The 112,024-nt window shown below is 61.8% G+C and carries 118 protein-coding genes, 7 pseudogenes and 2 other annotated features (1 of these 127 only partly in view); of the genes and pseudogenes, 73 read left to right on the forward strand and 52 right to left on the reverse strand.

Going from position 1 to position 112,024, the window contains the following annotated elements; all coding sequences use genetic code 11:
* Together MBR110_RS30440 and MBR110_RS30445 are read left to right on the forward strand one after the other, a co-directional pair.
* A protein-coding gene (locus tag MBR110_RS30440; RefSeq protein ID WP_181710039.1) for a hypothetical protein crosses the window boundary here: on the forward strand, positions 1-906 show its 3' end. Its footprint begins 1,329 nt before the window's first position; only the last 906 of its 2,235 coding nucleotides appear in the window; the start codon falls outside the window, past its left edge; it ends in the stop codon at positions 904-906.
* Between the two features lie 141 nt (positions 907-1,047).
* Positions 1,048-2,109, forward strand: a complete 1,062-nt coding sequence (locus MBR110_RS30445) for a hypothetical protein (protein ID WP_181710040.1) — start codon at positions 1,048-1,050, stop codon at positions 2,107-2,109.
* Between the two features lie 247 nt (positions 2,110-2,356).
* Here MBR110_RS30445 and MBR110_RS30450 read toward each other — a convergent pair whose 3' ends face one another.
* The 4 genes and pseudogenes from MBR110_RS30450 to MBR110_RS32445 form a co-directional block, all read right to left on the reverse strand.
* Positions 2,357-5,506 carry an error-prone DNA polymerase gene (locus MBR110_RS30450; protein WP_181710041.1) on the reverse strand — a complete coding sequence of 1,050 codons (3,150 nt, stop codon included), beginning with the start codon at positions 5,504-5,506 and terminating at the stop codon, positions 2,357-2,359.
* Positions 5,507-5,512: 6 nt separating this feature from the next.
* Entirely contained in the window at positions 5,513-6,991 is a 1,479-nt protein-coding gene (locus MBR110_RS30455) for a Y-family DNA polymerase (RefSeq protein WP_181710042.1), read from the reverse strand.
* Complete coding sequence (imuA, locus tag MBR110_RS30460) at positions 6,912-7,628, reverse strand: translesion DNA synthesis-associated protein ImuA (protein WP_181709811.1); 717 nt, start codon at positions 7,626-7,628, stop codon at positions 6,912-6,914. Before imuA ends, MBR110_RS30455 begins: the two co-directional genes overlap by 80 nt.
* Before the next feature lie 71 nt (positions 7,629-7,699).
* Positions 7,700-7,831: pseudogene (locus MBR110_RS32445) on the reverse strand (SOS response-associated peptidase family protein); the annotation flags it as partial.
* A 117-nt stretch (positions 7,832-7,948) separates the two neighbouring features.
* Here MBR110_RS32445 and MBR110_RS30465 point away from each other — a divergent pair.
* The 5 genes from MBR110_RS30465 to MBR110_RS30485 are packed head-to-tail and all read left to right on the forward strand — an operon-like array spanning position 7,949 to position 13,560.
* On the forward strand, positions 7,949-8,086 hold the full coding sequence (locus tag MBR110_RS30465; RefSeq protein ID WP_009692939.1) for a hypothetical protein: 138 nt from the start codon (positions 7,949-7,951) through the stop codon (positions 8,084-8,086).
* A 59-nt stretch (positions 8,087-8,145) separates the two neighbouring features.
* A complete protein-coding gene (locus MBR110_RS30470) occupies positions 8,146-9,267 on the forward strand; it encodes a tyrosine-type recombinase/integrase (protein WP_226189267.1) in 1,122 nt (373 codons plus the stop codon).
* 8 nt (positions 9,268-9,275) lie between these two features.
* Positions 9,276-11,177 carry a hypothetical protein gene (locus tag MBR110_RS30475; RefSeq protein ID WP_181709812.1) on the forward strand — a complete coding sequence of 634 codons (1,902 nt, stop codon included), beginning with the start codon at positions 9,276-9,278 and terminating at the stop codon, positions 11,175-11,177.
* Positions 11,174-13,126, forward strand: coding sequence for a hypothetical protein (locus tag MBR110_RS30480; protein WP_009692942.1), 1,953 nt, complete (start codon positions 11,174-11,176; stop codon positions 13,124-13,126). Before MBR110_RS30475 ends, MBR110_RS30480 begins: the two co-directional genes overlap by 4 nt.
* Entirely contained in the window at positions 13,123-13,560 is a 438-nt protein-coding gene (locus MBR110_RS30485) for a TetR family transcriptional regulator (RefSeq protein WP_009692943.1), read from the forward strand. The genes MBR110_RS30480 and MBR110_RS30485 overlap by 4 nt, the downstream gene beginning before the upstream one ends.
* 66 nt (positions 13,561-13,626) lie before the next feature.
* On the opposite strand, the gene MBR110_RS30490 is transcribed toward MBR110_RS30485, so the two are convergent.
* From MBR110_RS30490 to MBR110_RS30545, 12 genes are all read right to left on the reverse strand, one after another.
* Positions 13,627-13,935, reverse strand: coding sequence for a P-II family nitrogen regulator (locus tag MBR110_RS30490; protein ID WP_009692944.1), 309 nt, complete (start codon positions 13,933-13,935; stop codon positions 13,627-13,629).
* Positions 13,936-13,971: 36 nt separating this feature from the next.
* Complete coding sequence (locus tag MBR110_RS30495; protein ID WP_012211070.1) at positions 13,972-14,529, reverse strand: PCYCGC motif-containing (lipo)protein; 558 nt, start codon at positions 14,527-14,529, stop codon at positions 13,972-13,974.
* 22 nt (positions 14,530-14,551) lie between these two features.
* Positions 14,552-14,713, reverse strand: coding sequence for a hypothetical protein (locus MBR110_RS30500; RefSeq protein ID WP_009692946.1), 162 nt, complete (start codon positions 14,711-14,713; stop codon positions 14,552-14,554).
* 77 nt (positions 14,714-14,790) lie between these two features.
* On the reverse strand, positions 14,791-15,018 hold the full coding sequence (locus MBR110_RS30505) for a DUF2933 domain-containing protein (RefSeq protein ID WP_012464982.1): 228 nt from the start codon (positions 15,016-15,018) through the stop codon (positions 14,791-14,793).
* Between the two features lie 52 nt (positions 15,019-15,070).
* On the reverse strand, positions 15,071-15,358 hold the full coding sequence (locus MBR110_RS30510; RefSeq protein WP_012211071.1) for a hypothetical protein: 288 nt from the start codon (positions 15,356-15,358) through the stop codon (positions 15,071-15,073).
* 119 nt (positions 15,359-15,477) lie between these two features.
* Positions 15,478-15,840, reverse strand: coding sequence for a hypothetical protein (locus tag MBR110_RS30515; RefSeq protein WP_012211072.1), 363 nt, complete (start codon positions 15,838-15,840; stop codon positions 15,478-15,480).
* Positions 15,841-15,891: 51 nt separating this feature from the next.
* On the reverse strand, positions 15,892-17,763 hold the full coding sequence (dsbD, locus tag MBR110_RS30520) for a protein-disulfide reductase DsbD (RefSeq protein WP_012211073.1): 1,872 nt from the start codon (positions 17,761-17,763) through the stop codon (positions 15,892-15,894).
* 75 nt (positions 17,764-17,838) lie between these two features.
* A complete protein-coding gene (locus MBR110_RS30525; protein WP_012211074.1) occupies positions 17,839-18,189 on the reverse strand; it encodes a copper-binding protein in 351 nt (116 codons plus the stop codon).
* On the reverse strand, positions 18,186-21,392 hold the full coding sequence (locus MBR110_RS30530) for an efflux RND transporter permease subunit (protein WP_012211075.1): 3,207 nt from the start codon (positions 21,390-21,392) through the stop codon (positions 18,186-18,188). Before MBR110_RS30530 ends, MBR110_RS30525 begins: the two co-directional genes overlap by 4 nt.
* Entirely contained in the window at positions 21,389-22,918 is a 1,530-nt protein-coding gene (locus tag MBR110_RS30535) for an efflux RND transporter periplasmic adaptor subunit (RefSeq protein ID WP_012211076.1), read from the reverse strand. The genes MBR110_RS30530 and MBR110_RS30535 overlap by 4 nt, the downstream gene beginning before the upstream one ends.
* A gap of 11 nt (positions 22,919-22,929) precedes the next feature.
* Positions 22,930-24,222: a TolC family protein gene (locus MBR110_RS30540; RefSeq protein WP_012211077.1), complete on the reverse strand. Its 1,293-nt coding sequence runs from the start codon at positions 24,220-24,222 to the stop codon at positions 22,930-22,932.
* A 90-nt stretch (positions 24,223-24,312) separates the two neighbouring features.
* Positions 24,313-24,681 (reverse strand): hypothetical protein, encoded by a 369-nt coding sequence (locus MBR110_RS30545; RefSeq protein WP_012464980.1) that lies wholly within the window; start codon positions 24,679-24,681, stop codon positions 24,313-24,315.
* A 170-nt stretch (positions 24,682-24,851) separates the two neighbouring features.
* On the opposite strand from MBR110_RS30545, the gene MBR110_RS30550 reads away from it, so the two are divergent.
* Entirely contained in the window at positions 24,852-25,181 is a 330-nt protein-coding gene (locus MBR110_RS30550) for a four-helix bundle copper-binding protein (RefSeq protein ID WP_009688002.1), read from the forward strand.
* Between the two features lie 377 nt (positions 25,182-25,558).
* On the opposite strand, the gene MBR110_RS30555 is transcribed toward MBR110_RS30550, so the two are convergent.
* The 8 genes from MBR110_RS30555 to MBR110_RS30590 all read right to left on the reverse strand — a co-directional run bounded on the left by MBR110_RS30555 (position 25,559) and on the right by MBR110_RS30590 (position 31,666).
* Positions 25,559-25,891 (reverse strand): DUF4148 domain-containing protein, encoded by a 333-nt coding sequence (locus tag MBR110_RS30555; protein ID WP_080512418.1) that lies wholly within the window; start codon positions 25,889-25,891, stop codon positions 25,559-25,561.
* 256 nt (positions 25,892-26,147) lie between these two features.
* The gene (locus tag MBR110_RS30560; RefSeq protein ID WP_009688003.1) at positions 26,148-27,089 is read right to left on the reverse strand and encodes a copper resistance D family protein; all 942 of its coding nucleotides are present in this window, start codon (positions 27,087-27,089) and stop codon (positions 26,148-26,150) included.
* Positions 27,089-27,463 (reverse strand): copper homeostasis periplasmic binding protein CopC, encoded by a 375-nt coding sequence (copC, locus tag MBR110_RS30565; RefSeq protein WP_009688004.1) that lies wholly within the window; start codon positions 27,461-27,463, stop codon positions 27,089-27,091. Before copC ends, MBR110_RS30560 begins: the two co-directional genes overlap by 1 nt.
* Positions 27,464-27,524: 61 nt before the next feature.
* A complete protein-coding gene (locus MBR110_RS30570; protein WP_009688005.1) occupies positions 27,525-27,872 on the reverse strand; it encodes a copper-binding protein in 348 nt (115 codons plus the stop codon).
* Positions 27,873-27,937: 65 nt separating this feature from the next.
* Positions 27,938-29,233, reverse strand: coding sequence for a copper oxidase (locus MBR110_RS30575; RefSeq protein ID WP_012211080.1), 1,296 nt, complete (start codon positions 29,231-29,233; stop codon positions 27,938-27,940).
* A gap of 1 nt (position 29,234) precedes the next feature.
* A complete protein-coding gene (locus tag MBR110_RS30580) occupies positions 29,235-30,731 on the reverse strand; it encodes a TolC family protein (RefSeq protein WP_012211081.1) in 1,497 nt (498 codons plus the stop codon).
* The gene (locus MBR110_RS30585; RefSeq protein ID WP_009693501.1) at positions 30,728-31,045 is read right to left on the reverse strand and encodes a hypothetical protein; all 318 of its coding nucleotides are present in this window, start codon (positions 31,043-31,045) and stop codon (positions 30,728-30,730) included. Before MBR110_RS30585 ends, MBR110_RS30580 begins: the two co-directional genes overlap by 4 nt.
* Before the next feature lie 87 nt (positions 31,046-31,132).
* The gene (locus MBR110_RS30590) at positions 31,133-31,666 is read right to left on the reverse strand and encodes a hypothetical protein (protein ID WP_226146172.1); all 534 of its coding nucleotides are present in this window, start codon (positions 31,664-31,666) and stop codon (positions 31,133-31,135) included.
* 158 nt (positions 31,667-31,824) lie between these two features.
* Here MBR110_RS30590 and MBR110_RS30595 point away from each other — a divergent pair, with 158 nt between their 5' ends.
* The gene (locus tag MBR110_RS30595) at positions 31,825-32,496 is read left to right on the forward strand and encodes a heavy metal response regulator transcription factor (RefSeq protein ID WP_012211083.1); all 672 of its coding nucleotides are present in this window, start codon (positions 31,825-31,827) and stop codon (positions 32,494-32,496) included.
* Positions 32,493-33,557 (forward strand): annotated as a pseudogene (locus MBR110_RS30600) (histidine kinase dimerization/phospho-acceptor domain-containing protein); the annotation flags it as partial. The gene MBR110_RS30595 and the pseudogene MBR110_RS30600, both read left to right, overlap by 4 nt.
* Before the next feature lie 94 nt (positions 33,558-33,651).
* Here MBR110_RS30600 and istB read toward each other — a convergent pair.
* Together istB and istA are read right to left on the reverse strand one after the other, a co-directional pair.
* On the reverse strand, positions 33,652-34,401 hold the full coding sequence (gene istB / locus MBR110_RS30605) for an IS21-like element IS408 family helper ATPase IstB (RefSeq protein WP_006397350.1): 750 nt from the start codon (positions 34,399-34,401) through the stop codon (positions 33,652-33,654).
* A gap of 16 nt (positions 34,402-34,417) precedes the next feature.
* A complete protein-coding gene (gene istA, locus MBR110_RS30610; RefSeq protein ID WP_011875599.1) occupies positions 34,418-35,974 on the reverse strand; it encodes an IS21-like element IS408 family transposase in 1,557 nt (518 codons plus the stop codon).
* 264 nt (positions 35,975-36,238) lie between these two features.
* Between istA and MBR110_RS30615 the strand changes: the two are divergent.
* Together MBR110_RS30615 and copM are read left to right on the forward strand one after the other, a co-directional pair.
* Positions 36,239-36,580: pseudogene (locus MBR110_RS30615) on the forward strand (ATP-binding protein); the annotation flags it as partial.
* A gap of 151 nt (positions 36,581-36,731) precedes the next feature.
* A complete protein-coding gene (gene copM / locus MBR110_RS30620; RefSeq protein ID WP_012211084.1) occupies positions 36,732-37,127 on the forward strand; it encodes a CopM family metallochaperone in 396 nt (131 codons plus the stop codon).
* 89 nt (positions 37,128-37,216) lie between these two features.
* Here the strand turns inward: copM and arsN2 are convergent, their stop codons facing one another.
* From arsN2 to MBR110_RS30660, 9 genes are all read right to left on the reverse strand, one after another.
* Entirely contained in the window at positions 37,217-37,645 is a 429-nt protein-coding gene (gene arsN2, locus MBR110_RS32450) for an arsenic resistance N-acetyltransferase ArsN2 (protein ID WP_009693505.1), read from the reverse strand.
* A 21-nt stretch (positions 37,646-37,666) separates the two neighbouring features.
* The gene (arsH, locus tag MBR110_RS30625) at positions 37,667-38,404 is read right to left on the reverse strand and encodes an arsenical resistance protein ArsH (RefSeq protein ID WP_012211085.1); all 738 of its coding nucleotides are present in this window, start codon (positions 38,402-38,404) and stop codon (positions 37,667-37,669) included.
* Positions 38,382-38,804 carry an arsenate reductase (glutaredoxin) gene (gene arsC / locus MBR110_RS30630; RefSeq protein ID WP_009693508.1) on the reverse strand — a complete coding sequence of 141 codons (423 nt, stop codon included), beginning with the start codon at positions 38,802-38,804 and terminating at the stop codon, positions 38,382-38,384. Before arsC ends, arsH begins: the two co-directional genes overlap by 23 nt.
* Positions 38,801-40,033 (reverse strand): MFS transporter, encoded by a 1,233-nt coding sequence (locus tag MBR110_RS30635; protein ID WP_009693509.1) that lies wholly within the window; start codon positions 40,031-40,033, stop codon positions 38,801-38,803. Before MBR110_RS30635 ends, arsC begins: the two co-directional genes overlap by 4 nt.
* A 1-nt stretch (position 40,034) precedes the next feature.
* Positions 40,035-41,108, reverse strand: a complete 1,074-nt coding sequence (gene arsB, locus MBR110_RS30640; RefSeq protein WP_012210993.1) for an ACR3 family arsenite efflux transporter — start codon at positions 41,106-41,108, stop codon at positions 40,035-40,037.
* A 63-nt stretch (positions 41,109-41,171) separates the two neighbouring features.
* Entirely contained in the window at positions 41,172-41,666 is a 495-nt protein-coding gene (locus tag MBR110_RS30645) for an arsenate reductase ArsC (protein WP_012210994.1), read from the reverse strand.
* A 17-nt stretch (positions 41,667-41,683) separates the two neighbouring features.
* Entirely contained in the window at positions 41,684-42,178 is a 495-nt protein-coding gene (locus MBR110_RS30650; RefSeq protein ID WP_009693514.1) for an arsenate reductase ArsC, read from the reverse strand.
* A gap of 9 nt (positions 42,179-42,187) precedes the next feature.
* Positions 42,188-42,667, reverse strand: coding sequence for an ArsI/CadI family heavy metal resistance metalloenzyme (locus MBR110_RS30655; RefSeq protein WP_009693515.1), 480 nt, complete (start codon positions 42,665-42,667; stop codon positions 42,188-42,190).
* The gene (locus MBR110_RS30660) at positions 42,664-42,999 is read right to left on the reverse strand and encodes an ArsR/SmtB family transcription factor (protein WP_009693516.1); all 336 of its coding nucleotides are present in this window, start codon (positions 42,997-42,999) and stop codon (positions 42,664-42,666) included. Before MBR110_RS30660 ends, MBR110_RS30655 begins: the two co-directional genes overlap by 4 nt.
* A 599-nt stretch (positions 43,000-43,598) precedes the next feature.
* Here MBR110_RS30660 and MBR110_RS30665 point away from each other — a divergent pair.
* The 9 genes and pseudogenes from MBR110_RS30665 (at position 43,599) to MBR110_RS30705 (ending at position 56,731) form a co-directional block, all read left to right on the forward strand.
* Positions 43,599-46,184: a heavy metal translocating P-type ATPase gene (locus MBR110_RS30665; RefSeq protein WP_012210995.1), complete on the forward strand. Its 2,586-nt coding sequence runs from the start codon at positions 43,599-43,601 to the stop codon at positions 46,182-46,184.
* A gap of 120 nt (positions 46,185-46,304) precedes the next feature.
* Positions 46,305-47,479 (forward strand): IS3-like element ISBvi4 family transposase gene (locus MBR110_RS30670; protein WP_155121863.1). Its coding sequence is split into 2 segments (ribosomal slippage): positions 46,305-46,566 and positions 46,566-47,479, totalling 1,176 coding nucleotides; the frame shifts between segments, so codons are not numbered across the junction.
* 129 nt (positions 47,480-47,608) lie between these two features.
* Positions 47,609-48,285, forward strand: a pseudogene (locus MBR110_RS30675) (NAD(P)H-dependent oxidoreductase).
* A 210-nt stretch (positions 48,286-48,495) separates the two neighbouring features.
* Positions 48,496-49,803, forward strand: coding sequence for a TolC family protein (locus MBR110_RS30680; RefSeq protein WP_012210996.1), 1,308 nt, complete (start codon positions 48,496-48,498; stop codon positions 49,801-49,803).
* 25 nt (positions 49,804-49,828) lie between these two features.
* Entirely contained in the window at positions 49,829-51,304 is a 1,476-nt protein-coding gene (locus MBR110_RS30685) for an efflux RND transporter periplasmic adaptor subunit (RefSeq protein ID WP_009693522.1), read from the forward strand.
* A complete protein-coding gene (locus MBR110_RS30690; RefSeq protein WP_155295626.1) occupies positions 51,297-51,440 on the forward strand; it encodes a hypothetical protein in 144 nt (47 codons plus the stop codon). The genes MBR110_RS30685 and MBR110_RS30690 overlap by 8 nt, the downstream gene beginning before the upstream one ends.
* Entirely contained in the window at positions 51,433-54,645 is a 3,213-nt protein-coding gene (locus MBR110_RS30695; protein ID WP_012210997.1) for an efflux RND transporter permease subunit, read from the forward strand. Before MBR110_RS30690 ends, MBR110_RS30695 begins: the two co-directional genes overlap by 8 nt.
* Complete coding sequence (irlR, locus tag MBR110_RS30700) at positions 54,645-55,328, forward strand: heavy metal response regulator transcription factor IrlR (RefSeq protein WP_181709813.1); 684 nt, start codon at positions 54,645-54,647, stop codon at positions 55,326-55,328. The genes MBR110_RS30695 and irlR overlap by 1 nt, the downstream gene beginning before the upstream one ends.
* On the forward strand, positions 55,325-56,731 hold the full coding sequence (locus MBR110_RS30705; protein ID WP_012210999.1) for a heavy metal sensor histidine kinase: 1,407 nt from the start codon (positions 55,325-55,327) through the stop codon (positions 56,729-56,731). Before irlR ends, MBR110_RS30705 begins: the two co-directional genes overlap by 4 nt.
* Before the next feature lie 82 nt (positions 56,732-56,813).
* On the opposite strand, the gene MBR110_RS30710 is transcribed toward MBR110_RS30705, so the two are convergent.
* Positions 56,814-57,098: a DUF4148 domain-containing protein gene (locus tag MBR110_RS30710; protein ID WP_009693528.1), complete on the reverse strand. Its 285-nt coding sequence runs from the start codon at positions 57,096-57,098 to the stop codon at positions 56,814-56,816.
* Positions 57,099-57,303: 205 nt separating this feature from the next.
* Here MBR110_RS30710 and MBR110_RS30715 point away from each other — a divergent pair, with 205 nt between their 5' ends.
* On the forward strand, positions 57,304-57,621 hold the full coding sequence (locus MBR110_RS30715) for a hypothetical protein (RefSeq protein ID WP_012211000.1): 318 nt from the start codon (positions 57,304-57,306) through the stop codon (positions 57,619-57,621).
* A 199-nt stretch (positions 57,622-57,820) separates the two neighbouring features.
* On the opposite strand, the gene MBR110_RS30720 is transcribed toward MBR110_RS30715, so the two are convergent.
* On the reverse strand, positions 57,821-58,981 hold the full coding sequence (locus MBR110_RS30720) for a porin (RefSeq protein ID WP_012211001.1): 1,161 nt from the start codon (positions 58,979-58,981) through the stop codon (positions 57,821-57,823).
* Positions 58,982-59,297: 316 nt separating this feature from the next.
* Between MBR110_RS30720 and MBR110_RS30725 the strand changes: the two genes are divergently transcribed.
* Together MBR110_RS30725 and MBR110_RS30730 are read left to right on the forward strand one after the other, a co-directional pair.
* Complete coding sequence (locus tag MBR110_RS30725) at positions 59,298-59,573, forward strand: DUF4148 domain-containing protein (RefSeq protein WP_009693531.1); 276 nt, start codon at positions 59,298-59,300, stop codon at positions 59,571-59,573.
* Positions 59,574-59,599: 26 nt separating this feature from the next.
* Positions 59,600-60,103, forward strand: coding sequence for a hypothetical protein (locus MBR110_RS30730; RefSeq protein ID WP_009693532.1), 504 nt, complete (start codon positions 59,600-59,602; stop codon positions 60,101-60,103).
* A gap of 22 nt (positions 60,104-60,125) precedes the next feature.
* On the opposite strand, the gene MBR110_RS30735 is transcribed toward MBR110_RS30730, so the two are convergent.
* Both MBR110_RS30735 and MBR110_RS30740 read right to left on the reverse strand, forming a co-directional pair.
* Complete coding sequence (locus tag MBR110_RS30735; RefSeq protein WP_012211002.1) at positions 60,126-60,851, reverse strand: ZIP family metal transporter; 726 nt, start codon at positions 60,849-60,851, stop codon at positions 60,126-60,128.
* Between the two features lie 285 nt (positions 60,852-61,136).
* Positions 61,137-61,931 (reverse strand): SOS response-associated peptidase family protein, encoded by a 795-nt coding sequence (locus MBR110_RS30740; RefSeq protein WP_181709814.1) that lies wholly within the window; start codon positions 61,929-61,931, stop codon positions 61,137-61,139.
* A gap of 140 nt (positions 61,932-62,071) precedes the next feature.
* Here MBR110_RS30740 and MBR110_RS30745 point away from each other — a divergent pair, with 140 nt between their 5' ends.
* Entirely contained in the window at positions 62,072-62,317 is a 246-nt protein-coding gene (locus MBR110_RS30745) for an AbrB/MazE/SpoVT family DNA-binding domain-containing protein (RefSeq protein ID WP_181709815.1), read from the forward strand.
* Positions 62,314-62,562, forward strand: a pseudogene (locus MBR110_RS30750) (PIN domain-containing protein); the annotation flags it as partial. The gene MBR110_RS30745 and the pseudogene MBR110_RS30750, both read left to right, overlap by 4 nt.
* Positions 62,563-62,595: 33 nt before the next feature.
* Here MBR110_RS30750 and MBR110_RS30755 read toward each other — a convergent pair.
* Positions 62,596-63,836, reverse strand: a protein-coding gene (locus MBR110_RS30755; protein ID WP_157367621.1) for an IS3 family transposase whose coding sequence is annotated in 2 segments (ribosomal slippage) — positions 62,596-63,551 and positions 63,551-63,836 — 1,242 coding nt in all. Because the reading frame shifts where the segments join, the coding sequence is not laid out codon by codon here.
* Positions 63,436-63,552 (reverse strand) — a sequence feature (AL1L pseudoknot). Its footprint overlaps the gene before it by 117 nt.
* Before the next feature lie 48 nt (positions 63,837-63,884).
* Here MBR110_RS30755 and MBR110_RS32455 point away from each other — a divergent pair.
* From MBR110_RS32455 to MBR110_RS30785, 7 genes and pseudogenes are all read left to right on the forward strand, one after another.
* Positions 63,885-64,040: pseudogene (locus MBR110_RS32455) on the forward strand (VapC toxin family PIN domain ribonuclease); the annotation flags it as partial.
* 42 nt (positions 64,041-64,082) lie between these two features.
* A complete protein-coding gene (locus MBR110_RS30760) occupies positions 64,083-64,265 on the forward strand; it encodes a hypothetical protein (RefSeq protein ID WP_258570023.1) in 183 nt (60 codons plus the stop codon).
* A gap of 13 nt (positions 64,266-64,278) precedes the next feature.
* Positions 64,279-64,470, forward strand: coding sequence for a hypothetical protein (locus tag MBR110_RS30765; protein ID WP_181709817.1), 192 nt, complete (start codon positions 64,279-64,281; stop codon positions 64,468-64,470).
* Positions 64,471-64,565: 95 nt separating this feature from the next.
* Positions 64,566-64,763, forward strand: coding sequence for a hypothetical protein (locus MBR110_RS30770; protein WP_181709818.1), 198 nt, complete (start codon positions 64,566-64,568; stop codon positions 64,761-64,763).
* A 27-nt stretch (positions 64,764-64,790) separates the two neighbouring features.
* Positions 64,791-65,090 carry a hypothetical protein gene (locus MBR110_RS30775; protein WP_309486127.1) on the forward strand — a complete coding sequence of 100 codons (300 nt, stop codon included), beginning with the start codon at positions 64,791-64,793 and terminating at the stop codon, positions 65,088-65,090.
* Positions 65,091-65,622: 532 nt separating this feature from the next.
* Positions 65,623-65,943 (forward strand): hypothetical protein, encoded by a 321-nt coding sequence (locus MBR110_RS30780; RefSeq protein ID WP_258570024.1) that lies wholly within the window; start codon positions 65,623-65,625, stop codon positions 65,941-65,943.
* A gap of 90 nt (positions 65,944-66,033) precedes the next feature.
* Positions 66,034-66,312, forward strand: coding sequence for a hypothetical protein (locus MBR110_RS30785; RefSeq protein ID WP_181709819.1), 279 nt, complete (start codon positions 66,034-66,036; stop codon positions 66,310-66,312).
* A 143-nt stretch (positions 66,313-66,455) separates the two neighbouring features.
* Here MBR110_RS30785 and MBR110_RS30790 read toward each other — a convergent pair whose 3' ends face one another.
* Positions 66,456-66,773, reverse strand: coding sequence for an H-NS histone family protein (locus MBR110_RS30790; protein WP_181709820.1), 318 nt, complete (start codon positions 66,771-66,773; stop codon positions 66,456-66,458).
* Positions 66,774-66,988: 215 nt separating this feature from the next.
* On the opposite strand from MBR110_RS30790, the gene MBR110_RS30795 reads away from it, so the two are divergent.
* Complete coding sequence (locus MBR110_RS30795; protein ID WP_181709821.1) at positions 66,989-67,375, forward strand: hypothetical protein; 387 nt, start codon at positions 66,989-66,991, stop codon at positions 67,373-67,375.
* A gap of 110 nt (positions 67,376-67,485) precedes the next feature.
* A pseudogene (locus MBR110_RS30800) lies at positions 67,486-68,064 on the forward strand (nucleotidyltransferase family protein).
* Positions 68,065-68,174: 110 nt separating this feature from the next.
* On the opposite strand, the gene MBR110_RS30805 reads toward MBR110_RS30800, so the two are convergent.
* The 4 genes from MBR110_RS30805 to MBR110_RS30820 all read right to left on the reverse strand — a co-directional run bounded on the left by MBR110_RS30805 (position 68,175) and on the right by MBR110_RS30820 (position 71,827).
* A protein-coding gene (locus MBR110_RS30805) for an IS3 family transposase (protein ID WP_157367621.1) occupies positions 68,175-69,415 on the reverse strand; the annotation gives its coding sequence in 2 pieces (ribosomal slippage) (positions 68,175-69,130 and positions 69,130-69,415; 1,242 coding nt in all).
* Positions 69,015-69,131: a sequence feature (AL1L pseudoknot), on the reverse strand. Its footprint overlaps the gene before it by 117 nt.
* A 48-nt stretch (positions 69,416-69,463) precedes the next feature.
* A complete protein-coding gene (gene tnpC, locus MBR110_RS30810; protein ID WP_181709822.1) occupies positions 69,464-70,981 on the reverse strand; it encodes an IS66 family transposase in 1,518 nt (505 codons plus the stop codon).
* A 31-nt stretch (positions 70,982-71,012) separates the two neighbouring features.
* Positions 71,013-71,363 (reverse strand): IS66 family insertion sequence element accessory protein TnpB, encoded by a 351-nt coding sequence (tnpB, locus tag MBR110_RS30815; protein ID WP_027810102.1) that lies wholly within the window; start codon positions 71,361-71,363, stop codon positions 71,013-71,015.
* Positions 71,339-71,827, reverse strand: a complete 489-nt coding sequence (locus MBR110_RS30820; RefSeq protein ID WP_111946431.1) for a transposase — start codon at positions 71,825-71,827, stop codon at positions 71,339-71,341. The genes tnpB and MBR110_RS30820 overlap by 25 nt, the downstream gene beginning before the upstream one ends.
* Before the next feature lie 127 nt (positions 71,828-71,954).
* Here MBR110_RS30820 and MBR110_RS30825 point away from each other — a divergent pair, with 127 nt between their 5' ends.
* The 5 genes from MBR110_RS30825 (at position 71,955) to MBR110_RS30845 (ending at position 77,911) form a co-directional block, all read left to right on the forward strand.
* Positions 71,955-73,478 (forward strand): hypothetical protein, encoded by a 1,524-nt coding sequence (locus MBR110_RS30825; RefSeq protein ID WP_181709823.1) that lies wholly within the window; start codon positions 71,955-71,957, stop codon positions 73,476-73,478.
* Between the two features lie 199 nt (positions 73,479-73,677).
* Positions 73,678-74,046, forward strand: a complete 369-nt coding sequence (locus MBR110_RS30830) for a hypothetical protein (RefSeq protein WP_181709824.1) — start codon at positions 73,678-73,680, stop codon at positions 74,044-74,046.
* Positions 74,047-74,067: 21 nt separating this feature from the next.
* Positions 74,068-74,628, forward strand: coding sequence for a site-2 protease family protein (locus MBR110_RS30835; RefSeq protein ID WP_181709825.1), 561 nt, complete (start codon positions 74,068-74,070; stop codon positions 74,626-74,628).
* A gap of 2,064 nt (positions 74,629-76,692) precedes the next feature.
* A complete protein-coding gene (locus MBR110_RS30840) occupies positions 76,693-76,926 on the forward strand; it encodes a hypothetical protein (protein ID WP_181709826.1) in 234 nt (77 codons plus the stop codon).
* A gap of 349 nt (positions 76,927-77,275) precedes the next feature.
* The gene (locus MBR110_RS30845) at positions 77,276-77,911 is read left to right on the forward strand and encodes a DUF6998 domain-containing protein (RefSeq protein WP_181709827.1); all 636 of its coding nucleotides are present in this window, start codon (positions 77,276-77,278) and stop codon (positions 77,909-77,911) included.
* A gap of 684 nt (positions 77,912-78,595) precedes the next feature.
* On the opposite strand, the gene MBR110_RS30850 is transcribed toward MBR110_RS30845, so the two are convergent.
* From MBR110_RS30850 to MBR110_RS30870, 5 genes are all read right to left on the reverse strand, one after another.
* Entirely contained in the window at positions 78,596-79,564 is a 969-nt protein-coding gene (locus MBR110_RS30850; RefSeq protein ID WP_181709828.1) for a tyrosine-type recombinase/integrase, read from the reverse strand.
* A gap of 190 nt (positions 79,565-79,754) precedes the next feature.
* Complete coding sequence (locus MBR110_RS30855; protein ID WP_181709829.1) at positions 79,755-80,354, reverse strand: hypothetical protein; 600 nt, start codon at positions 80,352-80,354, stop codon at positions 79,755-79,757.
* A 687-nt stretch (positions 80,355-81,041) separates the two neighbouring features.
* The gene (locus MBR110_RS30860; protein ID WP_181709830.1) at positions 81,042-81,953 is read right to left on the reverse strand and encodes a TAXI family TRAP transporter solute-binding subunit; all 912 of its coding nucleotides are present in this window, start codon (positions 81,951-81,953) and stop codon (positions 81,042-81,044) included.
* Positions 81,954-81,998: 45 nt separating this feature from the next.
* Positions 81,999-82,175 (reverse strand): hypothetical protein, encoded by a 177-nt coding sequence (locus tag MBR110_RS30865; RefSeq protein ID WP_181709831.1) that lies wholly within the window; start codon positions 82,173-82,175, stop codon positions 81,999-82,001.
* Complete coding sequence (locus MBR110_RS30870) at positions 82,165-82,881, reverse strand: hypothetical protein (RefSeq protein WP_181709832.1); 717 nt, start codon at positions 82,879-82,881, stop codon at positions 82,165-82,167. Before MBR110_RS30870 ends, MBR110_RS30865 begins: the two co-directional genes overlap by 11 nt.
* 362 nt (positions 82,882-83,243) lie before the next feature.
* On the opposite strand from MBR110_RS30870, the gene MBR110_RS30875 reads away from it, so the two are divergent.
* Positions 83,244-84,488, forward strand: a complete 1,245-nt coding sequence (locus tag MBR110_RS30875; RefSeq protein WP_181709833.1) for a nuclease-related domain-containing protein — start codon at positions 83,244-83,246, stop codon at positions 84,486-84,488.
* Positions 84,489-84,530: 42 nt separating this feature from the next.
* Here the strand turns inward: MBR110_RS30875 and MBR110_RS30880 are convergent, their stop codons facing one another.
* A complete protein-coding gene (locus MBR110_RS30880; protein WP_181709834.1) occupies positions 84,531-84,998 on the reverse strand; it encodes a hypothetical protein in 468 nt (155 codons plus the stop codon).
* A gap of 390 nt (positions 84,999-85,388) precedes the next feature.
* Between MBR110_RS30880 and MBR110_RS30885 the strand changes: the two genes are divergently transcribed.
* The 30 genes from MBR110_RS30885 to MBR110_RS31025 all read left to right on the forward strand — a co-directional run bounded on the left by MBR110_RS30885 (position 85,389) and on the right by MBR110_RS31025 (position 109,549).
* A complete protein-coding gene (locus MBR110_RS30885) occupies positions 85,389-86,162 on the forward strand; it encodes a hypothetical protein (RefSeq protein ID WP_181709835.1) in 774 nt (257 codons plus the stop codon).
* Positions 86,159-86,839, forward strand: a complete 681-nt coding sequence (locus tag MBR110_RS30890) for an RES family NAD+ phosphorylase (RefSeq protein WP_181709836.1) — start codon at positions 86,159-86,161, stop codon at positions 86,837-86,839. The genes MBR110_RS30885 and MBR110_RS30890 overlap by 4 nt, the downstream gene beginning before the upstream one ends.
* A gap of 134 nt (positions 86,840-86,973) precedes the next feature.
* Positions 86,974-87,918 carry a hypothetical protein gene (locus tag MBR110_RS30895; RefSeq protein WP_181709837.1) on the forward strand — a complete coding sequence of 315 codons (945 nt, stop codon included), beginning with the start codon at positions 86,974-86,976 and terminating at the stop codon, positions 87,916-87,918.
* Positions 87,919-88,675: 757 nt separating this feature from the next.
* Complete coding sequence (locus tag MBR110_RS30900) at positions 88,676-89,641, forward strand: DNA-binding protein (RefSeq protein ID WP_181709838.1); 966 nt, start codon at positions 88,676-88,678, stop codon at positions 89,639-89,641.
* Between the two features lie 202 nt (positions 89,642-89,843).
* Positions 89,844-90,749 (forward strand): hypothetical protein, encoded by a 906-nt coding sequence (locus MBR110_RS32460; RefSeq protein ID WP_258570025.1) that lies wholly within the window; start codon positions 89,844-89,846, stop codon positions 90,747-90,749.
* Between the two features lie 336 nt (positions 90,750-91,085).
* Positions 91,086-92,198: a phosphoadenosine phosphosulfate reductase domain-containing protein gene (locus MBR110_RS30910; RefSeq protein WP_258570026.1), complete on the forward strand. Its 1,113-nt coding sequence runs from the start codon at positions 91,086-91,088 to the stop codon at positions 92,196-92,198.
* A gap of 313 nt (positions 92,199-92,511) precedes the next feature.
* Positions 92,512-93,528, forward strand: coding sequence for a hypothetical protein (locus MBR110_RS30915; protein ID WP_181709840.1), 1,017 nt, complete (start codon positions 92,512-92,514; stop codon positions 93,526-93,528).
* Positions 93,529-94,452: 924 nt separating this feature from the next.
* Positions 94,453-95,436, forward strand: a complete 984-nt coding sequence (locus MBR110_RS30920) for a deazapurine DNA modification protein DpdA family protein (RefSeq protein WP_181709841.1) — start codon at positions 94,453-94,455, stop codon at positions 95,434-95,436.
* Positions 95,437-95,497: 61 nt separating this feature from the next.
* Positions 95,498-95,845, forward strand: coding sequence for a hypothetical protein (locus tag MBR110_RS30925; RefSeq protein ID WP_181709842.1), 348 nt, complete (start codon positions 95,498-95,500; stop codon positions 95,843-95,845).
* Between the two features lie 217 nt (positions 95,846-96,062).
* A complete protein-coding gene (locus MBR110_RS30930) occupies positions 96,063-96,320 on the forward strand; it encodes a hypothetical protein (RefSeq protein WP_181709843.1) in 258 nt (85 codons plus the stop codon).
* Between the two features lie 4 nt (positions 96,321-96,324).
* Positions 96,325-96,690 carry a hypothetical protein gene (locus MBR110_RS30935; RefSeq protein WP_181709844.1) on the forward strand — a complete coding sequence of 122 codons (366 nt, stop codon included), beginning with the start codon at positions 96,325-96,327 and terminating at the stop codon, positions 96,688-96,690.
* A gap of 599 nt (positions 96,691-97,289) precedes the next feature.
* Positions 97,290-97,772 carry a hypothetical protein gene (locus MBR110_RS30940; protein WP_181709845.1) on the forward strand — a complete coding sequence of 161 codons (483 nt, stop codon included), beginning with the start codon at positions 97,290-97,292 and terminating at the stop codon, positions 97,770-97,772.
* A gap of 197 nt (positions 97,773-97,969) precedes the next feature.
* Positions 97,970-98,521: a DUF6806 family protein gene (locus MBR110_RS30945; RefSeq protein WP_181709846.1), complete on the forward strand. Its 552-nt coding sequence runs from the start codon at positions 97,970-97,972 to the stop codon at positions 98,519-98,521.
* Positions 98,518-99,237 (forward strand): hypothetical protein, encoded by a 720-nt coding sequence (locus MBR110_RS30950; RefSeq protein ID WP_181709847.1) that lies wholly within the window; start codon positions 98,518-98,520, stop codon positions 99,235-99,237. The genes MBR110_RS30945 and MBR110_RS30950 overlap by 4 nt, the downstream gene beginning before the upstream one ends.
* A gap of 230 nt (positions 99,238-99,467) precedes the next feature.
* The gene (locus tag MBR110_RS30955) at positions 99,468-101,006 is read left to right on the forward strand and encodes a tyrosine-type recombinase/integrase (protein ID WP_181709848.1); all 1,539 of its coding nucleotides are present in this window, start codon (positions 99,468-99,470) and stop codon (positions 101,004-101,006) included.
* Positions 101,007-101,229: 223 nt separating this feature from the next.
* The gene (locus tag MBR110_RS30960; RefSeq protein ID WP_181709849.1) at positions 101,230-101,559 is read left to right on the forward strand and encodes a hypothetical protein; all 330 of its coding nucleotides are present in this window, start codon (positions 101,230-101,232) and stop codon (positions 101,557-101,559) included.
* A gap of 496 nt (positions 101,560-102,055) precedes the next feature.
* A complete protein-coding gene (locus tag MBR110_RS30965) occupies positions 102,056-102,880 on the forward strand; it encodes a hypothetical protein (RefSeq protein ID WP_181709850.1) in 825 nt (274 codons plus the stop codon).
* Positions 102,881-103,449: 569 nt separating this feature from the next.
* Entirely contained in the window at positions 103,450-103,593 is a 144-nt protein-coding gene (locus tag MBR110_RS30970; RefSeq protein ID WP_181709851.1) for a hypothetical protein, read from the forward strand.
* Between the two features lie 55 nt (positions 103,594-103,648).
* The gene (locus MBR110_RS30975; protein ID WP_181709852.1) at positions 103,649-103,870 is read left to right on the forward strand and encodes a hypothetical protein; all 222 of its coding nucleotides are present in this window, start codon (positions 103,649-103,651) and stop codon (positions 103,868-103,870) included.
* 28 nt (positions 103,871-103,898) lie between these two features.
* A complete protein-coding gene (locus MBR110_RS30980) occupies positions 103,899-104,084 on the forward strand; it encodes a hypothetical protein (RefSeq protein ID WP_181709853.1) in 186 nt (61 codons plus the stop codon).
* 29 nt (positions 104,085-104,113) lie between these two features.
* A complete protein-coding gene (locus MBR110_RS30985) occupies positions 104,114-104,848 on the forward strand; it encodes an SAM-dependent methyltransferase (protein ID WP_181709854.1) in 735 nt (244 codons plus the stop codon).
* 29 nt (positions 104,849-104,877) lie between these two features.
* Positions 104,878-105,105: a hypothetical protein gene (locus tag MBR110_RS30990; protein WP_181709855.1), complete on the forward strand. Its 228-nt coding sequence runs from the start codon at positions 104,878-104,880 to the stop codon at positions 105,103-105,105.
* A gap of 25 nt (positions 105,106-105,130) precedes the next feature.
* The gene (locus MBR110_RS30995; protein ID WP_181709856.1) at positions 105,131-105,301 is read left to right on the forward strand and encodes a hypothetical protein; all 171 of its coding nucleotides are present in this window, start codon (positions 105,131-105,133) and stop codon (positions 105,299-105,301) included.
* 27 nt (positions 105,302-105,328) lie between these two features.
* Complete coding sequence (locus tag MBR110_RS32465) at positions 105,329-105,454, forward strand: hypothetical protein (protein ID WP_258570027.1); 126 nt, start codon at positions 105,329-105,331, stop codon at positions 105,452-105,454.
* A 75-nt stretch (positions 105,455-105,529) separates the two neighbouring features.
* Positions 105,530-105,730, forward strand: coding sequence for a hypothetical protein (locus MBR110_RS31000; RefSeq protein WP_181709857.1), 201 nt, complete (start codon positions 105,530-105,532; stop codon positions 105,728-105,730).
* 432 nt (positions 105,731-106,162) lie between these two features.
* On the forward strand, positions 106,163-106,675 hold the full coding sequence (locus MBR110_RS31005) for a hypothetical protein (RefSeq protein ID WP_181709858.1): 513 nt from the start codon (positions 106,163-106,165) through the stop codon (positions 106,673-106,675).
* Positions 106,672-108,090, forward strand: coding sequence for an Eco57I restriction-modification methylase domain-containing protein (locus MBR110_RS31010; RefSeq protein WP_181709859.1), 1,419 nt, complete (start codon positions 106,672-106,674; stop codon positions 108,088-108,090). Before MBR110_RS31005 ends, MBR110_RS31010 begins: the two co-directional genes overlap by 4 nt.
* 305 nt (positions 108,091-108,395) lie before the next feature.
* A complete protein-coding gene (locus MBR110_RS31015) occupies positions 108,396-108,773 on the forward strand; it encodes a hypothetical protein (RefSeq protein ID WP_181709860.1) in 378 nt (125 codons plus the stop codon).
* A gap of 38 nt (positions 108,774-108,811) precedes the next feature.
* Entirely contained in the window at positions 108,812-109,099 is a 288-nt protein-coding gene (locus tag MBR110_RS31020; RefSeq protein ID WP_181709861.1) for a hypothetical protein, read from the forward strand.
* Positions 109,100-109,126: 27 nt separating this feature from the next.
* The gene (locus MBR110_RS31025) at positions 109,127-109,549 is read left to right on the forward strand and encodes a hypothetical protein (protein WP_181709862.1); all 423 of its coding nucleotides are present in this window, start codon (positions 109,127-109,129) and stop codon (positions 109,547-109,549) included.
* A 344-nt stretch (positions 109,550-109,893) separates the two neighbouring features.
* Here the strand turns inward: MBR110_RS31025 and MBR110_RS31030 are convergent, their stop codons facing one another.
* Positions 109,894-110,217 carry a hypothetical protein gene (locus tag MBR110_RS31030; RefSeq protein WP_220138110.1) on the reverse strand — a complete coding sequence of 108 codons (324 nt, stop codon included), beginning with the start codon at positions 110,215-110,217 and terminating at the stop codon, positions 109,894-109,896.
* Between the two features lie 602 nt (positions 110,218-110,819).
* On the opposite strand from MBR110_RS31030, the gene MBR110_RS31035 reads away from it, so the two are divergent.
* Positions 110,820-111,452, forward strand: a complete 633-nt coding sequence (locus tag MBR110_RS31035) for a hypothetical protein (RefSeq protein WP_181709864.1) — start codon at positions 110,820-110,822, stop codon at positions 111,450-111,452.
* A 31-nt stretch (positions 111,453-111,483) separates the two neighbouring features.
* A complete protein-coding gene (locus MBR110_RS31040; RefSeq protein WP_181709865.1) occupies positions 111,484-111,759 on the forward strand; it encodes a hypothetical protein in 276 nt (91 codons plus the stop codon).
* Positions 111,760-112,024 lie beyond the last annotated feature (265 nt).

Here is a 112,024-nt window from a genome sequence, read left to right on the forward strand (position 1 = left end):
GTTGTGTTCGACCACGATAACTACTCGGAGGATCCGGAAGGATCGCCCCGCGTACCGGCCCACTTCGGCGATCTGGGGGCCGACGCTCGTATACCCCCTGCCGCAATCGAAAAGGGCGGTCGCGAATCCGAGACTGAAGGGAAACTGCCGGTGAACGAGCTGCTGTTCTCGGTCGCTGATCTGCTGGAGAAGCGCTGGGAAAAGGCTGGTTCGCCAGGCTGTGCCGTTGAGCTTGTGCTGGGCGACGTCGAAAACGTCCGTCGTGGTAACAAGCTCGATGGTGTCCGCTCGGTTCGTTCGGTCCTCGACGAAGCAACGAGCCTTCTGGAAGCGTGGATTGCTGATGGCAAGCCAGCTTCAAAGAAGGAATCCGAGACTCTCGAACAGGCTCGTGCGTACTTGTCTGCTGCTGTTGAGCAGACTGGGAAACTGCTGGAAGCAACGGTCGTGTATCAGCCGGATGCGGATCACATGCCTGATGACCTCCAGTCGTCGGACGTGTACCTATCGCTGGCTGAAGGCAAGAACTGTCATCCCGATGTTCCGTCGGACGCGTGGCTGACCCTGAAGCTCGGCGATATCGAGAGTGCAACTATCCTCGATGCTGAGGGCGCTGTTTCAGGAAAGCTACCGGGATGCGCCCCGACTAAGGTTCGCAAGACGATAATCCAGTTCACTGTGCTACACGACGACGGGCAAGATTTGTCGTCGATGTCGCTGCGCGATATCGCATACGAGTGCGACGAAGGCGGCTATATCGGCGGTGGTCTCGCCCTGGTCTCGCACGAAGCCCTGACGCGCCTGCAGGTTGACGCCGAGGCAGCCAAGCTCGGATCGGATGCTTCGTTCTTCGACAGCGATCCGGAGGAAGACAGCCAGTCGGATTCGTCTTCGTCCGGTAAGTGATCTATCGAGCTGGCCCGCCCGCCGTGTGCAAGCCCCTTTTGAGGGGTTTGCTCGGCGGGCAGTAATTGACTTTCATCTCTCGCGGGGAGCACGCTCCCCGTTACGGGGACGCTTCTCGCATTTAATTTATGGAGAAGCAACATGAGCATTGAATCAGGAAAATTGCCGGAAGCCGCGGAATTGGCCGTTGAAAAACTGCAGGTCGGCGACAAGGTCGATCTGAGCTCGTGTCCGTTCCTCAAGGAACGCGCCTCAGCCGACTTCGAGTACGCCGTTGTCGAATCAGTAGAGCGCGAAACGCCCGAGTGCGTGGCAGTAAGCTACCAAGACCATGGTGTTGTGGGATATCCGATCGGATGCAAGCTGAAGGTTTCGTCAGAAACCTTGGCTGACCGGAAACTACCGCAAGTGGGGCCTTTGCTCGATTACTTCATCGCTGATAATGCCGCGGTCCCTCACGTTGGGATCTGCCTCGATGACGAGGATCGCGCGACGCTTGTTTCGTGGAACCTCCCGGCAGGCGACGAAGAGCGGTCCAACCTCGAACAGCTGGTGATCGGTGTTGTCAACGCAGCAAACGATTCGGGCGAGACGACCGTTTCTGGACTGCTCACCGCCGGCGCAACGCACTGCGGCACGCGCCGCGTCGATGGCCGGATGACTCACGATCAGCAATCTGTCTACGACTGTCTCGTGGCCGCGGCGGTCGAACGCAGGAAACTGCAGGAGAAAACCAAGCCGTCATACCTTGACTACGTCAAGGGTGTGCCGCTTCAGCAGGCTCTGTGGTGGTTCATCGAGAACGGTCACGACGAGCTCGAAGGCCGTACCGACATCTTCTTCGCTTTGCGCGAGCGGGTCCGATCAGAAGGATTACCCGAGCACGCGGTTGTCGTTCCGATTACCGTTCCGGCGCTGGACCCGAAGTTCGCTTCGGAACCGACATACACGGCATGCATGCGTGTTGCGCGTATGGAGGAAGCTGTCAAGGCATGGAATGTCGCCGACCAAAGCGACAAGGTTTGCGCTCAACCGGACGAGCACGCGGTCGTATGCATCCTGGCAGACCTGCGTCACTACTGTGACGCGCATGAGATGGATTTTGCGCAGATGGACCGTCATGCGTACGCCGACTATTCGGAGCAGAAAGCGAACGATCGTCACCACGAGAATGTTCGCCAAGTCTCGTCTCCCAGTATGTGATCAACCAAGCTGGCCCGCCCGCCGTGTGCAAGCCCCTTTCGAGGGGCTGCTGCGGTGGGCTTTTCCTTTGGTGCGCCCGGTTGGCGAAATTTCGCAATTTCGCAAGTGCGAGAGCTTCTTGGAAGGCCGCGATCTTTTTCCACTCATGGTTAGGAAATCGATATCGAACGGCATACGGAGCAATCTTGGAAGCCAAGTTGCCGTTTTCAACTAGCGCGATCCCTGCATGCGGCGACGGCATAAAAATTCAGCAGAACTCCCTCGACGTTGTCGGCAGTGCCCCGAGCAGCTCGGTCTTGTCGACGAGCTTACTCGCGATCAGATGCCTTACTTTCCCTTCGGCCTGCCACACGCCGTACACGGCGAGCAGCGCAGCGCCGAGGGCCTCCTTCCGAAACTTCTCCAGCAGACCGGGCCAGAGGATCACGTTCACCTGGCCCGTCTCGTCCTCGAGCGTCATGAACAGCACGCCGTTCGCCGTGCCCGGCCGCTGCCGTACCGTGACCAATCCACACGCGCGCGCGAGCTGGCCGCTGCGCAACGTCGCCAGCTGCTCGGCCGATTGCAGGCGATCGAGCACCAGGCGATCGCGCAGCAGCGCCAGGGGATGCCGGCCGAGCGTGAAGCCCATCGCGCGATAGTCCGTCACGATCTCGTGGCCCTCCGATGCTTGAGGCAACGCCGGCACCGCGTCATCGCGCTCGGTGCCGCGCAGCAGATCCCGATCGGGCACTGCGGCGGCCGCCAACCAAAGCGCCGCGCGTCGATTGCCGCCGGCCAGTGAGCGAAGGGCGTTCGCGCGCGCGAGCACCTGCAGGTCGTGCCGATCGAGCCGCGCGCGGCGCGCCAGGTCCGCGACGTCGATGAACGGCCGCGCAGCGCGTGCGAGCTCGATGCGGCCGGCCACATCTTCGCGCATGCCGCGCAACAGCGAGAAGCCGAGGCGCACGGGCGCCGACGTCGTCGGCCCTTCGAGCGCTGAATCCCATGTGCTGACGTTGACATCGACGGGCAGCACCTCAACGCCGCGGCGTCGTGCGTCCTGCAGCAGCTGCGACGGTGTATAGAAGCCCATCGGCTGGCTGTTGAGCAGCGCGGCCAGAAATACGGCCGGTTCGTGTCGACGCAGCCAGGCACTCGAGTAGACGAGCAGCGCGAAGCTGGCCGCGTGGCTCTCCGGGAAGCCGTATTCGCCGAAGCCCTTGATCTGCGCGAAGATCGACTCGGCAAACTCGCGATCGTAGCCGCGCGCCAACATGCCGCTCACGAGACGTTCGTGGTACGGCTCCAGTCCACCCTTGCGCTTCCATGCCGCCATTGCTCGGCGCAGCTGGTCGGCCTCGCCGGCGGAGAAGCCGGCCGCCAGCATCGCAACCTGCATCACCTGCTCCTGGAAGATCGGCACGCCGAGCGTGCGCGCCAGTGCCTTCTCCATGCCTTCCGACGGAAACGTAACGGGCTCCAGCCCTTGGCGCCGGCGCAGGAACGGATGCACCATCCCGCCTTGCACCGGGCCCGGCCGCACGATCGCGACTTCGATTACCAGGTCATAAAAGCACTGCGGCCGCAGGCGCGGCAGCATCGACATCTGCGCGCGCGATTCCACCTGAAACACGCCCATGCTATCTCCGTCGCAGAGCATGTCGTAGGTTGTCTTGTCCTCGGCCGGTATGTCCTGGAGCTCGAAAGTCTCGCCGCGCTTTTCCGAGATCATGTCGAGCGCGCGGCGCACCATCGATAGCATGCCGAGCGCGAGTACGTCGATCTTCAGGATGCCGAGCGCCTCGATGTCGTCCTTGTCCCACTGGATGATCGAGCGATCCTCCATCGCTGCGTTCTCGACCGGTACGAGCCGCGTGAGCTTGCCGCGGCTGATCACGAAGCCGCCTGAGTGCTGCGACAGGTGCCGTGGGTAGCCGAGCAGCTGAGCGGCAAAGGCGGCCCACTGCTGGTTCAGCGGCGCTTCGGGATCGAGGCCGGCCTCTGCAAACCGCTGCAGCAGATCCGCGCGCGAATCGAACCAGTGATGCTGCTTCGCGACGCGATCGACGATCGCCGGATCCACGCCGAGCGCCTTGCCGGCTTCCCGCAACGCGCTGCGCGGCCGGTACGTCGTGACGGCGGCCGTCAGCGCCGCGCGATCGCGGCCGTACTTGCGGTAGATGTACTGCATCACCTCTTCGCGACGCTGATGCTCGAAATCGACGTCGATATCCGGCGGCTCGTTGCGCTCCTTGGAAATGAACCGTTCGAACAGCATCGATTGTCGTGACGGGTCGACCTCGGTCACGCCGAGGCAATAGCAGACTGCTGAGTTCGCAGCTGAGCCCCGTCCCTGGCACAAGATGCCTTGCTCGCGCGCGAACTGCACGATGTCGTAGACGGTCAGGAAATACGCCTCGTACTTCAGATCGGCGATCAGCTGCAGTTCGTGCTCGATCTGCGCTTGAACGTCGACCGGGATGCCGGCGGGGAAGCGGCGCCGCGCGCCGATGTAGGTCTGTTCGCGCAGGTACGTCGCCGGGTCGGTGCCGGCCGGCACCAGTTCGTCTGGATACTCGTACTTCAGGTCATCGAGCGAGAACGTACAGCGCCGCGCGACACGCACGGTTTCCTCGAGCGCGCCGGCGGGATAAAGGTTGGCAAGCCGCAGACGCGATCGCAGATGACGCTCCGCGTTCGGCGCGAGCTCGTACCCGCACTCCGACACCGGCCGGCCGACCCGGATCCCCGTCAACACGTCCTGCAGCGGCTTGCGCGATCGCACGTGCATGAGCGGCCAGCTGGTGGCCACCATAGGCACGCCGTGGCGCGCGGCGACGCGCTCGACCGCGCCGCGGTGGATGTCGTCCATCGCGCGAGCGTGCAGCGTCAGTGCGACCCACGCCCGATCGCCGAACACGCGCGCGAACCATGCGACCTGCGGGTCGAGGCGTTGCTCGTTGGCCGGAAAGTCGGGCGACAGGATCGCGATGCAGTCGGGCAGGCCGCGCAGGTGGCTGTACGGCGCTTCCGGGTGTTCGAGATCGAGCGGTGCCAGCCGGTACGTTCCTTTCTTGCCGCGCATGCGGCCGAGCGAAATGAACTCGCAGAGATTGCCGTAACCGTCGCGATTCATCGCGAGCGCGGTGAAGGCGAGCGCCGGCGCGCCGTCGGCGGCCGTCAGCCGGAAGTGCGAGCCGATGATCAGCGGCATGTTCGCCGCCTTCGCTTCGACGTGCGCGCGCACAACGCCGGCGAGCGAGCACTCGTCGGTGATTGCGATCGCGCTGTACCCGAGCTGCGCCGCGCGCGCCACGTATTCCTCTGCGCGCGACGCACCGTGCAGGAAGGAGAAGTCGCTGGCTACTTGGAGTTCAGCGTAGGCGGGCAGGGCGCCGAAATTGCCGGCGTTCATGGTGGATCAACCGAACAGGCCGTGCAGGAAGAAGCGCGCTTCGCTCTCGTCGCTGGCTGTCGGCCGCTCCTTGTAGATCCAGTAGCAGATGCCGTTGTCGTCCTCGGCGACGAAGTAGTCGCGCGTCACGGTCTGTCCGTCCTGCCAGCCGCCTTCGATGCGCTCGCCGGGCGAAACCATCCGCAGCGGCGTGCCGTAGAACGGCCGATGCTTGCGCGTGAGCAGCGGCACAGGCTTGGCGAGCAGCCAGGCCGGGCGCGGCAGATCCGCCGGCAGCGGTGCCGGCTTCGGCGCGTCGCGCATCGGCACCCAGCGAGCGGCCGGCTCCGGACGGTAGTCGGCCATGGGAGCCGGTACGAGCACGTTCTCGGCGCCGAGCCGCGCAGTCAGCAGTTCGAGCAACCGCGCGTGATCCTGCGGCGTGCCGCCGGGCTCCGGGAACAGGGAGTCGCTCGGCGCGGCCGCTTCCTGCACGCTGCGGGCGATCAGTCGCACCGCAATCACGGGCCCGGCGAGCTCGACATGGCCGAGCCGTTCCTTGACCAGACGCGTGAGGTGTTCCTCGAAGCGGGTAGGGGCGCCCAATGCGATCTCGATCTCGGTCGGCGCGATCGCGTCCCGCCCGCGCTCGTGCTCGAGCAGCAGCGCGAACGCGGCGACGTCCAGCTGCTTCGCGGTGAGCCATCCGGTCAGCTGCAGGATCAGCCGGCGCGCGACGAACAGCAGCGCCTCGGCGTGCTCGACGCGGTCCATCAGTTCGACGCGCGTGTCGAACGACGGCGGCATGTCGAGCCAGTCGTACGCGGCCGGCGCGGTGCCGGCGACCTGGTCGAGCCAGTCGAGCAGCTGCGTGCCGCATCGCTTCTTCAACCCGGCCCGCGGTAAGCGCTGCAGGTCGGCCAGCGTCTCGCAGCCCAGCTCGTCGAACCAGGTCGCATACCGGCGTGCCTCGGGCGCCACGACGAGCGGCACGCGTGCGAGCGCGCGGCGCAGCGATCGTGCGGAAAGCGCGAGCCCGCCGCGCAGGCCGCGGGCGACCATCCACGCGGCCGGGCCCGACGACGCGACGGATATCGCCGCGGTGACGCCGAACGACGCGACGACGTCGCGCACGCGCTGGCGCAGCGCGCGGATGCCGTGGAAGAGGCGCAGGCTGGCCGTCACGTCGAGCAGCACCACGGCTTCGTCGGCGTCGACGACGCTCGGCGTGAACTGCAGCAGCGCATAGGCAACGCCGAGCACGAGCTCGCGCTCGCGCGCAGCGTCGCGCTCGCGGATCTGCGTGTCCGGCGCGAGCGACAGCACGCCACCGCGGCGCATACCGGCGACCACGCCGAGCGCGCGTGCGGCGCGATCGAGCGCCACGACGCGACCGCCCTCGAGTACGACCAGACCGCGCGCATCGTCAGATGACGGCGCCGGCGATTGCGGCCGGAACGATTCGAGGTTGAGGTGCGGCAGATGCACGCCGATCCAGACTGGCATGTCGGTTGAGCAAAATCGGTGATGGGGACAAGGGCACGAACAGCGGCGTATCGCGCGCAGGCCCGCGGCGCTTCACGAACGTGATGTCGACGCCGTCGCGCTTCGGCGCCAGCGCGAGCCGCAGCGGCGCCGGCGACGCGTCGCGCGCGGCGGCCCCTGGCCGGAACAGGAAAAAGAGTGCTGATCCGCTCTGCGCGGCCAGATTCAGGCGGCGCAGAGCATCCGTGCGGACATGCGCCTGCCAGAGCAGTACGGCAGCGCAGGTGCCGGCGCGCAACGCTTGCTCGGCGGCCCACAGCGCATCAGCCGTGCGCGGCGCTGCGAGTGCCACGAACCCGGACGGATCGACGCCCCAATACGCGAGCGCGAGCGGCTGCAGCGCATGCGGCGGTTGGATTAGCACGACCGGCTTACCGGCCGCGCGCGCGAGAACGGGCGCGAGTAGTCGTAGCTCGCCGACGCCGGGCTGCTGCGCGAGCAGCTCAACCAGCGCGCCGGCCGGCCAGCCGCCGCCGGGCAGCTCGGCGGTCAACGCCGGATGGCCGGTGTCGACGCCGCGCGTGCCTGAACGGGGCAGTTGCGACGCCTTCCACAGACTCGGATGAATCGCTTCCGGATAGGCGATGGCGGGGTGCATGGGGTCGGCTTCTAAAACACTGTACGTTTATACAGTATGCCACAGCTTTCCGACCCATCAACCCCTTCCGTCTACGCGGCTAGCTGATGCTCGTAGTACGGCCGTTCGCGATCGGCGAGGATCTCGCGCAGTTGCGCGCGCCGGCTCGGGTCGGGCGCCAGCCAGGCGTCGACGTTCGACGCCTTGATCGGCACGACGCAACGGTACGAATACCTCGTTTTGTTAGTAATAAATGGGTTGACAGACATCGTCCTGTGTACTGCTATTCAATTTCTTGAAGTCGAGTAGCGGGATGGAATTCGGGGGAGATTTGGCAACCTATGGATGATCCGGAAATAGGGCGGCTGCATTGCCTCGCGGCGCGCGCGATTGCTGACGGTGCCGACGACCTCGTGATGCGCCAATGGCGCGTGCCATTCAAGCAAGCAGCGAAGATGTTGCGCGAGGCCAGCGCGTGAGGTACGTACGCGCCACTGATGAGTTTGTCTTCGCCGGACGCCCGCGGCCGGGATTCCCCTTGATCCTCGACGATTCGATGGAGCCGGCGCAACCGTTCCATGACTACCTGCTGTACCGATTGCTTGAGAGCGGAAAGGCGCTTGATCAAAAGACGTGGGAGGCGTACGGTCGCCGGCTATGGGATTTCGCTCGATTTCTACAAGCGAACGAATGGTGTTGGGACGATCCATTCATGTCGGTTGGGCAGAGCGTCGTCAGTGTTTACCGCGATTGGCAGGCCCAAGACCTCAAGCTGGACCCCGCAACCATCAACGCCCGGTTGGAATTGGTCACGGCAATGTACCGGTGGGCACATGAACGCGGGCGGATCGACCGCTTGCCCTTCACCTGTTCCGACGTCGCAGTGTACGGCATTGAGCATGACCTGACTCATATCACCGGCGGTCGGAAGAGGTCGAGCCGTCCGGCAGTGCTGCTCAACGAGTGGAACAAGGAACCTGCGTTCCTGACAGCCGATCAACTGAAGATCGTGCGGCAATCGATTCGCTCTGCAGCGCAGCGGCTGCTGTTCGACCTGATGGCGCGGGTGGGTTTGCGCTCAGTCGAGGCACGTACCTTCCCGCTGTCGTACGTGGTTGATCCACGGACCCAAAAGGCTTGGAAGCCAGGCACCTTTATCGACGTGCGCCTCGACCCACGGGACATGGAGATCAAGTTCAACAAGTCCCGCGTTGTGCACGTGCCATACAGCCTGATGGAGGACATGTACGCATATACGACATTCGAGCGCAACGGTCTTGCCGACGCGGCAGACCGCAAGGAACTGATCCTGACGATTCACGGGCAACGCTACAGCAAGGAATCCGCGGTGAAGGTCTACACCGATCTCAGCAACACGGTGGGCTTCCGGGTGCGCCCGCTCATGCTGCGCCACAGCTACGCGATTCATACCCTGCTGCTGCTTCGCAGCCGTCCCGAGATACCGATGGAGCCGCTCATGTACGTCCGCGACCGCCTCGGCCACGCGAGTGTCCAGACCACCATGGTGTATTTGCAGCAGATAGAGCGGCTGCTGGGCGCAGAGGCGCTCGCGATGATGGACGAGTTTGACCGGCTCTACGGGGTTGGCAAAGCATTGGCCACGGCGCCGCATGCATCCACAGTCGATCCTCGACACTGAGCGACGCCATGGTCAGAAAGAAGAACTACAACGTCAGCGAGAATCGCGCCGCACCGGTCGGTGTCATATCGGCATCACTCGAACGGCCGAAGCCCGGCGCCGACGACGCCTGCATCGACATGGTCGCGCTGTTGGGGCTCGAGGCACGCTTTCCTCAGAGAATCAAGACGCTCGACCTTCGTGACTGGCTGGGCCGAGGCATCGACGACTGGGTATGCTCATCGGGCTTCTGCCTCAAGGCGATGCTGCTCTCGGGTGCACGCGCGACAGCCTCCGTCACCACGTACTTCGGGCAGCTGCCTTACCTGTTCGAGTACCTCGCGGGCAGTTCGCAAACCCCGCTGCCCCAGCGACCCAAGTTGCCGTCGGACCTTTCCCCGATGCATGTCCAGCATTTCATCGGATGGTTGCAGAAGCGAGCTCAGGCTGAAGGCTGGCGACCGAGTTCGACGCGCAATACCTACAGGGGGGTCAAGGCCGTACTCGCCGAAATGTTCGCGCAGGGCTTCATCGAGGGCGAGCCTTCTCGCTTCTTCCGGCGCGGCGCGTTGCCCTGGAGCAGCGAAGACAGCCTGCAGACTAGCCTGAGTGACGCGGAGCAAGAGCGCCTGGCCAAGGCGATCAAGTCCGACCTCGTTGATGTTCACCACGGCCGCTTGCAACTGAAGCAAAGTGCCGTGCAGGGACTCAGGCTGTTGTTGGTGGCACACCGTCAAGGGCTCAACCCGACGCCCCTGCTCGAAATGTGCCGCGATGCCTTAGCGCCGGGATTTCTGCCTGGCACGATCCTAATTCGTACTGCAGAGCACCGCAGCAAGAAGATTCGTTCCAATGTTGGCCGCTCCGCTCTTGGACGGCACGCATCAAATCAACCGAACGAGCAAGCTGACGAGCAGAACCTTTGCTTCGACCTCTCCGAGGGCGCAGTCTTGCAGCAGGCCATCGCAAGCACCCGCGAACTGGTGGGTGAGGCGCCATCCGCGTTCAAGACACGGATCTGGCTGTATCGCGCTGAAGCAAGTGCAGGGTCGACAAAGAGGGGCAACATCACGTGCCTCGACAGCAAGTCCCTCAACAGGGCAATCGAAGGCGTCATCGAACGCCGCAGTCTACTGGGAGACGGCGGCCTGCCGTTGCGCGTCAACCTGAGTCGCCTGCGTAAGAGCCGCTTCGACCGTGCTCTGCGTACCGCCGACGGCGACATAGCCATCACCGCCAACCTGATGGGCAACACACCGAGGGTCGCCGGAGTGAATTACCCGTCGATGAATGAGGCGCGCAAGGCCGATGCAGCGAGCTTCATGAACGGCGACTATACCGTTTTGATGCGGGCCGAAGCACAGGCTCCGAGGGGGAATGAGATTCGGCCAGTGCAAGTGGAACCTTTCAAGGTCGGCAAAGGCAGCATAAGCGCCCCGCCAAGCCCGACGCCCGTCTCCGCATGCTCGGACTCGATCAGCGGCGAGCATGCGCCGAATGATGGCCGCAGCCACTGCGATCGCTACGTCATGTGCTTGTTCTGCTCGAGCTTCGCGATCGTCGGCACCGTGGACGAACTCTGGCGCTTGTTCAGCTTTCAGATGTTCGCGCAGGCCGAACTCGACTACCTTGACGAAGCCTTGGGTCCGGAGCGCACGACCGACGGACTGCTTGAGGACCTGCGCGACCGATACCGGGTGGTCATCCCCTACATCGACGACTTCACGCAACGCCAATTCGCGCGCAGCCGGGTCGCGCAGGCCCGCGCCAAGACCGTCTCGGGCTTGCACCCTTACTGGCAGCACCAGATGACCATGAGCCGCCGCGCACGACACCGTGCGTCAGCGCCGGATCTGCGCGTTGATGGCTCGCACGGCGATACGGCGATACCGCGGATTCGCGGAACGCAGCAGGCAGGACCCAGGGCATGAGAAGTACCTCTGCCTCGATCCTTGACACGCCCCAAACGCTATCTGGGGCTCGCGCCGTGCCGGCCACATCCTTGCCCGCCCCACGTGCCCTGCGGGCCTTCGAGTTGCTGGCGGCTCAGCCGATCAGCCTGGTCGGCATTCCGCCGGCCGAACGTGACGCTATCGTGGTGACTGCCGTGGCCGATGCCGCAGGCCACGAGCATCCAGTGAGTCGTTTCGGTGATCGGGTCTGGGACCTCGCGCCGGAGATCGAGGCGAAGAACCGCAAGGGTTCGGCCCTGAAGATCGTTTGGCCGGACGACGTACCGAAAGCACTGATCGACGATGCCAAGGCGGCACTCTATTGTGCTCAGCGACGCGGCCCCCACGGGCGAAAGTGGTCCGGCAGCTCGATAGCGGATATTGGCCGCTCGGGCGTCCTGGCTCTGAGATATCTCGCACAATTGGGGCTGGCCGACTTCAGTCAGGTACGAGCTCTGCACCTGTCTGACCACATCGCGGATTTGCGGCGTACGCTCAAGCCCGTGTCGGTGCGTGGTCGGCTGCAAATTGTCGACCTGGTCTGGACGTTCCATACGGAAGTCCTGCACCCGTTGCTCGAGCACCCGTGGGCGGGGCTCGCCCTTTGGGATGCATGTGGCGGCAATGAAGATAATCGGATGCCGTCAGGGCGGACCGGCACGACCCCCGTGATCCCGCGGTCGGTGCAGCGCATACTTTTCGCCTACTGCGAGGCCAGTCTTGCGCAGGCGGACGAGCTGTTTCAGGCTCGAGACGCGGGCGGGCTCGGGGCGCCCAAGCGCCCCGCAATGACTTCGATCCGCAATGCGGTCCTATACCTCTTGCAGATCTCCTCCGGAATGCGCAACTCGGAGAGCACCGGCGTGACCAGCGGATGTTGGCGTACCGAACAGCGCAACGGCGTGACGTATCACTGGGTGCGCACGCGCGAAGTCAAGACGACCGGCGGAACCGAGGTCGACTTTCTGGTGCCGCCGGAGGCTATTCGCGCGCTTGAGATCCTGCAGCGCTACGCCCAACCGCTCCAAGCACGGTTGGTCGGCGAGGCGCGATGGCTCGAAGACCTGATGGCGCAGGGCCCCGATCTCACCGGCCACCTGTGCAACGGCATGAAAATGGCTGAGGCCGCGCACCGCCTGAACCATGTGCGAGAGATCGGCCGGCATCTGGTTCTAGGACTGAACGTGAAAGCCTCGGATCATCTGGGAACCGGTTCGCGGGTCGAGGTGCTGAGTTCAGCATCCTGCGGGTACCAATTGAAGCAATTGGCCGCGGCCGCCGGGACAGAGTGGAACCTGGCCAACCATCAGTGCCGCCGCACCTTCGCGTACAACGTCGCGAACTCGCGGTTGGGCCGAATGGGCCTCGTCTTCCTGAAGTGGCAACTCAAACATGCGTCGATGTCGTGGACGCAGCTCTACGCTGCCAGCCCGCACCAGGATCACGCCCTATATCGCGAGTTCGAGGAGGAAATGGCCGACGCGCGGCTGGGGCTGCTGGAAAGTTGGGCGCATTCCGATGCGCTGCTCAGCGGGGGTGCCGGCAAGAAGATCATGCAGACGCGCACGCGTGCCGCACGCGACCTCAAGCAACTCCTGAGACAAACCGCCGAGTCGATCGAACTGCGCAGCACCGGACACGCGTGGTGCATCAGTGGTACGCGAGGATGTCACGGCCAGGGGGTGTACGACCCATCAATGTGCGCGGGGTGCTCGCAGGCCATCATCGACCAGGGGCAAGCATCTGCCTGGCAGATGATTCACCTGGACAACCTGCGGCTAGCTGCGATCACCGACTGCGGTCCCGCAGTGGCCGATAAGGCGCGGCGCGTGGTGGAGCGCTCGACGCAGGTGCTGCGGGATCTCGGCTGTGCGCTGCCGACCGATGACCGGGCCCGGGCGTACACTGCCGCGCTGGAGGGAGCATGAGCAGCCGTGCAGGCACCTCGCCCGACGATACGCGGCCCGGGTCGGCGCCCCGGCGCCGTAGCAGAGGGAAGACGCGCGAAGCGCTACAGCTGGCGATCCTCCGGGTCAAGACGAGGGGACTGAAATTGAGCATCTCCTCCGTCGCGGCGGAGGCTGGCGTAAGCGCCGGCCTCATTCACAATACGTACCCCGACATCGCCGAAGAGATCCGCACTCAAGTCGGCCGCGGCATTCGGCAGCAGCGCGACGCCACGGTTGCGGAGGTCAAGAAGGTAAGAGAACAGCTGAAGACCGTCCGCGCGGAGCGAGACGCTGCACTGGCTGATGTCGCGACGCTGGCGTCGATTAATGAAACACTGCGTCAGGAGATTGCAACGCTGCAGGCGGTAGCTTCTGGAAAGATCCATGTTCTGCCCCCTGTGAGGGACGTTTAAGTCGTATGCTGGGATCCCTTTGATCTCATTGCATTTTCCCGGTAACCGACAATCGCCAAACCGGTGTTACGGAGTCGCCGACCGCACTCGGAGAAACCGTTCTACCGGTACGACGGCCACGACGCCATCGCCGCCCGATTGTTCGTTCGCGACCGTCGTAATTTCCTCGACCAGCGCGTCGACGCTCTCTGCGACCGTAAAGACTTCGATCCTGATGTGTTCCGTTGTCCAGTCGTTGCCAAAGAAGTTGGGATGCGCGCCGAATCCCTTTGCCTTGGTCACCGTCATTCCATGGATGTGCAACGCACCCAATCGCTGCTCGAGCGCGGTGAGCACCTCGGGCCGCAGCACTGCGACAACGCATTTCAGTTCCATCACATCCTCCTGCTTCGAAATTGAAACGCCCGGCGGCTATCCCTTCGGCGCCCACTTTGCATCGACTGCCGCTTGAATCTTCGCTGCGTCCCGGACACCAGCTTGCGTCATCTGGTAAGCGATTTCGGCTGTGCCTTGGCAAACCGGGCACGACACCGCCATCTTGTCCTCGAAGCACTGAAGGTTCGAACGATGCTCGCCGCGGTTCTCGCATCCGCACCAGCAGTAGAGCTTGTTGAGCGTCGCGGGGATCTGGGTCGCGACCCAGTACGCGTGCCGCACAGCAATGTCGGGAAACTGCACCGGGTTCAGTACATGCGAGGCATCCGATACGCCCGATGAAATGATGCGCAGTCCATCTGGGCGCAGCATTCCGACTCGCCAGCCGGGTACCTGCTGGACCGTGTTCTCCAGCGTGACCGCAGCGCTTTTTGGACCAAAGGCCCAATGCACAAGTGAAGGCCCCCAAACCAACGCCGTCGATACCGCGAGAATCAGGGCAAGCAGAGACAGCAGATTCAACTTCACCTTGACGACACGACCGGAGCGCTCGTTGGCGGCGCTGCCAGACTGATGTCGTTTGTATCGTTTCATTTTCAATCTCCCAAACTCCCGCTCAGGTTCCGGAACGCGGATACATCGTGCTTCCACACGACAGCATGCCGTGCATCATCCCGCTATGCATCCCCCACATCGCGGCCGTGCCCAGCACCGCTAGCAGGCCGATGGCCGCGAGTAGGCCAATGATGAAATTGACGATTGGTTTCCCAGTGAACATATACGCTCCGTGAAGCGGACCGGAGCGGTGGCAAATGCCATCGCTCCGGCCCGATGTACCGACGTAAGTCGGCGGGCTCAGTGTTCGGCTTTGTCCGTCAGGCGAGTGTCCACACCGGAACCGTCAGCGTGAGATTGCATGCCGCGCATCATGAAAATCATCGATAGCGGGCAGATAAACCCACTGGCGATAACGGCGAGCGTTGCAAGCGGGCCTCTGAGCGGAGGAAATGCCCAGTACCCGAGGGCGATGACGGCGACCAGTGCGGACCCAACAGCCACCATGGTTTTCCAGTTGCATTTCATGTGAAGTCCTTGTCAAGCGGAATTCAATGCGAGTCATGTGGTCTGGCTTGCGTCACTTTGACGGTGCCGCACCCGCCTGGTCGGAATACTTCATCATGATGTCGCTCATCGCGCGCATCATCTCGGCGTGCATTCGCATTGCGGTCTTCGAGTCCAGTCCGGCGCTCCCCCCCATCATCGGGCAACCACCCATCATGCCGCCCATCATCATCGAGCCGTGACCGTGCTCACGATCTTGCGCCGACGTGCCGGACGCTGAACCAGTGGCAGCGAAGCTCACTGCGCTCGCTGCAACCAATAGTGTGGAAAGGACCGCCATTCGTGCATGACTTGCGTTCATGTATATCTCCATCTGCATTCAAAGAATCGAACATGCGACGCTTCCCGGATGAATACGCGGGCCACGAGCGAACTCGGGCCGCGGTACGGAACCGCTGGGCAAGCGTCGACGGATGAGAGTTACAACGAACGCGGGGGTGGTGCTGGCAGCTCAGGAATGAACTGCTCGGCGAGGAACGGCGTGATGGCCCGATAGTCGGCCGTAGAAACGACGATGCCGACGCGATGCGACATCGGTATAGCCAGCATCCCGCACACGGCACTTCCCATGCCCGCGTGGCACGCAGATGGACGATCGCTGGTACCGAGAGGCTTCGTACCGGACGTGCATCCGGTCGCTTCGATCGCACTTGCTGCCTTCATGTGATGCTGTACCGCTGGCATCGACGACATTTCTGGACACAACGCCGCCTGTGCGGGGTAACCGAGCATTGGCAACCACGCAATCAGAAAGCAGGCAACGAGTTTGACCCAGAATTTCATGATTTCCAGTATAGGCGCCGATCAGTCCCGCTGCGACCGCCGGCAGCTGCGCTATTGCGCCACATCGCCCGACTGCAACCGCTTCAGATGGGCCAGGAACGTGTCCGCGCCAATAAATCCGATCAATTGCGCATCGGGCTGTGGCCGACCAGTCTTGTCGAAGAAGATCAGCGCCGGAGGGCCGAACAGACCGAACCGCCGCAACATGGCCGTGTCGGCCTCGGTGTTCTTCGTCACGTCGATGCGCAGCAACTTCCAATGCGTGAACTCGTTCATCACGCGCGCATCCGTGAACGTGAAGCGTTCGAGTTCCTTGCAGGTGATGCACCAGTCCGCGTAGAAGTCCACCATGACAGGTTGACCTCGTGCTGCCTTGAGCGCCTCGTCCAGCTTCGCGTTCGAGGTTATCGTGTCGAATTGCGTTGCCGCACTTGTGCCGCCGCCCGCCGACGTCGATGTCCGAGTCAATCCGCCCAGCGGCGTCAAAATGTCGAAGTTGCCCGATGCGACGCCAACAAACTCGGCAATACCAGCGACCAGCAGCAACACACCGAGCGCTTTGCCGACTCGCGCGATGCCCGTAGCATCCGCCGGTAACGGGTCGATCGCCCGCAGCATCGTCCCGCAAGCGGTGAGCAGCAACGCGATCAGCGACATCAGCAGCCACGCGGGCAGCAGCGAATAAACGAACCACAGCGCGGCGGCCAACAGCATGACCCCCAGCGTGTTCTGGACGGCGACCATCCAGTGTCCCGACTTGGGCAGCAAGCGCGTTCCGAACGTACCGACGAGCAACAATGGAATGCCGATTCCGATACCCATCAGATACAGCGCCAGCGCACCGCCTGAGATGTCACGACTGTTTGCGATGTAGAGCAGTGCGCCGGCCAGCGCCGGTGTGGAACACGGCCCTACGATCAGCGCGGACAACATGCCCATCACGAACACGGGCCCAACACGGCCGCCGGGCAAGCGCTTGCTCCATCCCGCAAACCGCGTCTGCCAACCCGTCGGCAGTTGCAATCGGAACACGCCGAACATACCGAGCGCGAACGCGAGCATGAGCATGCCGAACGTGGCCAGCAACCAGGGTTTCTGCGTCAGCGCCACGAGCGGAATGCCGATGACGGCCGCGACAGTTCCGGCTGCCGCATACGTGATCGCCAGTCCTTGCACATAGGCCAACGACAGCGAGAACCCGCGCCATACCGGCAACCGCTCGCGAGTACCGTCAATGACCGCCGTGACGATCGGAATGAGCGGATACATGCACACGGTACCCGCCATCAGCAGACCCGCCAACAGGAAGCCAAGCATTTCGGCGATGCCGATACCATTGGCCGGCCGCAGCGGTAGACCGAGTACGGTGGCCTGCCGGTCTTTCTCTGCGACAGGGAAGTCCGCCCCCTTCGCGCTCCCCACGAGCGCGGCAGGCGTCACCCCACCGTCCGCAGCGATCCGAAAGCGGCGAGTCTGAGGCGGATAACAGACACCAACGTCTGCACATCCCTGGGATGTCACCGTCAGCGTGGCGCTTGACGTGACGGCGGCGGACAGCGGAAGAAGAATTCGGACCGGCTGGTGATAGACCTGCACGACACCGAACGTGGGGTCGTTCTTGGTTTCGGAGGGAGGCATCGCAACCGGTTTTACCGGCGCGCCGCTCACCGCAAAGCTGAATCGGTCACGATACAGGTAATACCCGGGCTTCGTCTTGAAGTCGAGCACGACCTCCTTATGGCTCGCAAGGCTGACGGTCAACGGAAATGCCTGCTCGGGCGCCAGCAATTCGGATTCGTTGACTGCGTATGCCGCAAAGGATACAAGTCCGAACACCAGCACAAGGACGAAGCGAAGCATGCGACTCAACGCGTCCGCTGTTCGATAGACGTACCGATACGTGTTAGAGGATGTCGTGCGCATGTTGGTCTCCTCGGCCGCCCCTTTGGCGTACCGGCGCGCGGACAGACGCCTGCGCGCCGGGCACCAATGTTTTCGTCAGGAACGCTTTTCCAGTTTCACGATGGTCAGGGTGCCGTTGACTTCTTCAACGCGCACCTTGACCTTGTCGCCTTCCTTAATCTGCTTGACCATCGCGGCATCCTTCGCTTTGAACGCCATCGTCATCGGCGGCATGCCGACGTTTTCGAGCGCGCCGTGCTTCAACGTGACCATGCCGGTCGCCGTGTCGACCTTCTTGACCTCCGCGTCGGTGAGTGCGTTGTTCGACGACGCCTTCATCGCGGAAGCTTTGGTCGACATGTCCATGCCAGCCATGTCGTTGCCGGCAAATGCGGGCGTGACGAAAGCGGCTGCGAGTGCGGCAGATACAACGATGAGCTTCTTCATTGGACTTCTCCGGTTTGGTTGACTGGCACGTTCGTGCCGGAAGGTACTGCTTGGGGGAAACTGGCAGCAGGCGCCTGTCGCGCGCGACGGCGCTGCAACAGGAACCACGCTGCGGGAATCACGAACATGGACAGAAGTGGTGCGGTCACCATGCCGCCGACCATCGGCGCGGCGATCCGCTGCATGACCTCCGACCCGGCGCCATGTCCGACCATGATGGGAATGAGGCCCGCGAGCACGACGGCCACCGTCATGGCCTTCGGCCGCACGCGCAGCACGGCGCCTTCGCGGATCGCATCGAACAGCAGCGCCTCGGTGAGCGGCTCGCCATCCTCCAGCCGGCGATTGAGCGCGCCTTTCAGGTACAGCAGCATCACCACGCCGAATTCGGCAGCGACGCCCGCGAGCGCGATGAATCCGACTGACGTCGCAACCGACACCGCATGGCCGAGCATCCAGATGAGCCAGAACCCGCCGACCAGCGCAAACGGTACGGTCGACATCAGCAGCAGCGCATCGGCAGCCGAGTTGAAGGTCAGGAACAGCAGCACGAAGATGACGACGAGCGTGACGGGGACCACCGTGCGCAGCTTGGCCGCCGCGCGTTCCAGGTACTCGAACTGGCCCGACCACGCAATCGAATAACCGGGTGGCAATTGGACCTGCTCGGCCACAACCTTCTGCATCGCCTTCACGGCGGACTGCAGGTCGGTGTTGCGGATATCGACATAGACATATCCGGAGAGCCGTGCGTTTTCGCTGCGAATCATCGGTGGGCCGTCGGCGATCGTGATGTGCGCGACGTCGCCGAGCTGGATTTGCGCGCCGCGGTCAGTGACGACCGGCAACTGTCGCAATTTCTCGAGCGAGTCGCGAATTTCGCGTGGATAACGGATGTTGATGGGGAAACGCTCACGCCCCGCAATTACCTCGCCGACGTTCTCGCCGCCCACCGCCGAGGACACGACCGACTGGATATCGGCCACCGACAGTCCGTAGCGGGCCGCGGCAAGCCGGTCGATATCCACGTCGATATAGCGTCCGCCGTTCAGCCGTTCCGCGAGTGCCGACGTCACGCCAGGCACACCTTTGACGGCCGTTTCGACCTGGGTCGCGATACGATCGATTTGCGTCAGGTCCGGCCCGGAAATCTTGACACCCACCGGCGTCTTGATGCCGGTCGACAACATGTCGAGACGATTGCGGATCGGCGGCACCCATACGTTCGACAGACCGGGCACCTTGACCGTCCGATCCAGCTCATCGACCAGCTTCTCCGGCGTCATGCCCGGCCGCCACTGGCTACGCGGCTTGAACTGAATGGTGGTCTCGAACATCTCGAGTGGCGCCGGGTCCGTGGCCGTATCCGCGCGACCAGACTTGCCGAATACCGTCTCGACCTCGGGCACGGTCTTGATCAGGCGATCGGTCTGCTGCAGCAGTTCGCTCGCTTTCTGGGCCGAAATGCCCGGGAGCGCGGTCGGCATATACAACAGATCGCCCTCGTCGAGTGGTGGCATGAATTCGCCGCCTAGACGCGAAATCGGAACGATCGTGAGCACCAAGGCAACCGCCGCGAGACCAATGGCTGTCCACGGCCGACGCAACGTCGCCTCGAGCAACGGACGATACAACCGTATCAGCACGCGGTTGATCGGGTTCGCGTTTTCGTGCGGAATCCGCCCGCGGATCAGATAGCCCATCAACACGGGCACGAGTGTGACCGACAAGCCGGCCGCCGCCGCGATCGTGTAGGTCTTCGTGAACGCCAGCGGCGAGAACAGCTTGCCTTCCTGTCCTTCGAGCGAGAACACCGGAATGAACGACAGCGTGATGATGAGCAGCGAGAAAAACAATGCCGGCCCAACCTCGGCGGCCGAAGTCGCGATGAGCTCCCAGCGTTGAGCGGCGGTCATCCGTGTATCGGGATGCTCATGATCGAACGCTTCCAGGTGTTTGTGCGCGTTCTCGATCATCACGATGGCCGCGTCGATCATTGCGCCGATCGCGATCGCGATGCCGCCAAGCGACATCAGGTTCGCGTTGACTCCCTGATAGCGCATCACAATGAACGCGGCCAGCACGCCAAGCGGCAACGACAGAATGGCGACGAACGCGCTGCGCAGGTGAAACAGGAACACGGCACAGACGAGCCCGACGATGATGAACTCCTCGATGAGCTTGTCCTTCAGGTTGTCCACCGCTCGTTCGATGAGTTGCGATCGGTCGTAGGTGGTGACCACTTCGACGCCGGGTGGCAGCGAGCGCTTCAGGTCGGCGAGCTTCGCCTTGACCGCATCGATGGTCTTCAGCGCATTCTTGCCCGAGCGCATCACGATGACGCCGCCGGCGACCTCGCCCTGGCCGTTCAGCTCCGCGATGCCGCGACGCATCTCGGGGCCGATCTGGATGCGTGCGACGTCGCCCAGCAGCACCGGCGTGCCGGCGTCGTTGGTCCGCAATACGACATGCCGGAAATCGTCGAGCGAGCGCAGGTAGCCAGACGAGCGCACCATGTACTCGGACTCGGCCATCTCCACCACCGAGCCGCCCGACTCCTGATTCGCCTTGCCAAGCGCATCGGCCACCGCGGCCTGCGTGATGCCGTACGCGCGCAGCTTGTCCGGGTCGAGCACGACCTGATACTGGCGCACCATGCCGCCGATGCTGGCGACCTCGGAGACATCCGGCACTGCTTTCAGCTCGAACTTCAGGAACCAGTCGTTCAGCGCGCGCAGCTGACCGAGGTCATGCCGTCCGCTCCTGTCGACGAGCGCATACTCGTACACCCAGCCCACGCCGGTCGCGTCCGGACCGAGCGAGACCGTCGCACCTTGCGGCAGGCGGCTTTGCACCTGATTCAGGTACTCGAGCACGCGCGAACGTGCCCAATACTGGTCGGTCTTGTCGTCGAACAGCACATAGACGAACGCATCGCCGAACGACGAGTACGCACGGATGGTCTTCGCCCCCGGCACGCCGAGCAGCGTCGTCGTGAGCGGGTACGTCACCTGGTCCTCGATGACCTGCGGCGCCTTGCCCGGATACGACGCTTTGATGATGACCTGCGTGTCGGACAGGTCGGGCAGTGCATCGAGCGGTGTCTCGGCGACCGAGTACAGGCCCCAACCCGTTACGAGCACGGTCGCGAGCAACACCAGGAAGCGGTTGTGGATGGACCAGCGGATGAGCCGGGCAATCATTGCGCGCCTCCGACCGGTTCGACCTTCGTCAGTTGGTAGCCTTCATCCGACTGCTTGAAGACGAAGTGCACCATCTGTCCGGCCTTGATGTCGGGGAATGCGCTCGGCGCCGGCTTGTTGAACGCCATCGTCATCGCACCCCAACCGAGCGCCGGCACGGGTTGATGAGAGAACGTAATGTCTGCGGCGGTCACTTTCTCGACCTTGCCGGTGGTCTCATAGGTCTGCGCAGTGGCGACAGGCGCGGACGCCGGCGCGGTTGCGCTTGCCCCTGAGCCACCTTCCAGCCGCGGCAACACGGACTTCAGGCTCGCTTCGGAATCGATCAGGAATTGGCCGGAAGCGACGACCGTGTCGCCATCGTTCAGGCCGCTCAACACCTCGGTTTCGCTGCCAATGTCATTGCCAACGGTCACTGTCGCCGGCTGAAGGCGCCCGTCACCGTTCTTCACGATGACGACCGAGCGTTTGCCGGTCGTGATGACCGCTTCGGACGGCACCAGCAGTCTCGACACAGCCTTCTGACCGGCAACGCGCACGCGCATCAGCATGCCCGGCGTCAGCTTGAGCGAGGCGTTGTCGATTTCGAGGCGCGCCTGCAGCGTGCGGCTGGTGGTGCTGATGCCCGGCAGGATCTCGCGAATGCGCCCGGCGAAATGTTGTGCCGGATCACCGGCGAACGTCGCGTCGACCGTCATGCCGGGCTGTACGCTCAGCGCGAGCGCCTCGGGAATCTCGACGATGAGCCAGAGCTTCGACAGGCCGGCAATCTTCGCGAGCGTCTGCCCGGGCGCGACCATCGCGCCGTCACGGACGTTCAGTTCGCTAACGACGCCAGCCTCGGGCGACGTCAGTACGACGTGTGTCTGGGCCCTCCCGGTTCGGTCGAGGCTCGCGATGATGCCGTCCGGAATCGACATCGCGCGCATCCTCGCACGCGACGCTTCGAGGAGGCTGGCATCCATGCCGCCGCGCTTGAGCGCAAGATATTCTTCCTGCGGCGCGAGCCAGTCCGGAACGAACAACGACGCAATCGGCGCACCTTTCGCGATGCGTTGCATCGGCGCACTGGCATACAACCGGTCGATGTAGCCTGTAACGCGCGACTGCACGACATCCGAGCGCGACTCGTCGAATTGCGTTGTGCCGACCGCGTCGAATCCCCCCGTCGTTTCCTGCCGGCGCACGGTCGCATAGCGAATTCCGAGGTTCTGTTGGAGGCCCGGGTCGATCTTGATGCCGGAAGAGCCGCCACCGTCGTCCGCATAGACAGGCTCCAGTTGCATGTTCATGAAAGGCGACTTGCCGGGCTTGTCGAAATGCTGGTTCGGCACCATCGGGTCGTGCCAGTACAGCACCTTCCTGCCGGTCTTCGGGTCAATCTTTTCGCCTGACGAAGCCGTTACCGTCGAGGCCGCGGCCGCGGGCGTTGCTGCATGGCGTGTGCCCGCAAAATAGCCAGCTGCGAGCAAGGCCGCGCCGGCGAATACAGTCAGCACCGCGCGCACCAGTGGTTTTTGGGTCATATCGTTCTCCTTCACTGCGCAGCAGCCATCGTGGACGGCACCACTTGATATTCGAGCTGGGCCCAGGTCTGGGACACTTCGCGCTTGAGGTCGAGCACCTGCAGTTCGGCCTCGAGCTGCGCGCGGCGAGCCGCGAACGTGTCCGCGAGCGAGCCGCTTCCCGCGCGATAGGCGGCGTTGGCGAGTTGCACGCGCTGGTCCGCAGCGGGCAGCAATGACTGACTCAAATTGGCGATGCGTTCGCGTCCGCTCGCCAGCGTGGCCGATTGCGTGCGAATGTCGGCCTGAACCTGTCGCAGCGCGTCCTCGTACATCAACCGCGCCTTCGTGGCGAGCTCGGCTTTCTCCGCGACGTCGCGGTTCTGGCGATTTTTCCGATTCAATGGCAACGGAATGGTGACGCCGATCGACACCATGTTCGAGTACGCACCGCCGCGTTGCTGATATGCGACCTCCCAAGTCCAGTTCGGGCTGCGCTCGCTGTTGGCGACTGCCGTATCGGCTTCGGCGACCGAAATGTCGTCCGCGGCAGCCACGAGCGTTGGCTGCGACAGGCGCAGTTCGTCGGGAGGGAGCGACGATACGAACGACTCGGGCGCCGGCGGTTCGCCAGTCACCTCGGAAACGGGAGCGGCCGTCCAGCGCGACAGCCCAATGAGCGCTGTTTGATAAGTCTGTTGCGCCTTGAGCACCTGATCCTGAGTCTGCGCAAGCATCGCCTGCGCTTGCACCACATCAGACGCGCCGGCCTTGGCGCCGCGATATGACGCCTTCGTCGCAGCCAGCTCGTGATGCATGTGGTCGAGCAGCGCCTGTTGCAGGGCGAGCGCCTGTTTCGCGTACACGGCGTTCAGCCAGGCCGTGGCGGTTTGCTGCCGCACGTTCGCGAGTTGCACGAGGTAGCCGGCGCGCTCGCGCCCGACCATTCGGTCGGCGAGCGCCGAGCGCAGCCGCCGCTTGTCGCCGGAGACCCATTCCTGCTCGATGCCGATGCGCCGCATCGTCATGAAGTCCTGGCCGACGGTGAAGCGCTGAGGACCGTTGATCGGCAGGTTGTCGATACCCGCCTTGAGCATCGGGTCCGGAAGTTGGCCGGCTTTGACTGCCGCCTCGGAACTGGCGCGGACGGACGCCTGCGCAGCCTGCATCGATGCGGAGCGATCGGTCGCCGACTGTAGCGCAGCATCAAGCGTCATCGGTGCCTGCTGGGCATGAACGACACCCGCGAGGAATAGCGCAGAAACAAGCGCGTGCGCACGCCAAGGAACACGCCGACGCAGCGGCGTGCCGAAAATGAATAGCATGTTCTAACCCCAATGCGAAATCCCATAGGGATTCCACGTCCGGCATAGGACGAACCTCACCGCAACTGCGGTGAACCTGTCAGCGAGGGATTAGACGAGACGCGGAGGGCGCCATAACCCGTTCGGGTCACGGACCGGAAGAGACTGGACGTAATGGAAGATGACGGGCGTACCGACCGCAGCGGGACGGCTGATGTCGGTCTTGGCGGCTGGATGATAGAGGCTGCCGAACTGACACTGGGCGGTCACTTTGCAGAACACGCTCTTGGCCTTGGCTTTATCGACGGACGAGGACTTCATCAAATCGCAGCCCGGCATATCGCCGGACATGCTGGCATCCGCGCCCATGGACATGGTTTGCTGCATCGGACATTCACCGGTCAAGCCACTGGCTGCCAGCCCGCTGATGGGCAGCACCGCGCAGAGCAGCGACAGGATGAAGGTCCGGAGCAATTTCATAGCCAGCATTATAGTCCGCCGATGCCGGTGATTACATCGGAATTGTACTGACGTTTCAACGCTGAAACGTCCCCGCCACTGGAGCCGCGTGGGGCTAATCCGGAATGTGGGTACAACGCTTGCGCGACGAGTCGGGCCCGATCCGGGCAGTCCACGATAGGAGAGTCAAAATGGCACATCAACAATACCAGACATGCATCTCGGCCTGCGACGCTTGCGCGACCGCTTGCGATCATTGCGCGGCCGCGTGTCTTGAAGAGACCCAAGTCGGCCAGCTTATTGACTGCATCAAACTCGACCTGGATTGCGCCACGCTGTGCCGCCTCGCTTCCGCAGCGATGGCGCGAGGCAGCAAGCAAGTCAAGGCAGTTTGCTCGAGTTGCGCGACTTTGTGCGACGCGTGCGCAACCGAATGCGAGAAACATCAACATGCGCATTGCAAAGAATGCGCACAAGTTTGTCGACGCTGCGCTCAGGAATGCCGGACGATGGCTCAGTAGACGGTCAGCTCCGTGCCACGCCCGGCGTCGGTGATATCGCGCACGCAAGAGGCGTGGCACACGTTGCCGTCAGCGCGGCGGGCAATTCGCCGAACGCACGTGCAGATTTTGACACGGATAGGACTTCGGTAATCGGGTCGTTGCGGAACGGGAGTCCGGCATCCGCGTCTTCCCATCCGTATTGCCCGTCGCGCTCGCACATCCATCAAGAGCCAGGACCGTAGTAATCGCCGTCACATAAATCCATATGCCGGGTATCGGTCTCATCGCGTGAACTCCTCTATCTGGTCTGGCGAGCCTACGTTCCACATGGAATATGGCCGGAGTCGTGTACGTTCAGGCTGAGCAACGCCTGGCTTTCCGCAACGGTGCGTGCCTCAATGCTGTGCGGCCCACTTCGGCTCACTTAACTGATGGAGTTCCTTGTTGCGCGCGATAGTCGCTTCGCTGGGCGGATAGTCATGCTTGCTCGTTGGCAGCAAACCATCGTGATAAGCCTGAATAAGTTCCTGTTGAACCTGCTCTCGGGTCTTGCCGCGCGATACCGTGTTTTCAATTTGCGCCGTTGCCGGTGCAGCAACGCTTTCGTTCGATACCACGCTGCCGTTTCGCGTAACGTCGGGATAACCGTGCCCGCTATCAGCGAATGCAGACGCGGACGTGGCGGCACAGGCGACCACTATGAGGGCGGCGACGATTTGAAGTTTCATGTTTTCTCTCCATTGCGAGGCATGGAACCGCACATGCGACTCCATTGAAAGTCATTGTGGAGAGCAGCCACTGATCGAGCCGTGACATGAATATGATCTTTTGGTCACGCGTCCTTCATCTGGAATCGTCGACCAAACGCAATGCGGAATGAAAAAAGAGCCCGGCTGGAGGGCCGGGCTGCAAAGAGATGGCCCGCTCACGCGCAACTCGCACATGAGTGACAGACCACCTGCGTGGACGGAGGGACCGACGAATTTATGTGGTTCCCGGCAACGGGCTCGATACGAGCACGGCCGCTACCATCAAGACACCAAGCAAAATCAGTGACTCGACGTGAAGCACCGTACTGAATCGTCGAAGCGGCACGGTCGGGACTTCTTGAGCAGGGTTCTTCAGCGTCGACATTAGCGTCGGCATTTCAAAGAAGCGATTGTGTCCGCCCAGCGCGGCGGCGACCAGCACGAGCACGAACTTCAGCAGTAGGATCTGTCCATACGTCGATGTCCACAAATTCGCCGGCGTACTGACGCCTCGCCAGCCGTTGTATGCGCCAGTGCTGAACAAAATCACCAACGCGTACGTCGAGGTGTCGGACAGCGATTGCACGAATGATGCACTGGTCTGCCGTTCGCTTCCAGGGGCATCGAGCAGCCGCGGCATGACGACGTAGGTCGTCACGAGAACGAGCCCGACCCACGCGCTGATGGCTAGCAAATGCAACCAATCGACCCACACCGGAAGGCTGAAGAGTCCGGAATCGACTGGATGTCCGCCATTGCTGCGTGCCAATGCTACGGCGGCCAAAGCAAGCCAGATTCCGGTCGGGAAACTCCCATCGCTACCCGATCGCAGCAATGCCAGCACGACCACGCAAACCATGAAAACTGCAGCGACCAGCCACGCGTGTCCAAAGCCGGTTCCCACGAGCATCGACCACACCGCGGGCCCGGCCTCAAGCAACGTTGACTCACTCATCAGCGCGCAATGTGCCCAGAACGACAACACGCTCGCGAGCAGAGCAAGCGTGGACGCCATCCGGACTGTCAGGACGAGCCGTCGGCCCACGTCGGCTTGCCACGTGGAGTCACCGCGCGCGAGCCATTGACTGCTGAGCAACGCGCCTACGATGACGGCGAAGCCAACGTTCTGGATCGCTACGGCGATCAGACGCAGGATGCCCAGGAACCCGTCGTTCATTACTTCACCTTGAACGTGTACGTACCCTTGGTCTTGTGCGCGTCCGAAGTCATGACGGCCCACTGAACCGTATACGCTCCCGACGCGAGCTTCGGTACGACGAGCGTCATGACGCGCGGATTCGACGCATCGATCTTCGCCTTTTCTTTCGTCACCGGCGCACCCGTAGCATCGGCGATTTTCACCGAGCTGAAGGTCGACTCGAGGTCTTCATTGAAGGTCAGGCGCAATGCGTCCGGCGCGACGTCGACGGTACTGCCCGACGCCGGCGTTGCGCTTTCCAGTTTGCCGTGTGCGAGCGCGGCGATGGGCGCGAACGCAACAGCACTAGCGACGGCGAGGCCGGCAAAATGTCTGAGGGTCAAAATCTTCATATTGTTGCTCGTCTCGAAGAATGAGACAGGGACCGCGGCTGCGCGTCCCCGTCGATTGTCGTCACTGCTTCTGCAGCTTGACGACCGTCAGTGCGCCGTTGACTTCCTCGGCGACGAAATCGATCTTGTCGCCGACCTTCACCTGCGACAGCATCGCCGGATCCTTGGCCTTGAACACCATCGTCATCGCTTCCATGCCAAGGTTTTCGAGGGGACCGTGCTTGATGGTCAGCTTGCCTGCAGTCGTGTCGACTTTCTTGATCTCGCCGTGCGACATGCTGCTCTTCGCGTCGGTACTTTGCTTTGTGCCACCGCTCATGTCCATGTTGCCCATGTCGCCTGCCGCGTACGTCGACGCAGAGAACGCCAGGGCGCAGCCTATTGCAATCGAGAACAGTGCTTTCTTCATCGTGCTTCTCCAGAGTTGAGGTGATGAAACCGACGGTCGGGCGTGCCCCGACCTTGTTGTGTAAATCAACTGTCCGGCAGTTCACCGGTGTATTCGTATGCGACGGTGCCTTTGGGATGCTTGAACCAGCCCGGGTCGCGATAGTCGTTCCGCCCGAGCCCTTGCCGGACCTTGGCGACTGTGAACATGCCGCCCATCTCCAACGGCCCGAATGGGCCCGTACCGGTCATCATCGGCAGTGTGTTGTCGGGTAGCGGCATCTCCATCTCGCCCATTGCGCCACCGGTGCTGCCCATGGCCATGTAGTCGGGAACGAGCTTGTTGATGCGTTTGGCCAAGTCCTTCTGCGGCACGCCGATCATGTTCGGAACGCTATGGCCCATTGCGTTCATCGTGTGGTGCGACTTGTGGCAATGGAACGCCCAGTCGCCAGGACGATCGGCGGTGAACTCGATTGCGCGCATCTGGCCGACGGCGACGTCGGCCGTCACCTCCGGCCAACGAGCGGCCGGCGGGATCCAGCCGCCGTCCGTACCCGCCACTTCGAAGTGGTAGCCATGCAGGTGAATCGGGTGATTCGTCATCGTCAGATTGCCGAACCGGATGCGCACGCGGTCGCCGGCCCGAATTGGCAACGGATCGATGCCAGGGAATACGCGTGAGTTGAACGTCCACATGTTGAAGTCGGTCATCTCGTTCACACGCGGCGTGAAGCTGCCCGGGTCGATATCATAGGCGGACAGCAGGAACACGAAATCGCGGTCGACCGGCATCACGCTGCGGTCCTTCGGGTGCACGATAAACATGCCCATCATGCCCATCGCCATCTGAACCATCTCGTCCGCGTGCGGGTGATACATGAACGTGCCATGCTTCTCGAGCTGAAACTCGTAGACGAACGTCTTGCCGGGCGGGATGTGCGGCTGCGTCAAGCCGCCGACGCCGTCCATGCCGTTCGGTAGCAGCATCCCGTGCCAGTGGATCGTGGTGTGCTCCGGCAGCTTGTTGGTGACGAAGATGCGGACCTTGTCGCCTTCGACGGCCTCGATCGTCGGGCCAGGCGACTGACCGTTATAACCCCACAGATTGGCCTTCATCCCGGGAGCCATTTCGCGCACGACGGGCTCGGCTGTCAGGTGAAACTCCTTCCAGCCGTTCTTCATGCGCCACGGCAGCGTCCAGCCGTTCAACGTCGCGACCGGTGTGTATGGCCGACCGTTGGGTGGCACGAGCGGCGGCTGCATCGTCGCCTTTGCCATGGTCGGTGCTTCCGGCAACGAAGCCGCGCCGGCCTTGCTGACCATCGCGGCGCCGAGGATTGCGGCCCCCGAGCCGCTGAGAAATTGTCGACGGGACACCATGTTATTTACCTTCCGAATGCGTTTCATGCGCCGGTTGCGCGGTCGAGGCAGGCTCCGGCCGGGCTGCCGGTCTCGGGGCGGACTGCGGTGCGGAATTCGGCCCCGGAGGCGTCTGCTCGGTTTGCTCGGCCCCAGCCCTCGGTAAACGTCCGCCCAGCGCTTGCTGGAGATCCGTTTCGGCGAGCCAGTAGTCCTTCAGCGCGTCGATGTAGCTGTTCACCGCGCCGACTTGCTCGCGCGAGTCGGCGAGCAGTTCGAAGACACTGGCGAGCATGCCGTTGTAGCGGAGCAGAAGTTCGTCAGAAATCGTCTTGCGAATCGGCACAACCTCGTCGCGATAGTGTTTCGCGACGTCGTAGCTGTTCACGTACGCGGAATACGCCTCGCGGACCTCCGATCGTGCATCAATCGCCGTTTGGGCAAGGCGGTTCGCCGACTGCATGTAGATGGCTTCCGCGCGGGCGACCTTGGCGCTGCCGAAATCGAAAATGGGAATCTCGATACTGATTTCGTAGCCGTGCTCGTGACCCTTGTCGGTTTCGTAGTTGTTTTGGTAACCAACATCGATTGCGTTGATGAACCGCGTTGCCTTGCTGAGGCCCAACGACGATGCGACGCCTTGCGTCTGCAGCTTCGCTGCCTGGATGTCGAGCCGGTTCTGCATCGCAAACCGCTCAAGATCTTTCAGTTCCGGGCGGTCCTTTGGCAAGTCCGGTAAACGCTCAGGCAAGGTGTACTGCGTACCAGTGCCCCATACGCCCATCGTGCGCGTGAGTTTCTCCCTGGCCGATACGGCTTGCTGCCGGGCCTTGGCGGCCTGGGCGACCGAGTCCGCGTAGAAGGCTTGCTCTCGCGCATAATCGAGTTTGCTGAAGTTTCCGGCCTGCCGCATGCGTGAAGCGAGTTCGGCGCCTGCGTCGGCCGAATCTTTTACCTGTTCCGCGTACTTGGCAGCCTGCTCCGCGGCCACCGCGTTGACGTACGCCCGCCGCGCCTCGGCGGCGAGCTTCAGCATCGTATCGGCAGTCTCGAGCTTCGTCTGTTCGAAGCGTCGGCCCTCGATGTGGGCAGCGAAAGGCAGCGTCAGAATACTGAGTACGTTCGCGGAGAATGTGCGGCCGATGCTCAGGTCGCCGTTGCCCGCTCGCGTGCGGCTGAAGGTGAAGCCTGGATTCGGCAGTCGCCCGGCCTGGACCAAATCGGCTTCCGACAGCCCCAATTCCGCATACGAGGCCTGCAGTCCTCGGTTGTTCAGCAGGGCGACCTGTACGGCATCGTCCATCGACAGCGGCTTGGCGAGCAATTCCTGCGTTCGCTTCGCCACTGCATCCCGATCGGCATCGGTTTTGACGATAACCGCGTCCTTACCGAGCCGCTCCGTAGCCGTCGACGACACCGTACCGAATCCACCGTCCTTCGAGAAGGTGGTGCAGCCAGCCAGAAACACCATGATGGAAACGCCCGCACCCATGCGCGTTGAAACGAGTCGCTTCATCATTTGGCGGGCTCCCCATGCTGCGAATGATTCGACTGATGGTCGCCAGCGGGCTTGTTCATGGCGCCGCCGTGGCCCATTGCGCCGCCGTGCGTCATGCCGCCCTTGGCCGGCTTCTCCTGGACCGCTTGATTGAGTTGTTGCCAGGTCGGGTTGTCGGCGTCGTTGTAGGGGCGATAGCCGTTGAAGGCCGACGGCGCCGAAATCGCCGGGACCGAGGCCGCGGCATCCGTCGGGTCGGGAATCGTTGTGGTGGCGTGCACGAGCGTCGGCAATGAAGCCGCCGCGCCGAGCAGCGCCGCAGAAATCAGTCGCATAAATTTTCTCGTCGTGAATCATCTGACGGGTCCACGCAAGACCGTCAGTACGAATGGCACATCGCGGGCATTACCCGCGGTGGAGAATCAGACGAGGGTGTGGCGAGGAGGTCGCTCGATGCCGTCGGTCAGGAAAGACACGACACCGGCAGAAGGCGGAATCGAGGTGGTGACGCGTGTTACGTCCGACGATACGACGACGGAGGGAACCGCGGGTAATCCCGTGCCGAAGCAGCAGGCTGCGCATGTCGAACATGAATGCGCGTGATGACCGCCGCCGTGGTGATAAGTGTGATGGTCGTCGGCCGCGAGCGCCGCTCCATGCATGTCGCGATGATGCCCGGACATGGACTGCCCGGCATGCACGATCGGCGTTTCGCTGGCTTCGGCATGCGAAGCGACGCAATTCATCGAGATAGCCGCGAACGACTGAACCGGCAGGCTCAGTGCCAACAGCACGACGACGAAGAGTTTGCGCCAATATGACATGGGTGCGGAGTCTAGCACGAGCAGTTCGAAACGATAACATCGAGAACGTGTCCGGGTGTAACCACAAGCGGTATAGCCGGTATTTAGCTTAACGGCCGATGCGTGACGACGGCGTGGTCGAAAGATGACCATTTTTTCATCCAGCGGCGGTGGACGGCTCTCGCTGTTCCGGCGCTCGGAGATTCATGAAAAAATTGTCATCCGGCCGTCATTTTTTGCGCGCTTTCGCGGCCGTATGCTGAGCGCAGCGCTCCCCGCGTCGAACCCGTTGACAGTCCTACTGCACTCCCATGCGGATACTGATAGTCGAAGACGAACCGAAAATGGCGTCATATCTCCGAAAGGGACTGACGGAAGCGAGCTATACCGTCGATGTTGCCGAGAACGGCAAAATCGGATTGTTTCTCGCGCTGCATGAAAATTTTGACCTCGTCGTGCTCGACGTCATGCTCCCGGAGCTGGACGGGTTCGAGGTGCTGAAGCGCCTCCGCGCGGAAAAGCAGACACCCGTGCTGATGCTGACCGCCCGCGAAGCAATCGAGGACAAGGTCGCTGGGCTTGAACTTGGTGCAGACGACTATCTACACAAACCGTTCGCCTACGCGGAATTTCTCGCACGCATCCGTTCGTTGCTACGGCGCGCACCGCGGAGCATTCGGGACATTCTGCTCGTTGCGGACATGGAGATTGACCTCCTCAAGCGGCGAGTGCGTCGCGGCGACAATCGCATCGACCTGACCGCACAGGAGTTCGCATTGTTGCAACTCCTGGCTGAACGAGAGGGCGAGGTTTTGACGCGTACTTTCATTACCTCGCAGATCTGGGATATGAATTTCGATAGCGATACGAACGTGGTCGATGCCGCGATCAAGCGCCTGCGCGCCAAAGTCGACAACGCGTACGATAAGAAACTGATCCATACCATCCGGGGCATGGGATACGTGCTCGAGGACCGTTCATGACGGGGAAGGCGGCACCTTACTCACTGCTCACTCGGTTGACCGTCGCCTTCGCTGTCGTCGCAGGACTAGCGTTTGCGCTGACTGGAGCTTACCTGTATCGGTCCCTGTCGATTGAACTGCAGCGCCGCGACGACATCGAAATCGGTGGCAAGCTGAGCCAGTTTCTGCAGTTGGCTCACGCCAGCGGTTCGGTACAGGCCATTCGTGCAACGCCTGCGGTATTTCACGAGGTACTGCTCTCGCATCCCGGTGTGTATCTTGGGATCTACGACGGGCAAAACAATTCGCTGATCGAGCACACGGCCGCGCCGGGCGTGACGTTGAAGTCGATCGCCTCGAGCGACCGTCCGCCTCGTATTCCATACACGTGCGATCCGACGGGAATCGGGCCATCACGCTGTGTTTTCGCGCGCGACAGGCTGCCGTCAGGCGAAGATGTACGGATCGCCCTTGTACGGACCGCGACCGACCGGCAGTCGCTTCTGAAAAGCTATCGCGTCGACATCTGGCTGGCGGTCGCCGTCGGCGCGATATTGCTCGGTGGCTTGGGCTATGCGATCGCACGTCGAGGCCTTCGTCCAGTGGAAAGTCTGGGCCGCCAGACGTCAATTATCGAAGCGCACAATTTGAGCGAGCGACTCGACATTCGCGGCGGTCCGATGGAGCTCCGCGAACTCGCGTCGTCGGTCAATCGAATGCTGGATCGACTTGAACGTGCGTTTGTGCGCCTTTCTCAGTTCTCCTCCGACCTCGCCCACGATATGCGCACCCCGCTTGCCAACGTGATCAGCTCGTCGCAGGTCACGTTGTCGCGACCGAGAACGAGCGACGAATATGAGGCGTTGATCGATTCGAACATCGAAGAATGCGAACGTCTGCAACGGATGATCGAGAACATGCTGTTCCTTGCACGTACAGAGAATGCACACCTGCACCTGAAGGTATCGGACCTTGATACTGAGATGGAACTGCAACGACTGGCGTCCTATTATCAGAGCATTGCGGACGAAAAGGGGGTCAATTTTGTCGTCGTCGGCGACGCGCATGTGGTCGCGGATGCGGATTTCGGCGATGGTGATCAATCGTTTCGGCGAACGTGATCAGTCTGGAAGGTGGTGTTGCGCGGTCAATGGATTATAGCGACGGTGATCACGATCAGGCGTCAGCGGACTCGGATTTCGTTTTCTTTCTCATCGAATCGCCCTTGACCGGAAGCTTGTGGGCCTGATGCACGAGCCGATCGAGAATCGCATCGGCGAGCGTGGGGTCCTGCAGCCACGCGTGCCAGTGTTCGAGCGGCAACTGGCTGGTGATCACAGTCGAGCGCGTACCGACACGATCATCAAGTACCTCAAGCAGATCATTGCGCGCCGCCTGGTCGAGATCCTGCAAGCCCCAATCGTCGAGGATCAGCACATCAATCTTCGCGAGTTGCGCAAGCCGACGTGTGAAGCTGCCGTCGCCGTGCGCGATTTTCAGCTCTTCGAACAGCCGCGCGACGCGCACATAGAACACGGAGAAGCCCTGCCGGCACGCCTGCTGGCCGAACGCGCAAGCGAGCCACGTCTTGCCCGCGCCGGTGGGGCCGGTCAGGATCAGGTTCTGAGCATTGCGCACCCAGTCGCAGCCGGCGAGCGTGGCGACGATGCGCTGGTCCAGCCCACGGGTTTGCCGGTATTCAATGTCTTCGACGCAGGCCTGTGGGTTCTTGAGCTTCGCGGCGCGCAGCAAACGTTCGAGTCGTCGCGTATCACGCCAGGCCAGCTCGCGATCTACGAGCATGCCCACGCGTTCCTCGAATGACAGGCTGGTGCTTGCCGTGAGCGTTGACTGCTCCTCGAACGCGCGAGCCATGCCGTCCAGTTTGAGCGCCTTTAGCTGGGTAAGGGTGTGCTGCATCAACATCGTGACCTCCTTCGGGTCAGTGGTAGTAGTCGGGGCCGCGCACGTTCTCGTGCTCGGGCGAGCGCCATTCGGCGGGCGTGGTCGGGAGCGAGGGCTGCAGGTCAAGTCCCGCTTCCAGGATTGACAGCACGGAGCGACGCGTGGGCGAGCCGATCTTCAATGCACGCTGGCATGCGGCCTCGAGGCGGTGTTTGCCGTACTTGCGCGCGAGCGAGAGAAGACCGAGACAGGCGCGATAGCCCATCTCGGGGTGAGGTTTGTTGGTCAGCAGATGCCGCACGACAGCCTCGGCGCCGGGGCCGACGGATGCGCCCCAGTTGAGCAGGCGCCCAGGCGTCCATTCCATGTGCGCGCGATGCGCAGCCGGCATGTGTTCGGCGATGGTCGTGTGTTTGCCTTTGAGGCGCGAGCGAGCGTGCGCAGCGACACGCTTGCCGCCATGCAGGATCTCTACGCCGTGGCGTGTGATACGCGCCCAGACCTCCTGCCGTGCGAGGCTATGCGGGACGCTGTAATAGTGGCCGCCGACATCGACGTGGTAATCGATGTTCACACGGCACTTCTGGAAGGTGGCGATCTCGTAGCGACGCACGGGCAACGGGCGCAGGACGGGTTGGTCCAGCCGTTCGAACCATTCACGCCGGTTGCCTTCGAGCCGCTTGAACGGGCGCTGGTTTAGGTCGGCGATCAGTTCTGCAATCGCCTTGTTGAGTTCAGCCAGACTGTAGAAGCGATAGTGGCGCAGTCGGGCCAGCACCCAGCGCTCGACGATCTGCACGCCGACTTCGACCTTGGCCTTGTCCTGCGGTTTGCGCGGACGCGCCGGCAGCATCGCGGTGCCGTAGTGGTTCACGAAGTCCTGCGTGGTCGTGCCGAGTCCGGGTTCGTAACGGTCGGGTCGCGCGATCAGCGCCTTCGGGTTGTCGGGCACGAGCAGCTCGGGCACGCCGCCAATGAACTCTAGCGCATCGCACAGGCTGCCGATCCAGTCCGCCATCGTCTCGGTGCGCGTCGCGCACGCGAACGTGTAGTTGGATGCGCCGAGCACGGCAACGAACACGTGCGCCTCGAACTCGACGCCGCCATCGCTCGCCAGGACCGGCACGGTGGGACCCGCGAAGTCCGCGAACAGCTTCTCGCCGGCGCGGTGCTGCTGACGCATCGAGCGCTTGATCGACTTCGCCCAGTCCTTGTACTTCTGGCAGAACTGCGTGTAGCGGTACGTCCGCTGGCCGGGGTTCGCTTCAGCGTATTCTTCCCACAGCAGTTGCAGCGTCACGCCCTTGCGGCGCAGCTCGCGATGCAATGCCGTGTAGTCGGGCTCGATGCGTCGCGTCGTCGTCGCCGCGGCATTGGTTGCCGCAGGCCTCAGGCGCGCGTCCAGTTCGTCGTCGGACATTGCTTCGGCTGCCGCCCAATCGAGTCCCGCCTGGCTGGCTTGGGCCGCGAACTTCGAGACGGCACCGACGCTGATGCCGATAGCCCGGCTGATCTGCCGATGCGTCAGGCCACACGCCCACTTTAGTCGCAGGACTTCCTTCAATTTGCGCATGCTCATCCGAGGTGTCGGCATCGGCACTTCTCCCGCAAAAAAGGGAGCAGGCTAACGCCGTCGGTGAATACATGCGCAACGCCACCGCCAGACTCAAACCCGGATTACGTTCCGGTTACGTGATCACCCGTTTCGGTCCCGTGATCGCTCATTCCGGCATCGTGATCACGCGTTTCGGAAACCTGTGATCAGCGATCACGATCAACCGAAACGGGTGATCACGATCATTCGGAATCCATGATCACGATCCGCCGAAATGCGTGATCACGTTCGCCGGAATACGCAGTCGCGGATGCAACGCTTTTTCGACGAGCGGTGAGCAACCTCATATCCAACGCTTTGGACCATGCGTTCGCAGGCACGGCAATCAAACTCGCCTCGTCTCGCTCGCTGCAATACGTCGTCGTTGAAGTGACCAACCACGGACGGCCTATCGCGCCGGAACATCTTGATCGAATCTTTGAGCGCTTCTACCGTGTCGACGCGTCACGTCATGGATCCTCGAAGAATGCCGGGCTGGGACTCGCGATCGTGAAATCGATCATGGAACTGCACCGGGGACAAGTCCAGGTTTCGAGTAACGACGTCAGTACGACGTTCCACTTGCAATTCCCGCGGGAACGATGAGGATTCTCCTCGAAGGGGTACTAGTGCGCGGCACAGGAGCGTGGATTGCGCCGTCATGAAGCCTCGAATCAGTGTCGAAAGTGGAAAAAGTTCGACCAGCAAAAATTGTTCGTTTCCCGAAAGCATAATTTTTATGCATCAGGAGGTAAATATGCAAACGCGAATTTCCATCCCGTGGTTCGTCATCAACGTAATTGCAACGCTCGGCCTGATGATCGGTACAACGAGTGCTCAGCAAGCCACGTCCATGCCAGACATGAATATGGGGCAGTCGACTAAAGCTAATTCGGCGTCTGTACAAGCCTTCAAGGGTGCAGACCAGAGGATGATGCGAAGGATGCAAGGACAGACCTACACCGGCGACGCTGACAAAGATTTTGTTTCCCACATGATTCCGCACCATCAAGGCGCAATCGATATGGCGGCAGCCGAACTGAAGTACGGCAAGGATCCTGAGATGAGAAGGCTTGCCCGAAGCATCGTCAAAGCACAAAAGGAAGAAATTACGAAGATGAAGCGCTGGCAAGCGAAATACGGCAGCCAATAATCTTTGACCGGGGGCGACCACCGGTAAATCGCATCGAAGGCAAGCAGATCCCCCTTGTCGGACCGATCCCTTGGTGCTCCCGTCAATGGCTACAGAACTCGCAACATCGAGACGGCCGATCCCGGACATACGCCTTGGAATTGGCTCGACGCCAACACCAAGGGCATTACGTCGCCACGCGCAACGCGCACGAACCCTAGACGGGTGAAATAGTGCTCCGCGGTCGTGGTGAGCAGCACAAGCGACCGAACTTGTAGCGCATGACACTCGGCGACGAGCCGCGACACGATACGTTGCCCCGGACCAGAATCGCGTGCACGTTCAGCTACCGCAATAGAGCGCACAAGTGCGGCGTCACCATAGTGCTCAAGGCCACCGCATCCGCACATCATTGAACCTTCCGTCGCGACTACGAAGTTCCGCAAGTGGTCGCTGACGCCAACGACGGGAAGGCCACATTGACGCAGCAGCGTTTCGATCGACGCTAGGTCGTCGACAGTGGCGGGGCGGATCTCCATCCTTACTCCTTGGACCGGATTCTAGATACTTCGCTGGTTCACGCGCTTCGACAGTTCCTCGGCGCTTTCCTTTCGCTCGCTGTACCGGTCGACCAGATACGGGCCGATATCTCGGGTCAGCAGAGTGAACTTGACCAGCTCTTCCATGACATCGACAACACGATCGTAGTAGGGCGATGGTTTCATCCGACCCGCTTCGTCGAATTCCGCGAACGCCTTGGCCACCGACGACTGGTTCGGGATGGTCAGCATGCGCATCCAGCGTCCGAGCACGCGCATCTGGTTCACGGCGTTGAACGACTGCGAACCGCCGCTGACTTGCATCACCGCAAGCGTCTTGCCCTGCGTCGGCCGGACTGCGCCGACCGACAACGGAATCCAGTCGATCTGCGATTTCATGATCCCCGTCATCGCGCCGTGTCGTTCCGGCGAGCACCACACCATGCCTTCCGACCATATCACCAGCTCGCGCAGCTCGACCACCTTCGGATGGCTTTCCGGCGCATCATCGGGCAGCGGCAAGCCGCTCGGATTGAACACACGGACTTCGGCCCCCATCGCCGTGAGCAAATGCTCGGCTTCCTCGACCAGCAGACGGCTGAACGAACGCTCGCGCAGCGAGCCGTACAGAAGCAGGAGTCGAGGCGGATGCGTCGACGGTGTCGCCGGCCGCAATTGAGCGGCGTCCGGCACGCGGAACAGCGTGGCGTCGAGCTGCGGCATGTCGTTCAATTGCTCAGACACGCTTGCCCTCCGCATCGATCACGACTTCGCCATCTTCCTTGGTGAAAGGCCCCGTCTGCGGGTTCGGCAGGATATCCAGCACGGCTTCGGACGGCCGGCATAGCTTCGTGCCGATCGGCGTAACCACGATCGGCCGGTTCATCAGGATCGGATGCTGCCCGATGAAGTCGAGCAGTTGCTCATCGGTCCACTTCGGATCGCCCAGACCGAGTTCCGCATAAGGCGTGCCTTTCTCCCGCAGTAACTCGCGTACGGTCAGGCCGGCATCGGCCAGCAGCTTGACCAGCGTTTCCCGCGACGGGGGCGTCCTGAGATACTCGATGACGACAGGCTCCTCGCCGCTGTTGCGGATCAGGGCCAGCGCGTTGCGCGACGTGCCGCAATCCGGGTTGTGATAGATCGTGATGTTGCTCATGTCGAGATTCCTTGCTTCGATAGAGGGACAGCGTGATGGCGCAAATGCAAGATCGCGTAGCGGAACAGGATCGCACCTGTCGCGCCGATGCCGGCCAGGGCCAATAGCGTGCCGGGATAGCCGTTCCCGGCGACATACAGGAGTGATGCAACGAACGGACCGGCGGCGATGGCAATCTGCACGGGCGTCGCCATCGCCCCGCTGATCGCGCCATAGGCGGTTCGCCCGTACAGTTCCGCAGGCAATGCACCGCGGACAATCGTCATGACGCCGTTGCCGATGCCATACAGCGCCGCGAAAACAACGTACACGGGCAGCCACGTCCCGGACGCAAAGAGCAGGACCAGCGAAAGCGGCAGCAACGCCATCGCGGCCATGCCGACCTGGCGCGTGCTCGCGCGTTTGCCGATCGTCGTTTCCAGCACGCGGCCGAGAACCTGCATCGGCCCAACCAGCGCCCCCACCCATGCCGCGTTCGCGGCGGAAATGCCATGCGCCTGCAAGACCGCGATCATGTGCAGCGACATCGCGGCGAACACCAGCGCATTGAGCGTGACCGCCGCGGTCACCAGATAGAAGGCCGGGTCGCGCAGGACAGCGCCAAGGTTAGCGGCCGGCTGTTCCGTTTGCGTTGGCGTCACGCCATGCGGTGCGTGTGAACGACTTGGCAGCGCGACATGCACGGGCACGCAGATCGCCAGATTCGCGCCGGCATAGAGCTGCCATGTGTCGCGCCATCCGACGTGCTGCAACAGCGTTTGCGTCAGCGGCCAGAACACCGTGCTGGCGAAACCGCCGAACAAGGTCAGGTGCGTGATCGCGCGGCGGTAGTCGTTACCGAATATCTGCGTGATGACGGTGAACGCAGGCTGGTAGAGAGTTGCGCTCATCGCAACGCCGATGCCGGCCCACACGAGATACAGCCCGACCACGTTATTCACCCGTGACAAGCAGACAAGCATCAGCGCCGCCAGCAACGATCCGCCCGCCATCAGGGCGCGCCCGCCGACGCGGTCGATGATGCTGCCGGCCGACGTGGACAACAGCCCCGAGATCAGCAGCGCCACCGAATAGGCGCCGACGACGACTGGCTTCGACAGACCCAGCTCGTCCTGCATCGGTTGCATCAGGACGCCGTACGCGTAAAACATGGAACCCCAGCCGACGATCTGCGTCAGCCCGAGCGACGGCGTCAGCCATGCGTGCGGGCGGGGTGCATGCGTGGACATGTCAGGTCCGGCACTCGTACCAGCCCTTCGACTGGTTGACGATGCGCACCACCAACAGCATGACCGGCACCTCGATCAGCACGCCGACGACGGTAGCCAGTGCCGCGCCGGAATGGAAACCGAACAGGCTGATCGCGGCCGCGACGGCAAGCTCGAAGAAGTTGGATGCGCCGATCAGCGCCGACGGGCACGCGATGTTGTGCTTCTCGCCTACGGCGCGGTTGAGCCAGTACGCGAGCGCCGAGTTGAAGAACACTTGAATCAGGATCGGCACCGCGAGCAGCGCGATCACCAGAGGCTGCTTCAGGATCGCTTCGCCCTGGAACGCGAACAGCAGCACAAGCGTGGCCAGCAGCGCCGCGATCGACCAAGGGCCGATCCTCGCCATCGCGGCATCGAATGCAGCCTGACCATTCGCGAGCAGCCGCTTACGCAGGATCTGCGCAATGATCACCGGGATAACGATGTAGAGCACGACGGACGTAAGCAACGTCGCCCACGGCACCGTGATTGCGGACATGCCGAGCAGCAGGCCGACCAGTGGCGCGAAGGCGATCACCATGATGCTGTCGTTCAGCGCGACCTGCGACAACGTGAACAGCGGATCGCCGCCCGTCAGTCGACTCCACACGAACACCATCGCCGTACACGGTGCTGCGGCCAACAGGATCAGGCCGGCGATGTAGCTGTCGAGCTGGTCCGTCGGCAGCATCGGCGCGAACAGATGGCGGATGAACAACCAACCGAGAAACGCCATCGAAAATGGCTTGACGAGCCAGTTGACGACGAGCGTGACGCCGATGCCTTTGACGTGCTGACGCACTTCATGCAGCGCGCCAAAGTCGACCTTGACCAGCATCGGGATGATCATCACCCAAATCAGCAGCCCGACCGGGAGATTGATCTGGGCATATTCCATCCGCCCGATCTGCTGGAACAGGCCGGGCAGCACCTGGCCGAGCGTGATGCCGGCGACGATGCACAGCGCCACCCAGACGGTGAGGTAGCGTTCGAAGAAATTGATGGAAGGCTTTGCGACGGCCTTGCCCGGCGGGGCGACATTGGACGTGTTCATGGATAGGGTTCAGTCTTGAAGTCGTCGGCGGCCGCGCGGTTCAGCGGACCGCCATGCGAATGGTCAGTTTTGCGAGATCTCGGTCAACGCCGTCTGGAGTTCGGCATTGCTCATGCGATCAAGCGGCAGCGCCAACAACTGCAGCATGCGATAGCCGATCGCCTGGCGCGTGAGTTCGAAGGCGAGTCGCTTGCCTTCGTCGCCGCCCAACGCGTTCGACGGATCGGCGTAGCCCCAATGCACTTTGACGGGGCTGCCGGGCCAGTACGGGCACGTCTCGGCGGCCGCGCTGTCGCACACCGTAATGACGACGCGCATCTCCGGCGCACCATCGCCGACGAACTCGTCCCAGCTCTTGCTGCGGTAGCCGCTCACGTCGACGCCAGCGGTCGTCAGCGCTTCCAGCGCGAACGGATTGAGGCGACCGCTCGGCGCACTGCCGGCGCTGTATGCGCGGACGTCCTTGCCGAGCTTCGCGGCCCAATGATTGAGCATCCCTTCGGACAGCACGCTGCGCGCCGAGTTGTGGGTGCAGAGGATCAGTACGTTCGTGGTCATGGGTTGACGATCCAAAGTTACTTTTGCCCGATCTCGGTCAGGGACTTTTGCAGTGCGACGTTGTCGAGTTTGGCGAGCGGCAATGACAGCAGCAGGTCGATACGACGCTTCAACGTCAGCGCGGCGTCGTGCATGGCCTGCTGTTTCTGTTCGTCGGAGCCCTCGACGTCGGCCGGGTCAGGCACACCCCAATGTGCGGTGATCGGTTGACCGGGCCAGATCGGGCACACCTCGCCGGTGGCCTTGTCGCACACGGTGAAGACGAAATCGAGCGCCGGTGCGCCGGGTGCCGCGAATTCGTCCCAGCTCTTGCTCCGGTAGCCTTCGGTCGGCAATTGCCAACGCGCCAGCTCGCGCAGCGCGAACGGATTCACCTCGCCTTTCGGATGACTGCCCGCCGAGTACGCCACGAAGCGGCCCTCGCCAAGGCGGTTCATCAGTCCCTCGGACAGGATCGATCGGGCGGAATTGCCGGTACAGATGAACAGCACGTTGTAGGGCTTGTCGCTCATGGTTGGACCTCAGCAGCAGGACGATTTCACCGGCACGCCGATCGGCTTGCCGCGTGCAGGGGAACAGCAAGCAGAAGCGTCGGCATTCGATTCAGCCGCCGACGCGTTACGGGATTCGCCGAAGGTGGGGACGTCGCCGAGCGTCTGGTACGTTTCCCATGCGATGCCTTGCGGGTCGACCGTCCAGTACTTGTCGGAGCGGGCGTAGCAGCACGCCGTACCGATTTGCTCGTCGACCGGCAGCGCGGCGCCGTTCAAGCGCGTATGCATCTCCGCCAGCTCGGCATCGTTTTCGACCTGCACGCCAAGATGATCTAGACCGGGCGCCGCGCCGCGCTGCGAGATCGCGAAGTCGACGCGAGGATCGTCGAGCATCCATTTCGCGTAGTCGCTCTTGACGACGGTCGGCTCAGCGGCGAACAGCGCCGAATAGAAACGGATGCTGTCAACGAGATCCGGCACGCTGATGTGCACATGGAAGCGCTTCATGAGTGTTGCTCCTTGACCGGGGAACACGCGCCCGCAGGCGAGCAGGGATTGCCGCCGCAGCAGTTCTCCGTGAGGTAAGCCAACAGGCCGTTCATCGTGGCGAAGTTCGCGCAGTAGAAGACGAAGCGGCCTTCCTGGCGGCTGGTGACGAGTTGTGCATGCGCCAGTTCCTTCAGATGAAAGGAAAGCGACGACGGCGGCACGTCCAGCAGCGTGGCGATCTGCCCGGCCGGCATGCCCTCCGGCCCCGCTTGCACGAGTGCACGAAAGACGGCGAGCCGGGATTCGTGGGCGAGTGCCGCGAGGGCGGCAATGGTTTGGTTTGTTTCCATGTTTCAATAGTAGTCGAAATATCGAAAGCAGGAAAGAAATCGGTCGATATTTCGGCCCTGCATTGGAATGCCTGGATTTGATAGTGTCGAACCGCGGCCCCTTGTCGGGCGCAAACTCGAGCGATGCGGGCACCTACGGCAAAAATTAGAGCGCTCCGATGTTGGCGAGCGGCAAACTGTTCGTAGTGGAAGTGCATACCAAAACAACGACTTACCATCGTGTAACAGTTAGTAGAGGGTCCGCCGGGATTCGTGAATATGCGAACCTTCGCATAAGTGCTTATCCCGGCCGACCTTCAACCTGTCAGCGAGGGATTAGACGAGACGCGGGGGGCGCCATAACCCGTTCGGGTCACGGACCGGAAGAGACTGGACGTAATGGAAGTTGGCGAATTTCACGTCCTGACCCGCGCGACGTCGGCCCCTATCTGATTGATTGGTATCCTGATCTCAGCTCGGAGCATCTGCTTCGGGCAGCGCAGCCGGCGCTATTTGCCGGCGATTGGAACGGACTGATAGACTCTCTTGCTGATGGAGCACCCTGGTGGCCGGTGAACCTTCCGGGCCGGCTGGCCATTTGTATGAAAATGGAGCCGTTCATGAGCGACATCCAGAAGCTGCGGCTGGATCTGCCGTTGGTTCTGCCGGACATATATGGCGCCGAAGACCGCTGCGTGAGCCGCCTGCAAGACAAGCTGGCGGACAGGCCTGGCATTGAAGGGGCTCATATCACTGGCGCGGCTGAAGGAGAGCCGCAGTTGTGTGTGCACTACGACCCCGCCGTGATCTCACTAAGCAGGCTGCGTGAGCTGATTCGGTCTGAAGGGCTCGCTGTGGCGGGCCGCTTCGCGCACATTGTGGGACGAGTGAATGCGCCGATGCATGTGCGTGCCACCAGGCGTGTTGCTGAGCAGCTGCGCTCACTCGGTGGGATCATTGAGGCCGACGTATCGCCAAGCGGCGTTGTCCGCATCGAATACGACCGTTCCCTCACTGACGAGTCCGATCTCACGCAGCGCCTGACCTTACTCGATATCTCTGTGAATTGGGCAACGCCGGCTGTTCAGCCGACCACGGCGGTCCGCTCTTGCAAGGCATCCGCAGATTCCGGCACGGCAGGGCATAAGGCGGCTGCCAATGACCACCGTGCGCTGCAGCGAGCCAACCACACTTGCGGGAAAGACGAGGGCGGCGAGCACAGCCATCGACACGGCGGGTTGTTCGGCGAAAAGACCGAGCTGATCTTTGCTTGCTTGTCCGGAGTCTTCCTGATGGCTGGATGGCTCGTGGGGCGACGCGGCACCGGTCTTGAATGGCTGTCCACCCACTGCTACGTGGTTTCGTACTTCTTCGGCGGCTACTACACCATCCAAGAAGCCATCGAGAACCTGCGTGCCAAGCGTTTCGAGATCGACACGCTCATGCTCGTAGCGGCTGCGGGTGCCGCGGCTCTGGGCTCCTGGGGAGAAGGCGCTTTGTTGCTGTTCCTCTTCAGCCTTGGGCATTCGCTCGAGCACTACGCCATGGGTAGGGCCCGGCGTGCCATCGAGGCCTTAACCAAGCTTGCACCTGACACGGCCACGGTGCGGCGCGATTCCGGGACGGAGGTTGTGCCACTGGAGAAGCTGGAAGTAGGCGACGTCGTCGTCGTGAAGCCCAACGAGCGGCTGCCTGCGGACGGTGTTGTGGTCGTTGGCACTTCCAGCGTCAATCAGGCACCGGTCACGGGCGAGAGTGTTCCAGTCGACAAGCGCCCCGTCGAGGATGGCCGAATCACAATCGGGCGCTTCGAGGGCGTAGCGGCTGAGAGCCGCGTCTTCGCCGGCACGATCAACGGCGCGGGCGCCATGGATATCATGGTCGCCCGAAAGGCCGATCAGTCGACGATGGCGCGCGTCATCAAGATGGTCACTGAGGCGGAGGCCCAGCGCTCGCCGACACAGCAGTTCACCGAGAAGTTCGAGCGCATCTTCGTGCCATCAGTGCTGGTGTTGGTCGGTCTGCTGCTGTGCGCTGGTGTTGTTATCGATGAGCCATTCTCCCACACCTTCTACAGGGCGATGGCCGTGTTGGTGGCTGCCAGCCCCTGCGCGCTCGCAATCTCAGTGCCCAGTGCAGTTCTCAGCGGCGTAGCGCGCGCCGCGCGGAGCGGTGTGCTGGTCAAGGGTGGTGGGCCTTTGGAGAACCTGGGCACGCTAACCTCAATTGCCTTTGACAAGACCGGCACGCTGACCGAGGGGAAGCCGAAGCTCACCGAGGTGGTCCCAGCTCAAGGCGTGCCTGAGCACGAACTGCTGGCAGTGGCGCTGGCGGTGGAAGAACACAGCGACCACCCGCTCGCCGCGGCGATTGTCAACGGGGCGAAGGAACGGCTGCGAGACAAGACCGATCTGCCGCAGGCTGTGGATGTCAAAAGCATCACCGGGCGCGGTGTCCGGGCTCAGTTAGGGGGCGAGACTGTCCACATCGGCAAGCCGATTCTGTTCAGGGAGCTGTCTGATTCAACCGTCCCTGATGACATCGACGAGGCCAACAAGAAACTCATCGCCGACGGACATACGACGATGATCATCCGCAAGGGAGCGCGCTTCCTGGGCGTGATCGGCGTCATGGACACGCCGCGCCCCGTCGCTGGCCGAGTCATGGGCGAACTCAGGAAACTCGGCATCGAGCGGCTAATTATGATTTCCGGCGACAGCCAGAAGGTGGCCGAGGCCGTTGCGCAAACCGTTGGCCTGACCGAGGCCCAAGGAGACCTTATGCCCGAGCAGAAGGTCGAGGAGATCAAGAAACTGCGCACCGAGCACGGCAAGGTGGCGATGGTGGGAGACGGCGTCAATGATGGACCCGCCATGGCTAACGCGACCGTGGGCATCGCGATGGGTGCCGCAGGCTCCGATGTTGCGTTGGAGACCGCCGACGTGGCACTGATGGCCGACGATCTGGCGCAATTGCCGTTCGCTGTGGGCCTGTCGAGAAGTACGAGCCGCGTCATCAAGCAGAACCTGTGGATGAGTCTTGGCGTCGTGGCGGTGCTGATTCCGGCAACCGTGCTAGGGCTGAACATCGGTACGGCGGTCATCTTCCATGAGGGGTCTACCTTGCTCGTGGTTGCCAACGCGCTGCGGTTGCTGGCCTACAAGCCTTTCGACAAGAGTGCCACGGCAGCTGAGCCTGCCACGTAACGTTAAAACAATGGGAGGGGGGACCGCCATGCCTTCCGAAGACAGTGAGCCAGGGTAGTTTGAGGCCGGTCGGAAAAAATGGAAGCCAACGTTTCGTAAAATCGAGAAACGGAGGCATGGATGAATCGAATTCCAAGAGCGGTCTATACGAAGGAGCTTCGCGACGAAGCGGTCAAGTTGGCGTTGGCCGAAGGTGTGGGGGTATCGGAAGCTTCCCGGCGCTTGTCGATCCCAATCAAGACGCTGGCAAACTGGGTGCGCGCGGCGAAGGCCGGTAAGCTGAAAGATGTCGGCCGGCACCAGAGGCCACTGACGGAAATGGAGGCCGAGCTGGCGCAGGTCAAGCGCGAACTGGCCGAGGTCAAAATGGAGCGCGATCTGCTAAAAAAGTTCGCGACGTACTTCGCGAAGGAGTCGCGGTGAAGTACGGCGTGATCGAACAAATGCGACAGGACTATCCCGTGCCGCCGATGTGCCGCGTGCTGGGTGTATCGGTGAGCGGCTACTATGCGTGGCGCAAGCGCGGGCCGTCCGAAAGAACGCAGCAGGAGCCTCGCCTGGAAGCGGAGGTACTTGCGGCACATCAGCGAACTCGGGAAAGCTTCGGGCCCGAGCGCCTGAAGCAACATCTCGATGAACGTGGCGTGCGAATCGGCGTGCACCGGATCAGGCGACTGCGTAGAAAACTGGGACTGCGCTGCAAGCAGAAACGCCGGTTCAAGGCCACGACGAATTCGAAGCACGACCTGCCTGTCGCGCCGAATCTGTTGAACCAGGATTTCTCAGTGACCGCGCCCAATCAGGCCTGGTGCGGTGACATCACCTATATCGCGACCGACGAGGGCTGGCTGTATCTTGCCGGCCTGAAGGACCTGTACAGCGGCGAAATCGTCGGCTATGCGATGAGCGAACGTATGACGAAAAATCTGGTCATGCAGGCACTGTTTCGCGCTGTCGCAACCCGACGACCGCCGGCGGGCCTGATTCATCATAGCGACCGTGGGTCGCAATATTGTGCGCTGGCTTATCAAGCACTCATCGGCCAGTTTGACATGCGCGCGTCGATGAGCCGCCGTGGCAACTGCTACGACAACGCGCCCATCGAATCCTTCTGGGGAACGCTGAAGAATGAACTGGTCTATCATCAACGCTTCGCCACGCGCGAGCAGGCGCGCCTGGCGATCAGCGAATACATCGAAATCTTCTACAACCGGCAGCGCACGCAGGCGCGTCTGAACTACCAATCGCCTGTCGCGTTCACGCAGCGCTTCTATTTGAATCAGATCGCTGCTTAACCCGTTGGCCTCCACGAATTCCGTCCGACCTCAGTTAATGCAGACCGCGGACGGTACCGGTGACCTGACCGACGATTGCCTACCCGCAGAGAGGTCCGTGCACCAAGGAAGGCGGCGGAGTCGTAACCGATGCGGAGGGCAAGCGCGTCTGAACAATTGGACGACCCGCCTCAGTTCGACACCACGCTGATCCTCGTGCCGGAAGGCGCGGCCGACGCCACCGTCGACCCATCCGCCCCGGCTCGTGCTTCTGCACGGCTCCCTGCATGAACGCTTGTTCAGCTGCTTGCCGGTCGAGGAAGCTGCGCCGCCGTTCACAGCGATTGGTGCCGGGTACGCGTGTTCAATCCAAGTGGGCGGCCTTCGTCCGATTTTGCACCCGAGAGCCACCCGAAGGTGGCCGGGTTGCGCGGGGTGGTGACGTGAGCGGAAGGCATAGTGTAGTGCTCGCCGGAACGGCACGGCGCAATGACCGGCATCATGAAATCACGGATCGACTGGATTCCTTCGTCGGTCGGCGCGGTGCGGCCGAAGCAGGGCAAGACGCTCGCGGTGATGCAGGTGGGCGGCGGATCTCAGTCGTTCAACGCTGTAAACCGGATGCGCATGCTCTGAGGCTGGATGCGCATGCTGATGATCCCGAACCAGTCGTCGTCGGCCAAGGCGTTCGCGGAATTCGACGAAGCAGGGCGGACGAAGCCGTCGGCCCATTACGATCGGCTCGTTGACGTTATGGAGGAGCCAGTCAAGTTCACTCTACCCGAGACGACGGCCCAAATCTGGTCGACCGATACAGCGAGCGCTAGGAAAGGGCCGAGGAACTGGCGCCGCGCGCGTACCAGAGAAAGATCTGATGATCGATGGGCAGCGAGACTTTCACACAACCTTTACCCCAGCCGTGGGTTTCCGAAGTGCTTTCTTGACTCTCCCAAGATGACGGAAACGTCATCACCGTGTCATGTTCGCGCTGCGGCGTGATCGTAGCATCGGTCACAAACCGTTACCGCAGGACCAACATGCTCAAACCCAACCTCGCCCTGGCCATCGTGTTCGCGATGGCCGCGACGGCTCATGCGCAGCCATCGCTGTCGCCGGGGCCGGCCCCGGGTGCCGCCGCCGCGCCGATCGGCGCACCGCCGTCCGATGCGCTTCCTGCGTCGTCGTTGACGTTGTCCGACGCGCTCGCGGTCGCGGCCCGGAACAATCCGGCGCTGCGCGGCGCACGCGCGGATGTCGATGCATCGGCCGGCGTGCTGATGCAGGCCGGCGCGCGGCCGAACCCCGAAGTGTCGTTCCTGCAGGAAGGCTTCAGTCGCGCCGAACGCACGTCCACCGCGCTGATCAACCAGACCATCGAGTTGGGCGGCAAGCGCCGCGCACGGCTCGACGTCGCGTCGTACGGCCGGGAGGCGGCCAGCGCGTCGCTCGACGAGCAGGGCGCCGCCGTGCGCGCCGACGTGATCGCCGCGTTCTACGGGCTGCTCGCCGCGCAGCGCCAGCTTCAGGTGACCGAAGAATCGGCCGCGATCGCCGCGCGTTCGGCGGATCTCGCGGGGCGTCGCGCGCAGGCCGGCAAGGTGTCGCCGGTCGAGGCGACCAAGGCGCAGGTCGCGGCGGCCGGCGTGCAGATCGAAGTCGTGACCGCGCGCGGCCGTGTCGAGGTCGCGCGCGAGAAACTGAACGCGGTGATGGGCGAGGCGCGCAACGACCGGCTTGCGGTGCTCGGCGACCTGGAAACCGTGCCGCCGGTCGAGCCGTTGTCCGCGCTGACCGCGCAACTCGACGATGCGCCGCTCGCGCGGGTCGCGCGCGCCGAGATGCTGCGCTCGAACGCGGCCATATCGCTCGAACGCGCGCGGCGCATTCCGGACGTGACGGTCAGCGCCGGCGTGAAGCGCGTGACCACCGGCGGCGTGCCGAACAACCAGGCGGTGGTCGGCGTGTCGATCCCGATTCCGCTGTTCAACACGAACAAGGGCGCGCTGCTCGAGGCGACGCACAAGGCCGAGCGCGCGAACGCCGATCTCGATCGCGAACGCACCCGCCTGCGGCTGGAGTTGACGCAGGCATACGCGAATTTCGAGGCGGCCGAGCAGGAAGCGCAGCGGCTGAAGTCCGACATCCTGCCGGCCGCGCGCCTCGCGCTCGACGCGATGTGGCGTGGCTACGAACTCGGGAAGTTCAGCTTCCTCGACGTGCTCGACGCGCAGCGCACGCTGTTCCAGGGCCAGTCGCAATACGTCCGTGCGCTCGCCGGCGCCCATGCGGCCCGCGCCGATATCGGCCGGCTCGTCGGCACGCCGCTCGCGGCCGTCGCGCAATAAGCGCGCCTCTTACTGGAGGATCATCATGTCACGCAGCAGAATCTTCGTTATTGCGGCGGCCGTGCTCGGCGGCGCAGGGATCGTGATTGGCGCGCTCGCCGTCACGCGGGGCGGCAGCGGCGCGTCGGCGCCGACCGCCGCCGAAACCGCGCAGCCGACCGACGCCGCCGGCGTCGGCGCGCGCGGCGGTGTCGTGCTCAAGCGCGGCAAGCTGTCGGTCGAGATCGTGATGACGGAAAAGCCCGGCGACGCGCGGCTCGTCGTCTATCCGTTCGTCGACGACAAGCCGGCGACCCAGGGCGTGACCGTGTCCGGCACGCTGGTGCGCTACGATCGCACGCACGAACCGTTGCGATTCGACGCGGCCGGCCAAAAGTTCGTGTCCGCGCAGTCGATTGCGAAGCCGCACGTGTTCGATGCGACGATCGACGTGAAGTCCGGCAACGACGCCGCGTCGTTCCCGTTCGCGCGCGCCGACGGTGCGATCGCGCTGACCGACGCACAACTGGCGACGTCGAGGATCGCGCTCGCGAAAGCCGGCCCCGCGCAGATCGCGACGCCGTTCCAGCTTCCCGGTGAAATCAAGTTCAACGAGGATCGCACCGCGCACGTCGTGCCGCGCGTGGCCGGCATCGTCGAGCAGGTGTCGGTGTCGCTCGGCCAGAACGTCGCGAAAGGGCAGGTGCTCGCCGTGATCGCGAGCACCGATCTGGCCGACCGCCGCAGCGAGCTGCTGACGGCCGAGCGCCGGCTGTCGGGTGCGCGCGCAACCTACGAACGCGAACGCACGCTGTGGCAGGAGCGTATTTCTGCCGAGCAGGATTACCAGCAGGCGCAGGTGCAGTTGCGCGAGGCCGAGATCGCCGTGCAGAACGCGCGGCAGAAGCTCGCCGCGCTGAATGCGCCGGTCGGCGCGGGCGCGCTGAACCGTTATGAACTGCGCGCGCCATTCGCGGGCACGATCGTCGAGAAGCATGCGACGCCCGGCGAGGCGATTGCCGCCGACGCGAGCATGTTCGTGATCTCTGACCTGTCGACCGTGTGGGCCGAGATGGCGGTGCCCGCGCAGCGGCTCAACGACGTGCGCGTCGGTCGCGATGCCACGGTGAGCGCGACCGCGTTTGAATCGCGTTCGAGCGGCCCGATCGCGTACGTGGGGTCGCTGCTCGGCGAGCAGACGCGCACCGCGCCGGCGCGCGTCGTGCTGCCGAACCCGGATCGCGTGTGGCGCCCGGGAATGTTCGTCAACGTGTCGGTCGACGCCGGCAGGCAGGGCGTGCCGCTCGCGGTCGCGAGCGACGCGTTGCAGGACGTCGACGGTGCGCCGTCGGTGTTCGTGCGCTCGCCGAAGGGCTTCGTCGCGCAGGCCGTCGAAACGGGGCGGCGCGACGAACGGGCGACCGAGGTGCTCAAGGGGCTCAAGCCCGGCCAGGAATACGCGGCGTCGAACAGCTTCGTGCTGAAGGCGGAGCTCGGCAAGGGGAGCGCGGAACATGAATGAGCAGCAATACGCGTGCGCCGTGGCGCGACTGGCGGCCCGCTATGCGGCCTGCTTTCCGGTCGGCCGGGTGACCGGCCGCGCGGCCCGTCCGGTGCGGCCGACCGTGCCCCGTTTCAAGGAATCCCGACATGTTTGAGCGCCTGATCCGCTTTGCAATTGCGCATCGCTGGCTGGTGATGCTGGCGATCGCGGCCGTGGCTGCGCTCGGCGTATTCAGCTACCAGCGGCTGCCGATCGACGCGGTGCCCGACATCACGAACGTGCAGGTGCAGATCAACACGTCCGCGCCCGGCTACTCGCCGCTGGAGGCCGAGCAGCGCATCACCTATCCGGTCGAGACCGTGATGGCCGGGCTGCCGGGGCTGGAGCAGACGCGCTCGATCTCGCGCTACGGGCTGTCGCAGGTCACCGTGATCTTCAAGGACGGCACCGACATCTACTTCGCGCGGCAGCTCGTCAACGAGCGCATCCAGGAAGCGAAGGACAAGCTGCCGGCCGGCATCGCGCCCGCGATGGGGCCGACGTCGACCGGCCTCGGCGAGATCTACCTGTGGACCGTCGAGGCCGACGCCAACGCGCGCAAGCCCGACGGCACGCGCTATACGGCGACCGACCTGCGCGAGCTGCAGGACTGGGTCGTGCGACCGCAACTGCGCAACGTGCGCGGCGTGACCGAGGTCAACTCGATCGGCGGCTACGTGAAGGAATACCGCGTCGCGCCGAATCCGGCGAAGCTGATGTCGTACGGGCTGACGCTTGCCGACGTCGTGCGCGCACTCGAGCGCAACAACGACAACGTCGGCGCCGGCTACATCGAAAAGCGCGGCGAGCAGTATCTGGTGCGCGTGCCGGGCCAGGCGCGCACCGTCGACGACATCGCGAACATCGTGCTGACCAACGTCGGCGGCGTGCCGGTGCGGATGAAGGACGTCGGCGTGGTCGACATCGGCCGCGAACTGCGCACCGGCGCCGCGACGTCGAACGGCGAGGAAGTCGTGCTCGGCACGGTCTTCATGCTGATGGGCGAGAACAGCCGGACGGTGTCGAAGGCCGTCGCCGCGAAGATGGAGGACGTGAACCGCACGCTGCCGGCCGGCGTGAAGGCGATTCCGGTGTACGACCGCACGGTGCTGGTCGAGAAGGCCGTCGCCACCGTGAAGAAGAACCTGCTCGAAGGCGCGGTGCTCGTGATCGCCGTGCTGTTCCTGTTCCTCGGCAACATCCGCGCGGCGCTGATCACCGCGCTCGTGATTCCGCTGTCGATGCTGATGACCTTCACCGGCATGGTCAACGCGAAGGTGAGCGCGAACCTGATGAGCCTCGGCGCGCTCGACTTCGGGATCATCGTCGACGGCGCGGTGGTGATCGTCGAGAACTGCGTGCGGCGGCTTGCGCATGCGCAGTCGGCAGCCGGCCGGCCGCTCACGCGCGACGAGCGCTTTGCCGAAGTGTTCGGCGCATCGCAGGAAGCGCGCCGCGCGCTGATCTTCGGGCAACTGATCATCATGGTCGTGTACCTGCCGATCTTTGCGCTGACCGGCGTCGAAGGCAAGATGTTCCATCCGATGGCGATCACCGTCGTGATGGCGCTCGCCGCCGCGATGGTGCTGACCGTCACGTTCATTCCCGCGGCCGTCGCGTTGTTCATCGGCGAGCGGGTCGAGGAGAAGGAGAACCGGTTGATGGGCTGGGCGCGGCGTGCGTACGAACCGGTGCTCGCCGCGTTCATGACGCGCCCGGCGCGCGTGATGATCGGGGCGGGCGCGATCGTGCTGGTCACGCTCGGGCTCGCGACGCGGCTCGGCAGCGAGTTCATTCCGAGCCTGAACGAGGGCGATCTGGCCGTGTCCGCGCTGCGGATTCCCGGCACGAGCCTGTCGCAATCGGTCGAGATGCAGAAGTCGATCGAGAAGACGCTGAAGGCGCGCTTTCCCGAGATCGAGCGCGTGTTCGCGCGCACCGGCACGGCCGAGATCGCGGCCGACCCGATGCCGCCGAACCTGTCGGACGGCTACATCATGCTGAAGCCCGCCGACACGTGGCCCGACCCGAAGAAGCCGCGTGACCAGCTCGTGCGCGAGATCGAGGAAGCGCTCGCCGAGCTGCCTGGCAACGCGTACGAGTTCTCGCAGCCGATCCAGCTGCGCTTCAACGAACTGATTTCGGGCGTGCGCAGCGATGTCGCCGTGAAGATCTTCGGCGACGACATGGCCGTGCTGAACCAGACCGGCGAGCAGATCGCGGCCGCGTTGCAGAAGGTGCCGGGCGCGTCGGAGGTCAAGGTCGAGCAGACCACGGGCCTGCCGGTGCTGACCGTCAACCTCGACCGCGACAAGCTCGCGCGCTACGGCGTGAGCGTGGCCGACCTGCAGGACTCGGTGGCCGCGGCCGTCGGCGGGCAGAAGGCCGGCACGCTGTTCCAGGGCGACCGCCGCTTCGACATCGTCGTGCGGCTGCCCGACGAACTGCGCTCCGACATCGAGGCGATCAAGCGGCTGCCGATCGCGCTGCCCGCGCCGGCCGCCGGCGCCAGCGCGCCGCTCGCGGCGGCGCCGTACGTGCCGCTCGCGGAGCTCGCGACGATCGACGTGGCGCCCGGCCCGAACCAGATCAGCCGCGAGGACGGCAAGCGGCGGGTGGTCGTCAGCGCGAACGTGCGCGGCCGCGACGTCGGCTCGTTCGTCGCCGATGCGCGCGAGCAGTTGCAGCAGGACGTGCGCGTGCCGGCCGGCTACTGGGTGTCGTGGGGCGGGCAGTTCGAGCAGTTGCAAAGTGCGAGCGAGCGCCTGAAGCTCGTCGTGCCGCTCGCGCTGTTCATGGTATTCGTGCTGCTGTTCGTGATGTTCAACAACGTGAAGGACGGGCTGCTGGTGTTTACCGGCATTCCGTTCGCGCTGAGCGGCGGCGTCGTGTCGCTGTGGCTGCGCGGGATTCCGCTGTCGATCACGGCGGCGGTCGGCTTCATTGCGCTGTCCGGCGTGGCCGTGCTCAACGGTCTCGTGATGATCTCGTTCATCCGCAACCTGCGCGACGAAGGCATGCCGCTCGACGCCGCGGTGCACGACGGCGCGCTCACGCGGCTGCGGCCCGTGCTGATGACCGCGCTGGTCGCGTCGCTCGGCTTCCTGCCGATGGCGTTCGCGACCGGCACCGGCGCCGAGGTGCAGCGCCCGCTCGCGACGGTCGTGATCGGCGGTATCCTGTCGTCCACGGCGCTGACGCTGCTGGTGCTGCCGGTGCTGTACCGGGTCAGCCATGCGGTGTCGTGGCGCGCGGCGTTGCGCGGCGGCTTCGGCGCGGGCGTGCTGCGCCGGCTGGGTTTTTTCAAGGGTAATGCGTGATGCGAATTCTGATTGTCGAGGATGAACCGAAGACGGGCGCGTATCTGCGCAAGGGCCTGACCGAGGCCGGCTACGTTGTCGACTGGGTCGAGGACGGCATCACGGGCCAGCACCAGGCCGAAACGGAGGAGTACGACCTGCTCGTGCTCGACGTGACGCTGCCCGGGCAGGACGGCTGGACGCTGCTGCAGAACCTGCGGCGCAGCAAATCGACGCCCGTGCTGTTCCTCACTGCCCGTGACGACGTCGGCGATCGCGTGAAGGGGCTCGAGCTCGGCGCGGACGACTATCTCGCGAAGCCGTTCGACTTCGTCGAGCTGACCGCGCGCATCAAGTCGATCCTGCGGCGCGGCCAGCCGCGCGATTCGAACACGCTGCGCGCGGCCGATCTCGAACTGGACCTGACCCGCCGCAAGGCCACGCGGCAGGGCGACACGATCCTGCTGACCGCGAAGGAGTTCGCGCTGCTGTGGCTGCTGATGCGCCGCGAAGGGGAGATCCTGCCGCGCGCGACGATCGCGTCGCAGGTATGGGACATGAACTTCAACAGCGACACGAACGTCGTCGATTCGGCGATCCGCCGGCTGCGCTCGAAGATCGACGACGCGTACGAACCGAAGCTGATCCACACGGTGCGCGGCATGGGCTACGTGCTCGAAGCGCGCGGCGGCGCGGCCGCATGATCGCGCGCCTGCTGCCGCGAACGCTGCGCGGCCGGCTGACCGCGCTGATCATCCTGTCGACGTCGGTGATCCTCGCGTCGAGCGGCGTCGCATTGTACGAAGCGCTGAGCAACCGTGTCGAAACGACGGCAGCCGAGCAGATGGCCGGTATTTCCGCCGCATTGGGCGCACACCTGGCCGAGGCGCGCACGACGGCCGACGTCGCGCGCAACACCGATATCTGGATCGACCAGTTGCACGGTCATCCGAACATGGATCTCGCGATCTTCGATGCCGCCGGTACGCGCCTCGTCGGCACGCCCGGCTTCCGTCCGTACGCGCCGCTGATGTTGACGAACGCCGGGCGCGTGCCGGTCGGCATCGCCCCGCCCGGCGCAAGACACCAGTATCTGCTGACGACCGTGCCGCTCGCCGGCGCGGGTGCGCCGGTGGTGCGCGTCGCCGTGCAGTACGATCGCAGCGCCGACGTGCTGCTGCTGCGCACGCATGCCTATACGATCGTCGTGATCGAGGTGTTCGGCGTGGTGCTTGCGGCCGCGATCGCATACGGCATCGCCGCGCTCGGGCTGAGCCCGCTGCGGCGGTTCGCGGCGCGCGCGGAGCAGATGTCGTCGAGCCGGCTCGCGCATCCGCTGCCGGAACTCGATACGTCCGGCGAGCTGAAGGAGCTCGAGCATGCGTTCAACGGCATGCTCGCGCGGCTGAACGAATCGTTCACGCGGCTGAGCCAGTTCTCGTCGAATCTCGCGCACGACATGCGCACGCCGCTGACGAACCTGCAGGCGGCCGCGCAGGTTGTGCTGTCGCAACCGCGCAGCGCGGACGAATACCGGAGCGTGATCGAGTCAAGCATCGACGAATACCAGCGGCTGTCGCGGATGATCGAGGACATGCTGTTTCTCGCGCGTTCGGAACAGGCCGGCACGTCGATCGATGTGCGGCGCCTGAATGCGGCGGAGGAGGCGGAGCGGGTGGCCGGCTACTACGAGCCGCTGGCGGAAGATGAAGGCGTGACCGTGAAGGTCGACGGCCACGCATGGGTCGATGCGGACCTGACGCTGTACCAGCGCGCGTTGAGCAACCTGCTGTCGAATGCGCTGACCTATGCGCCGCGCGGCAGCGTCGTGACGATCGATTGCGTCGAGCAGGGCGGTGCGACGACGATCGCCGTGTCGGATACGGGGCCCGGCATCGCGGCGGAGCACGTCGGGCGGATTTTCGAGCGTTTTTATCGCGTCGATCCGTCGCGCCACAATTCGGCGTCGGGCACGGGGCTCGGCCTCGCGATCGTCCGGTCTATCATGGACAATCACGGCGGCGAATGCGGCGTCGACAGCGAGCCGGGCCGCCGCACGACCTTCTGGCTGCGCTTTCCGCGACGGCCGGCCGCCATCAGCACCTGACAGCGCGGGCGGACACTCCCGCGCGTTCGCCGCAAGGCGGCCTCGCGCGGCGCGTCGCCGGCGGCGGTGTGGCTGCGGTTCATTACTTCGCGGCGAGGGCGTCGTGGTTGTCGGTCTGCGGCTTCTTCTCGCCGCCATGGACCGAAATCCCGTGCAGTTCCTTGTTGCGCGCGACGACCTCGGCGGTCGGCGGGTACTGCGTCTTGTTGATCGGCACGATGCCGTCGTGCTGTGCCTGCTTCAGTTCGTTGATCACCTGCGTGCGGGACTTGCCCTGCGTTTGCGTTTGGGCGAACGCGGCCTGCGTGGCCATGCCGAGCGACAGCGTGGCGGTGACGAACAGTGCTGCGAGTTTTGCCGTTTTCATCGAGTGCTCTCCTTGATCAGGGCCGCCGGGTGGCGAACCATGGACCCAGTATGCGAAAGCAGCCGTGCGTGATCGTGATAGCGAGATGAAAAATGCGTCAGATTGCGAGGTGCGGGATGTACTGGACGGACTCGGTCGATATGACGCAATCGTCATGTTCGCGTCACGGATGCGATGAGCGGGAAGCGGAACATGAAGCCCGCCGTTGGCCGATGCGCCGGCGGCATTCGTGCCGATCGCGACAGCCGCATCGATCGCGGGCGGCGTCGTTCAGACCTTCATTCCGGACCGGAAATTGCCTCGTCCCGCCATTCGCCTCGCCTTGATCGCAGCCCTGACCGTCCCGTTGTACGCGGGCTGCGTATCGACTCGTTCCGATACCACTGCCGCCGCCCGCAAGGCGGCACCGGCCAATCTGATGCCGGGCGAGCAGGTAGACTACGCCGGGCATCGCTGCGGTAATCCGAACATGCATGTTAAGACGCATCCATGCCTGTTCCCGCAGTCTAATTCCAGGCCGTGATCGTCGAACGCCCAAAAAAAAGCCCGGTACTCGATGAGTCCGGGCCCAATGCGTGATCGTGCCGTGTGGCAGCGACCCGCTGCGTGGATGGGAGCGGGCAGGGCCCGCCACCGTTCCGATCGTAGCGCCACGACACATCGCGAAGTTGATCGGAACATGAAATTTTCGTCACACGGCCCGCATGGTTGATCGCCGTGATTCAGAACCGGTGGCGCAATCCGAGATTGATGATGCCCTGCGTGCGCGTACCACCGTAGCCGTAGGAACCGATCGACGCTTGCGCTGGCTGCGTGCCGCCGTCGAGCGTGCGCTGTTCGCCATTCGCGCGCTGCCACGCGCCGACTGCATAGAGATCGGTGCGCTTTGACAGCACGTAGTCGGCGCCGGCGGACACCTGATGGTAGGTCGCGCTCGTATCGCCGCGCGCCTTCGTGTAGCTGTAACCGACGCCGACGAGCAGGCTGGCTGTTGTCTGATAGTTGAAGAATCCGCGCGCGGTGTCGTACTTCTGCGTGCCGCGAAAGGCCGACGTCGCATCGGCCTTGTACTGCGCATTGCTGTAGTCGATGCCGACCGTGAACGGCGCGAAGGTGTAGCGCAACGCACCGCGCGCGATGCCGATCGATTTCGCGGAGATATAGCCACCGTTGACGAGCGACCCGTCGAATGTGCCGTCCGATGTGCCGTTCCACCCGGTCCGGATGCCATTGGCGAGCGATGAACGGTTGGCCGCGTAGTAGTAGCCGCCTGCCGCGTCGAACGGGCCGTTGCTGTACGACAGGCCGGCCGACCAGGTTTGCCCGGCGCCGCTCTTGCCGGCTACGCCGCCAAGCGCGTACATGCCGACGAACTGGAAGCCGCCGACCACGGGTGACGTGTACTTCACCGCGTTGTCGGTGCGCGACGACGTGTCGTAGTTATCGACGTCGCCGGGCGTCGCGTACACGCTGCCGAAGTAGAAATCGCCGGTGATCGGCCATGCGACATCGGCGAGCGCATCGTACTGGCGGCCGATCGTCAGCGTCCCCCAGCGCGCGCTTTCCAGCCCGACGAACGCCTGCCGGCCGAACATCCGGTTGCCTTGCCCGAGCGCGCCGGTGTTTGGGTTGAAGCCGTTTTCCAGCGTGAAGATCGCCTTCAGCCCGCCGCCGAGATCCTCCGCGCCTTTCACGCCGAAGCGGTTGCCGAGCAGGTTCCCGTTACCGAGGCCGACGAGGTTCTTGCCTTGCGCATCGGCATTCCACACATACGTAAGCGAAGTATCGAACAAGCCGTAGAGCATCACTTCCGTGGCATGCGCAGCATGCGCGGTCGTCAGCAGCGCTCCCGACATCATGACGAGTCGAACCGGATTATTCATGGTGTGTTCCTGAAGTTGAAGGTGATCGTTTCGTGCATCGTTCGATGCCGGCGCCGAACTTGTGTCGCGACGGGCCGGAATATCGCGATTGCGGTGGCGATTCTGGAAAGCGTTCGGATCGTGGAGGTGATGGACAAATGAGAAAAATGTCATCGCGGTGTCATGCGTGCGGAAACATGCGGTGATTTCGATTCGTACTGCGATGTACAAGATGCGCGGACGGTGACGAAAGCGTCATGAAGCGGTCACGCATCCGCACCGCCGCGGGATCAAAGTGACGGCTCCTGTCACGGAATTCCAGTAAGGAGCCCACCCCATGAACATTCCGCGTCCGCTGATCGGCATTGCCGCCGTCGCGCTGTCGATTGCCGCCTTCTCGCAGGCCGTGGCCGCGCAGCCGAAGAGCCGCCAGGAAGTGTTTCAGGAACTCGTGCGTGCGCGCCACGACGGCGTGATCCCGAGCCCGAATCACGACTATCCGGCGAGTCCGGCCGCCGTCGCGCGAAATCAGGAGGTTCATCGCTCGACCGTTCATCGTGGCGAGAAGATGCCGATGGTCGACGCGCACGACAACCGCTTCGCGGTGCTTTGATCGTTGATTCAAGAAAAGGAGGGGCGATGCGAAATATCGTGAAAGGAATCGTGCTGGCGGCGTGCCTGATGTCGACGGCCGCGACGGCGGCAGGCTGGCCGGAACGTGCGCTGTCGCACGCGCCGGCCCACGACGTCGGCAGCCGCGCGAACGAGCGGATGCTTTGCGAATTCGCGGTCGTGCCAGCCGGCGCGTGGACCGCGAGGTTTGCGCGCGGGCTATGCGAAGTCGACAACGGCTGGTTGACGTTCGTGCCGGCCGATACCGGAGACGATTCGGCGGTCGCGGAGACGCGGATCATGCTCGGCGACGTTCGCACCGCGTCGCATCAGTCACGCAAGCTGAAGGAGCAACTGCAGCTGACCACACGCGACGAAGTGATCGCGCTGAACGTGCTGGCCGACGACGGCAGCCGCAAGTCGCGCGAACATGCAATCGATCTCTGGACCGCGTTACGCGACGAGGGTGTCACGCCGGTCAACGGCACGCGGATCGTCGATACCTATCCGACTGGCGCGACGACCTGGTAACCGCCGCGCCGTTACGCCCGGTTCATCCGACTTTCACCGATCCTTCGATCAGGAAGAACACGATGAAGCCGATGAAGAACGAAGCCGTCGCGAACGGCGATTCGGGCACTTCGTGCGCTTCGACCAGCAGTTCCTCAGTGACGAGGTACAACAGAGCGACGGTGCCCAGCCCCAGCAGCGCTGCATAGATATTCGCCGGCAGCCCGGCGAACGCCGCATTGCCGACAACGGCCGCGACGCTCAGCAGGGCCGCGAGCGCGACCGGAACGACGATCGACAGCAAGCGGCCGATGCCAGCCGCGGCCAGCGCCGCGCTGACCGAAAGGGCGAGGAACAACACCTCGAGCGTCAGTGCGACGGTCAGGATGATGCCGCTTTCGTCGCTCGCGGAAAAGGCAATGCCGAGCACCAGGCCGTCAACGACGAGGTCGATCGCGGTGATGATGATCAGGCTCACCGGCAGCCGCGCTGTCTCGAAGCGCGTTTCGATCGATCCGGATAGCTCGCTGATCGCGAGCATCAGTGCGATCCCGAGCACGAAACCGACGACGACCGGAATCAACGCATGCGCACGGTCTTGGGGCAGCAGTTCAAGCGCGGCGGCCGCGAACACGATGCCGCCCGTGAAATGCTGGATCACGCTCGACGTTTTCGGGCCCGGCGCTCGCCAAGCGGCCGCGAGGGCGCCGAAACAGGCCGCCAGCACGGGCGGTAACGTGAGCAAGGCGAGCTTTGCAGTCGGTGTCATGGAGTCCAAGCGGTTGGCGTGTGGCAGGCGGGTAGGGCTGAAGCCAGGTAGCGATACACGATTCCGTCATGCCGGAAGCGGCAGCGAACTCGTCCAACGGCGAATTAGGGATCGAATACCCGGAAGGGACTTCAGGATCGTGGCATTTGACAATGGCTGGAAACTCAGTCGGAGGATAGCTGACGATTATTGAATCGTATTAACGTGGCCGGCGCGCGGCAAACTATTCGTTGTCAAAATCCACATTCAATCAACGAGTTACGATCGTCTAACGGCTAATAGTATTCAGATGCATCGGTCATGTCCGGCGGCTGCCACTTCCGGCGGTGGGTCGTCGGTGATCGCCGCGAACGACCACAGGTCGTCGGCGCCCGGGATCTCGGTACGCGTCCACAGGCAGGCGACCTGCATGTGTTGTGGGGGCGTCGGGTCGAAGCGCAGCACGACGTTCTGGCCGTCGCACTTCACGTTCTCGAAGAACGTGTCGACGAGCAAAAGGCCGTGCGTGAAGCCGAAAACCTTGCGCCAGGCCGTGCCGAGCGAGTCCGAACGGGCATTATAAACTCCCGGCTTCTGCTTCTCGTCCGCCTCGGTCCAGCCTGGCAGGCGGCATCGATATCGCATCGGCACGACCAGGCGCTTGCCGTCGATTTCGATCAGCACAGGCGCATACCAGCCGGGGAATATCCGCGAATCGCGCTCTTGCAGGTCATGCCGGCGGAGATCGTCGAGCCCGCGCGTGGCGGCCGTGATCTTGTCGGTTGCGATCCGGACGTCCTCGGTCGCCTTTTTCGTGACCTTCTCGGTCAGCTTCTTCTCAGCGGCCGCCAACCGCGCGCGCTGCTCGAATAGATCTGTCTCAAGCTTGACCACTCGCTGCCTCCGATACTCGGCAATCGCGGCTGAGATCCCGTCATCGACGGAACCGGAAAACGCGGCGTCGACGGCCTTCGGGATCTTGATGTCGCTGGATGCTGCGCGCGCGACGTACAGGCGCCGAAATGTATCGATGTCCACATCGGCGCCGTAGAGTCGTACGTACTCGCGGTAGTTGGCTTGGATCTTAGCGGAATAGCACATCCCTCGTTCCCCGGTCGGCAACGGTATCGAAACAGGTTACAGCAACTCTCGGTTATGGGAAAAAGGTGCCGGTTCCTATCGGGGGTGCCCTTGCGTTTTGGACCTCCTTACCTTAAAGTAAGGAGTATCGGAGGTATGCCATGACAACAGCGACTATCACGTCGAAGGGGCAAGTTACGATCCCCGTCGATGTACGTAATCAGCTTGGGTTGGAATCGGGAGACCGACTCGAATTCAGCTTTAATGAAACGACCGGTCGGTATGAGATCTATCCGGCCACGCGCTCGCTTACGTCGCTCAAGGGTATCGTGAAGAAGCCGACGACCCCAGTATCGATTGAGGACATGAACCGAGCGATCGCGGAGCAGGGAGCGTCCGCTCGATGATCGGCCTTGATACGAATGTGCTGGTTCGCTACTTTGCCCAAGACGACGCTGTTCAGTCGAAGAAAGCGACGGCGCTAATGGACTCTCTGTCGGCCGATCGTCCAGGATACGTTTCGCAAGTCGCATTGATCGAAGTCGTATGGGTCCTCGGGCGTTGCTATGGCGTCGAGCGCAATCAGATGAGGGACATCATCGATTCGATGATCGCAACCAAGGAACTGGTCGTTGAAGCCGCGGACACGGTATGAACCGCCCCGGGTATCGCGGAGGCTGTTTGGTTAAAGTAAAACGGCCTCGTCGGCGGTTCTGCCAAGTTGGTTGTAGTAGTTTGCCTCAGCCTCGGCGGGCGGGATATAGCCGATCGATGAGTGCAGGCGTTGATGGTTGAACCAGGCGACCCACTCCAGGGTGGCCAGCTCGACGGATTCCCGGTTTTTCCAGGGCGCACGACGATGGATCAGTTCGGCTTTGTACAGACCGTTGATCGTCTCGGCCAAGGCGTTGTCGTAGCTGTCGCCACGGCTGCCGACCGAGGGCTCGATACCGGCTTCGGCCAGCCGTTCGCTATAGCGGATGCTGACGTATTGCGATCCCCTGTCGGAGTGATGGGTCAGAGAACCGTCATTGCCGGGCTGCCGGGCGTACAACGCCTGCTCCAGCGCATCGAGCACGAAGTCCGTGGTCATGGACTTGCTCACGCGCCAGCCGACGATGCGCCGGGCGTAGACGTCGATGACGAAGGCCACGTACAGCCAGCCCTGCCAGGTCGAGACGTAGGTGAAGTCCGAGACCCAGAGCTGGTTTGGCCGATCCGCCCGGAACTGCCGGTTGACGCGATCCAGCGGCCGCACGGCAGCATCGTCGGCGACGGTGGTGCGCAGCCGCTTGCCACGCCGCACGCCTTGCAGGCCCTGGACGCGCATCAAGCGCTCGACCGTGCAACGAGCCACCGCCACGCCTTCGCGGTTCAGTTGCCGCCAGACCTTGTCAGCGCCATACACGCGATGGTTCTCCTGCCAGACCCGATGGACTTGTGGCTTCAGATGTTCGTCACGCCGGGCACGGTCGCTGCGCCGCGACGGTTCGCGCAGACGCGCGGCGTGGCGCCGATAGGCCGACGGGGCAACCTGCAACACCTTGCAGATCGGCTCGACCCCGTAGACCTCCCGGTGCCGGTCGATGTAGGTGTTTACGACTTCAGCTTGCGGTCGAGCTCCGCCTGCGCGAAAAAAGCGCTGGCCGTGCGCAGGATGTCGTTGGCACGGCGAAGCTCGCGGTTCTCCCGCTCCAGCTCCTTGATCCGTTCGCGCTCGCTGGTGGTCATGCCTTCGCGCTGCCCGCTGTCGACTTCATGCCGCTTGACCCAGGTCAGCAGCGTCTGAGCCGAGCAGCCGATCTTGGGCGCGATCGACTCGACCGCCACCCACAACGATGGATACTCGCTGCGAGACTCCTGCACCAGGCGCACTGCGCGCTCGCGCACTTCCGGGGAAAACTTGTTCGCGTTGTTCTTGCTCATGGCTCACATTCTCTCAAGAGTTGGAGCCTCCGCGAAACCCGGGGCGGTTCAGTACGAAAAGCCCTTCGCGTCTTCGCTGCCTCTCCGAAAGCGGATTTTGCGGACTGTCTGATCGCGCGCTCCGGACACGTTGCCGAATGTGAGTACACGGCAACTTTCGACGTCGCGGCGTCGAAGGTCACCGGGATGCAGCTGATCAAGTAATACTGCAGAAGTCGACAACCTGGAAAAAAAGCAATGACACGAATGTGGACTGTCGTGCGCTTTCCGAATGGCTCGTGGAGCTATGGCGGGAAGCCGACCGCACCGGACTATGCGCAGTGCGAAGTCTGGCAAATTGAGGCCGAATCGGCCAAGGATGCGGTCAAGAAGGCGCAAGCGAAGCGTATCCGCGAGCGGAAGAAACTTGCGGCGGTGACGGCCGCGTAAAGAGGAAAAGGGTATGTTCACAACAGCTAAAGCAGAACTGAAGGAACTGATAACGCTGGTGGCGGAGATCGAGCGCTACGACGCGACACTGGCTGTAAAGCGCGACATCATTCCGACCGAGGAATCGCGACAAGAGCGACGTCGCAAGGAGAAGCGGAAACTCGAACTCCGCAACAAATACGAACAGAGTGGGGTGCGAAGCTGAAACGTCTATTCGGATTATCGTGTAGAAAATCTGAGGCCATTCTGGTTCACAGAAAGTAGAAATTGTTTAGCATCTTTCTTGAAGGAAACGATCCCATGGCAGTCAACATTGCAATTCAACGGGAGCGCCACCAGGAAGTATTGCAGGCCGCCCTGTCGTGGTGGGAGGGGCACCGTCCAGTGTCTTTTGACTTGCGAAAGCACCTCGGCAATCCGACCGTCAACATGCCGACCGAAAGGGATAAGGCGCTTGCCCAGGCGGTTGCCGCCGCAGTCGAAGTTGGCGTCATCTGACGCACTGCGGCATCGGAATTCCACCCGATGTTCCTGACAGCCTCCGAAACACTTAATGGTGCCCACGAAGGCAGGTCGGGCGACATCCGGCAAGCCGGAGAAGTGAGGTCATTCATGAACAAGGATGCTTTGCCTGACGGCGAGTATCTCGCGACGTGTCGCGAGCGCAATCTGCTGTCCGCGGCAGCGAACGGACACAGCCCGGTTTTCCCGAGCGCCCGAGTCAAGGTGAAAGCGGGCTGGGCTCATTTTTATCGAGACGACGTCGAGGTCTGGAACTGCAACGCGGTATATGCTGCCGCGAACTTCAATATTCAAAAGGCGTAGATAGGCTATGGCAACACTGCTTGAGTGCCTCCGCGAATTGCCCGCGGATCTAGTCATGCGTGACCTTGCTGCCGTACGTGATGAAGTTGCGACGGTGGCCGAACATATTCGGCGCCTCCCTCACGATGAGGAGGGGTACGAAGTGCGAAAGGAACCGCGTAACTATGAGCGGAAGGCATTGACAGCCGTCGGTCTGATTGGCGGCCCGGCAATGTACAGAGAAATTCGGTAGGTGAGGTCATCGTGAATCTCGGCGCGATCACTATCCCTTGTCCACACTGCGGTCGTCCGGCGCTTGCTAGCGCGAGCAAGGGAGTGTGGTGCCATCACTGCAAAAACGGAACGGCGAAATAGGAGGACGAGGAATCGGCCTTTCGGCGCGCCAAGGTCTAGCACAACCCTATGGCCTCGGACTGGTGCATCTTCGATGACAGTCTTGATCCCAGGTGTGGTTGAAACGTAACCGTAGGCAACACTCGTCGGACGGAACATTCCCATCGCACCGGCCTGATAGCCGAACATTGGAAAGCGAATGGACCAACTTTACAGTATCGATGTGTCGACGGCCGGCGACACCGTGTGGGTGACGGGGCACGACGGATCATGTGTCGGCCGATTCAGCAAACGTTTTGGCATCGATGTACATCGAACCGTGACCGAGCAGCTGGCCGGCGCGGACCAATGCCTGTTTTGCACACATGAGCCTGCTGGCGCGGAGGAATGGCGTGTCTTTCGTGAGGCCGTTCTGAGGCACCATGGGATTGACGTGCCCATAGATACGATCCGGTTTGGCGCGGAGTTAGCGAAGGCGCGCCAAGCGATGGAGCGCTGTTCTGAGGCAAGCGATCGGTGAGCGACGCCTCCGGTGTAGCGGACCACTAGACTTGACTTGCGGCGACACGATGTAATATTGGCCACGTACACCGATAGGGCACGACACATCATGCGGGACATCTTTGAACCCCTCCACGAACCAGCACGCAGTATCTACCACGCTTTCCAAGCCGAGGCGACCAAACGCAAAGGACGCAGCATCGACGAGTGGTTAGCAGCGGAGCGCGACGCTGTATTTCGCGAAGCGACGCATCAAGCGCAAAGATTCGGTCTGCGCATTCCAACGATGGCTGATGTTGTCAGCGGAGAACGCTATGCCGTCGGCTCGGTGGACTATGGTGCGAAGTGGGCGTACTGCGTTGTCGAGGCGATGCGTAAGCCCGCTTGAACGTACCACCCCATCAGTGATGCCACTCGGAAGTCAGAGCGTGTGACGTGTGGCAAGAACGCAGATCAGCGGCGATCGAGTGGCAGCTACTAAAACGGCCCGCTCGATCGGCTCTGAAACATCGAGCGCGCTGCCCGCGCGTCCTATTCTGGCCACCAAGTCTTCGATACCCTATCGATCAGATAATCCTCAAGGTTCTTCCCCTCGAGCCATTTCGGGCGTGGCCCGCGCCCGGACCATTGCTTGCCCGACGACGGGTCATAATACTTGGCCGGTGTACGCACCTTGTGGGGCTTCCGAAAGCCCGCGGCACTGAGCAATTCCTCTTCAGTGATCCCGTAGAACGCGACGTGTTCACGAATAGCGTCTAGCGCCGCGCGCTTCTCTTCCCGTTTCGCATCGGCGAGCCGCGCGTTCAAGTCGCGCAATTGCGTCTGGAGTTCTTCTAGTGAGCTGGTCAAGATGAGCCAACGATTCGCGTGAAAGATCACGAGATGGTACCCGATGGTCTACGGGAACGGAATTTTTGAGGTTTCGGTACCTTCGATCCACGCCTCACCTATCTTGTGTTGCGCATTCCAGTCACTCGATCGCATCACCTCGAGCAATGCCTCTCAACCCGCGGGAACACGCTTCCCGTCAGGGGCGTGTCTCGCAAAATCCATAGGTGAAGCGAATGCAGCAAGTGAACGTACCGAAAGAGAAGGCCTATCGTGTGCACCTGTATGCGGTCGTGCGAGTGCCCATCGACGTGCCGAGTGCAGCATCGCAGTTGGACGCCATCTCAAAAGCCGAGAGAAGTGTGAACCTGCATGCCGATTTCAATCGCGGCGAATACGCAGAAGAGATCGTCGGTGTGCTTGTAGACGAACAGGGCGACGAGGATTACCTAAACTCACGAAACTACGTGACAAGCAAGGAGTCCGGTACCTGGATCGAGGAATGCTCCGCCGCCTCCAATCATACGAGCGGGCGATCGCCGGTGATCATCCCGTATCTCCGAAGCGGTGCGATCCGTGACAAGGCTGCAATGAAAGGTTGGTCCGATGTAAGCGGTCGGTAAAGGACGCCTCTCTCCTCCATCTGCGTCACACTCGGTTAAGATCGACTTGCCGTGAGCGGCGAGTTTGCTCAGCGGCAGATCGTCGCCTCTACCCAGCGGACTCTTCGCCCATGCCATCAACTGATTTCGAAGCACACCTCGTTGCCCTTGCGCGAGAGTCTTCATGGTTTTGGCCTGCACTGGTTGCAGTCCGGTCCCTGAATCTACCCTCCTGGTGCATTGGTGCTGGTGCCGTACGGAACCTCGTCTGGGACTCTTTGCATGGATTGGAGACATCGTCAGCATTGCGTGACGTCGATGTTGCGTACTTTGATGGCGCTGATCTTTCTGCAGAGCGCGACGCAACGTTTCAGTCTCATCTAAGCAGGATGCACCCCCAATTGCCATGGGAGGTCACCAATCAAGCCGCCGTTCATACCTGGTTCGAGGCGGCTTTTGGTTACGCCGTGCCACCATTGAAGTCGCTGGAGGCCGCCGTCGCGTCGTGGCCAGAGTATGCAACCGCAGTCGGGTAGACTCTACTTCCTGATGACACGATCAAGGTTCTTGCACCGTATGGGCTGGATGATTTGTTCGCCATGGTGGTTCGTCGGAATCCCGAGCGAGTCAGTGTCGCGACGTATCGGCAGCGGGTACAAGAGAAGCAGTATCGCAATCGCTGGCCTCGCGTGACCATCGTTCACTGCTAAGGGCTCGTACTCGGTGGCTCGCCAGTCGGTTGGTTATTGTATGGTGACGCCCAAGGCAGCAGGGCCGCGTAGCTGTCTGAACCGCCCCGGGTATCGCGGAGGCTGTTTGGTTAAAGTAAAACGGCCTCGTCGGCGGTTCTGCCAAGTTGGTTGTAGTAGTTTGCCTCAGCCTCGGCGGGCGGGATATAGCCGATCGATGAGTGCAGGCGTTGATGGTTGAACCAGGCGACCCACTCCAGGGTGGCCAGCTCGACGGATTCCCGGTTTTTCCAGGGCGCACGACGATGGATCAGTTCGGCTTTGTACAGACCGTTGATCGTCTCGGCCAAGGCGTTGTCGTAGCTGTCGCCACGGCTGCCGACCGAGGGCTCGATACCGGCTTCGGCCAGCCGTTCGCTATAGCGGATGCTGACGTATTGCGATCCCCTGTCGGAGTGATGGGTCAGAGAACCGTCATTGCCGGGCTGCCGGGCGTACAACGCCTGCTCCAGCGCATCGAGCACGAAGTCCGTGGTCATGGACTTGCTCACGCGCCAGCCGACGATGCGCCGGGCGTAGACGTCGATGACGAAGGCCACGTACAGCCAGCCCTGCCAGGTCGAGACGTAGGTGAAGTCCGAGACCCAGAGCTGGTTTGGCCGATCCGCCCGGAACTGCCGGTTGACGCGATCCAGCGGCCGCACGGCAGCATCGTCGGCGACGGTGGTGCGCAGCCGCTTGCCACGCCGCACGCCTTGCAGGCCCTGGACGCGCATCAAGCGCTCGACCGTGCAACGAGCCACCGCCACGCCTTCGCGGTTCAGTTGCCGCCAGACCTTGTCAGCGCCATACACGCGATGGTTCTCCTGCCAGACCCGATGGACTTGTGGCTTCAGATGTTCGTCACGCCGGGCACGGTCGCTGCGCCGCGACGGTTCGCGCAGACGCGCGGCGTGGCGCCGATAGGCCGACGGGGCAACCTGCAACACCTTGCAGATCGGCTCGACCCCGTAGACCTCCCGGTGCCGGTCGATGTAGGTGTTTACGACTTCAGCTTGCGGTCGAGCTCCGCCTGCGCGAAAAAAGCGCTGGCCGTGCGCAGGATGTCGTTGGCACGGCGAAGCTCGCGGTTCTCCCGCTCCAGCTCCTTGATCCGTTCGCGCTCGCTGGTGGTCATGCCTTCGCGCTGCCCGCTGTCGACTTCATGCCGCTTGACCCAGGTCAGCAGCGTCTGAGCCGAGCAGCCGATCTTGGGCGCGATCGACTCGACCGCCACCCACAACGATGGATACTCGCTGCGAGACTCCTGCACCAGGCGCACTGCGCGCTCGCGCACTTCCGGGGAAAACTTGTTCGCGTTGTTCTTGCTCATGGCTCACATTCTCTCAAGAGTTGGAGCCTCCGCGAAACCCGGGGCGGTTCAGTCAGCGGTTGAAGCGTGCGGCAGATTAGCAAACAGCCAGACGAGATAGCGGTATGGGTCGATGCCATTCGCCTTGCAGGTCTCGACCAGTGAGTAGAGATTGGCGCTGGCCTGTGCGCCGGCTACCGTATCGGAGAACAGCCAGCCCTTGCGTCCGACGACGAACGGTCGGATCGCGTTCTCGCACAGGTTGTTCGAGATCGGCCAGGTACCGTTTTCGACGTAGCGAACCAGTTTGGGCCACTGTCCGCTTAGATACTGCAATGCCTTGCCGAGCAGACTCGACGGCACGACGCCCGGTAGATGCTCGACCAGCATGCGCTCGATGATGCCGAGCACGCGGGTGCTGTATCGCGCACGCAGTCGCCGCCGACATTCGGGTTTCCACTTCGCGCTGCGCGCCTCGGCCGCGAACAGCTTGCCGATCAGCACGACGAAGCGCGTGGCCAGCAGATCCGGCGAGCGTGCAGCCTTCGGCACCGACTCCTCGGCCTTGATGAAGCCGCGGCGCACGTGTGCCCAGCATCCGAGATGCACGAGCTGGTGATCGTGGGCGATTCCGTTGTAGAGCTCGTACCCATCAGTCATCAGCACGGTGCCAGGGTGCACGCCAGCATAGAGCTTCTGCGCGTGCTGGGCGCCGCGCCCCGGCGAGTACGAGAACATCCGTACTGGCGGCCCCGAGCCGTTGACCTGCGCCCACAGGTAACTCTTCGCCTGCGGCCTGCGTCCTGGCTCCTTCAGCACTTGGAACGTTGTCTCGTCGCCGTAGATCAGGTCCGATTCGAGCAGCGCGTCGCGCATCAGGTTGATCACCGGCTGCGTGGCCAGTCCCACCCGCACCACGCTGGCGGCCAGCGTGTTCGACGAGATGTCGCCGCCGAAGCGACGCAGCAGCGAGGTTTGGCGATACAGTGGCATACCATACTGGTACTTGCCAGTGATGATCCACGCTAGCGCGGATTCCGTGAGCAACCCGCGCGGGATGATACGCGCTGGCGCCGGCGTGACCTTGATGCCGAGATCACAGCACGGGCACGCGTACTTGACACGCTGGTGCTGAACGACGCGGACCTGCTCGGGGATCACGTCAAGCTGTTCGCTCGTCTCGACGCCGATCTCCACGAGGGCATAGCCGTCGTGCGCGCAGAATCGTTCAGACTCGGGTAGTTCGTGCCGCACGACCTCGCGCGGCAAGTTCGGATCGAGTGGTTTGCGTCCGCGCTTGCCTCGCGTGTGGGCGGCGACAGACGTGCCGGGCGCGTCCTCGCGCGCGGGCGCATTGGTAGTGGTGGCCAATGCTTCAGCTTCGTTGAACAAGCCGAGTTGGTCGGCATGGCGCGCCTCGCTAGAGGCGCCGAACAGTTCGTGCTTGTAGGCCCGCAGCTTCTCTTCGGCCAGATCGCGCTGGGCCGTCACGAGTCGAAGCTCACCACGCAGCGCATCGCGTTCGGCGCTCGCGGCAATCAGCGCTTCGTACTCCTCCGCGCTCAACATGACGGGTCTATTCGGCATGGCCGATTAGACCATGCCACCTGCGTGGTGTTCAGCTCATCCGCGCGTAATATCGCTGGGGATGCTTCTGGATCACGGCCAGGTCAATGCCGTCGAGCAGCCAGTGCAACTGTTCGGCGCTGAGCGTGATTGTGTCTCCTCCGTTCGGCCAGATGAAGCGGTCGGCTTCGAGTCGTTTGAGCAGCAACCAGAAGCCGTTGCCACCCCAGCCAAGGATCTTGATGCGATCACGACGGCGATTGCCGAACACGAACAGCGCCGAGGTCATCGGGTTCAGACGCATCGCCTGTTCGACCAGAATCGACAGTCCGTTGATGCCCATTCGGAAGTCGACCGGGTCGCGATGCAGGTAGACCTTCAGCCCTTCGTCGAACCGGAACAAGGCAGCCTCCCCAGCATCTGGATCACCGTGGCCAGTTCATCGACGCCCGCCTCGCCAAGATCGAATTCGACACCATTGGACAGGCGCACATGCAAGGAGAGCGCCATCGATTTCTCCAAAGGTGGTGGATCAGGCGGGAGTGCTGGCGGCAATGCGGAAATCGACGCGATTGGCACGAATGCTGGTGATGTATTGGGAATATCGATTGTGACGCCGTCGGAAATTGCAGGCGACCGAGCTACCCGATCGTGCTCGATCTGGGCCTGTATCTTTTGATGGCGGGCGACCCAGCTGCGCAGCAGATTTGGATTTAGATCGTGCTCCATTGCCGTTCGCGCTATCGACACACCAGGCTGCAGACAAAGTTGCACCAACTCGTCGCGGGCAGCATCGTCGTATTCTCGACGGCCATCTCGTTTTCGGCCAACAACCAGTCGGCTACGCAAGTCTTGTTTTTCACTCATACACTCTGATGCCAGCTGTCCACGTGGACACGTAGCATCAGAGTGCAGCGATTTCTACACAAGGGCGTCGTTATTCGATCGCTTACGGTCCGATGCAATTTCCGAGCGGATCAACGGGTGGGGCGTCGTGAAAGAGGAGCGGCATCGTGTATCGTTGATCAAGGGCCGTGACCTGGTGTTCTTCGCTCCGGCCGGAGCGGATTTCGACAATCCGGCGCCTCTCGAGCGGGCTCTGTTGGATGCTGCGTTGACGACGGCCAGGGAATGGGCGGGCCACAACAATTGCATTTCAGAACCCAATGAGATTATTTCGGAGGACGGGAAACTGCCGGAATCACCGATCACGCGCTTTCTCGAAATTACGGTGCCGCCGACGTTTGTCGATAGTGAGCACACGATCTTCGACGCGCTCGATATGGGTGCCGCTGTCGGGAAGGCATACGAAGTCAGCCGCGAAGAACTTGCCAGTCACGTCACCCACCTTGTCAAGGCCACCGCTGATCTGGTGCAGGCGGTGGAGTACACGCCACTCGGGACTCGGGGAATTAAGGCAGTTGAGGCGGCAAAGAGTGTCTTGGGCGAATTTCCTGCATCAAATTATCAACGTGTACCGGATGTAGATCCGAAACGGTCGGGGACAGGCGGCGACCAACTTCCGAAGGCACGCATATTCGTTGGCGAGTGGGATCACACCTGGTCGTGGAACGAGGACGGGCGGATGGAGGTTAAGTGTCGCGTCCTCGTCGACGTGGCGAACAACATGCTGGTCGCCGCGCAGGTCAGGGGCTACGAAAGTTGGCGGGACGCGAACTCGGACGAGAAAGGAGATCTCGCCAAAGCATTGTTCGTCGAGAACAACGTACACACCGACCCGCACGCATTCGACTTCGTCGAGATCGATCGATTTCCAACGTGGGCAGCGGGCGCGGCAGGTGAACCGCAACTCCCCCCGTACAAGGACGATGATAGCCTTATTCGCCGGAGGCGTGAGCATGGTGTGGGGGCTGGGAAACTGCCGGTCAAGCCGATGACGCATGGCGATGCGAACGCGGTCATGGTTCTCGTCGGTGAGCGCATGGGTCTGAATCCAGCTCTCGTAGCCGAAGCCACTCGACAGTTGGAGGGCGGTGCCGTTCATCCAATGACCGGAGCGGCAATCGAAAAGGAAGCAGTTGCACTGAACAACCGGCTTCGTGTGGACTCTGCCCAGATTGAACGGGCAAACGCTCATGCGGAAGATCTGAAGGTGCAATACGGTTTCGCTCAATGGAAACAGCTGGAGAACGACCAGGAAGCACAGTCCGATCAGGAGTTCTCGGCACGACTCGGTAACATCCGTCTGGCCAATGCAAGCCTCCGCTCAGCACTCGCGGAAATCGCCGCGTGTCTGGATGGTCTCGGCCAAGAAATCTCGTTCAGGACGATCGATGGAGACAATGTCGACTTCGTAACCCGCGCGCGCTACATCGCTGAAGTCGCTCTCGGCCGACGCAAGGCCTTCCCGGACATCGAAGTGGTCAAGGAATGGGTCAAGCGGAACCATCAGATCGACATGGACTTCCAACCGTCGAAGCGTGGAGAATGGGTCGAACGTTACATGGAAGCTCACTCTAAGGCGCCTGTTGCCGTTGCGCTGTCTCCAAGCATGTGATCTACAAGCTACAACGTGCCCGCCGTGTGCATGCCCCTCTCAAAGGGTGTGCGCCGGCGGGATTTTTCTTTTTATGCGGCCAGATTGCGAAATTTCACAGGCTTCGTCTCTGGGACCAACCGATTTTCGTAGGCGTGGCCTGGGTTAGAATCGACAAGGAGCCTTCCACAAATCTCTCTCAAAGAAGTGGAGAAACGGCATGCGTTCAGAGACCTTCACGACTCTCCTGCTTGCACCCACCGTCACCGCGAACACCGCCGCGGCGCCGCCGATCGATGGTAGCGTCCCGCAGTTCATCACAGCGGGCAATTACTCTATGCTGCCCGACAACGACCGCGCGTGGTACGTAGCGGGCATCCTCGACGCAGATCGCATCCATCAACGTCGCACGGCAGCGCTGTTTGACGCGTGTTTGAAGAGTGATTCATTAGAGCAGATGACCGCCATCGTCGATCGACGTATAGCAACATTTCCCGCTGGTGCGAGGGATTCGATGCCGGTTGCCATTCACAATGCGCTCGTTGCTGAGTGTACGCGCCGCGGCTACAAGCTGCCGCCGTTGACCTAAGTGTCATCGGGTAGGAACGACATGACGAAACGACAAATTTTCTGCAGCTCAGTGGCGCTTGTCATCCTATTCGCCGAGGCCTGCATCGTCGACCGGTTGGATATCTACCCATGGTGGAAATCAGCCAGGCTCGCTCTAGTACTCTACGTTACTCTCTACGCAGAAGCTTTGATTCATGAAGGCGGACACGCGTTCGTGGGGATGCGACTCGGTGTGCCGATCGTTAGATTACGCCTCGGATCCTGCATCCCGATTTACCGCTTCGCGAACCCGAGAATTTCTCGCAAGCGAATCGTCCTTTGCATACTTCCCCTCGGCGGGCGCGTGGACTTCGCTTACCTACCGATTTTCAGACAAGAGCGGATCTGGATGTACGCGGCGGGCATTGTTGCCGTGATGATTGCCGCGGTGATCGCGTGGAATGTCATTCCTCCAACCTTCTTTGAGCTGCGGATTGCCACCTGCACCGTTTTTCTTGCGTCCAGTGTATGCAACGCCATTATTAGTATGCCGAAGGAAACTGTCGAGAAGGGCGTATTCACCGACGGACAGGCAATTCGTGGCTTGTCACGATATCGCTGACACCGCGACCCGGCAAATGGCCTAGCGGCGCTCCGCCGACCGGCACGGCCCGAGTTCTGGTCCTGTCGCGGCAAGTTCGGGCCGGCCATCGAGACGAAAGGACGTGGCCCGGAGCGCTACCGCGAGAAATCTGCACCCTCTATGTCGCCGACCTCGCAACATTGAATGTCGAACTCACATCGGATGATTTCAACAGCCCCCGTCCGATGCGAAGAATAGCGATCGTCTGCTAGGGAACCAGCCACCTTGCGCGGAGCGACGGCAGATCCAGTGGATCGGCTCCGCGGTATCCAAGACGGCAGTCCTGTCCATGACGGAAGGGAGAACCGCGATGGCCGTTCCACCGCTCCGCCCCGAGAGAGTCGATTTCATTTCTGAATTTCGTTGAGGTATAGAAGACTAGGTGTTCATCGGGGATCTGAGAGGCAGAGCCATCATGGCGAATTCGAAAGTCCGGAAATTGACGCAGCCACGTGAAGCGACGTGCATCGCCTGCGGGTGCACGGACAGCAATGCATGTATTGATGAGATGGAGGGGGCTCCGTGCCACTGGCGCCGGGTCGACCGTGGGGCCGGTCTTGGCGTCTGCAGTTCATGCCGAGAACTCGAGTCGGCTTGGGATGCCGGCGATCGCCGAATCCGCGGGCAAGTCGATTCACATCGCAGGTGACGGCGATAGCGTAACCAAAAAGCACCAGAGCACCGGTGCGGAAGCTGCTTATCGCGGGTGAACTCGGATAATGGTCATTCGACGTCAAGTCGCATCGCTGACCTACTCCACCTGCGATTTTTGAGGGGCGATCATCGATGGAAGCGGAGTTCAAAGTAGGTGACATGGTGACCTGGACGAGTCAGTCCGGCGGATACAGAACCGTGAAGACTGGTTCGATCGAGGAAGTCGTGCCGGCCGGTAGTCGACCAAACCGCGACAGATTTGAGCGGCTTTTCCGCGGTGCGGGTGTCGGCGCTGCGCGCGATCATGTGTCGTACGTTGTCCGCGTTCCCGGCAAGACTGCAAAGTCCGGTGGCACGGTTTACTGGCCGCGGAGTGCGGCTCTCTCGAAGGCGTGAATGACCCGATCGTGGATGTACCGCGCGACCTCGCCGACGAGCCTCGACAGGTGTGCGTGATGATCGCGTGACTACCGCCGAACAGCTTTTCGAATGATCACGCCGGCGTACTTGGGCAACCGCGCGGTGACCTGCGCGTGGCAACCGATCTGCACTGCCGCGTCGATGATTGGTGTCGCGAAGAGATCTGGCGCGAGGTGCGGTACACGCCTGAGGCCACTCCGGAACTGAAAATGAAGGTGTCTCGATGGGCACGCTTTTGCTCTCACGGAAAAGAGATTGCAGCGTGCGAGTGGCACCAGTAGCCGATCAATGGAGCGACAGTCTCATGCGTACCTATCAATATCCGACTGACATCCCTGGGTTTGTGATCAAGTCCGACATACGACTCCCGACAGGTGAACACTATCCGCCGCACATTTCGATATTTCCGCTATTTGGTGTGAGAACTCCCGCGCCGAAGGATGGATGCCATCCTGTAGGATGGCTGGCGGAATGCCTCGTTTGCAAAATGTGGACAGGACGGACGCGTAACCGGGCAACGTTGGCGCGATTTCTCCGCCGACACAGGAAGTGCGGATTCCAGGCGCGCGGCGTCACCCAGTCGCGACAAATTGCGACGACAGCTTGACCTTTGGTCTAGGCCAGTTACACGTGGCACGGGTGGGCTGCGTGTGCTTCGTTTTCGACGACCGCAAGCCACGCGGCGTTGGCGAAGCACCTGGCGATGTAGCAGGTATTGGCAGGAGCATATCAATCGTTCGTATATCACGGGGAAGAGGGTATCTGACATGACGTTCGACGAACTTTGTGCAACATATCCGAATCAGCGCCGGGTCGCGCACGTCGGCGTTGGTAGCGGAGTGACACTATCGTTTGGCCTAACGGCGGTCGAGTGGCCTTCCGATTGGCCTGAGAGTGGCATCGATCGGCGATTTCTCGAGTCCCGAGGATTCGAGATCCTGCGCGAAGTTCACTGAATCCGAAACCGAGATGCCAGCGTTCAATACCAAGTCGATACCCGTACAGAAGCGATGCCGGTGGTTCGTCCGCCAAGGCGCGACGACGCACTTCACCGGCGGCTTTCGATCAAAGGTAGACGCGAGTAACTGGATCGATGCCTTCGGGGCATCTCTCGACTGGCGAGTCGGCTTCCGCTTTCGGCTTAAAGGTGACACGCAGGACATCGAAATCGTCGATCGACTCGGGAACACCGCGCAGCCGTAACCGCCAGGGAGGACTCGCCGGCGTTCTCTCGCCGTTTGAGCTCATGTAGTATCGCGGCGTGCGGTATGACTGCATAGAGAGGATCCGGGAGGGCGCGACGCCATGCAAACTAGCAAGACCGTGTTCTTCACGATGGTTCTGCATCCCGCAGCGGGTTGGATGCGGGTGGGAAACGCGTATCCCACTAGCGAGTCGGCTCGCGATTGGGTCCCCTTTGTGCGTCGAGCGTGGCGGGGTTTGCAAACAAAGGTAGAGCCATGCACCCTGACATTCCACGATGGCTCGCTGACAGAGGAATCACGTCGCGTGCTTGATCAGAAGTTCAACATCGACGTCTAAAGGATGATTCGTGCCTCCCAACGAGTGTGGCCAAGCAAAGGTTCAGGAAGCAGGAACGGTTGTCACCGTTCTGCGGCTGCCGCTGCTCGTCCGCGATCTCTGGAACGCGCAGCAGGCGCTCGTGCAGCACTACGCAGACACCGGATTGCGCTTCACCTTTGATGGCCGCCTGGTCGGCGATATCGCAGAAGCAGTCGCGTTGGAGCACTTTGATCTCGTCGTCCCCAAAAAGCGCACGCCCGGCGTCGACGCGCTGACAAGGTCCGGGAAGACCGTTCAGATTAAGGCTTCCGGGGCGAACAAGTCAGGGCCCGCGTTTACGCCAGGCAAGGGGATCGCGGATTTCCTGCTGTTCTTTCATATTGATTTCTCAGCCGGGCTCGCCTCAGTGGTCTATAACGGGCCGGAAGCTCCGGTTCGTGCACTATTGCCAGCCCAGTGGACTGGCACGCAAAGTGTCAGGCTCACTCAAGTTCGCGCTTTAGCAGCGGCCGTCGACCCTGTAGATGCTCTTCCCCTCAACGTAGCACAGATCGAGAGAGGGCAAGAGAGCGCGATGAGTCCAATCGATCAGCCGGACAAGGGCGCTGCCAGTGCCACGGTCGGAGCGGAGCGAGTTCCGACGGTCCCTGCAGCGACAAATTGACTTTGTTCCAACGCATCGACGAGTCATCCGCGCTTACGTTCCGTTCGAATAGAAGAACTGCCAACCGCGACAGCGGCCATTACCGTCGGCCCCGAAAGTACACTGCTACCGCAAGCGCCACCAAAAAGCAACTTTCGAGGCGTTTTCGTGTCTTGTTGTCAATATGCCACGGGAAAACCCTAAGACGTGATTATCTCGCCAAAACGCTTTATCGTAATAAAAAGGCGAGTTGGTTTCGTCAGATCTAATAATAGTCCCGAGGGGTTTTGGCCATGATCGCTTCCAGACTCGAACACGTCCTTCGTAGTAACGACAGTTGGTTCCCATGTAACATGCCGCCGTCGCAACCGATGTGGTGTGATGGCCGCTGGATGGGTTCGACGTTCTCATTCCCCGTTTTCTGGAATGGAGAAAAATGGGAAAGCAAAGTATTTGGCAGCCCCGGCGATACCTGGCGCGAACGGTCGAGTCCACCCTCGCCGAAGAAGAGCGGGAGAGCGACAGCGATTAACCTTGTCGCAGCGTAAGGGAAATCGAACAGGCATGGCAATCGGGTGGCCGTCGTTAGCGCGAGCGTAAGCGGCCACGCGAACACTATCCCACCTCAAGCACGAGTCAGCCCGCAGGCGTAAGAGGGCCGAATTCGTGCACCAGACCGGCCGATGGTCCGTGCGGCTCGCCCGCTCACATATAACCCACCGACGCACAGCTGTTGATCGTCGCTCGCAGACGCGTTACGGTCCGTTCACTATTTAACCCAAGCCACGCGGTCACATCCGCATTACTGCGGCCGTCGAGCAAGTGCCGGCGCGCGTAGGTATTGCGAAGGACACGAGGGCTCATGTCCGCACCAACGAAACCGATTGTTGCTAGCGCCTCGCTCACGATCCGATCCAGCGTGCGTGGCGGAATACGAGCGGTCCGGCGACCCGGAAAGAGCGGGGCGGTCGCCGCGTCCTCGCGCGTTCGGCATGCTTCCCATGCGGTGAGCGCTTCCACTGCGAATCCGTCGATTCTAATTGTCCGTTCCCGGCACTTCGCTCCCGCGAGTCCTTGCACGCTGCTCACAACACCGGCAACTGGTTCCACCCTGAAGTACGGATTAAGCATTTGAGCATGCAAGGACGAAACGGTAGCACCCTGCAGCTCCGCCACCGTGACCCCGCATCCCAGGAACAGGGCAACAACAGCGCGATTCCGCGCCTCGAGCAGATCGTCCTCACACCGCTCGGCCACCCACGCCTGCAGCCCCACGTCGACATGCGGCGGAAGGAATGTGGGGGTCGGCTCAGTGTCCGGCCACTCGACGCGGGTGAGCCTCGCTGCGGCCGGATTACCGCCCCGCACGCCAATCAGCACGAGGTGCCTGCAAACCCGATCGATTAGCTTCAAGTAGCGCAGCCACGTCGTGGTACCGGGCTTGAAGCCGGCGCTCAACCGGCTCTGGAATGCATCGAGATCCGCATCTCCGAATGTTGCCAAGGACACTCCGCGCATCGACAGCTCTTCGAGGAAGCGGCCAAACATTGCCCGGTGTTGCACGATCGATCGCGAAGAAAATGGACGACGTCGAGACCCTACCGCTTCGTCTTCTTGCCAGCGCGCATATGCAACATCAGGGTTCGTCAACCAGTCGTCGTCACGTGACTTCATGGCGTATACTGAATTTTAAGCTTCCCTCACTATACACGGATCTTCGATCCGCAAACCCCGCCGCCAAACGCACCCAGCCCGGTCCACGTTCTGCACGAAACGGACGCCACAAAAAACCCTCTTACGCGCGAAGCGACAAGAGGGTCGGGGGGATCGGACGAAATCATCGACCGGTGTCGATGTCATAAGGTCATGCCAAAATTGCACCTGGGAGAAGCGGCTTCTCCGCCTTCGGCGTATTCCATGCTTCACCAGAGAAGTGGTGAAGCCGGAAGGCATCGAGCAACTTGCGCTTCTCTGCGTCAGCCTCCGCGATTGCCGTCAACTGCGCGAATCGGTCTTCTCCAAGCTCCTGGGTTCTGTAATCGTCCGAGAAGCCTGAGTACCAGTCGTGATTCTCAAGCATCGCATAGAACTCGGGCAATGAAACCTTCGGAATCACCGGCGCTTTGATGATGAAGCCCAGCGACAGCGCGGATGGGCCCTTTCTCCAGAGAGAGATCCGGCTGTCCCCAAACAAGCCGAATCGGCCAACAAAATCGGGACTTGACGAACTACGCTTTACGTCGACCTGAGAGAGGTGAAACTCCCCAGCAACCATTGGCAAACGAACGACGAACTGTCCTTGCCCCTCCTTGGCTTTGATTTTGAGTTTCCGCGTTGATGAATCGCGGCTGGTCAGCATCAAAGACCCAAAATACGGAAACCCGTCCCACTGTTCGCACGTGCTCGCACGCAGAAAACCAGTTGCGCTCACACACTGTTGCACCATCGATTCAGCCCGGTTCATAGTCCTTCTCCCGAAAAAGTTCGCCCTAGAATGGGCAGTGTCATCGCTACCGGAAATGAATGGCGCGGACTGGAACCGAACTTGTCGTGAACTACAGCGAGACGTCCTCACACCCGCACGCCGGCGAGCCCCCCAATCACGCCGCGGAACCCCGCCGAGTTCGTTTCGCCCGTTGAGGCGGGCCAGGACAAACCGTCTACGTGGCTACAGCAATGGAACAAGAGCCCGCAACGGCGAAACCGCGTAGGCCATCGGCACAACGGATAGGGTCATTCGATTGCTGCGTGCCCTTCGGAAAGCGGAATCGTCCAATCGCTCAAGACGCCAAACATTGCGCGATTAGCAGGGGGCACGGCAAACACCAGAAGAAGTGGGGCTCCAAAGCCAAAGATCAGGCCTCCATACGTGAAACCGCAACCAAGGTTCGAGTGACTATCGGCGGGACAGGTAGTGCACCGTTGCGTCTCCGAGCGCTATAGCACCCGAGATGACCGCAACGACGAGCGGAAACATGTAATGGTCGGTACCGGGATAGAGGAAGAATCTATCCACCCCAGCAAGCCCCAGACATGCTGCAGTTCCAAGGAGCGATAGCTTAAGTAGCGCTGGCATGATTTGTTTGCTGTGTCACTTCAAGGCGAATATTGGCCCTCGCTGGCGCTGGGCAGCGCCAGCGAGGGCCGCTTGTTACTTCACGTCGGGCGCGTACCAACCCCACTTGCCACGGTTGTCGGCGCTGACGAGTTGCCACTTCGGGTGCGTGCCCGTCGTTTCGCGGAGTTCCTGCAGGTGCTCGTAGAGGCATTGACGCAGCGAGACGAGGCCCTTTGCGTATTGCGGCGTCTTGTAGTCACGCGTCACGAACAAGGCGTCGGTGGACAGCGTGGGAATGCCGACCGCGTTCATACGCGGATAGGACACCTTGGTCGGTCGGTAGACTTTCAGGATGTTCGCGTTTTCGAGGACGTTTTTCGGGAAGAACAGGAGCTTGTAACTCGCGTCGAGCTCACTGACTACTTTCAACGGCGACCCGCCGACAGCGACGACGCCGTCGATCTCGCCGCGTTGAAGCGCATTGAGGGCAGTCTTATTGTCCTGGAACTCGACGATGGTATACGGGATGTTTGCCTTGAGGGCGATCACCTTGGCGCTGATGACGCTACCGCCGACGGCGCCGACCTTCTGCCCGGCGAGATCGGCTACCGAATTGAACATGCGTCGCTTGGCACCGATACCGAAAATGCCGCCTTCGGTTTTCCCGTCGGCGCGCGCGATCACGTGGATTTCCTCGGGCGCGAGTGCGATCAGCGTCTTCACGCTGCTGAGGTCTTCATTTTGGGCTCGCCAGACGAGTACGTCAGTCTGGACGAACGCACCGTTGACCTGGTTACCTTCGATGGCGTCGATATTGTCCATGGAACCCTTGCTGCTTTGCTCGGTGAGCGCGATGCTCTGCCCGCATCGGGCGTTGAGTTCTTTGAACATCCGGGAGTAGGTACCGACGGGGTCGCCGGTCGCGACCGTGAGTGCCTGCGCGTTTGCGGTGGCGGAGGCAATCGCGATGCTGAGGATTGCTACAGGCTTGATGTGCAATTTCATTGTGATTCTCCGTGGTGATAGGACTTGCTTGTTGAGGTTGGTCAGCTAGTCGACCTTCAGGTTCTTCATCGAATCCGCGTCGTCGGCAGGAGTCTGCTTCGCGGGTTGGGTGGTGGTGGCCGCCCCGGTGTCGGATTGGTGATCGGTGTCGCGAGTTGTGTACAGGTAAAGCCCGGCGACAATCGAAATCAGGGCGATCGTGGAAAGGATCCTAAAGCGCATTGCGTTCCTCCTGAATCTGCGGAAGTGGCATGTCGATGGTGTGCGGTTCTTCGCTGGTCAGCAGCTCGGTGCGCAGACTGGCCATGGACCGGTTGAGCTCGAGCTCGACGGAACGGAATGCTGCGGTGGCCTTGAGATCTTCGATAACGTCCTGCCGCGCCGAGTTGCCCTGCTTCGTGGCCTGGGCGGCCTTAGCGAGTTCCCAGAGGGTTTCCTGTTTGTTCACCTGGGCGGTGAATTCCCGCAACGCGGCCTCGGCGCTCTTGTACGCGGATTGGCGCCGGTGGAGGATGTTGCGCATGTTCTCCAGAAGTGCGTCGTACTTTGCGGTCTCAGCCGGATACTGCTTACGAACTCGTTCGACTTCGCCCGCGAAGGTGCTGACGCGGGCATCGTATTCCTCGATTGCAAGTTTCTGAGTCTCGAGCTCTTGGTGACGTTTGATGATCTGATTCTTGAGAGTCTCGATCGGATTGGTCTTTGCTTCGTGGATGGTCGCCTTCATCCGGAGGTTCGCAACTTTGTCCGCGAAGACCGGTGCAAGTTGCACGATGAAAAAGCCGGCTGCGAGCGCGAGCGCGGCGCCGACAAGGCCTTTGATTGCCAAAAAGATGACGGGTGCGACGATCGCGCAAGCGACTAGTGCGGCCGCGCCTTTTACAATAGAGGTGAACTTGCGGCGGGTGTTCGGGTCGTTCAGGTTCATGGTCGTCTCGATCGAAGTGGGTTATCAGTAATACCCTGCAATCCGGCTGCGTGAGAGATCAGGGGGTGATCTCGATAGGACTAAGCGATCGCCCCGGCCGTCGATATCAGGCTCGCGACCAAAATCGAGACAGCCGCTGCTTTACTCTTCACGTGGACTCCCCATTAAAGGTCAACGCCTCGCGAGTGTCTCGCAGGAACAAGGAATGCAGAAATGAAATCGTGGAGTGGTGGTGATCCGGTCGGCTCGAGCCGGATCGTCTCGATCCATATGAAAAGGAATAAAACGCGGGAATCAGGCCAAACCTGCAGCCGACAAACTGCATGCTAGGATGACCCTTTGTCTCGGCAAGCCATCCCGCCATGGTCGACCTCTTCAAGCGCATCAAGGAAGCAAACAAGAACTCTGCGGCGTACTATCACGACCCGCGCGACACGTCTCTACGTGGGCATGAGGCCGAGCAAGAGGTGTGCAACCAACTGGCACCTCGTTTGATTGGCACCGGCTGGGAGTTGGTCAACGGCGTTCGTGTCCCGGATCCGACTGCGCGCCGTCGCAGAGAATTGGACTTCGTTATCACCAGCCCCAGCGAAGCACTCGTCCTGGAGATGAAGAATTGGACAGGGGAGGTTGGGCTCGACGAAGACGGCAATGTCGTTCAGATCAACCGAAACGGGGAGAAGATCAACGCCGGCAACCTGTTTAATGACGTCGAAGAGCGCACTGAGATCCTTCGACTCCATCATTCGAGCACGGGCCGCGCGCCCGTCAAATTGCGTCATTTTGTCGTTTTCTACGACCCCTACGGCAACTTGTATTTACGCGACGACATTGCTAACCGAGGCGACGTTCTCCGATTCGACGCGCTCAGTAAGCTGATGCCGGCAGGCGAAGAACCGTTTCTTCGTCGGCTGTTGCACGCGCTGCTGCGATTCTTCGGGTTCGAGCCCGAACGCGTGAATGCCCCGGCGCCTTCGCCTGAAATCCTTGCCTTTCGCCAGTCACTGGCAGAGTTGGGCGGCTGGGACGTTCTCGTGCTGAACGGCGGCTTGACGCTCTGTGGGGACATCCTGAGCATCGCCGGTAGTCGCCCGGATCGCGCCGAGTACGCGGCGTTCAATCGTGCACGAATGGCACATCTGGAATTCGATGTCGACCGTAGCCTTGTTGCGTCGATTTTCCGCGCGCCATCCCCGGACGCCAAGGTAAACGGAACGGCCCGAGACGGTTCCGTTACGACCACCTCGGTTCCGACGGCTGCAGAAGTGACCTTCCACCGTTCGGGCGACAAGAAGCCGAGCCATTATGAGGTAAGGAACCTCCAGTCGGCCCAATTCGGCTATCTCGCGAAACCCAAGACCACCTATCGCTACGAGGATTTCAGCGTGGGAATGACCGTGGTCGGCAAGGTTGCTGCTATCAACGACAAAGGGACATTCATTGACATCGGATATCGCGAGCTCGCGGGCAAGCCGCGGCATGCACGCGCTAAATCGACCCGGCCGGGGACTCTTACAGTTGGTCAGCGCGTACTCGCTCGCATCATTCGTCTCATCGAAGACGGGAATCGAGTTTCGGTCGAGGTCCTCGAGCCACGCATGACTTAGAGATGCGATCGGTCCGCATTGACCAACCAGCGAACTGCTTCATTACGATTTCGTTCTGTCTGAATACTCGGTAACGCGGATCGGCGAACGCGTCGGACCGAGGCGTTGCAGTTCCTCCCACGCGTCGAGATAGCGATGCGTGGGCATCGCCGCTAGTTGCGAATCGTGCAGCGCGAGAACCGGCTCAATTGCCGCCCGCTCGTCGTCGGTCAGTGCTATTGGCGCGCCCGCCTTGGCTCGGGCAACGCATCGCTCGAGTGCGCATTCGGCACGGCGATAAAACGAGACATCGTTGACCGACGACGGGGTGCCGGACCGCACGTCAAGCAGGTACGTCACTTGGACGACGGTGATCAGCGTTCCCAACTGGGCGACGTCACCGTGGCCGGTGCGCAGCGTGGCCAGTGCAACATGGTGCTTAAGCTGCAGCCGCCGCACCTGACTAGCCGGCATCGGCAGTAGCTGTGCCTTGGTAAGCGGCCGGCGGCGGCTGGTCGAATACCTCTTCATTGCAGTATAGGGACCCTTTGATTTTGCTGCCTTTACCGGGTAGGCCGATCTTACCTGCGACAAGGCATATCGGTCTGCCCCTAAAATAATAACCAATGAATTCAGTCACTTCCGACTGGTCTTTTCCCTACTTCTGAACTCTCCCGCGCCGAGGCCTGACCGATCGGCCCGAAGGAGGCGCTTGACGTCATGAAAGTCATGAACTAGCATGGCCTCATGAGAAAAGCCGCTTACACCCTCCCTCCGACCCAACTCCGTCCGGTGCGTTCCGGCAACGTCCCAACGCACGAACGCGGCGAATTTTCGCGTCGGCCCGGTTCGCCCTTCGTGCGGCGAGGAGTCCGACCGGACAAGCGAATCGCGCTAAAAGCGCGGTGGAAGAAGCGCGCCTTGAGTCTCGCAGCACCGGAGAACAACGGGGACAAATCGCAGAATGCGGTTTTTTCGTTCAATGTCGGCACGCGCGGGAAGGCCACGAGAAAGGAGACCGAAGATCTTAAGAGATTCTGGTTCCACATCGTCAAGAACTTCGCCGCGAGACGGAATCGCGCCTACAAGTTCAAGTCGCTAGATCCTTTAAAGCTCTGTGAGCTGGCGCGGCAAACTCTCAATCAGGTTACAGAGGACGTTGATCCAAGGGCAGTGGTATACCTAGCATCTGTAATCGAAGGGCTGTCGACCGGGCCGGTCCATAAGATATCAACTGCCCCAGCATCTCTGGCCGAAAACAACGCCGCAGGAGTTGCCGATGATCCTCTCGCGTCCGCACGTGCCCGCGGACGGAGATTCGCGCTCGAGCAGTACGAAGATCCGGACAATCTGGGGCTACTCGAAGCGCGCGACTACGCTGGACGGAACGAGCGCACAATCAACGAACTTCGCCAGAAGGGTGAGCTTTACGCGCTGCTTCCACCCGGAAAGACGCGCGGCTTTCGTTATCCGAAGTGGCAATTCGACGTGGGTCCGGAACGGCTAAGGGCAGCGCTCAGCCCCTTTGTTGCAACGAACGCGAACTGCTGGGTCATCCATTCGTTCATGCTGCGCAAACGGGAGTCCCTCGGCGGCAAATCACCTGCTGATGTACTCCGTGACGACTCCCTGGACATCAAGGCCGTAGTCGCGCTCGCTGAAAGCGATATGCTCGGTGAGCAGGGGGCACAATGACCGCCAACCAAGGTGCCCCTGACGGCCTTGAATGTCCACTCCCGCCCGAGGACTTCTTTGATGCAACGATCCCGGTTCACGAATTGAATCTGTCGGCAACAAATCTGTACCGAATCCACCGACGGACATACGACCCGATCTTTTATAACCGCCGCGCGACGTCGTCGACTGTCTATCGATTTGACGCGCCGAATGACGAGTACGGGGTGTTGTATGCCTCGCCATCGTTCGACGTCTGCATGGCCGAGACGATCATGCGCGGTCGGTATCATGGTGTTAGGGTGGGGACGTATCACGTCATCGATGAGAATGACATCACAAGTCGCTCCATCGCAACACTCGGGTTAGAAGACGCGCGGCCGCTGCGACTCGCCGATCTCACTGGTCCGCTTTGGCGTTTCGGCTTCGATGCGCGGGTACTGTCCGTCGCCGATTACACGGCCCCGAATCTGTGGAGCCGCGCGATTCACGACAACCGCGCAAACCTGGACGGCATCTATTTCCGGTCGCGATACGCCAATGACGTCTCGGTAGCGATTTTCAGTGATCGCGCGATGCTCGTTCGCCGCGGCGAATCCACTCCCCTTCACCAGCACCCTGGACTACCAGGGTTCCTTGATCACTTCGAGATCGGGATTGCGGATCCCGACGGCGCCAACTGGCAAACGGACATCTGATAGCAACTCGCATCTCGTTCCCACGAACGACTTGGCGACCGGTGGCGTTGCCGGAATGCTCCTTACTTGTCGTGCCAGCTTCGGCGTGCCAAGATGCTCTTGTATGACCCCTCAACATAACGCGGAGGCTCGACATGGCGATTGGCGTCGATGATATCTTGATGGCAATGGCAACTGCGGCTGGCAAGGAATTGGGTAAGGAGCTCGCCCACGAGATAGTTGAGTCGATAATGGGAAATCTAGCCACAAAGGCCGACATCGAACGGGCCGTGCGCGAGATTGAAGCTTACGTTCACCAAGAGTTCTTGCGTTTTCAAGATAGCCAGATTGCTGTGGAAATCGACTCCAGCCTTCGAGCTTTGGCACAGTTCGAAGCTTCGGGGAACCTTGCAGATCTCAATGAGGCTTCTGTACTTTCCGCCCTAAATCGTGCCTTTGTCGAAATTCAGCAGCAACTTGCTGCACCGCCATCTGGATACGGGATCGATTACCTTCGGATACAGTTTGTCCCGCTTACAAGATATATAGCGACGAGCATCGCCTTTTGGGCGATACGGTACTATCAACTGAATCGTCACGATGAGCGCCCCAACTTTATCGCGATTCTGCGGGAAAATCGTCAGCTTCTGACTGCCGCGGCAAGCCAGATTCATCTGATAGAAGACGAGACAATCACGCCAATTTCCCAAGACCAGCACAAGTGGCGGGAAATAGAAAACGCAGGTGAGGGAGGTCCCCCGATTTTTGCCTGGTACTGTGAAAAGCGAGCTTGGTATACGCTCAACCGTAACCGATATCCCGGGGGCACATCGCTCGTAGATACAGGTTGGCTTGACTATAGTCCAAATGAAGGCGGCGATGTCACCGTCCAACTGCGTGATCAACACAATGCCGATGCTGCTCGCATCAATACCGAGGCGCAGTTTCGCCAAGAGAAGATCTATGGTCCGCTCGGCGCCGCCATTGGCGCGATTGACACTATTCTTTCTGCGCTGGACCAAAAGAACCAGGTCGTACCGTACTGGTCCGGAATGCTTCCTTCACTTGTACCGGCAACACTCCAGCTTCTCGAGCGTTAATCGCCGCCCCTCAGCCTTGCTCCTTAAACTTCTTGCGAATCGATTGTCGCCACTTTTCGCACGCAGGGAACGATTACCCCAACGGGGGGGAACCTTCGTGGGGGTGTGCCCGCTCCACTTGTGCCTACCAAGAAGCCCGGCAGGCCCCTAACACTGCGGTGCCCGACTTCATTTTGGGCGCACCCATCGACTGCTACGCGTGCTCTTAAGCAAGCATTGAACGGCTATCGGCCGCAACCTCGAAGCGGACGTGTCGCGCCGTACCGTTCACAAACCAGTATTGCGCGCCGCCCGGCCTGTCCAGCAACTGGTGCAGGGATTGAATCTTTTGCGAGGCTATGCCTGCGGGGAAATGCGGGTAATGAGACAGCAACGGCCGATCATCGTCGCAGCCGAACGCGGGGGTCCCCTTGATTTTTATGCAGTTTACCGGTGTAGGCCCATCTAGCAGCGACAAGGCTTAGCGCTCCGCCCCCAAAACAATAATCAATAAAATCAGCTACTTCCTGACTGGTCTTTCTGCTCCTCAACACCTCTTCGCCGAGCCCCGGCGGGCGTAGGCATGCATTCGCCGGCGCGGTCGGGCCTGCATGGCGGCGATAATTACAGTTATCGGACATTGCGTGCCGCGTATGCCACTTTTTATTACACTCTTCCCTTGCGTTATGTTCGGGCTTACGTTAGGCTAAGTCCCATCGCCATCCCCCGTGAAGCGGGGTCTGCGCGCTGTCCGGCGCCCCCACTGCCAGATCGCACCATGCCCGACATCAAAGCCACCATCGAAAAGGTTCACGAAGCGGTTCGCCAGCTGCTCGCCGACGCGGGGACGCCGGTGCCGGCCAATGTGCTGGTGTTCCGCAAGTTCGTATCGGTCCGCAAGGTGCGCGCACAGTTGGGGGGAGGGGATCCCGCCAACATTTCGCGGCTGCTCAAAGCCGTGGAAGGGGCGATGTTCCCGCAAGAAGCGCCGGCTACCGCGCTGCCGGGCCTCCCGCCGGCGATCGCGGCGCAAATGCAGGCCCTGTGGGAAAGCGCGAAAAACGCGCAATGGGAGGAGCTCGAGCGCGCACGGGAGGCCGCGGAAGCGCGCGCCGACGCCGCGGTGGCCACGGCGACCGACGCGATCGCGCGCGCCCAAGCGGCCCAGCGCGACGCCGAGGCGCGTCTCGAGCTTGTCGAAGCCGCTCTCGCGCAGGCGCGGGCCATTGCCGACGCCCAAGCGCAGCAACTCACCGACGTGCAAGCCCAGAACCGTCAGCTGACGGCCGCGCTCGGCGAACAAACCACGCGCGCGGATGGGCTGGCCCAACAACTCGGCGACGCGCATGCGTCCAAGGAAGCCGAGATCGAGGCCGCCCGCCGCCGCTACGACGGGATGGCCATCAAACTTCAACAGGACACGGATGCGCAGCGCCAGAACCTGCGCACCGAGCGCGAAGCCCTGCTCAAAAGCGCCACCCTGGCCGAGGAACGCGCGCGGGACCTGCAGCACGAGGTACAGCGTGAGCGGGATCACAACGAACGGCGCGAGCGGGAGACGCGCGCCGAGCTCGCACGCGAGCGCGAGGCCCGCATCGCGGCCGAGAACGTGCTTCATGACCTGCGCGGCACCCTACGTGACCAGCACACCGAACTGGAGTCGCTGCGCCGGGCGACGCGCAGCGGCGCCGCGATCCGGCGCCGCCCGGCGCGACCCGCGGCCTCCAGCGTCGCTCGGCGCTAGGGGCACCGCCCCGGCCGCCACGCCAGCGTGGTGGCTGGGACGCGCCGCCGGCGAGGGGGCGTAGACCTGGCGTCCGGTGACCGGGAAGGTCTTCGTTTACCGCTCCGTCACCGCGGGCTTCAGCACGTCAACCCGATCGGTCACGCAGTTCCGGCCGCCCGAGGCATCTCCATTCGCACTGTCACCGACTGGAGATGCCACCATGGCCACCATCAAGTACTTTCACGAAGATCGAGAACTCACCTCGATCACGTCGATGCCGAACCGAGAATTTGCGGCCCGCTTTCCGGGCGTCAAGGGCCGCCGTTACGACAGCTTCAACATGACCGTCGGCTGGTGTGCGGCTACCCATGCCTGGCTGCCGGTCGACCGTCAGATCGTCTACCAGGATCAGCCGTCACGACATGCGTGCGACGCGCGCTGCCTGAACGCGAACGGAAAGATCATGCGCTGCGAATGTGCATGCGGCGGCCGCAATCACGGACTGGGCAGGTTGTCGAGCCTCTCCGAGCGCACACCACGCCTCCCGCCAGCGCCCGACGACGACCGCGGCGATCACAACATAGCGACGACGCACACGCGGTCACCCGACTCGGCCTCTCGGCACGAATCCGACCAAGAGCGCAGCCACCGGGAATGGCGCGAAAACTGGTTCGCGGTCGTCGGAGACCTCGAAGGCGCCACCTACACGAATCTCTATCGGGCGTCCTGTTACGGGCGGTACCGGATCAACGGCGAGCACGCCAAGGCGCAGAAGAGTTTGCCCTGGAATGCCGCGCTGGTCGATTCGATCGAACGCGAGCTCCACGCCATAACACTCGAGTTGCGGCGTCGCCCGGAACACCAACGGTACCTCGTCGACGCGGCGCCGACTGCCCCACACGCCACGCTTCGTCAACGCGCGGCGGACGGGTTTCCGACGGGCGCTGATGCCATCATGCGCGAGGCCTACGGCCCGATCCCTGAGGCCACGCACTTCCAGCGCCATTACTGCTACATCGTGCCGACCACGGTACACGGCTGGGCATGGTCGACGACGTTTGGACGCTGGTCGGCGCTTGTCACCTTTCCCGACGGCTGGCACGGCTACACATACCCGAAGCCCTGACGGCGCGCTTTGCGCGTCCCCTCACGTTTCCCCGACCTCACTCGCCTCGCATGGATCCTTGGATCCGCGAGGCTTTTTCTCGCCTCAGCTGCCTTATCTCCGCAATGTTGCGTACCTGTTAATCGATAGCGCGAAACACGCTCGTACCGCAGAGACGGGTGGGCATGCTTACGGTCGCGAGTACTCCGATACTCAGCGCCGGAATCGTGGCATGAACAGCAAGTTCAAGGCAGCACGCCATTCCACCGACCCGTCCTCATTTCGTTGCGCAATGTTCGTAGGCCCGATCGATTCCTCGAACCGGCCTTTCATCAAACAACTGAAATGAGGACAACCATGGGTTCCATTGAAAATCTTCGCGCCAACTCAACGCCCGAAATTGACCAACTTCTCGCCAACGGCGCCGTATGCGCAGTGGGCGTCAGCGGTGGTCGCGACAGTCAGGCGTGCGCGCTCGCTGTGGCCGAGCATCTCGACCGAATCGGTCACACGGGTCCTCGCGTCCTGGTTCATGCTGATCTTGGCCGAGTCGAATGGACCGATAGCCTTCGTGTCTGCGAGAGGCTCGCCGCCCATCTCGGGTGGGAGCTGATCGTCGTTCGCCGCGAGGCGGGCGACATGCTCGCCCGTTGGCAAGGCAGGTGGCGCGCCAATGTCGCACGCTATGTCACGCTGTCCTGCGTCAAGCTGATCCTTCCGTGGTCGACGCCCGCGATGCGCTTCTGTACGAGCGAATTGAAGACGGCTCCAATCACCTCGAAGTTGCGCAAGCGGTTTCCGACCGAGCCCATCGTGAACGTCACGGGTGTCCGCTGGCTCGAAAGTGCCGCACGAAGCAAGCAGCCGGTCGCCGCCGTGAACTCACGTCTCACACGGCGGAATGCACCGGGCAGCACCTGGAATGCGATCATCCATTTCGACCTCGACCAAGTGCACGCCTTGATCCGCCGGCACAACCTCACGCTGCACGAAGCGTACACTCGGTACGGCACGTCCCGCGTTTCGTGCGTCTTCTGCATCATGGGTTCCTTCCCGGATCTGACAGCGGCCGCAACTTGCGACGAAAATGTACCCGTCTACCGGGAGATGGTTGAGCTTGAGCTGACGTCGACCTTCGCCTTCCAGGGCAACCGTTGGCTTGCCGATATCGCGCCGCACCTCCTGACCGACGTGCAACGAAGCCGAGTGCCGCAGGCCAAAGGCCTCGCCGAGGCCCGCCGCGCCCTCGAGGCGACCATCCCGCGCCACCTCGAGTATTCCGCTGGTTGGCCGACCTCCATGCCGAGTCCCGCCGAAGCGCAAGCGCTGGCCGACGTACGCCGGCAGGTAGGTGCACTGATCGGTCTCGACGTGCACTGCACGACAGCCAACGCTGTGCTTCACCGGTACGCGGAACTGATGGCCGCCAAGCCCCAGTCCCGGATCATCCCGATCGCCGTCGCCGCCTAAAGCACCCACAAAAGCCCGCCTTGCCGGCGAACACGATCCGTTCGATCCTGCATGCCCCAGTACGTCTTGCACGTCCGGGGCATCTCCTTATCCAGCTTCCACGCGCGCCGCATGAATTATCATCCTCGACGCTGCAGTTCCGGTTCTCCAACATCCCCTATACCAGCTGGCCTTCCTTCGTTTCACGTGTCGTCGCAACTGGATTCAAGTCCCCTCTACGCATCTCCCCCAGCAATGCCTTTTTCCCGTCGCGACAGGTTCGTCTCAGGCCGTCGCGCAATCACTTTTGAGGAGCACCGATATGGAGCACAGAATGACAGAAGGCAACTTGCCGGAAGGGTGGATAGAAGCTTGCCCGGGTGGCCTGGCGACCAACCCTGACCCCGTGTCGGGAGGAATCGTCGACCGCACCATCGTGGATGGGAAATGGTTCGTCATTTTTCACTGCGATGACTTGACTGCAATCGAAGGCTTGCCCACTCGGCAAAGTGCCTTCGAGGCACTCCAAAATGCCATTCAACGGCGAGCTCGCGGGCTGCTAGACGGCCGGAGTCTGCCAGAATGGACGCCCGCAGACTGTCGCGCCGCTACCCTGCAAGGCTGGAACCTGTTCAACCTCGACGATTCTCGCAAACATGGGGAGATTCAAAGGGATGACGAAGCTGCTAGATTTGTTACCGACGAGGACGCGATCGAGTTCGTGCAACAGCAGGCTAGGGCGGGCGATGTTACGGCAGGCAAGGCGTTGAAGCTGCATGGTCTTTCAGTTCCGGACGCTGTCGCTCATCGGAAAATGCCTGAACCGACTGAAGTGCTGTCGACTCTCGCGAAAATCGAGGGTTCGTGCTCGATCTCGGGCGGTGTGCTCTCGATGCCGGACGGAACGACGGTCAATCTTAAAGGCATGCTGAACGCGGACCAGGAGGAGCCACATGCTGAATGGTCGCCCGTGTTGGGAGTCATGACCGACGAGCAATACATTGCTCGCCGTGGTAGCCGCTGCCCGTCTTGCGGGAGTTCTGGGGGCCTCAGTGGTGGTCAACTGGCTGTGGACGGCGGCACTGCGTCACAGCCAATGAAGTGTGCTGAGTGTGACGCCGATTGGTCTGATCTGTACTTTCTGGCCGGCTATTCTGAGCTCGAAGGTGGTATCGATCACGAGGCAGTGGCATCGGCAGTTGAAGACGTGCAAAACCGCAGAAAAGAGTACGGGTTCTCTGTCGACAGTGAGGAACACGCTCGTGATGTTGTCAGTGAATCGTGCGATCTCCTCGGGCTCGACTTAAGCGATGTGGAAATCAAGGTCGCGGTGTTGAAACTAGTCGCCTGATTTACATACCTCGCGGAGACGCGCTCCGTCGTTCGGGAGTGCTACACGCAAATTGGCGAAGCAACATAAGGAGCACCTGAAGCCACCGATTTCGCCCCGTCGCCGAACATGTAATTCATAGATCCGTTCCAGCCCGTCATCTTCCTGATGCACGGGCTTTTTTTCGTCGACGCGCCGCCGAATTTTCATGAAGGCATCGACTTGCCGCGACACGACGAACCGCACGGCGGCGGTCAGTGTCCTAGAGAGACGTTCAAACGAGGGTGTAGCCCTAACAAGCCCTTACTCCGACAGCCTACGATTGGTCTATCGGCGCACCATCCAAATTGAGCGTCTTGCTTCCGACGTTCGTCGCACATCTCCATGCACTAGGTCACTCGCCGTTCCAGGGCAATCGTTGGCTTGCCGATATCGCGCCGCACCTCCTGACCGACGTGCAACGAAGCCGAGTGCCGCAGGCCAAAAGCCTCGCCGAAGCCCGCCGCGCCCTCGAGGCGACCATCCCGCTGGTTGGCCGACCTCCATGCCGAGTCCCGCCGATGCGCAAGCGCTGGCCGACGTACGCCGGCAGGTAGGTGCACTGATCGGTCTCGACGTGCAGTACACGACAGCGGACGCTGTCCTCCAACGGTATGCGGAATTGAACGCTGCCAAGCCGCAGCCCAGGATCATCCCGATTGCCGTCGCGGCGTAAGGCCCCACGAAAGCCGGCGTCGCCGGCGCACACCACACCTTCGACCCTGCATGCCCCTGTACGTCGTTCGTGTCGGGGGCATTTCCGTATCCGGTCACCACGCACGCCGAGTTGATTCTCGTCCTCTTCGCCGTGATTCCGGTCTCCATAGCGCATTTCCATCGGCAATGCCATCCCTCAACTCAGCGCAGGGCACGCCTGACGTCCCTGCCGCCCAAAGGAAAACACCGATGGAAATACATCTTCCAAGCACCGACGGGCCGCTCGGCCGCTTGCCCGCCTATCAGCGCAATGCTCCGTTGACGGACGAGATGGTCGTCCGCGTCGGAATCCCTCATAGCGGCGGAACGCTCGCATTTCATGCGTTCAAACACGGCTACGCCGCAATGGTATCGGCTCAGGCGTTCTGGCAACCGAAGTCGGGACGATTCCGGTTTCCCTCCGCGACCAACCTTTCGGAGCTCGACTGGGCTTTGGATAGCGCGGGTTATACAGCGATGAAACTCTGGCAAGCCAAGGGATCTCAGCCGGGAATTGCGTCCGTCTTCCCATGGCAGTATGCCCAGTACGTTGAGTTGGCGTGCCTGAGCGGCGCAACATGGTGGGCTTCCCCCGATATGTGTTGCGAAGAATCGATCGCGAGCGATCAGCAGGCTGTCACCTATCGAGTGCGCGCGACCGCCACCTTGCTTGAGGGGGTGCTGCGCATCGTGCACGGGTGGCAGGACGAACTCTCCAAATACTGCAGCGCGGCCGTGGTGCGCAACATGGTTCGGCCGTGCGTTCCAGTCCTCCAGGGGCGACGGCTATCCGATTATGTCGAATCCCTCGAACTCACGATGGCAGTTTGGGACCGATGGCGCCCCTGGCTCGCGTCACCAACGCTCATTGGCCTCGGATCAGTCTGCAGGCGGGACCTTCACCATCCTGACCATGGCCTCTACGCGATCCTCGAAGGTCTTCAACCGCACCTGCCACCCGATGTCCGGGTGCACCTCTTCGGTGTCAAAGGCGCGGCCCTCGAGAAAGTCCGGCATCTGCCGTTCGTAGCGTCAGTAGATTCGATGGCCTTCGATTTCCGCGCCCGCGTTTCGGCTCGTGAGCGCGTGATCTCCAACACCATGGAAAACCGAACGGACGAGATGACTCGTTGGATGCAAGCAGCCCTGCAGCGTGTCACCGGCACCTCCAGCACGCAGTTGGCGCTTCTTTAACGGCAGCGATCCAATCCAGCGGCTGGGCTCCATCGCCTTCACTGCTATTCAGGAGAATCAGATGAGTACCGAACCCCGCCGTCATACGCCGCCGTTGGCTCGCATCATTGCCGACGATCATTGCGATGGTTGCAGCCGGGCAGACCTGGACTGCACCTGCAACGACGCAGCTTGCAGTTCAGAGTACGGCGTCAACTTCCGCCACCCGGGCGGGGGTCAGGAAAACCCATTCGAAGACAACTATCCCTTTGTCGAAGGCGCAATCGAGGCCGGCATCGACTTTCTTCGCGCGAATCCGGAAATTGAATCTGTCGTGATCTTTCGTCTCGACCTGGTCAACGGCGAAATCGCGAATGACGTAACGGTGGACTACATCGACCGAGAAGATCTGCGTCTGAGATCCATTTGACAGATCTAACCTGCCCTCAATTCTCGTCCGAGATAGAGGGCTTTTTCTTCGCGCGCCGACTTGCGCGCCGGGCCTTCCGATCCCCTCGGGACGCGATCCCCCCGGCGACCCGCCGCATTCCACGTTCGTGACGCATCTCTTCCGGCTATGCCCACACGACCTCCCGTCCGCAGTCCCTCGAGGACTGTCCGGTGGTCAATCATGAATGGAGAACGCCATGCGCACCTACCACAACACCGGAACCCTATCTGCTTCTGTCTCCGCACCGCCGCCACCCGGATTTCGCCTTGTGACTCGCTGGGAGAGCCAATGCGTGAAGCTCGATCAGCGAACCAACAAAGCGGGCCGCTTCCGAGTCACCTATGGACTGGAGGTCGAGGACAAGCTGACCTACGCCGATGCGTGCTGGGCGCTCGACGCGGCCCTGATGCACTCGCTCACGTGCGACGGTGCATTGAACAACGGTCGGGAGTGATTCGATGGACATCTATCAATTGCCGACACACGAGCGGCCGTGCGCCGATTTTGGCCTCACGAGTTACCGCCTGAGGGGTCCGTTTGGCTGGATCATGATTGGCGCGCGTGACCACGAAGATGCGATGCTCGAGGCCGCGCGTAGCACGCCAGCCCCTCGCCGAGAAGCCCTTCAGATCTGGAATGGGACCCAATATGAAGACGTCGACTGGGGCCGCCTGTATCACCTGGTGGCGATCAATGAACGAACCGGCCGCAAGCACTATCTCACGCGCTATCCGATGCCTCACCACGACTGCTGCGTGATGCGGCGAAAGCAAGCGCAGCCTGCCAAGGACGTCCGGATCCAGCTGGAAGAGGTACCCGAATAGCAGTCCGATCAACACGCTCGCGCCCCGCATAAAGCGGGGGAGAGGTGTTTGACCTTCTACGCCCTCATGTCTCGCTCGAGACCGAGGGCTTTCTCATTACGCGGCGTCGAGCCCAACGATAGGTCGAGATCCAGCCGTATACCTCGATTCATTCGACTCCGCCCTCGCATTTCTCCCACGCAATGCCACTTCGTTCACCCAGCCCAACCATTCGGGCCGCCGAGTGCCCGCCAGGAGAACCACCATGCAATCGACTCACCGATCGAAGATGCACCAAAGCCGCCAGCGCGATTTGCGGGCCCGAGGTACGCCTCTAGGCAGCGGCTCAAGTCAGCCAATTTACCCGAAGGCCTTTCTCACCCCGGAAGGGCGACCCGTCAGTATCAAAAGAATGGCAGAGGCTCTGCGCATCATTCGCCGAAACCCTGCGGCGGACTACCCAGGATGGAATTGGTTTCCCACATCCGGCTACCTGATTCTTAAAGAGTTCCAGCGGGGCCTCGATGACCGGATCAACCGGCGGGGTTCTCGCACGGCAGGACCACGATCGTAAGCACGCTTCCCCCATGACTCACTATCGGAACACCGCTGGAGCCAACATGTCCACCACACGTGAACTCGATGTCAACCAACTATGCCCGCATTGCTGCGCCATGAAGTACTGCGTCCTCTATGAGGATTTTTGCGGTTTTGAAATGCTCACCGGTCAGTGCAAAGCCTGCGATTTCCGAGTCGACGTCACCCCCGGTCACGGACCGTGGGAAGAGGCGAGGATCCGGACGAACATCCGCGATGGCGTGACCATCTATGGCGATCATTCGGTCGAGGACGTGTACCACGAATTCGGTTGCGCCAGCCTTGTCGCCTCGCGGCTGTTGGCCGATCAGCGCGCAGGTAGCCAACGAGAACGGTTCTGGTGTGTCTTTGTCCGCCTTGACGGCGTCGTAAACGTGCATGGGTGTGCCCCCGACACGCCCGCATATCACGAGGCAGTCACGTTCGCAAAAAACGCACTCACGCGCATTGTTGTCGTGGCTACCGAAGATCTCGCTGAGATCCCGGAGCCACTCGTGATTGATTAACGTCCTCACACGACATCCCATCATCGATCCCCCTATGCCCGTCACCACTCAGTGCGGGCATTTTTCTCACCCGGCCCGAACCCGATACGAGGCCCACACGCGGAAGAACTACCTGGACACGGAGTTCCGCTTCCGCCGCGCATTTCCTTCTTGCTATGTCAACCGATCTTGAAGCACACACACCGGAGGAAACCGACATGTCATCTCACGATTGCACTTTGTTTGGCACGTTACAACTGAAGGCGAACGTCACGCGACCGGAAGTCGAGGAAGCTCTCAAACCCTTCCTGGATTGGATCGGAACGACGTTCGAGCTCGAAATGGCAGATGACGGAATCATCTTAGACGGCGCCGAACTTTTTCTTCACGTTGATTTCGCCGGGCCGGGCGGGGAATACACCCTTGAAGAGCTCAACGCGGCAATTGTCCGTCTAGGCGAAATTGTCAGCGAACCGGGCTTTGTCGAGGTACGCGACTACGACACAGGTAGTGCTGACGGCGCGCTAGTTCCTCACTTCGTGGGCGAGACCGCCGCCGATCGCGAGCACGCGACGGTGGAGTATGGAATTGACGCTGCCCTTACGTGGATCGAACCAGTGCTCGGTCATCATGCGTCAGTACAGATCGCTACGTTTATCCGGTCGACCTTCAAGGCTTGTTCGGAAAACTTCGTGGCCGACGAAGTATCGATCTCCGCCTCGCCTAGGGAAAAAACTAGCACGGATGGGCAACCCGGAGACCATTCATGACCACGAAAACCGATACCAGCACGACCTGCGGCTTCGCAATCGCCGACGCGAAGGTCGCCTCGCAGGCGAGCAGCGACGCTGATCCCAACGCTCCTGACCTGCGCTCAGAGGACGACACCATCGTCCAACGCATCGCGGCAGCGTGCTCCGCCGGCGTCGTGCTCGATGAATGTGATCAGCTGCAAATTCGCGAGACACTCCGGAAAGCTAAAGCTTTCCGTCGGAAAGCGGATCGGGTCGCTAGTCTCGGGGCGGACCCAATGAACAAGGGCAACGCCTTCCCCATGGGTGTCGGATTTACCCGGGTCACGAAGCGCGCCGCCCAGCGCATTGACGCGTCGGTCCGACGAGCAGGCGAAGCTGTCGACTTGTATCGCAAGGCAGAACAGTTCGAAGCGCACGCGAATACACTTCTGAGCGGGAAGGGTACCGCCGCCGATCGGCAACGGTGCGCCGACGCCCGCGTTCGAACGCAGCGTGAGGCGCTCGCACGCCTAATCGGCTGGAAAAAAGGCGACACGATGGGCAGGTTTTGCATCGAACGCGTCAACCGCGACCGCGACGGCTACCCGGTCAGCTATACGATCTCCGGCGAGGGCATAGTGAAGGGCGTTTGGGACAAGGTCGATGTCATCCGGACACTCTTTGACGGCGACAAGTCTGCATTTCGGCGTACCGTCGACGAGATCCGCGAGGCATTGGCCGAGACGCAGTAGTCTCGCTTCCCATTCCTCAAATCGATCCACTGAAACGGCCCACCTGGGCCCATTACGGACCTCAACCCAACCCGCACGTCCCTCGGATGCGCGGGTTTTTTTCCTGGGCGTAGGCGAGCGGGTACAAGTGACATTCCATCGGTCGCGAGACGGCCGAACCGCCTGTATACTTTCGTGAACTCGTGTCCGATTAGCGACTCGATTAATGACAGACCGTGGTTGCCACATCGATGAACCCGTCCGAATGGTTTGACCTTGACGCCGTCCCGCCGGCACCATTGCCCGACACCGTGGAAGGGGCGTTCCTTTACCTCGAGAAGGTACTCGGCCACGTCATCTACCGTCGCTGGACCATTCAGGCGTTTGTCCGCGGGCACGCTTCGGTGCTGGATGCGCGCGATGCGCACCCAGAGGTGTATGCCGCGTTGGTAACTCGGCGCCACAATGCCGTGATCGAGTATTGGCGTCGCGGGTGCGCGGCGGTCGTGCCCATTGAACAGGCGCCGCCCCCACACGAGGTTCTTCTCAAGGTACTCAGATCGCGACGACGATTCGGGCAAGCCAGCTCAGCTGCGCCTGGCATCAACCTCCCGGTCTCTGTCACGCAGAATGTGTCGTCTCCGCGCGCCAGCGCTCTCGCAGTGATCAAGTCGCTGTCCGAGTTGGATCTGGATCGTGCCGCCCCCCTGCGGGCTTGGCTTAGCCGCACCGGCAGATTCGCCCGTCCAGGCATCAACCAGCTGCCGGCGGACAACGATGCAGACGCGATCGCCGTGTTCTTGCGCGATCGCGCGAGCAGATCGCGACACACTGCGCGAGCCTACGTCGAAAGCCTGAAGCGGTTCATCGGGTGGTGCGAAAGCAATGGCCTCGGCCCCCTGTCGGATTTGACCCGGGACGACATCCTCCAATACCGCCATTGGCTCGAAACGTCGGCCGGCGCCGACGGCAAGCCGGTTGGAGAAGCAACACGCACGCGGGCACTCGCGGTGGTCGCCAGTATCTACGCCCACTGGCAGTCGAACGGATATCTCCAGTTCAACCCGGCTCTCGATCTGACTCGCGGTGCCGCTGCGCGCACCGGATTCGTACCGGGCCGCAAACTCCCAGCTCAGATCCTCGCCGAATGCGACAGGTGGGTGGCTTCCTGCAGCAAGGGCACCGGAACGGTCAAGCTTGAGAGCTTGCGGCGCCGCGCCATCTGGACGTTGTTCCGGCTTTCAGGTGTTCGACTTGCGGAACTGGTCTGGGACGAACGTCGTCGGTTCCCCAAGGTGGAAGCCCATCCGGATGGAAACTGGACGCTCCAGGTCTACGGAAAAGGCGGAAAGGTCCGCCAGGTACAGCTGCCGAAAGTCGCTCAGGGTGCAATGTCGGAGTATCGTCAGGCCCGCGGCCTTCCGGGCGTCCCGCTACCCGACGAAGTCGTTCCACTTTTCCACGGGGCGAAGGGCGGGGTGCTGCGCGGCGCCGGAATCTACCGTGAGGTCAAAACGATCTTCCGCGAAGTTGCCGATGAGCTCAAGCGGACCGCAAACGGCGATCCCCAGCGCCTGCATGCCGCAAGTCTGCTCGCCGGCGCTTCGCCCCATTGGCTTCGCCACGCCTACGCAAGAATGCTCGTCATTGACAATAAGCTGCCGCTGCCGGTCGCCCAGGAATTGCTAGGCCACGCGTCAATCCAGACAACCGCTGCGTACGCGCGAAACGACTCGTCGGCGAAACATGAGATTCTGAACGGCATCGACTGGCCTTCAGACCTCACGTAGCGCCCTCGGGTGCGCACAAATCGCCAAACAGGCATCTCCCCGCCGTACGGCAGGCGCCATCCTTCGACCTTTTCCGGCCGCCCTGGCGCGCCTTACATCGAGAGGCCCAGAATTCGCGGTACGTGGCGCAAAAGCAAGCCGGCATGAAGACCGAGGCAATCCGTCGTTTCTGCATTCTCGCAGTGGCTCGTATATTGTTTGCTCCCCTCTCTAGGAGCGAGCCATGTTCGCACTCCGCCTCATCGTCGCAACCGCAATCTGCCCGGTCGCCTCCGCCCTTACTACTTTGGCAAACTGGGCGTCCGACACGTCACCCATCTCAGGGTACCTCGACCGCATCGACGCCATTCAAGCATGGCTTGGAAATCTGCCGGCCCCTGACACGATGTTGGTGTTAGTCGCGTCCTTCTTCGTGCTGGGATTGCTGACCCTTGGCATCGCTGTCGCATCGGTCACGATCCCGCTTGTCGGCGGACTCCTTTCCGTCCTCGCTGCTGCGCTACGTTCGATGTTCACAATGTGGTCCGGGTTAGCATCCGGAGTTCGCAGCTAGCTCCCGCGCGCACGTGCTGTCGGGCCACATCGCCTCTAGCGTCCGAAGGACGGGATGCCTTGGTAGCGCGCCGCGATCCGATCGCTACTCCTAGAGGTCGAGACACGCGCGCCAATCGCGAACCCTCCATCACCTGCATTCCACCACCACGGTCCATCTCTTCCGGCTATGCCACCGCCCTGCCCAGGGCGCATTCAACTTGAGAGAGGTACCGATCATGGGAGCAACTGTAACTTGCGGCAAGCGTGCAGGTGCGTTTGTCGGCAGTGATGGCAGGACAATCTACGTCTTGTACGAACGGACATACGAAAAGAACTGCTATCCGCATACCCCACATTGGGAATGCGTCGCCATCGGCTCGTATGCCGACGTTCTGCGTCGTATCTTCCGAGGTGCAGCCAGCTGTTGTGGTGGAATGCGGCAGAGTACGGCCGGTGACATACTCCCTGAAAACTACATAGCAGGGTGGGCGAGGGAACTACGTTTGCCGTATCGTATGTTCAGCACTTCGACCACCATCGCGATTGGCTCGAGCTGGCGAGCGCCGGTCCCTTCCGAAAGCGTGTCCAAAGCGCAAATTGCATTGTCGAAATGCAACCTTGGTCACCGGTTTACCGAAATATCGGCTGGCCTCAAAGTCGATCTTGCCCGGGACACCGATCTGGTCCTCGCCCTCTACGGGGTGGACGGCCCATTCAGTCCCTGGCGAATACTCGGCGATTCCTTCCTGGATACCGTCCGCTTCGAACCCGATACTCCGCCGCGGCGGCGCAAACAGGCTCGCATGCCGAAGATTAGGTGCTTTGCAATTGATAGCGAGAATCGGCTCGTTTCGTTCGATGGCGGGCCTTGGCGCTGCTCAGGCTGGGCTTATAGCACCGTGCAAGAACTCATCACGGAGATCCTTTACCCGTTGGAGTTGCTGGAGCCCGGCCATGCCAAGAAGGCGCTCCCGATCCTTCGAACCCAAGTTTCCGAAGCACCGCAGCTCCCGCACGAAACCCGAGTCGAGATTCATCGTTCCCCGCCCGGCGTACCTTCCTGGAAAATCCGGACCGCGGACACACTCGCTGAGATCCTCGGCATCTGCGCCGAAACGGAAGCGGCGCCGACGCGCTTCAGCTTCCACATTTGCGATCTCGCCAACAAGGAAAACGGCACGTCCCATTTGTCGCATCTCGATCATGATCAGGTTCGATGGCATGTACCTGACTTGACAGCCCAGTCGGCCCCGACAGCAGAGGGCGTGCCGACGGACCGCCTTGGCCTATTCGGCGAGTTTGATACCACTCGCGCGTCGCGGCCATCCGCCACTGCGTAACCGGCCGGACAAGCCGAGGAGCCCTGTGCCGCCCGGCTGGGACCTAACGACCTCATCGCCCCCCAAGCTTCGCTCGGTGGGGCTTCTCTCTTTTCCCCTCCGCCAATTCCAATCTGTCCGCGTGTCACGTCGATATCCCAGTTGAGCTGCGACGCAGTGCAATTTCTGTGATGAGAGAGCCGCGCATAAACTCGGTCGACCGCAAATGAAGGTGCGTCATCTGGATTTCTCGGCCGGCCGCGCGCTCTCACGCGTGCGGGAAATGCTCCCTGTTTCTCGCTTGCCGATCCGCGCCGGCAATGCCTCCGGCTCCACGAAGCGCGAAACCGACTCGGTAGGGGAGTAGGCCCCACCACTGTCCCCGACTTCCTCGGGGACGCTAGCGCCTCAGGCCTCTCTTCCGCACGCGTCGTATTCCGTATTTGCATTGTCATCTCCCGAAGCAACGCCAATAGCACCGAGCGGGCGCTCGGCATTCCATGCCCGGATCGACGCGAAGTTGAGGCTTCGACTAACGGCCGCGTAAGCGAATCCGGGCAGTGAACAACGCATCCACGAAGAGGACCACCATGGACAAAAAGCAGCTGGCCTACCACCGTTATGTCGAAGCGCGCGCGGGCCTACGTTTGATGCTAGGCAACGAGCGTGCTCACGAGCGTGAGTACTGGCTCGCATTCTACGCCGCGCGCGTCATCGGTTACTGCGCAGCTTGACGATCGCGCCCGCTTCAGTGGGCACTGACCAATGCAATCACTAAGGGGAACGAAGATGGGTCGCAAACCTAACCCGCGCAAAGTCTGCCGTTATCACGGGATTGGCTTTGAGCAAATCTTGATTGGCGAGCGCAAAGCAGAGATTGCAGGCCGCACGTTCATCGCGCGTCGTGAAAGCGATTCGTGGCGCCTAATCGAGGAGGGAAACGAGTCGGCCGGGTTCGGTTGTTTCCATACCCTGTCGGCCGTTGCTGAAAAAATTCTCGACCTGATCTAACAACCGCTCCGGTTACAGGAGAAAGACGATGTTGACGATCCCGAAAACGAAGAAGGTGCTTACGCACGCCGTGGTGAGCAACAAAGGCGTCTTGATGGGCGCACATTCGACCGAGGGTGATGCGAACGCCCACGCGAAAGAACTCAACGAAAGCCGCAATTACATCGATCGGATGAACGGCCCGTACCACGTCGAACCGTATCGTAACGCCTGACCAACCCGTCCCGCTACAGGAGAAAGACCATGCGTATCACCACCGATGTACTCGCGACTTTGAGCGCAGCCGAGACGACCGGCAAACAACTGAAGCTGACCGGCCAGCTGGATCGCTCGCTCTATGAACGCACGAATAAGGTGCTGGAAGCTGCCGGCGGAAAGTGGAACCGCAAGGCTAAGGCTCACGTGTTCAACGGCGATGCCGGCGACGCGATTGAACAAATCATCCTGACCGGCGAAATCACAACCCCGCAAGACTTCGGCTACTTCCCGACGCCAGCCGCCGTCGTCGAGCGACTGGTCGAGCTGGCAGATGTACACGACCGGCACCGCGTTCTGGAACCGAGTGCGGGACGCGGAAACATCGCGTGCGCGTTCCGCGATGCGGCAGTCGACTGCTACGAACTGTTGCCGGCGAACGTCGACGCGCTCAATGCGCTCGGTTATGACCATTGGACCATCACACAGGCCGACTTCCTGACGATTCAACCGACGCCGATCTACGACCGTATCGTGATGAATCCGCCATTCGAGCGACGCGCCGACATTCATCACGTCAGGCATGCCCCGAAGTTCCTTGCGACAGACGGCCTGCTTGTTTCCGTGATGTCGGCTGGTGTTCTGTTCCGCACTGATCGATTGGCCGTGGAATTCCGCGCTCTTGTCGATGCGCGCGGCGGCGAGATCGAGGAACTGCCGGACGGCGCGTTCAAAGCGTCTGGAACGATGGTGAACACCGTCGTCGCGGTGATTTCTGCCTGAACAGCCGCTCCCGCTAAAGGAGAAAGACCATGACCGAGAGAGAACGCGAAGCAATTCGGCAGGAACTGCAGCGTAAGCTGGCTTCCAGGAAGCTATCCCGGCTCGAACAGGCCATCGCACGGTCTGAGGCGATGCGGGCGTTGAACCCGAAGCTATACGACGAGGCCGCTGCGGTGGTGTCGATGCGCGTTCGCAACGTGGCACTTACTGGAGCCTTCGGCGAAGAAGCGAAGAAGCACGTCGAGCGATCGCACTGACCACCGATCAACACAAGGAACGACGATGAACGCCAAGACCGAAGCAATCGCCAACGCGGATGTGCAGGCGAACGACGCAGGCCTGCCGACCTATACCGACCTTCTCGAAACCATTGAGCGCCTGCTCGCACTGGAATTTCCGGATGTGGGCTGCGTTCGCACGGCGCGCAAGCAGCTTGAGCGCGCTACTGCCTAACAACCGCTCCCGCCATAGGAGAAAGACATGCCCTACGCAAACTGGATCCGCTGCAGCTCGATGGCCTACAAGCTGCGCTACGTGCGCCACACCGACAAGAGCATGGCGCGCCGAATCGCCGAGCGTCTCATCGCTGGCGACTACGACTGCTGACCAACCCCGCCCGCTACGGCGGACAACTAAGCCCGCTTCTCAGGCTAGCTCCAACGGAACACGAAGGGGATGAGAATGAAAATGGTGACTATCCTTGACACGATGACCGGACAAGGCAATTCCATCAAGATCCTAGCGACCGACCGGACGCCGATGGATTTCTTTGTGCGTATCAACGGCCGCGTGCGCCCGATTCAAGAGGCTCTGTATCAGCTAAACCGCACGCGCGAGTATGAAAGGCGCGTTGCGCTCGTCGGCGGTAGTCTCTACGCCTAACAACCGCCTCGCTACAGATAAGGTTCCCGGAAGGCGCTCCGAAAATTCGCCGAGTCGGCTTTGACGCGCTCGATATCTGGCCGCGATCCTTGATGGCAAGCTGCTCGCTCGATGCCATGACCTCACCCAGCCCCTCTCACTTCGTGTGTAGGGGCTTTTCTCATGGATCCGCCCATTCGGTCCAACGTCCACGTATCTCACGATTACACCAATGGACGGCAGCCATCCTGCGCGCAGGACGCCAACCAGCAGCGCCACACAATACGTTATCCTATTTTATCTCGGCGTGACAACGCGATCCCGTCCAATCCCTGCGTGCTATCGCGTACGGCGGCGCATACAAGATTCCATTTCTGCAATGAGGATCCCGCGAATAAACTCTGCCGACCGCAAACAAAGGTGCAGATGCAACCGTTCGAAAGGAGCAGAGGGATGGATACGTCCTACGGTCGACCCATGGCTCACGACACCTCGGTCATCAAACTGGCTGCAGAGCAACTGTGTAAGCGCGTTGGACTGAACTTCGCGGACGAGCAAGCGGTCGCTGACATGACTCGTGCACTCGGTTGGGGAGGCTGTACGTTCGATCTTGCGCGCGCTCTTGCTGACAGGGGCTGGGAGGTCGATGATGAACTGCTCCGCATCCTGGGTGATGCGGATTTCGAGATTCTCGAGGCGCGCGACGCCTACGTGCGGCGCTGGGTAGCCGCGCGAGAAGTTGTGCCTCAACGGGATGTTGGCGACGTCGTCCGATTTGACTACCAGCGATCGCCGGTCGATGGCGAAATTCGCCGGATTGACAGGCAGCATGGAACCTACACGATCTTCTGCGAGTCGTTGGGGCATGTTCGCGAAGGCGACGGAACTCACGGTATTGTCGTACCGTTTGAGGTGATCCACTCGCTTTTCCGACCGCCCGAGACCTTCTGCCTGGAGGCGGCATGACCCGGGATCCTTTCACCGAGCCCTGGCATGACGCGGTGGTCACTGAACGTGCCGCGGCAATCGACGCACTTCACCACGCAACAGCCATCTATACCGCGTCCCCTATCGTCAACCAGTTGCTCGACAAACTCGCGTGGCCGGACTGCGGCGGCCAACTCCTCGACCCGTCGTGCGGCGACGGCGCATTTCTCGTTGCAGCGCTCGAGCGACTGCTCGCCCGACAATTGCTCAGCGACGACGACATAGCCACTCGAGTCGCGGGATGGGAGATTCATCCATCGGCGTGCACCGAGGCGCGGGAGAGGGTGGCGACGAAACTCACGGAGATGGGCAGGGCGAGGACCCTGGCACGCCAACTCGCCGAGCGGATTGTTCAATGCGGCGACTTCCTCACCGATCCACCGGTGCGTGGCTCAATAGACTGCATCGTTGGCAACCCACCGTACCTGCGCTGGCTCAACGTCCCATCGCTCCTGCGCAACGAGTACACGCAGTGCTTGCCGCGCTATGCCACGAACGACTTGCTACACAGTTTCCTGGATGTGTGCACCACGGCCCTCGCACCCGACGGCGTGATTGCACTCGTCACCAGCGACAGATGGTGTTACGGTGCGAACGCTGCCGCCCTGCGACGGGAGCTCGGCACCAAGGTCCGAATCCACCACCTCGAGCGCCTGGATGCGCAAAGCACCTTCTATCGCCCCAAGCAACGCCGTGCGGGAACACCACCACGCATTCATCCTGTGGCGGTCGTGCTCAGAGAAGGGCGCGTTTCCGGGCGGTGCCTTTCAGATGCTCCGATCTATCCAGGTGTCGACACCCAGCGCTATGCGGGCCTACCAACGCTTGGCGAAATCGCGAAAGTCCGCATTGCCCCTTGGCTCGGCACCAAGGGGGTGTTCGTGGTGGACCCCGATGTCGGCGCAACCCTCGACGGCGCGGATCTGGTCCCGGCCGTCGACACCGACGACATCGTGCAGGGCCAGTTGCAGCCACCCAAGCGCTTTGCGATCCGCACCCATCCTTCCATCTCGCCGCCCGCAAGCGTCCTTGCTCACCTTGAAGCGCATGCCTACCGGATGGCTAAGCGGGGTCGTCGCAGCAAGACCTGGCTCCCGCCAGAGACGTTCCACGCCTTCGACCTGACTCGACCATCGCTCCTCGTTCCGCGGATCGCCAAGGCGCCGCGCGCCGTCCGTGTCCCGCCGGGCGTACTGCCGATTAACCACAATCTGAGCATCGTCTGCGCCGACGGGCCGCAACTTGATTACCTGGAAGCGGTCTTGCGGTCCGAGCACTCGGCGCAGTGGGTGCGCGAGCATGCGGCGCCGCTCGAAGGAGGCTATTACTCTTTAACGACGACCTTGTTGCGTCGGCTCCCGATCGCCGACCCGGCCGCCGCGCCGGCCCCATAAATACCCCGTCACCGGTGTCGTTTCCCGCGTGCGGGAAGTTCAGCTGCCCTGAGCACCGTCCCCCAGGCCACTGATTCAACATTGTCGTACGAGTCGCACCTGGCCCGACAGACGGATGCATCTCACCCGCTCGCCAGAACCGTGTCCAGACCTTGGTCATCCTGGTATCACTAAACCAATACCGGGTTCCGGCTCTTCCTCGCCATCTCCCTGCGCAATGCCATTTGCGCCGAGCGAAACCTCGGCACTCGCTGACAACCATCGGAGCGCGCTTTTCGCGCCTTCGAACTGCAAAGGAGAGACTCATGCAAATCCAGATCCACGAAGCGTCCGTTCAAGCCGCCTTGATCGGGGGCACGGCGAGCGTAATCGCAACAGCGCTGGGGGCTATCTGCGCCGCCATCATCGGAAAACAGATCGCGTGGAGTAAGCGACAGCGCGAGAAGCACGACTTGGCGATCTCCGATATCGCCTTCCTGCTGGCTGTCGAAGCAGCCCATTGCGATCGTCACATGGCCGCGGATGGCGAATCGCACAAGCTGCGGGTTCGCGAGGAGGTGCGTGCGGCTGGTTATTCCTGGTCGGGCCGCTTTACCCCGTCGCGTGCGCATAGCGTAAAGCCGACATTCGTACGCCGGTCCACGTGGAGTATGACACGGCGCCAACCGCAGAAACAGGCATGAACTTGACGTCCCGAACCGGGCCACCAAAGGAGAAAGAAATGTACCTTTTTCTGATCGTCGCGCGCGTAAGCGGCAGCGACAATGAGTTTTCATGCTTCCTGAAACCCGCCGCTGACGAGCAATCCGCTCAGGAATTCGTGCTCGCCCACCTGACCGAAGGGATGGATGACGACGACAAGCAGGACGCATCGCTCGAGATCGACGTCTCGTCCAGCGTAGGGCAGTACGTTGCTCAGGACACACTTCGGATCCCTCATGGCACGGACTGGATGCTTAGCGCAGACATTTGGGCGCGGGTACTCGCAGAAGCATATGGGCGAGCCTGAACAACGCAGTCACGAAGGGGAACGCCGATGGACAAGTCCATTCGCATCGAAAAGAACGACCTCACGAATACCTACCAGGCACGCGACGCGGCCGAATCGTGTTCACTTATTGTCTCACGTGGCTTTGGCGGGAGCGTCTGGCGGTTCTTGAACGCACTCGTGGGTGCGTACGGCTTCCGACCGCAATACGACAAACGCACGAAGGCCGGAAGGGAATTTGCTGACGCCGAACGCGCAATGTTCGAAGCTGTCGAGCGATTTGACCGAGCTCGTCGCAATCTGATTGGCGGCCCTTACCGGGGTTTCATCATCAAACCACACCCGAAGCACCAATACGAAGCACTCGACCCGAACGGTAGGTATTTCGGCTATTTCCAGACAGTCGAGTACGCGAAGCACGCGATCGATCGCAATCTCGACGCTGGAACCGAACAAAAACCGACTGCTTAATGACCGTGCCCGTTGCAGCGACTACTTCTGAAGGAGAACGACCATGGACGCACTAGAGCGTGCCGCACGAAACACGGAGCTTTCCCCGTGTACACTCGGCGGTGAAATCGTAACGACAATCGCCGGCGCAAAGCGAGTCTTGCGCCGCGCAATTCGGCGGAACCAACTCTGGCAGATCCCGCAATGTCGATCGGTCATCGCAAAGATGCGTGTTGAGCTCACAACGAAAACGACGGTTTGAGCGACACAACCGTGAACGCTTAGCAGGCGCGCCTTCCCTTGATCCCACCCAGCCCCTCCAACTTCCGTTGCAGGGGCATTTTTTCGTTTCCGCCAGTCGCGGGCTACAACGTTGCCGTGTACACAGACAAAATCATTCCGGGCCCGTAACTCAGCGCAATCGCGCCGACGATGCCCATCACCGACCCTACGGTCGACCCTTTGGCGACCGCATAACCCAGGATCACTGCCTCAGCCGCCATAGAGATCAGATGCCCGAGTGATCCTTGCAGCCACGCTGCGAGCAATGTGGCGACACTTCCGAACGTCGTGTCCGTGCCGCCCACTGCGACCTTCCAGACGAGCACCGTGATACAGAAGATTACCGCGTGGCGCCCGGCTGATCTCTGCCGCCTAACGACCACTTCGCACCCCCGAGCGTCGAGCATGTTGACGTTCCGCATGTGGAAAGATTGATCCCCGAGTAGGTGAGTTCTGTCGCTACATCGAGACAGAGCACACCCCGACCAACGTCGACGTTTGCGGGTGCCAGCGCGGCTCCGCGGACCAGCGGACTCCAACTACGAGTTGGCGGGCAATGCTTCACACGTCCGCACCCTTTGCCGGTGTTGAGTCGGGGTGGAAGTCGATTTTATGAGAAGGAGGCCGGACCGCAGAAACGAAAGCGCCCCCTCGCGATCGAGCGGTCACTCAAATCTGCGGGTGAACATTCGCCGAGGTTCAATGACGTGGGAAGGATCGACAGTGCCTGAACAACGTACGGCGGTTTTGCGATTCCGGGTTGGGGGTGTGCGCGAACTCGTCGTGTGCCACCCGCGCCATCTGCTTGTGTGAGCCGCTCGCCAAATTCAGTATACGCCATCGTTGCGGCACCCAATCGTCGATCGGTCCAAAAAATCGAGGCCCCGGCGCCATTCCGTTGATGGGCGCCGCGAATCGCTCGGAGCGTGGCCGGAAAAACGATTTCTGGTTGTGGCCCCCTCTACCGTACCCTTGTCAGTTCCTGCACTGCTATCCCGAACACGCTGCTATGCCCCTTCATCCGAAAGTCGACTCAATGATCGAGGAGAGAATCGCGCAGGTCGCACAGTCAGCCAGTCGCGGGGCAGCGAAGCGCGTCCATGCCTTGATCGTCCAAGATTGCGCGGCGGCACGCTTGCCTGCCCCCTGTGTGGACGTCATTCGCCTGCGATTGCGTGCGCGCGCCGGTGACGCAGCGCGGCGACCAACGCAAGTGATGGGCGTAAGAGCCCTGAAGCCTGAAGTAGAGCGCCTGATCGAGGCCGTCTTGAAGGAACTCGATCTTCGGCCCTACGAACGCCAAGGCGCAAAGGCGTATAGCGCCATTCGGGAGCGGTGCATCGCTCAGGGGCTTCCTGTTCCGAGCATCTCGCCGGTTCGGGCGCGGATTCGCCGATACCTCGACGCACAGGTTGAAAAGCCCGGCGATCGTGAAGCGGAGGACACGGCGCCATCCGCAATGCACTCACTCATCGCCGCTCGACGGGAGATCGCCCGATTAAGTGACGCGCTCTGCGTTGCACACCAGGAGATTGACCGTATCAAGTCGGAGAAGGAAGAGATCCAGCGAGCCTTGATTGAATTGAATGGCTCCCCGGCCGGGACCGCGCGGCCCTCTGGCCGGTTCAGTATCACATCCTAGTCACGGGTTTCGCGTCGCCAAGGAGGAGCACATGCCACGTGAGTACGATGACTGGATCATCCAGTGCGCGATTCCCAGACAATCACCCCCAGTCGCCGGCGCCGACGCCTACGTACCTTGGCCGGGCTACAGCCGTCCCATGACGGCCGACGCTGCAGTGAATGCGTTACTCGAATGCGAGGATCGCTGGCCGGATCGGGAATTTCGCGCGCATCGCCTGACGGTTGAAGAAAAGCTCACGTTACAAGCTATCGAGCGTGCGCGGCGTTCATCCGCCAATGTCGCCCGCAACCTTCCGACGAGTTAGGAAACCCCGTAACTTCCCCACACCGAAGCGCGCATCACTACGCCCCTGAAAAATTATGCTGACGACACTCCGCAACCGTTTGAAGTGCCTCTGGGGCACCCATGCCTGGCAACCGCTCGAGCAACAGCGATCGCACGTTTCCCCGCAAAGCCAAGATCGCTGCCAGCATTGTCCCGCAATGCGACATTGGGTCGGGCGCACGCCATCCGTAAGCAGGAGCGGTGAGGGCGGCTAGGCGACTGAGAGCACCGGGATCCGGATCAGC

The organism is Burkholderia sp. MBR-1, assembly GCF_013822785.1.
GTDB classification, from domain to species: Bacteria; Pseudomonadota; Gammaproteobacteria; order Burkholderiales; family Burkholderiaceae; genus Burkholderia; species Burkholderia vietnamiensis.

Coding starts and splice junctions, on each gene's coding strand:
- MBR110_RS30445 (WP_181710040.1), top strand. CDS start 1,048: ATGAGCATTGAATCAGGAAAATTGCCGGAAGCCGCGGAATTGGCCGTT.
- MBR110_RS30450 (WP_181710041.1), bottom strand. CDS start 5,506: ATGAACGCCGGCAATTTCGGCGCCCTGCCCGCCTACGCTGAACTCCAA.
- MBR110_RS30455 (WP_181710042.1), bottom strand. CDS start 6,991: ATGCCAGTCTGGATCGGCGTGCATCTGCCGCACCTCAACCTCGAATCG.
- imuA (WP_181709811.1), bottom strand. CDS start 7,628: ATGCACCCCGCCATCGCCTATCCGGAAGCGATTCATCCGAGTCTGTGG.
- MBR110_RS30465 (WP_009692939.1), top strand. CDS start 7,949: ATGGATGATCCGGAAATAGGGCGGCTGCATTGCCTCGCGGCGCGCGCG.
- MBR110_RS30475 (WP_181709812.1), top strand. CDS start 9,276: ATGGTCAGAAAGAAGAACTACAACGTCAGCGAGAATCGCGCCGCACCG.
- MBR110_RS30480 (WP_009692942.1), top strand. CDS start 11,174: ATGAGAAGTACCTCTGCCTCGATCCTTGACACGCCCCAAACGCTATCT.
- MBR110_RS30485 (WP_009692943.1), top strand. CDS start 13,123: ATGAGCAGCCGTGCAGGCACCTCGCCCGACGATACGCGGCCCGGGTCG.
- MBR110_RS30490 (WP_009692944.1), bottom strand. CDS start 13,935: ATGGAACTGAAATGCGTTGTCGCAGTGCTGCGGCCCGAGGTGCTCACC.
- MBR110_RS30495 (WP_012211070.1), bottom strand. CDS start 14,529: ATGAAACGATACAAACGACATCAGTCTGGCAGCGCCGCCAACGAGCGC.
- MBR110_RS30500 (WP_009692946.1), bottom strand. CDS start 14,713: ATGTTCACTGGGAAACCAATCGTCAATTTCATCATTGGCCTACTCGCG.
- MBR110_RS30505 (WP_012464982.1), bottom strand. CDS start 15,018: ATGAAATGCAACTGGAAAACCATGGTGGCTGTTGGGTCCGCACTGGTC.
- MBR110_RS30510 (WP_012211071.1), bottom strand. CDS start 15,358: ATGAACGCAAGTCATGCACGAATGGCGGTCCTTTCCACACTATTGGTT.
- MBR110_RS30515 (WP_012211072.1), bottom strand. CDS start 15,840: ATGAAATTCTGGGTCAAACTCGTTGCCTGCTTTCTGATTGCGTGGTTG.
- dsbD (WP_012211073.1), bottom strand. CDS start 17,763: ATGCGCACGACATCCTCTAACACGTATCGGTACGTCTATCGAACAGCG.
- MBR110_RS30525 (WP_012211074.1), bottom strand. CDS start 18,189: ATGAAGAAGCTCATCGTTGTATCTGCCGCACTCGCAGCCGCTTTCGTC.
- MBR110_RS30530 (WP_012211075.1), bottom strand. CDS start 21,392: ATGATTGCCCGGCTCATCCGCTGGTCCATCCACAACCGCTTCCTGGTG.
- MBR110_RS30535 (WP_012211076.1), bottom strand. CDS start 22,918: ATGACCCAAAAACCACTGGTGCGCGCGGTGCTGACTGTATTCGCCGGC.
- MBR110_RS30540 (WP_012211077.1), bottom strand. CDS start 24,222: ATGCTATTCATTTTCGGCACGCCGCTGCGTCGGCGTGTTCCTTGGCGT.
- MBR110_RS30545 (WP_012464980.1), bottom strand. CDS start 24,681: ATGAAATTGCTCCGGACCTTCATCCTGTCGCTGCTCTGCGCGGTGCTG.
- MBR110_RS30550 (WP_009688002.1), top strand. CDS start 24,852: ATGGCACATCAACAATACCAGACATGCATCTCGGCCTGCGACGCTTGC.
- MBR110_RS30555 (WP_080512418.1), bottom strand. CDS start 25,891: ATGAAACTTCAAATCGTCGCCGCCCTCATAGTGGTCGCCTGTGCCGCC.
- MBR110_RS30560 (WP_009688003.1), bottom strand. CDS start 27,089: ATGAACGACGGGTTCCTGGGCATCCTGCGTCTGATCGCCGTAGCGATC.
- copC (WP_009688004.1), bottom strand. CDS start 27,463: ATGAAGATTTTGACCCTCAGACATTTTGCCGGCCTCGCCGTCGCTAGT.
- MBR110_RS30570 (WP_009688005.1), bottom strand. CDS start 27,872: ATGAAGAAAGCACTGTTCTCGATTGCAATAGGCTGCGCCCTGGCGTTC.
- MBR110_RS30575 (WP_012211080.1), bottom strand. CDS start 29,233: ATGGTGTCCCGTCGACAATTTCTCAGCGGCTCGGGGGCCGCAATCCTC.
- MBR110_RS30580 (WP_012211081.1), bottom strand. CDS start 30,731: ATGATGAAGCGACTCGTTTCAACGCGCATGGGTGCGGGCGTTTCCATC.
- MBR110_RS30585 (WP_009693501.1), bottom strand. CDS start 31,045: ATGCGACTGATTTCTGCGGCGCTGCTCGGCGCGGCGGCTTCATTGCCG.
- MBR110_RS30590 (WP_226146172.1), bottom strand. CDS start 31,666: ATGGTCATCTTTCGACCACGCCGTCGTCACGCATCGGCCGTTAAGCTA.
- MBR110_RS30595 (WP_012211083.1), top strand. CDS start 31,825: ATGCGGATACTGATAGTCGAAGACGAACCGAAAATGGCGTCATATCTC.
- istB (WP_006397350.1), bottom strand. CDS start 34,401: ATGTTGATGCAGCACACCCTTACCCAGCTAAAGGCGCTCAAACTGGAC.
- istA (WP_011875599.1), bottom strand. CDS start 35,974: ATGCCGACACCTCGGATGAGCATGCGCAAATTGAAGGAAGTCCTGCGA.
- copM (WP_012211084.1), top strand. CDS start 36,732: ATGCAAACGCGAATTTCCATCCCGTGGTTCGTCATCAACGTAATTGCA.
- arsN2 (WP_009693505.1), bottom strand. CDS start 37,645: ATGGAGATCCGCCCCGCCACTGTCGACGACCTAGCGTCGATCGAAACG.
- arsH (WP_012211085.1), bottom strand. CDS start 38,404: ATGCGGAGGGCAAGCGTGTCTGAGCAATTGAACGACATGCCGCAGCTC.
- arsC (WP_009693508.1), bottom strand. CDS start 38,804: ATGAGCAACATCACGATCTATCACAACCCGGATTGCGGCACGTCGCGC.
- MBR110_RS30635 (WP_009693509.1), bottom strand. CDS start 40,033: ATGTCCACGCATGCACCCCGCCCGCACGCATGGCTGACGCCGTCGCTC.
- arsB (WP_012210993.1), bottom strand. CDS start 41,108: ATGAACACGTCCAATGTCGCCCCGCCGGGCAAGGCCGTCGCAAAGCCT.
- MBR110_RS30645 (WP_012210994.1), bottom strand. CDS start 41,666: ATGACCACGAACGTACTGATCCTCTGCACCCACAACTCGGCGCGCAGC.
- MBR110_RS30650 (WP_009693514.1), bottom strand. CDS start 42,178: ATGAGCGACAAGCCCTACAACGTGCTGTTCATCTGTACCGGCAATTCC.
- MBR110_RS30655 (WP_009693515.1), bottom strand. CDS start 42,667: ATGAAGCGCTTCCATGTGCACATCAGCGTGCCGGATCTCGTTGACAGC.
- MBR110_RS30660 (WP_009693516.1), bottom strand. CDS start 42,999: ATGGAAACAAACCAAACCATTGCCGCCCTCGCGGCACTCGCCCACGAA.
- MBR110_RS30665 (WP_012210995.1), top strand. CDS start 43,599: ATGAGCGACATCCAGAAGCTGCGGCTGGATCTGCCGTTGGTTCTGCCG.
- MBR110_RS30680 (WP_012210996.1), top strand. CDS start 48,496: ATGCTCAAACCCAACCTCGCCCTGGCCATCGTGTTCGCGATGGCCGCG.
- MBR110_RS30685 (WP_009693522.1), top strand. CDS start 49,829: ATGTCACGCAGCAGAATCTTCGTTATTGCGGCGGCCGTGCTCGGCGGC.
- MBR110_RS30690 (WP_155295626.1), top strand. CDS start 51,297: ATGAATGAGCAGCAATACGCGTGCGCCGTGGCGCGACTGGCGGCCCGC.
- MBR110_RS30695 (WP_012210997.1), top strand. CDS start 51,433: ATGTTTGAGCGCCTGATCCGCTTTGCAATTGCGCATCGCTGGCTGGTG.
- irlR (WP_181709813.1), top strand. CDS start 54,645: ATGCGAATTCTGATTGTCGAGGATGAACCGAAGACGGGCGCGTATCTG.
- MBR110_RS30705 (WP_012210999.1), top strand. CDS start 55,325: ATGATCGCGCGCCTGCTGCCGCGAACGCTGCGCGGCCGGCTGACCGCG.
- MBR110_RS30710 (WP_009693528.1), bottom strand. CDS start 57,098: ATGAAAACGGCAAAACTCGCAGCACTGTTCGTCACCGCCACGCTGTCG.
- MBR110_RS30720 (WP_012211001.1), bottom strand. CDS start 58,981: ATGAATAATCCGGTTCGACTCGTCATGATGTCGGGAGCGCTGCTGACG.
- MBR110_RS30725 (WP_009693531.1), top strand. CDS start 59,298: ATGAACATTCCGCGTCCGCTGATCGGCATTGCCGCCGTCGCGCTGTCG.
- MBR110_RS30730 (WP_009693532.1), top strand. CDS start 59,600: ATGCGAAATATCGTGAAAGGAATCGTGCTGGCGGCGTGCCTGATGTCG.
- MBR110_RS30735 (WP_012211002.1), bottom strand. CDS start 60,851: ATGACACCGACTGCAAAGCTCGCCTTGCTCACGTTACCGCCCGTGCTG.
- MBR110_RS30740 (WP_181709814.1), bottom strand. CDS start 61,931: ATGTGCTATTCCGCTAAGATCCAAGCCAACTACCGCGAGTACGTACGA.
- MBR110_RS30745 (WP_181709815.1), top strand. CDS start 62,072: ATGACAACAGCGACTATCACGTCGAAGGGGCAAGTTACGATCCCCGTC.
- MBR110_RS30760 (WP_258570023.1), top strand. CDS start 64,083: ATGTGGACTGTCGTGCGCTTTCCGAATGGCTCGTGGAGCTATGGCGGG.
- MBR110_RS30765 (WP_181709817.1), top strand. CDS start 64,279: ATGTTCACAACAGCTAAAGCAGAACTGAAGGAACTGATAACGCTGGTG.
- MBR110_RS30770 (WP_181709818.1), top strand. CDS start 64,566: ATGGCAGTCAACATTGCAATTCAACGGGAGCGCCACCAGGAAGTATTG.
- MBR110_RS30775 (WP_309486127.1), top strand. CDS start 64,791: ATGTTCCTGACAGCCTCCGAAACACTTAATGGTGCCCACGAAGGCAGG.
- MBR110_RS30780 (WP_258570024.1), top strand. CDS start 65,623: ATGGACCAACTTTACAGTATCGATGTGTCGACGGCCGGCGACACCGTG.
- MBR110_RS30785 (WP_181709819.1), top strand. CDS start 66,034: ATGCGGGACATCTTTGAACCCCTCCACGAACCAGCACGCAGTATCTAC.
- MBR110_RS30795 (WP_181709821.1), top strand. CDS start 66,989: ATGCAGCAAGTGAACGTACCGAAAGAGAAGGCCTATCGTGTGCACCTG.
- tnpC (WP_181709822.1), bottom strand. CDS start 70,981: ATGCCGAATAGACCCGTCATGTTGAGCGCGGAGGAGTACGAAGCGCTG.
- MBR110_RS30820 (WP_111946431.1), bottom strand. CDS start 71,827: ATGAGTGAAAAACAAGACTTGCGTAGCCGACTGGTTGTTGGCCGAAAA.
- MBR110_RS30830 (WP_181709824.1), top strand. CDS start 73,678: ATGCGTTCAGAGACCTTCACGACTCTCCTGCTTGCACCCACCGTCACC.
- MBR110_RS30835 (WP_181709825.1), top strand. CDS start 74,068: ATGACGAAACGACAAATTTTCTGCAGCTCAGTGGCGCTTGTCATCCTA.
- MBR110_RS30840 (WP_181709826.1), top strand. CDS start 76,693: ATGCCAGCGTTCAATACCAAGTCGATACCCGTACAGAAGCGATGCCGG.
- MBR110_RS30850 (WP_181709828.1), bottom strand. CDS start 79,564: ATGAAGTCACGTGACGACGACTGGTTGACGAACCCTGATGTTGCATAT.
- MBR110_RS30855 (WP_181709829.1), bottom strand. CDS start 80,354: ATGAACCGGGCTGAATCGATGGTGCAACAGTGTGTGAGCGCAACTGGT.
- MBR110_RS30860 (WP_181709830.1), bottom strand. CDS start 81,953: ATGAAATTGCACATCAAGCCTGTAGCAATCCTCAGCATCGCGATTGCC.
- MBR110_RS30865 (WP_181709831.1), bottom strand. CDS start 82,175: ATGCGCTTTAGGATCCTTTCCACGATCGCCCTGATTTCGATTGTCGCC.
- MBR110_RS30870 (WP_181709832.1), bottom strand. CDS start 82,881: ATGAACCTGAACGACCCGAACACCCGCCGCAAGTTCACCTCTATTGTA.
- MBR110_RS30875 (WP_181709833.1), top strand. CDS start 83,244: ATGGTCGACCTCTTCAAGCGCATCAAGGAAGCAAACAAGAACTCTGCG.
- MBR110_RS30880 (WP_181709834.1), bottom strand. CDS start 84,998: ATGAAGAGGTATTCGACCAGCCGCCGCCGGCCGCTTACCAAGGCACAG.
- MBR110_RS30890 (WP_181709836.1), top strand. CDS start 86,159: ATGACCGCCAACCAAGGTGCCCCTGACGGCCTTGAATGTCCACTCCCG.
- MBR110_RS30895 (WP_181709837.1), top strand. CDS start 86,974: ATGGCGATTGGCGTCGATGATATCTTGATGGCAATGGCAACTGCGGCT.
- MBR110_RS30900 (WP_181709838.1), top strand. CDS start 88,676: ATGCCCGACATCAAAGCCACCATCGAAAAGGTTCACGAAGCGGTTCGC.
- MBR110_RS32460 (WP_258570025.1), top strand. CDS start 89,844: ATGGCCACCATCAAGTACTTTCACGAAGATCGAGAACTCACCTCGATC.
- MBR110_RS30910 (WP_258570026.1), top strand. CDS start 91,086: ATGGGTTCCATTGAAAATCTTCGCGCCAACTCAACGCCCGAAATTGAC.
- MBR110_RS30915 (WP_181709840.1), top strand. CDS start 92,512: ATGACAGAAGGCAACTTGCCGGAAGGGTGGATAGAAGCTTGCCCGGGT.
- MBR110_RS30920 (WP_181709841.1), top strand. CDS start 94,453: ATGGAAATACATCTTCCAAGCACCGACGGGCCGCTCGGCCGCTTGCCC.
- MBR110_RS30925 (WP_181709842.1), top strand. CDS start 95,498: ATGAGTACCGAACCCCGCCGTCATACGCCGCCGTTGGCTCGCATCATT.
- MBR110_RS30930 (WP_181709843.1), top strand. CDS start 96,063: ATGCGCACCTACCACAACACCGGAACCCTATCTGCTTCTGTCTCCGCA.
- MBR110_RS30935 (WP_181709844.1), top strand. CDS start 96,325: ATGGACATCTATCAATTGCCGACACACGAGCGGCCGTGCGCCGATTTT.
- MBR110_RS30940 (WP_181709845.1), top strand. CDS start 97,290: ATGTCCACCACACGTGAACTCGATGTCAACCAACTATGCCCGCATTGC.
- MBR110_RS30945 (WP_181709846.1), top strand. CDS start 97,970: ATGTCATCTCACGATTGCACTTTGTTTGGCACGTTACAACTGAAGGCG.
- MBR110_RS30950 (WP_181709847.1), top strand. CDS start 98,518: ATGACCACGAAAACCGATACCAGCACGACCTGCGGCTTCGCAATCGCC.
- MBR110_RS30955 (WP_181709848.1), top strand. CDS start 99,468: ATGAACCCGTCCGAATGGTTTGACCTTGACGCCGTCCCGCCGGCACCA.
- MBR110_RS30960 (WP_181709849.1), top strand. CDS start 101,230: ATGTTCGCACTCCGCCTCATCGTCGCAACCGCAATCTGCCCGGTCGCC.
- MBR110_RS30965 (WP_181709850.1), top strand. CDS start 102,056: ATGTTCAGCACTTCGACCACCATCGCGATTGGCTCGAGCTGGCGAGCG.
- MBR110_RS30970 (WP_181709851.1), top strand. CDS start 103,450: ATGGACAAAAAGCAGCTGGCCTACCACCGTTATGTCGAAGCGCGCGCG.
- MBR110_RS30975 (WP_181709852.1), top strand. CDS start 103,649: ATGGGTCGCAAACCTAACCCGCGCAAAGTCTGCCGTTATCACGGGATT.
- MBR110_RS30980 (WP_181709853.1), top strand. CDS start 103,899: ATGTTGACGATCCCGAAAACGAAGAAGGTGCTTACGCACGCCGTGGTG.
- MBR110_RS30985 (WP_181709854.1), top strand. CDS start 104,114: ATGCGTATCACCACCGATGTACTCGCGACTTTGAGCGCAGCCGAGACG.
- MBR110_RS30990 (WP_181709855.1), top strand. CDS start 104,878: ATGACCGAGAGAGAACGCGAAGCAATTCGGCAGGAACTGCAGCGTAAG.
- MBR110_RS30995 (WP_181709856.1), top strand. CDS start 105,131: ATGAACGCCAAGACCGAAGCAATCGCCAACGCGGATGTGCAGGCGAAC.
- MBR110_RS32465 (WP_258570027.1), top strand. CDS start 105,329: ATGCCCTACGCAAACTGGATCCGCTGCAGCTCGATGGCCTACAAGCTG.
- MBR110_RS31000 (WP_181709857.1), top strand. CDS start 105,530: ATGAAAATGGTGACTATCCTTGACACGATGACCGGACAAGGCAATTCC.
- MBR110_RS31005 (WP_181709858.1), top strand. CDS start 106,163: ATGGATACGTCCTACGGTCGACCCATGGCTCACGACACCTCGGTCATC.
- MBR110_RS31010 (WP_181709859.1), top strand. CDS start 106,672: ATGACCCGGGATCCTTTCACCGAGCCCTGGCATGACGCGGTGGTCACT.
- MBR110_RS31015 (WP_181709860.1), top strand. CDS start 108,396: ATGCAAATCCAGATCCACGAAGCGTCCGTTCAAGCCGCCTTGATCGGG.
- MBR110_RS31020 (WP_181709861.1), top strand. CDS start 108,812: ATGTACCTTTTTCTGATCGTCGCGCGCGTAAGCGGCAGCGACAATGAG.
- MBR110_RS31025 (WP_181709862.1), top strand. CDS start 109,127: ATGGACAAGTCCATTCGCATCGAAAAGAACGACCTCACGAATACCTAC.
- MBR110_RS31030 (WP_220138110.1), bottom strand. CDS start 110,217: ATGCTCGACGCTCGGGGGTGCGAAGTGGTCGTTAGGCGGCAGAGATCA.
- MBR110_RS31035 (WP_181709864.1), top strand. CDS start 110,820: ATGCCCCTTCATCCGAAAGTCGACTCAATGATCGAGGAGAGAATCGCG.
- MBR110_RS31040 (WP_181709865.1), top strand. CDS start 111,484: ATGCCACGTGAGTACGATGACTGGATCATCCAGTGCGCGATTCCCAGA.